Below are 115343 nucleotides of genomic sequence, written 5' to 3' on the forward strand. Positions count from 1 at the left end.
GTTTTATGAAACTTTTAGGTAAGACAAATGTCTATACGAACGAGGCCTTAATTTGATGTAAAGGATTGTGTATCGATGTTTGATTTGTTTAGTGATGTATCCCTCCACTTTGAAAGGTATTTGATTTTAAATGAATACAGCATCAAGATCATTCAATGGTGTGTTTTTGGACTGTTTGTTCTCTTTGTCACGCTTCCCCTGTGGAAAGGAAAAAAAAGCGGCTATTTATTTTATGCAGGTGTCGTATTGCGTGTGGTTCTGCTAGGCGGAATGACAATTGAAATGGTTCACCAAGTCATGGCGAGACAATATACGATTGAAACATTTGAAGTACTGACCGATTTTATGCAATTTCTCATCTATGGTTATGTATTGCTTGCATCCCTTTATTATGTGATTTCTCTTCCTTATTTAAAAAATAAAGGCGTGTTTTTTGCTTTTGATTTATCTGTGTTACTTCTGCCTTTATGTCAAACTGTGTTTATTATTTTTGCTGAAAGCAAAATGTTCTTTATCGATGGAGATACGGGGCTTGTGTGGAGAGATCTTATCACCGCTGCGCTCATGGTTGGCTTTGCCGCATCTCTTTTGTATTTTTTCTTCCGCTCGTTTTGGCATCAGAAGTGGAAGGAATTGCTTTTGTTCTATGGCCTGATTTTCGCTGCACTGCTTTATATATTTTATCCTTCTCTCTCGAGGTATGGGCTTCAATCTTCATTTAAATCAATTGTGATTTTAGCGACAGCAGCAGGAAGCTTTATGACGATTTATTTGTTAAGTGCTTTATTACAAGACAAGATGAGGTTGAGACAGTGGTGCACAGGGAGTATAGCCGTCTTTTTTCTGCTATTACTCAATCCGATCGTAAATGTCCCTCATACAATGTTCCAATTCACCAAAACGGAACTGGTAGATACTTTCTCAGAAGAATATCGCCCTTTATCTGCAACAAGTGCAAAAGAATTCGCCTCAAAGTTTGTACCAGCGGATCAGTCGTTATATTTAAAATCTAGTCATCAGCCTATCCCTTATCTCTACGTGTTTGCAGGTGATCAGTATGAAGTGAATATTTCTGCGTTTACAGGCGAATTAAGCGGCTATTCCTACCGGGGTCGTATCGTGGGTAAGGATTTGACCGATAAAGAATATAGGGAAAAAACCATTGAATTTTTCGAAAGAAGCGGACGATCAATAGATCTAGATCGCATTCATGTAGCGATAAAAAAAGAAGGCGGAGAGACAAACGTTCTTCTTCTGCCAAAAATGTCTCAGAATGAAAATGAGAGCTTAGCATTCGCCACCTGGAAAAAAGGGACGCTTCGACAAGCGCAATACGGGAACGCCATCTTTCAATTGAAGGATATAGACGGAATCAATTTAACAGAAACTGAGATAAAAAACACGATAAACAGCATTTATAAAAACTTAAATCTACAGCCACCTGCTTATCAAATCACAGGCATTGATGATTTTTATTTTGATTGGCAGCATCAAGTGAAAGTGACAACAAAAGATCAATCGGAGTTTCTGTTTAATGGTTCAACAAAAGAATGCATCAGAATCGAGCTTTCAAAAGCGATTCTTCATCAGAAAAAAGGAAAAATCAGCGATGAAGATTTGTTAAAGATCATAGGGGAAAACCCAAAAGACGTGAGGAGAAAAACAGGGTCTGGTGAACACAAACAGTATACATTTGACCGAGCTTCTCAGTTACTGAATATTTATAGAGATACTGATGGAATTGAGTTGAATTGGCAATCAGCTTCTTCTTTGCCTCATACGGTATCTAATCAAGAACGTGATGAAGTCTATCAGCAAGTACTAAAAAAGTATAAACCATATACGATCTATAAAAAACAAATAAAACCAGTGAGAATGATCAACCAAGAAGGAGAAATGAACATTTCATGGCTTGTCATCATTCAAACATTCGGACTAAATGAGCGTAAAATCTATGAAGTAAATGGACGAACAAAAGAGGTGCACCGTTTTGACAGATAAAGAAAAGCAAGCCATCTTTCAAGACTTATTTGAATTGTATCAAGAAGGGGAGCTGGGAGAAGAGGCAGCCAGCTGGATGAAGAGACATGAACAGCAATTTCAGCATTCTTTCATAGGAAATGATCAGTCTTCAGCACTGACTGAGGATCAGAATGACGATAACGAGTTAAAACGTATGAAGGGGTTTATTTACTCGTTATATCTCTTTTTTATCGTCTTATCTATTTGGATGACTGTGTGGTTTTATTTTTAATGTCTAGACCAGCCGATCAAATTGAAAAAATATATGAAGAGTATTTTCAGGAAATCACCAAATATTTATATCGCCGGACAGGAAATATGGAAACGGCCAAGGATCTAGCGCAGGATGTATTTATGAAGGCGCTACATGGATTATCCTCTTTTAAAGGACATTCTAGTATTAAAACATGGCTTTATACCATTGCTTATCACACTTTTGTCAATGACTATCGCCGAAAAGTAAAACAGTCATTTACAGATGTAGAGGATGTTGATTACTTAGAGCAGCAGACTTTCATCACACCAGAAGACCACATAGAAACACAAGCTGACATTCAAAGGCTGTGGCATCATATCAATCAACTGAAGGATTCTTACAGGGAAGTCCTCATTTTAAGAGATATTCAGGAATTGTCATATGAAGAAGTAGCTGAAATTTTGAATTGGACTTTATCTAAAGTCAAAACAACCCTTCATCGAGCCAGATTAGAGCTGAAGCGAATGCTACATTGTGAGGAGTTCAATAAATGAGCTGTTATTTGATCGAAGAATTGTTACCACTTTATATAGAGGGGGACACGAGTACAGAAACAAATAAAATAGTAGCCGAGCACTTACATTCCTGCGAGAGTTGCCGTCATCTTTATCAAGAAATGAAAGAGCCAATTTCTCTCATGAAGACACCGGATCCCATCCCATATTTAAATGAAAAGGAAGAAAAAAGAAAATTCGAGAAGCGCTACTATGGAAAGCTCTTATGCCGAGCGAGTATCGTGTTTAGTGTAGTGTATGTCATCATGATCATTCTATATTGGCTGAAATAAAAACCCCCATCTGGACGAACCAGGTGGGGGTTTTCGAGCTTAGTTTAATTTTTCTTTTGCAAGTTGAACTGCATCATAGAAAGTTTTTAATTGCTCTTGAGGAATTTTCTTAAGCAATTGGTTGAAAATAAGTAATTCAGTAGATTTGAATCCAAGACCTTTTGCGATTTTTGAATCAATTACAACGTTTCCTTTTTTGTCTAGAACAAGTGCATCACCAGCAAGATCAGCAATTCTGATCACTGATTTGAAAAGCTTTTCGAATTTAGTTGCTTCTTCTTTAGTAAGACCAAGTTCAATCGCTTTTTCTGCATCAAAAACTAATTTTCCTTTTTCGTTTTTAGTGATGCTTTCACTGAAAACGATTGTAAGAACAGCTGCGCGATCTAAGAATTTCTCAGCAGTCGCCGCTTCTTCTTCAGTCAAACCGAGCTCAACAGCTTTTTTCACATCAAATGTGTAGCTGTTGTCTTCCTCAACAAATGAATTGATGAGAATATTGATGACACGCCCGTTCTTCTCCAATAAATCTTTAATGACCTGTTGCTGCTCAAAAGGAATCCCTTTGAAAGTTGCAGCGCTTGCTTGCCCAGGAGCTACTGTTGTGAAAGTAAGAATGATAGCTAAAGCGAAAAATACAACAGAGCTGAGCGATTTGCTCAAAAACTTCTTCATGCTTCTTTTCTCTCCCTTTTCTGTTAAATTTTGTTGCAAGAACAGCATACCATGAGAAAGTTTGTGGAAGAATAGGAAAAATGTAACTTTGTGTTTGATTTTGGAGAACTATAAAAGTTCTTGTCGAAAAATAGAGAGGTTCAGATTGCTTATATTTGCCAAGTCTATATGCTATTTTCAGTCTGATTACTCGGTTTTTCATGGGTGGTTGGTCTTGTTTTTGCTCAAAATAAAAAGCCTTCTACATGTAGAATGTAAAAGGCTTTTGAAAAAATTTATGATTGCACGTTTAATTTTCTTTTTAATGTAAATCCTGTACCCATGAAAATCAAGGCGAACACGATACTAAGGCATGTTCCCAGTATGCTTTTTTCTGCAACAGATACCCCAATAAACGCCATACTGACGACTGCAAGTAATGCACATAATAATAGAAGCCATTTGATTTGTTTCATTTGTCTCCATCCCTTTTTTTAGAGTTAATATAAGTTTACAGAAAAACGATCGGATTTTAAAGGGGATTGTGATATAATATGAAAGTTATCTAATTATTTTAGGAGATGAAAATGTGAAACTTCGAAAAGATCTTCGCAACATCGCAATTATTGCCCACGTTGACCATGGTAAAACGACGCTTGTTGACCAATTGCTCCATCAAGCTGGTACTTTCCGTGCGAATGAAAATATCGCTGAGAGAGCCATGGATTCAAATGATTTAGAGCGAGAGCGTGGTATTACGATTTTAGCTAAAAATACTGCGATCCATTATAAAGATACACGCATTAATATTTTAGATACACCAGGACACGCCGATTTCGGTGGTGAGGTTGAGCGTATCATGAAAATGGTAGATGGTGTACTTCTCGTGGTGGACGCTTATGAAGGCTGTATGCCTCAAACACGATTTGTGCTGAAAAAAGCACTTGAGCAAAACTTAACACCAATTGTTGTTGTCAATAAAATTGACCGCGACTTTGCTCGTCCGGCTGAAGTAGTCGATGAAGTCATTGACTTGTTCATTGAATTGGATGCAACAGAAGAACAGCTTGAATTCCCAGTTGTGTATGCATCAGCAATCAATGGTACGGCAAGTAATGATGCGAGCAAGCAAGATGAAAACATGGAATCTTTGTTTGAAGCAATTGTCAACCATATTCCAAGCCCAATTGATAACCATGAAGAGCCGCTTCAATTCCAAGTGGCGCTACTTGATTACAATGATTATGTTGGAAGAATTGGAATCGGCCGTGTATTCAGAGGAACAATGCAAGTAGGACAGCAAGTGGCCCTGATGAAAGTTGATGGCAGTGTGAAACAATTCCGTGTGACAAAGATTTTTGGTTTCCAAGGGTTAAAACGAGTGGAAATCAATGAAGCGAAAGCTGGAGATCTTGTCGCTGTATCTGGTATGGAAGACATCAACGTAGGTGAAACAGTTTGTCCGGTAGAACACCAAGAGGCACTGCCAATCCTTCGTATTGATGAGCCGACACTTCAAATGACGTTTGTTGTCAATAACAGCCCATTTGCAGGCCGTGAAGGGAAATACGTGACTTCACGTAAAATAGAAGAGCGTTTAGAGCAGCAGCTTCAAACAGACGTAAGTCTTCGCGTGGATCCAACTGATTCACCTGATGCTTGGGTTGTATCTGGACGCGGGGAGCTTCACTTATCGATTCTGATTGAGAATATGAGACGTGAAGGGTTTGAATTACAAGTATCGAAGCCAGAAGTTATTGTAAAAGAAGTGGATGGTGTTCGATGTGAGCCTGTAGAACGCGTTCAAATTGATGTACCAGAAGAGCACACTGGCTCTATCATGGAATCAATGGGCGCAAGAAAAGGTGACATGATTGACATGATCAACAATGGTAACGGTCAAGTTCGCCTGATCTTTACAGTACCATCACGTGGTTTAATCGGATATACAACTGAATTTCTTTCATTAACTCGTGGTTTTGGTATTCTGAACCATACGTTTGACAGCTATCAGCCGATGCAGTCTGGTCAAGTTGGCGGACGCCGTCAAGGTGTACTTGTTTCAATGGAAACAGGCAAAGCAACTTCTTACGGAATCCAAGGCGTTGAAGAGCGCGGTGTGATTTTTGTTGAGCCGGGTACTGAAGTGTATCAAGGAATGATTGTTGGTGAGCATAACCGTGAGAACGACCTTGTTGTCAACGTTAGCCGTATGAAACAACAAACGAACGTACGTTCAGCGACAAAAGATCAAACGGTTAGTATGAAAAAACCACGTATTATGTCACTTGAGGAATCTCTTGAGTACCTTAATGAAGACGAATACTGTGAGGTTACACCAGAATCCATTCGTCTAAGAAAGAAAATTTTAGATAAAAACGAACGTGAGAAAGCGGCGAAGAAGAAAAAGCTAGCAGGATTATCATAATTCCATGAAGAATTAACAAAGATAGAACCCTGAAAGATAAGGGGAGGGAATCTTTTTGAATGATCAGGAAGTAAGTGAGAATCTATCCTTTTTCGCGATGCTGTTTCGTGTCGATGAAAATCCGCAAACAGGGATGTGGCTCCTATATGGCACCATCCTTGTTTTAGCGATTATTGTTTTTAAGCTCGGCTTTGCTAGACGTTTACCGATTTTAAAAGCGCTCGTGATTTATTTGTTTTTGATTTTTGGCTGTACGTTTCTCACATTTCTAGGAATCTTCTTGCCAGTAGCGGAAGGCTTGGTCGTGGCAGCTGCCATTTTGATTATTTATAAAATACGGCTGCATCGTGCGAAAAAAGAAGGAACAGTAAATACGTAAAAAAGACCTGAACATGTGTCAGGTCTTTTTTTATGTTTTTTGTTCTTTTTTTCCTTTTTTCTTCTTTTTCTCTTTCGTCGCAGGATCTTGATAAAGAGAGAATCTGCCAGTTTTGATGCGTGCTTCTGTCTTTACTTTAATTCTTTCTTGGCAGTCATCGCACATATATGTATGAATCGGTCGATTTCTTAACCGCTTAGCAACGAGTGTATCATCATCAATGGTTTCAAGCTTTTCACATAATGAGCACTTCACTCTCATCATTTTCACCTCACTTTATTGCATTCATTATAGCATGTTTTCTGGACCACTTGAAATCAGCGTAGTAAAAGGCTTATATCACAGGAGATATAAGCCTTTCTCATTATTTCTTCTGATTCATATGATGGTTTGATTGATCGTTTTGATTTTTGTCTAACTGCTTTTGATCGTTTTGTTTGAGCTGATCATTCGGATCATTTGTCGGGTCCTTTTCGCTACGATCGATTTCATTTCGCGGCATCTCTGGCATCACACGTCCGACAATGGCAGCTAGTTCATCCATAATACCACTTACAGGACGGCCTGCTTGAATTTCTTTGCCCATTTCTTTTAAACGGCTGACTGTATCTGGGTCAGCGACCACAACAGCATTCGCACCCTCTGGGTCATTTTTCAGCGCTTTTGCGACTGAATATTTAATGGTTTCGACTTTGCTTCTATCTAAATCATCTTTTACATCAATGCCAACAACAGCATAGCGGCCGATAACGATAGCCGTTGCATCATTTACATCTGCTACGTGCTCGGTCACATTGACAAGATGCTGCGCAACATCTGTTGATGGGCGGGCTTGATCGGTATTTTTCTTGGTTGAGTCTGACACCCGTACTAAATGCTGGCGTCCATCTTGCTTGTCCAAAGCCTCTGGCTTTTCCTGCTGCTGGCAAGCGCCCAACAGAAAAATGGTATGAATCATGAATAATGTAACAAATAGTCGCATGTGTATTCCCTCCTTCACAAACTGCATGATTTATTTTATTGTTGAATTAACCTTCTAACTTTATTCATGAAAACATATATTTTAACAATCGTTTTGGGAAAGACAAGGATGAATGAAACCCCGATCAGGAGGCGAAGGACCTGAGTAAAATTTATGTATTAGACACGAATGTGTTATTACAGGATCCGAATTCAATCTTTTCATTTGAAGACAACGAGGTCGTCATTCCGGCCGTTGTGTTAGAAGAAGTAGACTCTAAAAAGAGATATATGGACGAGGTTGGGCAAAATGCTCGGCGCGTTTCACGTTTAATCGACGGTTTGAGATCGAAAGGGAAACTGCATGAAAAAATTACGCTAGAGTCAAAAGGGACGCTGCGCATTGAACTGAATCACCGCTCTTTCCATGAGCTTCAAGAAATTTTCATTGAAAAAACGAACGATAATCGGATTTTGGCTGTCGCGAAGAATTTGAGCTTAGAGGAAGAAACAAAGCCTCATGGGCGGCCTGTCATTTTAGTCAGCAAGGATGTCTTAGTGCGAGTGAAGGCAGATGCTATTGGGCTTCAAGCAGAGGATTTCTTAAGTGATCGTGTGCTGCAAAATGAAGACATTGATAATGGCTACCACGAGCTCTATATTCCGACTGAGCAGTTGAATGCATTTTATAAGCAAAATCAGCTACACGTAAAAGACGTCACCAATGCCTCGTTAAACCCTCATCAATTCGTCATTATGAAGGGAAATGAAGGGGGGTCTGCTATAGGAATGCTTGATCAAAAAGGAGAGCTCGTCAAGCGTCTTATTTATGATCAAGAACATATTTGGGGAATCCGCCCGAAAAATGTCCAGCAGACAATGGCGCTAGAGCTACTTTTACGGCGTGATATCCCGCTCGTGACGCTCATCGGAAAAGCGGGGACAGGCAAAACATTGCTTGCACTTGCTGCTGGATTGATGCAAACAGAGGATTTCGGCATGTTTAAAAAGCTCATCGTGGCCCGCTCAATTGTGCCTGTTGGTAAGGATTTAGGCTACTTGCCAGGCGAGAAGGAAGAAAAGCTCAGGCCGTGGATGCAGCCGATCTATGACAATTTAGAATTTTTATTTAATACAAAAAAACCTGGAGAACTTGATGCGATCTTAGCGGGTATTGGTTCGATTCAAGTGGAAGCTTTAACGTATATCCGTGGAAGAAGTATACCTGATCAATTTATCATCATTGATGAGGCGCAAAATTTAACAAAACACGAAGTGAAAACATTATTAACGCGAGTTGGAGAGGGAAGTAAAATTGTGCTGATGGGGGATCCAGAGCAGATTGATCATCCTTATTTAGATAGCTTAAATAATGGGCTTACGTATGTCATTGAGCGTTTCAAAGGGCAACAAATATCTGGACATGTCAAGCTTGTCAAAGGAGAAAGATCTGGACTTGCACAGCTTGCAGCTGATTTATTATAGTCCAGATCCTCTATCTTATGTAATGATTAGCTCTTTTACACCTTTAATCGGCCGAGTTAAGTTGGACTGATCCTCGAAATAAACGTGGATTGGTCCTTCTTCTGTAATAGGCTTTCCATTTTGGCTGAAATGAGCAATGCTTTCCATTGCCTTAGAAAGCGGCACAGCAATTGTTTCCGTTTCTGTGACAAATTCACACGTTGCCGCCGCATCAAGCGGTTCTGCATTTTTCAGCATGTCGCCAAGCTTCATACCGAAGCTGCCTGTGACGAGTCTTTCTTTTTCGTACTTCTTCTCTGTTTTTAAAGTGGGTGGAAGTGTTTGACCTTCTCTTATGACCCGCTCTTGGTCAAGCTCCTGATCAAGCTGATTCTCTTCACTTGCTGCGCTTTTCTCAAAAAATGAATCCATTAAAAATTTGCGGTCATCAAAAATCCACACACTTGGATCAATGGTGATCTTGTACCGTACGTTCCCCTTAATTTGAATAATGCTCATGTTCAAGACAACCCCTTTCCATCATAAATTATAGAAGTTTTCGCCCGCTTTGTCACTTTCATAAACATGCTTCTTTTTGTACACACTAACCTTACATGAAAGATAGGGAGGATTTTGGGCATGGCGTGTCGTGACAATGAAGAGCTTCAGCGAATTGTAGAAGAAGCAAAAAAAGTCGCCAAAAATGGCAAAGTAGCATCCTATATTCCCGCTCTCGGTAAAGCGGATCAGACAGATTTATCTGTGGCTGTTTATCATGTGAGTAATACTTGCCACTCGGCGGGAGATGTAGATAAACGCTTTACCCTTCAAAGTATTTCAAAAGTATTAGCACTTGCGCTCGTGCTTTCAGAAGAAGGGCCAAAAAAAGTATTTCAATTTGTTGGGCAGGAACCAACAGGCGACCCATTTAATTCGATGATTAAACTTGAAACAGCAAGCCCGAATAAGCCGCTGAATCCAATGATTAATGCAGGAGCGCTCGCAGTCACAAGTTTAATAAAAGGTGCGACGCCGCAAGATCAGCTCAACCGACTACTTGCTTTTATTAGAGAGCTTGCAAATGACACAAGCATTACATACTGCAAAGACACAGCTGCTTCCGAATTTGAGACATCGATGATTAACCGCGCCATGTGCTATTACATGAAGCAATATCATATCATTAGAGGGAATGTAGAAGAGGTCATGGACGTCTATACGAAACAATGTGCCATCATGATGAACAGCTTGGATTTGGCGAAAATCGCTTGTGTTTTTTCATTAGACGGCAGGCATCCAGAGACGGGGAAGCAGATCCTTTCAAAAGATGTCGCTAGAATTTGTAAAACCTTTATGGTGACTTGCGGAATGTACAATGCAAGCGGAGAATTTGCCATTAATATCGGGATTCCTGCCAAAAGCGGTGTCTCCGGCGGGATTATGGGGGCAGCGCCATATGATTTTGGGATTGGCATCTTCGGGCCTGCACTGGATGAGAAAGGGAATAGTATTGCTGGTATTAAGCTGCTTGAGCTCATGAGTGAAAAATATGAAATGAGTATCTTTTAACAACTCATGCCTTCTTTTTATTTTTACAAAGCGAACTGTACAAATCTGCTTGCAATTTTGGGCGTTTCGCTTTATGATAAATAGAAGAATTAGGTACTCGCCTGGGGAACGGAGGGATACTTTTGGCGTCAGAAATTTTAGTCGATCATCGGCAAAAAGCACTGTCTTTATTAAAATTGGATGCAGATAAAATTTTAAAATTGATCCAAGTGCAAATGGACAACTTAACGATGCCGCAATGTCCTCTTTATGAAGAGGTTTTAGATACTCAAATGTTCGGATTATCGAGAGAAATTGATTTTGCTGTCCGACTTGGATTAGTTGATCAACATGAAGGCAAGAAACTACTCGATAAACTTGAGAGAGAGCTTTCCGCACTTCATGATGCGTTCACAAAAAAATAATGATTGAAAACTCAAACTTCCACAACATAAGTTTGAGTTTTTTTGTCCTCCATTTCTTTTGATTGTTTGAGAAGAAACGGACTTGATTCTTTCATGAATGACGAACAATATAAAAGAGGTAAAACGGGATCAAACGGAGAAAATGTAGTAGAATAAGAACAGCTAAGAGGATATCAAGCAGAAGAAACAGACGTTAGGAAGAGGATTATATGTTAAAGAGAATGCTAAAATCGTATGACTACTCATTATTGTTCGCCATTATATTCATTAGCGCATTCGGTTTGGTGATGGTGTATAGCTCAAGTATGATAACATCTGTCATCAGATATGATGCCGCGCCAGATAATTTTTTTAAGAAACAGCTTTTATTTATGATTGTTGGGGCGGTCATCTTGATCTTTGCAGCCCTGGTTCCGTATCAGCTGTTTTCAAATAAAAAATTCCAGATCGGTATGCTGCTGCTTTCTGTTTTTTCACTCATCTATGTGTACTTTGGCGGTCACATTGCAGGGAATGCTAGAAGCTGGATTAAATTAGGACCTTTTAGTCTTCAGCCAGCAGAATTTGTGAAGATTGTCGTCATCATCTATCTTGCTGCTGTGTATGCAAAAAAGCAGCATTATATTGATCATATTTTAAGAGGAGTCACTCCTCCAATCGTGATTGTCTCCATCTTATGCGGCTTCATCATTTTGCAGCCAGACTATGGGACAGCCTTTATCATTGGCATGATTGCCCTTGCGATGATTTTATGCTCAGGCTTTAGCGGTAAAACGCTTGCGAAGCTGTTAGCACTATTTAGTGCGGTGATGGTTATCGTGACACCGTTTATTATGCTGTTTTGGGATAAAATTTTCACACAAAATCGTCTCGGACGTTTTGAAAGTTTCCAAGATCCATTTAAAGATGCAGGCGCCACTGGGCATCAATTGATTAATTCATATTATGCGATTGGATCAGGTGGTTTTTTTGGTCTTGGACTTGGAGAGAGTGTCCAAAAGTATGGGTATCTTCCAGAGCCGCATACAGATTTTATCATGGCGATCATCTCGGAAGAGCTTGGCTTTTTCGGTGTATTTTTTGTTCTAGCTCTGCTTGGCTTCATCGTCGTGAAAGGTTTTTATATTGCGAGAAAGTGTGAGGATCCGTTTGGAAGTTTGCTTGCAATAGGAATTTCCTCGATGATTGCGATCCAAACATGTATCAATTTGGGTGGTGTTTCAGGTCTTATTCCAATCACTGGGGTGACACTTCCGTTTATCAGCTACGGGGGATCGTCCATCATTTTATTAAGCGGATGTATGGGAATACTGCTGAATATCAGTATGTTCACTGAATATAAAGAGCGTTATAAAAAGAAAAAATCAATCAGTAAACCATCGCTTCAAAAAAATGGATTGCAGAAAACTTTGAATCTTTAGAAAACAAAAGTGTACAGTTTTCATTTCTTCCTTTATTATAGAGTACATATAAAATTTTAAGGGATATGGAGGAGTGAGAATGTCACAGAGAACAATTCAAAAGGTTCTAGTTGCAAACAGAGGGGAAATTGCTATCAGAGTCTTCAGGGCCTGTACAGAGCTTAATTTACGTACAGTGGCCATTTACTCCAAAGAAGACTCGGGCTCTTATCATCGCTATAAAGCAGATGAAGCATATCTAGTTGGAGAAGGGAAAAAACCGATTGATGCCTACCTTGATATCGAGGGGATCATCGAAATTGCAAAACGAAATGAAGTGGATGCGATTCATCCAGGGTACGGATTTTTATCCGAAAACATTCATTTTGCAAGACGATGCGAAGAGGAAGGCATTCAATTTATCGGCCCAACTTCTCAGCATTTAGATATGTTTGGAGATAAAGTAAAGGCGAGAGATGAAGCGAAAAAAGCTGGAATTCCAGTCATTCCAGGAAGTGACGGGCCAGTTGATTCGGTCAAAGAAGTCGAAAAATTCGGTGAAGAATACGGTTACCCGTTTATTATTAAAGCTTCACTTGGCGGCGGCGGCCGAGGTATGCGGATTGTCAAATCAAAAGAGGAGCTGAATGAAGGCTATGACCGTGCAAAGTCAGAGGCGAAAGCTGCTTTTGGAAATGACGAAGTATACGTTGAGAAACTGATTGAAAATCCGAAACATATTGAAGTGCAGGTGATTGGTGACAATCACGGCAATATCATTCATTTATATGAGCGTGACTGCTCTGTCCAAAGGCGTCACCAAAAGGTCATTGAAGTTGCGCCAAGTGTGTCTCTTACAGATCAATTACGTGAAGACATCTGCGAAGCGGCTGTTAAGCTGGCTCGAAATGTGTCGTATATTAACGCTGGGACTGTAGAATTTCTAGTCGCAAATGGTGAGTTTTATTTTATTGAAGTCAATCCTAGGGTACAGGTGGAACACACGATCACAGAAATGATCACAGGTGTCGATATCGTACAAACCCAAATTCTTGTCGCAAAGGGTCATGATCTCCATAGCAATGAAGTCGGAATACCAAAGCAAGAAGGTATCTTCACACATGGATTTGCCATTCAATCAAGGGTCACGACAGAAGATCCTTTGAATAACTTTATGCCGGACACAGGAAAAATTATGGCCTACCGTTCAGGCGGGGGATTTGGTGTACGCTTAGATGCTGGGAACAGCTTCCAAGGTGCGGTCATTACATCTTATTACGATTCATTATTGGTCAAGCTGTCCACATGGGCGCTCACATTTGATCAGGCTGCTGCTAAAATGGTCCGTAATTTACAAGAATTCAGGATTCGCGGCATTAAAACGAATATCCCATTTCTTGAAAACGTGGCAAAGCATGAGAAGTTTCTAAAAGGGGAATACGATACGTCGTTTATCGATTCATCACCAGAGCTATTTAATTTCCCTAAACAAAAAGACCGCGGAACAAAGATGTTGACTTATATTGGTAACGTGACCATTAATGGGTTCCCTGGTATCGCTGAGAAAAAGAAGCCTCATTTTGATAGACCAAATGTACCGAAGCTTCCTGTCCATGAAGAGGTTCCGGCTGGGACAAAACAGTTGTTAGATATGCATGGACCTGAGGGGCTCGCCAATTGGGTAAAAGAACAAAGCGATGTTCTTTTAACAGATACAACCTTTAGAGATGCGCATCAGTCTTTGCTTGCGACACGCTTCAGAACAAATGACTTGAAGAAAATTGCCCAGCCAACAGCAGGGTTATGGCCAGAGCTATTCAGTATGGAAATGTGGGGCGGCGCTACATTTGATGTTGCGTATCGTTTCTTAAAAGAAGATCCTTGGGAAAGACTGAAAGAGCTTCGTCAAGAAGTTCCGAACACGCTGTTCCAAATGCTTTTAAGATCATCAAACGCTGTCGGCTATACAAACTATGCGGATAATGTGATTAAAGCATTTGTCAAGGAATCGGCTGAGGCGGGCATTGACGTGTTCCGTATTTTTGATAGCTTAAACTGGGTCAAAGGCATGACGCTTGCCATTGATTCTGTTCGCGAATCAGGCAAAGTGGCTGAGGCAGCCATTTGTTATACGGGGGATATTCTTGATCCATCTCGTCCGAAATATGACCTTAAATACTATGTATCTCTTGCGAAGGAACTTGAATTCGCAGGCGCTCATATTTTAGGCATTAAAGATATGGCGGGATTATTAAAACCGCAGGCAGCTTACGAGCTTGTATCTGCTTTAAAAGATGAGCTGACCATCCCAATTCATCTTCATACGCATGACACGAGTGGAAATGGACTGTTCACCTATGCAAGAGCGATCGATGCAGGTGTTGATATTGTTGATGTTGCCGTCAGCTCTATGGCGGGGCTCACATCGCAGCCAAGTGCGAGCTCATTATACTATGCTTTAGATGGTCATGAAAGAAAGCCAGAAATGAACGTCAAAGCTTTAGAACGTCTTTCTCAATACTGGGATTCCGTCAGAAAATACTATCATGAGTTCGAAAGCGGCATGAATTCGCCGCATACAGAAATTTATGAGCATGAAATGCCTGGCGGTCAGTATAGTAACTTACAGCAGCAGGCCAAAGGTGTAGGTCTTGACGACCGCTGGAATGAAGTAAAGGAAATGTACAGACGTGTGAATGACATGTTTGGTGATATTGTAAAGGTTACACCATCCTCTAAAGTGGTCGGAGATATGGCACTTTATATGGTGCAAAATGATCTAACAGAAGAGGATGTCTATGAAAAAGGAGCAACACTGGACTTCCCGGATTCTGTTGTTGAATTATTTAAAGGCTACTTAGGTCAGCCGCATGGCGGATTCCCAGAAAAACTGCAAAAGCTGATTTTAAAAGGGGAAGAACCGCTGACTGTCAGACCAGGTGAGAAGTTAGAGCCAGTGGACTTTGAAGAAATTAAAAAACAATTCAAAGAATCACATGACCTGACGTTGACAGAACAAGATGCGATTGCGTATGCCTTATATCCGAAAGTCTTTTCTGAATTTGTCCAAACAGCAGAAAGCTATGGTGACATCTCTGTTCTTGACACACCGACGTTTTTCTATGGGATGAGACTTGGTGAAGAGATTGAGGTGGAAATTGAAAAAGGAAAAACCCTCATTGTCAAACTCGTGTCAATTGGAGAACCGAATCCAGATGCCACAAGAGTTCTTTACTTTGAGCTAAATGGTCAGCCGCGTGAAGTAGTGATTAAGGATGAAAGCATCAAATCCTCCGTTCAAGAAAAAATGAAGGCGGATCGCTCAAATCCAAATCACATTGCCGCATCGATGCCAGGCACCGTAATCAAAGTGCTTGTTGAAAAAGGGCAGAAAATCTCGCAAGGTGAGCATTTGATGATCAATGAAGCCATGAAAATGGAAACAACCGTTCAAGCACCATTTTCTGCGGTCGTAGATGAAATTCATGTTACGAATGGAGAACCGATTCAAACCGGTGATCTGCTGATTGTCTTAAAGCCTGAATAATAAGGGAGACACATCCATCGTGATGTGTCTTTTTTGAGCGCATTAAAATGTGCAGCAGCCTGCGAGAGTGATTACACTATAGAGTGAGGTGAAGAAAGTTGGAAATTGTCGTGATTTGGTTTCGACGAGATATGCGATTGGATGATCATATCGCCTTATCAAAAGCGATTGCATATGCAAAAAAACACGAGTATAAATTATTGGCTCTTTATCATCTAGATCCATTTTTTACTGAAATGGAACTGGATATAAACAACGAACATTTCTTTCAAAACTTGGCGCATTTCGTCAAGGAAGCGAGAGAATCTCAAATGTATGTTCACCTTCTCCATGATGATGTCCTGCGCGCCTTTCAGCAGGTCATGGATGTGTATGACATCAAAGCCGTCTTTTTTAATGAAGATGAAGTGGGTATCGGCCAAAGGCGTGACCAGCAAGTAACCGATTTTTTAGAAAAGAAGGGCATTCATGTATCAAAGTGGCAAGATACACACCTTCATGGGGCGAGAGACATTTTAAAAGCGGATGGGTCTCATTATCAAGTGTTCACTCCATACTATCAATCATGGCGGAAGCAAGAGAAGCAGCCTGTGATAAAAGTTGACAAATCATTTTTCAGTAGTGAGCATACGATTTGTGACGAGTCACTTTCGCAAAAAGGGGATAAAAAGCTACGAGGCATCATCAAGGGATCCTCAAGGAAATTTGATCAAATTGGTTCAGACAAAGCAATAAACACTCTGCACACCTTTATTCAAAAAAGACTGACGCGTTATCATGAGAAACGGGATATTCCGTCTGTTTTTGGAACGAGTAAACTATCGCGGTTCTTAAAAACAGGAACCATTTCTATCCGGACGATCTTTCATGCTATCAATGAAGAAACACTTTATGAAGACGAGGGCCGGGAAACCTTTATCAAAGAGCTGGCGTGGCGTGATTTTTATCATATGATTTTTGCGCACTATCCAGAGATGAAAGAAAAGGAAATCAATTCTGCATTTCAAGGGATGAAATGGAATGAAGATGAGATGCTTTTTGAAGCTTGGTGTAAAGGTGAAACAGGGTTTCCGCTCGTTGATGCAGGGATGAGGCAATTAAATGAAGAAGGCTGGATGCATAACCGCTTGCGAATGGTGACTGCTTCATTTTTAACAAAGGATTATTTGATTGATTGGAGAAAAGGCGAAGCGTATTTCGCAAAAAAACTCGTGGATTATGATGAGGCTTCAAATATCGGGGGATTTCAGTGGGCAGCCTCTGTCGGAACGGATGCTGTTCCTTACTTTCGTATTTTTAATCCAACGACCCAATCGAAACGGTTTGATCCAACCGGGGAATTTATCAGAAGATATGTACCTGAACTAAAACATGTCGAAGAAAAATGGATTCATGAACCAAGTAAAATGCCGATTGATGAACAAATGAAATCGGGATGTGTGCTAGGGGATGCATACCCACTGCCAACAGTCGATCATCAAGAAAGACGCAAAAAAGCCATTTCGCTATTTGAAAAAGCAAAACAACAATAAAAGAAATCCCCTTTCCGCATGGAAAGGGGATACAAACTTTTATCTAAATGGCTCTTTGCTTTCATATTTAAACCGTGCAATGAGTAAGCAGAAGTAGCATAGTACTCCAAACAAACAAGAAATAAAGAATGAATGAGCAAGCGCATAACCAAGTGCAAGGTGAGAATAAACAGACATCACACCTGAAATCGCTTGAAGTGTAATCAGAATGGCTGAAATGATCCATCCGTAATACAACTGCTTCTGATCTTTATAATGTTTAATGGCATGGAACATAGCGACAAATATCCATACGAATAAAAGAAGTGCTGCTGCTCGGTGAGACATTTGGACCCACTGATTAAAGTACGCTGGAAGTGCGCCGTCTTTTGAACAAAATGGGAAGACAGAACAAGCAAGGCTTGATTTTGTATGTCTCACATAAGCACCCGTATACACCACGATATACGTATATGTGATCAGGCCATAAATATGGAACTGCATTCTTTTTCCGATATGAAGCGGCTTCACAAGCTTTGTTTCAGATCTGGTTGCCTCAAACACAAGAAGGGCAAGCAGTAAGATTGAAGCAAAAGAAATCAGTGAAATACCGAAGTGCAGTGCCATGACAAGTGCGTTCGAACCAAACACAACAGCGAGTGCCCCTAACAGCGCTTGAAGCAGTAAAAATATAATGGACATGATGACCAAGAATTTGGTTTCACGGAATACTGGACTAATTTTTTTCCAGCATAAGATCGCCAGTGCCAGTACAAGAATCGTGGAAACCCCTGTTGACATGCGGTGACTCCATTCGATGATGGAAGCAGGGTTCATTTCAGGAAAGAAACGACCGTGGCAAAGGGGCCACTGCCGGCCGCAGCCAAGACCCGAGCCGGTTTTTGTAACGAGCGCACCGCCAATCAGAACGATCAGCATCACAAACGTTGTGACAACGCTCAATAGCCTTAAAGCAAATTTCATCAAATTATTTCACCTTCTCTAAAAAACTTCTGATACAAATGAAAACCTCACATGCTCTCAAGTTTAAGCCAAATGCGTGTTCTGTTGCAATTCATAATCATCAAAGTTCACAAAAAAATGATATGTTAGTTCACAAAGTTTACAGATTTAGAGTGCTTGATCTTTCTTTGACAGTCTGATAGAAATAGAGGAGAGAATATTTCATTTTGCACCGCCTTCTGAAACACACATCTATCCTAATAAATTCACGAAAAGTTCACAAATAACTTCAAGTTTGTCGTTTATTATTTAATAGGATGTTTTTTTACAGCTGTTTATCTTGTATGATAGAGTTGTAACGATTTTACGTTTCATTTGTTCGTTTGAAGGTTTGGGCAAGGGAGGTTATACACATTGGCAAATTCCAAAACAGCCGCGGAAGCAGCTATTCATGGACAAATAGAAGAAACAACAGCTTGGAAAGATTTTCTTGCGCTTATTAAAATGGGCATCGTCAATTCCAACTTCATTACAACATTTACTGGAATGTGGCTTGCTTTTTATTTTACAGGTATGAGTTTCCTTGGGAATCTTGATATTGTGCTGTTAACAATGATTGGTTCTTCACTTATTATTGCCGGTTCATGCGCCATTAATAATGCGTTTGACCGTGATATTGATATATTAATGGAAAGAACAAAAACAAGACCGACGGTTACAGGAAAAATTCAGCCGGGGCAAGCGTATGCATTTGGCATATTGCTTGTTGTACTTGGACTCATTATGCTTCTGATGACAACTGTTACATCAGCAGTGATTGGATTTATCGGTGTCTTTACTTATGCCGTCCTTTACACGATGTGGTCTAAACGCCATTACACCATCAATACTGTTATTGGAAGTGTATCTGGTGCGGTTCCGCCATTAATCGGCTGGACAGCTGTCACAGGCACAATCGACACTACGGCTTGGGTTTTGTTTATGATTATGTTTATCTGGCAAATCCCGCACTTCCTGTCACTTGCGATTAAGAAAACAGAAGATTACCGCAAGGCAGGCATTCCAATGCTTCCAGTTGTCTATGGCTTTGAAGTTACAAAACGCCAAATTATCATTTGGACAGCATGTCTTCTTCCACTTCCATTTTTCTTAGGTGGATTAGGTTGGCCGATTGTGGCACTTGGCACATTGCTAAACATTGGATGGCTCGTCATTGGCCTCATGGGCTTTAAAATGAAAGACGTCATGAAGTGGTCTACACTGATGTTCGTTTATTCATTAAACTACTTAACCATCTTTTTCGTTGCGATGATTATTATTACACTATTCTAGAGTGAAATACACTTTGATCACATCAAAACAATGGCTATATCTTATAACACAACATTTTCTTACAACTATGAAAGCCGCCTGATATTCAGTTCTATTTAGGCGGCTTTCTGTTTATACATAGATGGTATTTTGAGTAAAAACATCATTTTTTTATGAAAAGAGGAAATGTAAGTGCTTTTATAAGGGGCGGGGGTTATTGATGGGTGAAAAGTGATTTTATAAATAAGAGGTAAAAAGCGAAAGGCAAAGGAGATCAAGCAAAAGGGGTTGGGACAAATTATGATAAGAAAATGGCGTGTTTATTCACTGTTTCTCTTACTGACGCTCGTTTTAGCGGGCTGTGGTGAACCATACTTATCAACACTCAAGCCAGTTGGGGAAGTAGCAGATAAACAGTTTTTCCTAACGGTACTGAGTACACTCATTATGGTTCTTGTCGTCATTGTTGTATCGATCATTTTCTTTTACGTCATCATTAAATTCAAACGTTCTAAAGTGGGAGAAGATACGATTCCAAAACAGGTGGAAGGGAACCGTAACCTAGAAATTACGTGGACAGCGATTCCAATTCTTCTACTCATTATTCTCGTTGTACCTGTTGTGGCATACACGCTTGAGCTAGGGGATACAAGCGCTATGGATAAGAAAAAACGAGATCCTGAAAAGACACTTGTTGTGAATGTTAGAGCCAGCTTATATTGGTGGGAATTTGAATACCCTGATTATGGGATTGTCACAAGTCAGGAATTGATTGTACCGACAGATCAAAAGGTGTACTTTAAGCTGAAAGCATCCGATGTTAAGCACTCTTTCTGGATTCCAGCGGCTGGCGGTAAAATCGATACTAATACTGACAATGAGAACAAATTTTATTTGAAATTTGATTCGAAACGAACGAAAGATGCAGGAGAATATTTCTACGGGAAATGTGCGGAGCTTTGTGGTCCATCACATGCTTTAATGGACTTTAAAGTTAAAACGCTTTCTCAAGATGAGTTTTTAGGGTGGACCAAAAAAATGGCAGATTACAAGAAGCCTACATCCACGTCAGACCTAGCCCTAGAGGGTGAAAAACTATTTAAAGAGAAAAACTGCTTGAGCTGTCACGCAGTAGAGCCTGGGGACGAACGGCCTGAAGCGGCAAGGACTGCTCCAAACCTTGCGACCTTCGGAGAGCGAACGAAAGTTGCTGGAATTAAAGACATGAACAAAGAAAATGTGAAAGCATGGCTGAAAGATCCAGAAAGCTTTAAACCAGGTAATAAGATGACAGGGACGTATCCTAAATTAAATGACTCAGAAGCAGATGCACTCTACGAGTATTTAAAAGGTCTTAAAATAGAGTAATATCTAGAGCGTATGTTCAAATGGATATGTGATCTATGTGAAGTTTTTGTTAAGAGCTCCCGAATATGTCTCTACAACCGAGAAGTAGTCACCTGTCAGACGCAGTCTGTTTGAAAGATCGTTAAGATAGACATCTATATGAAAAGGGGCAAATGGGAGATAAGAGGGGGATTTCATGGTGAGTACAATAGCTAAAAAGCGGGGGTTTGGCGCTGTCTTATGGGATTACTTGACGACGGTTGACCACAAAAAAATTGCCGTACTATATTTAGTGGCAGGGGGATTTTTCTTTTTGGTTGGCGGCCTAGAAGCGATGTTTATCCGTATTCAGCTAGCCATCCCTGAAAATGATTTTGTTAGTGCAGGGGTTTACAATGAAATCATGACGATGCATGGAACGACAATGATTTTCCTTGCAGCAATGCCGCTTTTATTTGCATTAATGAATGCGGTTGTACCAATTCAAATTGGTGCACGTGACGTAGCATTTCCGTTTGTAAATTCACTTGGTTTTTGGCTATTCTTTTTCGGAGGAATTTTCTTAAACCTTGGCTGGTTCTTAGGCGGATCACCTGATGCAGGCTGGACTGCATACGCTTCGCTCACGCTGAATTCAGAAGGGCATGGCATGGATTTCTATATTTTAGGTTTGCAGATAGCGGGGATTGGTACGCTGATTGCAGGTATCAACTTTCTTGTGACGATCATTAATATGAGAGCGCCTGGTATGACGTATATGAGAATGCCGCTCTTCACTTGGACGACATTTGTCGCATCTGCACTCATTTTATTCGCATTCCCGCCGCTCACAGCAGGGCTTGCGATGCTGATGCTTGATAGAATGTTTGATACGAGCTTTTTCAATCCAGAGCTTGGAGGGAATACGATCATCTGGGAGCATTTGTTCTGGATTTTCGGACACCCGGAAGTATATATCTTGATCCTGCCAGCATTCGGGATTTTCTCTGAGATCATTCCAGTGTTTGCAAGAAAAAGATTGTTCGGCTACTCGTCAATGGTGTTCGCCACTGTATTGATTGGTTTCCTAGGGTTCATGGTGTGGGCGCATCACATGTTCACAACGGGGCTTGGACCTATTGCAAATGCGATCTTTGCCGTAGCCACTATGGCGATTGCGGTGCCAACAGGAATTAAAGTATTTAACTGGCTGCTCACCATATGGGGCGGTAACGTGAAGTTTACGACAGCGATGCTGTATTCCGTTGCATTCATTCCGTCATTCTTACTTGGCGGGGTAACCGGTGTCATGCTTGCAGCAGCTGCAGCTGATTATCAGTTCCATGATACGTACTTTGTTGTGGCGCATTTCCACTACGTGATTATCGGTGGTGTGGTATTCGGTATATTAGCAGGTGTGCATTACTGGTGGCCTAAAATGTTTGGAAAAATACTCAATGAGAAGCTTGGGAAAATTGGCTTTGTGCTCTTTTTCATCGGTTTCCATTTAACCTTCTTTATCCAGCATTTCTTGGGGTTATGGGGCATGCCGCGCCGTGTCTTTACGTTCCTGCCAGGTCAGGGCCTTGAGCTTGGGAACTTGATCAGTACAATAGGTGCTTTGTTTATGTTTGTAGCAGTTGTCATCATGCTGATTAACGTCATTTGGACAACAGCAAAAGGGGAGCGTGTATCGAGCGATCCTTGGGGAGATGGAAGAACGCTTGAATGGGCAGTGTCTTCACCTCCGCCAGAATATAACTTTAAACAGCTTCCACTAGTTAGAGGACTTGATCCATTATGGATTGAGAAAATGGATGGTAAAAAAGGAATGACAGCATCTGAACCGCTCGATGATATACACATGCCGAATAATTCCATCTTACCTGTTATTATCTCATTCGGTCTATTTGTGTCAGCGTTTGGCTTCATGTATCGTCAAGAGCACAGCTGGGGGCTTCCGGTGATCTTCATTGGCCTTGGCATTACGTTTGCGACCATGCTGGTCAGGTCTCTTAAAGATGATCATGGATATCATATTCACAAAGAAGATTTGACCGATGATGATGATAAAGGGGTGAAAGCATAATGGAACCACAAAAAATGACAGCGGAAACCTTTCCGGCTTCGCCTGAGAAAGCCACGTTAGAAGGAAAGAATAAGTTCGTCGGGTTCTGGTTGTTTCTTGGGGGAGAAACTGTTCTGTTTGCATCTTTGTTTGCCACTTACTTGGCGCTGAAAAACTCAAATGCAGGCGGAGCAAAAACCACTGATATGTTTGACATCACAATTGTCTTTATTGCCACAATGCTCCTGTTAACGAGCAGTTTAACGAGTGTGTATGCAATGTATCATATGAAAAACTTTAACTTTAAAAAAATGCAGCTTTGGCTCGGCGTGACCGTTCTATTAGGTGCTGGATTTTTAGGGGTCGAGATTTATGAGTTTTATCACTATGTGCATGCGTACGAATTTACGATTACCAGCTCTGCACTTGGCTCTGCCTTCTATACACTTGTAGGAACTCACGGAGCTCACGTCGCCTTCGGACTTTGCTGGATTACCGCTCTTATGATTCGAAATATGAGACGCGGACTGGATTTATACAATGCGCCAAAATATTATGTGGCAAGTCTTTATTGGCACTTCATTGATGTTGTGTGGGTCTTCATCTTTACCGTTGTATATTTAATGGGAATGGTGGGATAAGAATGGGAAATAAAAACACAAATCAGTCCAAAGTCGATCTTGTATACCGTAAAAAGAAAAATGCCGAAGAAATGAAGCATCAGCTCATTTCTTTCGGCTTGATGATTGGATTAACATTTGTTGCATTTTTAACGATCGCCTCTGAAGACGTCGGGAATTGGTTCGCAGTACCATTTATTTTACTGCTTGCAGGTATTCAGGTGGCCTTTCAGCTTTATTATTTTATGCACATGAACCAAAAAGGGCATGAAACACCCGCGTTGTTTCTTTACTCAGGTGTGTTTGTCGCGTTTATTACCGTTTTAGCCTTTTTGACCATTATTTGGTGGTAAGCCCGCTTTGCCCTTGAAGGAGGCGCAGCAATGGAGAACTTAGAGATATTCGGATTTCGAGCATTATGGAGTCCCTACTATTTGATTTGTATTGTATTAGCAGCTGCTTTTTATCTACTTCTCGTTACAAAGGGAAAGCACCGTGCGACGGTGAAAGAGAAAACGCTATTTCTGACTGGGCTTGTTCTGTTATATGCCGTGAAAGGCAGCCCAATTGATTTAATGGGGCATATTATGTTCAGCGCACATATGGCGCAAATGGCGGTACTATATTTAGTCATCCCGCCACTCCTGATCACAGGTTTACCTGCGGCCATTTGGGAGCGGATCATTCAAACACGAGGCATTCAGGCTATTTTCCGTTTGTTTTCCAAGCCTTTGATTGCTCTGCTTGGGTTTAACGGGTTGTTTTCGCTTTATCACATCCCGCTTGTGTTTGATTTTGTGAAAACAGATCCGTTTTATCATGCGTTGATGACGGTTGTTATTTTTATCGCTGCCTTTTTCATGTGGTGGCCGCTTGTCCATAAAGTCCAAAGTCAGCCGCAGATCACAGGCATTTTAAAGCTTGGTTATATCATGGCAGACGGTATATTGATGACACCTGCCTGCGCACTCATCATGTTTAGTGATGCACCGATCTATGCGACCTATTCAGATGCCGGCGCGTGGATACAAGCTCTGCATCTATGTGTGCCAAGCGATATGCTTGCAGGTCTTGCACTAACTGGCCCTGATATGTTTCATACCTTGCCGCTGCTGGAGGATCAGCAGCTAGGCGCTATTTTGATGAAAATTATTCAGGAGATCGTTTATGGATCTATTCTTGCTGTTGTGTTCTTTGATTGGGCAAGAAAAGAAAGAGCGAAAGATGCCGTGCCAGATGCGCTCATTCCGAAATATGAATAAATCTAAAGCACAGCCGTATGGCTGTGCTTTAGATTTTTCTTCTGTTCAGCGCAATAGAAAACCATTGAAGTCTAGGAAGGACGAGTACCGGAGCGAATGAATTTGACATTCGTGAGCACCGTAATGCAGATCTGACAAAGAATGTGAGGGTTTGTCTACACGCAGAAGCACAGCCGCTTGGGCTGTGCTTTGTTTTATGCTTCAGCAGTCATTGATTCTAGTTTTTCTTTCAGTCGGTCAAGCGTTTGTTTGCTTGATTGGATAAGAGATTTAGGGAAATCTTCGCCTTCACCGTATTCTACACCATGCGGATAATAATGTTTTCCAAGTAAAGGTGTCAGAAGCTGAATGTGTGCCTTTTTGGAACCGACATCACCTTCAGTGGCGTAGCCAGAGATCCGTAAATAAAATGTCCCTTCAACCATGCTATACTTTCTGTCATACGTCACACGCTCATAATCCCATTGATCGGCTCGTACAAATCCTTCACTTTCCATGATGAAATCTAATTTATTTAAGTCAGCTGCTACCTTTTCAATCCCCGTACCTTCAAACTTCACCCAAAACCCCTCCTTATAAAAATTCCCTTTACTGACAATCATAGTATGAAAGCGTTAAACTTTCAACTGCGAAAGGTATGTTCTTTTATAAGCTGGTTACAGTAATAAAGAAAATAATAGATGGAGGAATCAACGTGAAAACGAAAAAAATCAAAGATATTATGACAAAAAAAGTAGTGACGTGCCAAAAGGACGACAATTCTTATGAAGCGGCAGTAAAAATGAGAGATGCTGACATCGGTGCCATTCCAGTGGTTGACGGAGATCAGCTTGTTGGAATTGTGACAGACCGTGACCTTGTACTCAGAGGCATTGCTGAGAAAAAGCCAAACTCACAGGAAGTTGGCGCACTCATGACGAAGGAAGTACTGACAGCCGAAGAAGATGCGACGCTTGAAGAAATTGTCCGGTTGATGTCAGAGCACCAGCTCCGCCGCATTCCCGTCGTTAAAAGCGGAGCATTAACGGGGATTGTAGCTCTTGGAGATTTATCAGTTGAAGATTTGTCAAATGATCGTGCGGGAGATGCACTTACTGAAATCTCTCAACAAGATCAAGATCACAGGCAAGGATTTTTTCATTAACAGGGGCATATTTTAAATTCGTGTTAAATAGGCTGTATTGTCGTTGATAAATGGAGCAAGTTTTGTTTAAATGACAGTAGAAGGTACTTTTTGTACCTTGCCAATTTAACGGAGGTGTTTATTTGAAAACTGTGCTCAAAACACTCTTCATCCTCCTGGTTATATCCGGAACGTACGTTCTGTTTATTCAATATGGATCTTCACCAGAAAAAGAAAGCAGCAATGAATCGAAGGTGTCTAATGAAGAAACATCTAGCGATAAGCCGATCAACATCCCAAAAAAGGGCCTCATGTCCTTTATGGGAAAATCATCAAACGAAGTGCTTAAACAGCTGGGAGAACCAGATCGCATTGATCCTTCCGCATATGATTATGACTGGTGGATATACAACCAATCGAAGAAGCACTATATTCAAGTCGGGGTAAAGGATAGTAAAGTGGTGACTTTGTTTGCAACAGGAGACGGGCTGAATGTTGAACCATTTAAAATCGGTCAAGCCACAAGTGAAGTGTTTAAAAAAACACAAATTGCGCCTTACATTCATGTAGAGGATGAACAAAATTCATACCGCTTTGAATTCTCAGAAGATGATATGAATACAAGGCCAACCGTGAAAGTGGGAGATGATGTCTATGTCCAGCTATACATGGATAAGTTTGAAAGCACCCTTTCGAGTATCAGGGCCTATAACGCAGATACATTTGTGAAACAAAAGCCGTATGAGGTTGTTTATCGAGGTCAATTGATAGAACCTGAGTCGATATCAGGCGAAAAGTGGAAGGATATCGAAGCTTCCAGTCAAAAACAAATTTTTGATATGACCAACATTATCCGCCATAAGTACAACCTGCCGACCTTAAAGTGGGACGATGAAACCTCCGAAGTGGCATTCATGCATAGTGAGGACATGAAAGAGAATCATTATTTCTCCCATGAGTCTAAAAAATACGGTACACTGAAAGACCGATTAGAAAGAGGCGAGGTCACATTTCAGCTCGCAGGTGAAAACATTGCATATAACTATGTAGATGGACCAGCAGCTGTAGAAGGCTGGCTCAATAGCGAAGGTCACCGGAAGGCGTTATTAAATGGAGATTACACACACCTTGGCGTAGGTGTGAAAGAAAAATACTATACTCAAAACTTCATCAAGAAAACATCTTAAAACAAAGCAGCTGCACAACCGCAGCTGTTTTTTTATGAAAAAAGAGGCTCACCAAAACAGATGCTGGTGTATATAGTATAGTAGGCATTTGTATGGGGGTGAGGATATGACAAATAAGCAAAAACAAACATCCATTGATGAATTTAAACAATTCGTCAGACGCCATCCGAAGTTAATTCAAGAAGTGCAAGCGCAAGAAAAAAGCTGGCAAAGTTTATATGAAAATTGGGTCATGTTTGGTGAGGAAGATGAGATGTGGTCTCCTTATCGGCAAGCGCAATCTAAAGAAGCAAAAGACGAAAAAGACTCTAAGACAAGTGAACCGGGAAAAGCAGATTTCATGTCTAAAATGGTTTCTGCTGTGAAAAAAATGGACGCTGATCAAATGAATGAACAGATTAACAAAATGAGCCAGTCTATTTCCTCTTTACAAAGCTTACTCGGTCAATTTTCATCAAATGGCTCAAAAAAAGGTTCATCTGGAGGCAGTCAGCACCCATTCTCCTTCAGGAAAGATTAATTGAAAGGGGATGTTTTTGGTGCGGAAAGAAGTACAGGAGTTTGTCATGGCCGAGGAGGATCGAATCAAATTCATTAGACAGCGTCCTCTTTGGTACAGACAGCTGACTCGACATCCTGAAAATCTATCTTCCTTTGAATTAGATAAAATGAACTTTTACGAAAAAACTATTCCTCATCGTGTGAGTCAGTTGAGCAATAGTGTCCAAATGGCTGAAATGATGATTCAAATGTTCCAAGCAATGCGCAATCAAAATGGAGCCGGGTGAGGCTTTTTTGAGTTGATTAAGATGTCTATTTCATGAGCATCCTATGAAAGTAGACGAAAGGAGAATCAGATGATGAAATGGATGCTGTCAATATGCGCATTGCTTTTTCTTGTCACCGGGTGTCAAAGTCAACATGAAGAAGAGCAAGTGATCAAGCAAGATCCAGTTGTACCAGTGATGCAGCAAGCTCAAAGTGAAATGAAGCAGCAAGGCTTTTTAAAATACAAAGTGCAGGGATCGGCTGTCTATATAGAAAGTATACTTCAAGATTTCCATCTTGAGCCTTCACTTGGGAAGAAGGATGAGAAGGCGGGATATTTTACAGTGTATGTAGATGGGAAACGTGCGGGCAATGAGTATACTGCTGCGTTTGTGGTCAAGCACCTTTCAAAAGGAAAGCATAAAATGACCGTTGTGCTGAATTCCCGTCATCCAGATTATAAACAAAAAAGGGAAACGTGGGATGTATTTGTCACGTAAAAGCATTTTCTGATCCATAGGTTTCGTGGTAAACTATGAATTGGAGGTGCAACATTTATGTATGCGACAATCGAATCTGTGGAGCTCCAAGAGGAAGCGAATCAATTGGCTGCCATGATTCTTCAGTCGGAGGAGGCTGAACATTACCGCAACTGCTTTAAGCGTCTCCAGCAAGACGAAGAAGCCCAACAAATTATTGCCCACTTTACAAAAGTAAAAGAGCAATATGAGGATGTGCAGCGGTTCGGCAAATACCATCCGGACTATAGAACGATCTCAAAGGAAATGCGTGAGGTCAAAAGAAAGCTAGATCTTCACGATACAGTGGTTGATTTCAAAAAAGCAGAAACAGCGGTTCAATCCATCTTAGATGAGATTAGTATTGAAATCGGTCAAGCTGTATCAGCATATATTAAAGTTCCAACAGGGAACCCATATTTTGATGGTCTATCATCATGCGGCGGTGGCTGTGGATCAGGAGGCAGCTGTGGCTGTAAAGTATCTTGACGAGACTTGAACGTCTCGTCTTTTACATAATGAATGGAAAGAATTGAAAAGCGGCAGGTGAAAAGATGGAAACCAAACGTCAAGGGATGGTCGTTTGGCTGCATTCGTTAAAGCAGTCAAAAGCGCTAAGAAAATTTGGGAATGTTCACTATATTTCAAGGAAAATGAAATATGCAGTGATTTATTGTGATATGGATGATCTCGAGCGCCATATGGCAAAGCTGAGCTCATTGCCATTTGTAAAACGTGTTGAGCCTTCATATAAACCTTTTATTAAATTAGAGTACGAATCCAAATTGGACAAAGCAAAAGAATATGATTATAAGGTGGGCTTTTAAAGACACAAAAAAACCCCCGCGGCATCACCCGCGGGGTCCTTCTATTCTTAATGATTCATTAAGGAGAAGGCAAAGGGAGAGGAGAAACCGGAGGAAGAACTTATGGGGAAACGTAAGTCTTCTCCGCGGTTGGCAACAGCACCACATCAGATGCTGTTACAAGTAGTATGGCCCCGCTTCCCGTCATCTATACATAGAAAATGAATGAAATTACGCGCATTGTCCCATGCCGAGTGGATGTGGTAAGATAATGTTGAATTTTTTGTCATAAGACAGTGACCAATAGAAGCAAGCAGAAAAAGTGGTGGGAAAATGAGAGTCATCTCTGGAACGAGAAAAGGCCGCACGCTTAAAGCGGTACCAGGTCAATCAACAAGACCGACGACAGATAAAGTGAAAGAATCCATTTTTAATATGATTGGCCCGTATTTTGATGGCGGAAGGGCCCTTGATTTATTTGCGGGAAGCGGTGGTTTAGGAATTGAAGCGCTCTCTAGAGGATTCGATCATTGCATTTTTGTTGATCGAGATATGAAGGCGATTCAGACAATTAAAGGAAACCTGAATCAATTGTCGCTGATGGATCAAAGTGAAGTATTTCGAAATGATGCAAAGCGTGCTCTCACAGCCGTTGTAAAACGAGAGGAATCCTTTCAAGCGATCTTTCTTGATCCGCCGTATAAAGATCAAAAGCTGAAGGCACTTCTTGAAATGATTGATGAGCACTCCTTATTAACAGATGATGGCGTGATCGTATGTGAGCATGATAAAGACGTCTCGCTGCCTGAGGAAGCTGGACAGCTCCACATATCAAGGCGGGAACTGTACGGAATGACTGGCATTACGATCTATAGAAAGCGGGGAAATTAAAGCATGGGGAACATAGCCGTTTGTCCGGGTAGCTTCGATCCAGTCACATTGGGCCATTTGGATATTATTAAAAGAGGAGCAAACATCTTTGATGAAGTGTATGTATGTGTACTAAATAACTCATCAAAAAAACCGTTGTTTACAGTTGAAGAACGGTGTGAGCTCATTAGGCAAGCGACAAAGGATTTGCCAAATATCAAAGTTGAATCCTTTCATGGCTTGCTTGTTGATTATGCGAAACAAAAAGAGGCCAAAGTCATTTTGCGTGGGCTAAGAGCCGTGACGGACTTTGAATATGAGATGCAAGGCACATCGATGAATAAAGTCTTAGATGATGAAATTGAAACGTTTTTCATGATGACCAATAATCAATACTCCTTCTTAAGCTCAAGCATTGTCAAAGAAGTAGCGAAATACAATGGATCTGTCAAAGAGCTTGTTCCAAAAGAAGTAGAAGCAGCGCTGAAAGAAAAATTTAATGGATGAGTGCCTCGTGCACTCATCCATTTTTTACTTTCTGGTAATATAGAGCAATATACACGATCAGGCTGAACAAAGTGATCAAAGGGCCAGCTGTCACAAGCTGATTCCAGAACACACTGCTAAACATGACAACTTGCTCGCTTGCTTCAAAGGCTCCTGCTGGAAGAGTCATGTCTGATCGAGATACATAAAGAGGTTTGAATAATAAAAAGGCAAAGACAGCTGCATAAATCCCGTGGAGCAAACGGGCGAAGAAAAAAGGTTTAAAGCGTATATCGGTTGCCGCCAAAATGCCGGCTACCTGGGCTTGAACAGAGAACCCGCTGAATCCTAAAATAAAGCTGACCACAATGGTTTTAGCGAGCAGGGTGACCTCTTGTGACCCCGTTAGCTGACTTCCTAATGTGATTTCAAATAAACCGGCAATCATGGCTAGATCTAATTCTGGCGGAAGGTGCATCGTTTGCAGCATATATCCGATTCCTATGGAGAGCAGGTCTGTCACATGAACAACTGCCAGCATTTTGCTAAAGACAGAAAATAAGATAATAAAGCCGCCAATCATAAAAAGTGTTTGAATGGACGACATGACAGCATCGCTTAAAATTTGGCCGAGCGGTCTTTTCTCTGCGAGTCTTGCTGTATGAAGGGCGCTGAATGCCTCTTTAAGCGGTGGAAATAAAAATCCCTTCCGGCTTCTAAGATGCGCATCATGCCGCGCTTTATACCCTCGCATCGTCACACCAACAGCGAGATTCCCTAAATAATGTGCGCAGGCTAAAACAATCCCTAAAGCTGGGTGATGAAAAAAACCAACAGCCACCGCTCCGAAAATAAACAATGGGTTCGATGAATTTGTAAATGAAACAAGGCGCTCTGCTTCGATTCTCGTCAGCTGTCCTTCCTGTCTGAGTCTTGTCGTTAATTTAGCGCCAGAAGGAAAGCCTGAGGCCATTCCCATAGCTAGTACAAATCCGCCTACACCAGGTACTCGAAAGATGGGGCGCATAAATGGTTCTAATAACACCCCGACAAATCTGACAATCCCGAAACTAATTAATAGCTCGGACAAAATAAAAAAAGGAAGCAATGATGGAAATACAACCTCCCACCACATTGCAAGTCCATTTTTTGACGCTTGCAAAGAGGCTTGTGGATGTGTAATCACAGTGGCTGTTAAAAAGATAAAAAAAGCAGCGATGAACAGAGTGTTCCATTTTTTCATGAAGATTTCGCCCCTTGCCGTTATGATCTATTAGCGAGCTCGTGATCAAAGAAAAAGAAAAAGAAAAAAACTAACCGAGCCTGTCTTCTATTACTATACGAGCAGAAGGGGCATGTTTAGACCTATAGATTCGTATATATGCATAGAAAGAGGAGGGTGGATTTTCATGAAGCGACCGGTCATCGGGCTTGCGCTAGGCTCTGGGGGTGCTAGGGGAATGGCGCATATCGGAGTTTTATCTAGTCTTGAGAAACAAGGAATTCAGGTGGATATGATTGCTGGAAGCAGTATTGGCGCACTTGTTGGGAGCTTTTATGCGGCGGGACAAGACGTAGAAAAAATGAAAAAACTTGCACTTGTCTTCAGAAGAAAGTATTATGCTGACTATACACTGCCAAAAATCGGTCTTTTAAAAGGAAATCGAATTTTGCAGCTGATCCACACGTTTACATATGGGAAAAAAATCGAGGAATTGCGAATGCCTCTTGCGATTGTCGCCTGTAACCTCGAGACAGGGGAGAAGGTTGTGTTCAAAGAAGGGTCTGTCTCACAAGCAGTCAGAGCGAGCATTAGCATTCCGGGTGTGTTTGTTCCGCACGAAATGGGTGGCAGACAATTAGTAGATGGAGCGGTTGTTGACCGCATTCCTGTGTCTGTTTTAAAAGAAATGGGGGCAGACCTCATTATCGCCTCTGATGTATCAAGGGTGAAAAAAACAGAAAAGGCGACGAGATTATCGGATGTGATTATGCAAAGTTTGGACATCCTTCAAAATGAATTGGTTCGTCATCAAACCATTCACGCAGATCTCATGATCCGGCCGAGGCTTGAAACATATAGCTCTAGTGCGTTTACACAGGTTCAAGAGATGATTGAAGCAGGTGAGCTCGCCGCAGACCAACTAAAAGGGAAACTGAAAGATGTCATTGATAAATGGGAGTGTTAATCGAATGAAAAAATTGAATATTCGCTGGCTCAGCTTTTTTGTGGTTGTCCTTGTATTATTTGGCTTAACCTTTGTTAAACTGCCGTATTACGTGACAAAGCCTGGTGATGCAACAGAGATTGCTCCGCACATTAAAGTAGACGGGGCATATGGCGAGAAGGGCAGCTTCTCTCTTATGACCATTAAAGTAGGTCCAGCAAACCCATATACGTATTTGCTTGCAAAAATGAACAAGTATGACGAGATCGTCCCGGAAGAAAACATTAAAGCGGACGGAGAATCGGATGAAGATTATATGAAACGACAGCTTCAACTGATGAAAAGCTCTCAAGAAAATGCCATGATTGCAGCATATACAAAAGCAGGAAAAAAAGTAGATTATACGTTTAACGGGGTATATGCGAGCTACGTGATGAAAGGGATGCCTGCTTACGGAAAAATTGAAGTTGGCGACCGGATCAAAAGCGTTGATGGCAAGACCTATGATTCAGCTGATAAAATGGTTTCATATATCAGCAGTAAAAAAGCAGGCACATCTGTGCGCTTTGTCCTTGAACGAAACGGTAAAGAAATCACACAGCAAGTGACGTTAAAACCATTTAAAGAAGAGCCGAAACGAGTCGGAATAGGTGTGTCATTGTTTACAGACCGTCATGTGAAAGTGTCACCTGCGATTAAAGTAGATATTGAAAATATCGGCGGTCCATCAGCAGGCTTAATGATGTCGCTTGAAATTTATAACCAGCTGACAAAAGAAGACGAAACACATGGCTATGCGATTGCGGGGACTGGAACGATTGACGCCGATGGAACGGTCGGCCCAATTGGTGGGATCGATCAAAAGGTTGTGGCAGCAGATAAAGCAGGAAAAGACATATTCTTTGCGCCAAACGATAAAGGCGATCCAAACTCAGACTACCAAAATGCAGTCAAAACAGTGAAAGATATTAAAAGTGATATGAAAATTGTCCCTGTAGATACAATGCAAGATGCACTGAACTATTTAAACAAATTAAAAGAGAAAGCGTCATAAGAAAAGAGCAGCCCTCATTAAGGCTGCTCTTTTCTTATCGAGAGAGAAAGAGATCAGTCTCTTCATCATATCTGATCGGTGAGGTTTTAAACTCTGCTTCCGTTAGTTCCGTTTGCATTGGCTCACAGATGGGAAGGCTGAAGACGCGGGAAGCGCGTATATCAAGATCAAGTGCGGAATGTGAAAAGGAAGACAGCTTGCTCACAAGCGGTACGTCCAATTCTTTTTTCACAAGAGATAAGTATTGCTGCCCTCTCTTTGACATACCGAGTAAACGAATATAGGGTGCTTTTTTCTCTTTCAGCAGCTCATGCATTGCGGTTTTTTTCACTCTCATTAAGAGGTGCGTATTCATTCGCTGTAACCTTGTCCACGTATATCGTTTTGTTTTCACAAGTGATAGATATTCTTCATAGGAGGACGCGTGTGTGATCGCCTTTTGCATGCGGTGTTCGATGCCTTCTTCGATTTCATAGATGTCTTCTAGTTCAGCCGTTTCCATTGTGTGAAAGACATGTTTTAAGAAGCTAAAATAAGCTTCTTGCGTATGTAAAAGACCGTATGAAGAATGATAGTTGTGTAATTGCTTTAAAGTAGCGTCCGGGAGATAGGGTGTGACCGCTTCAAATGAGCCGTGCTCTTTTAAGGCTTTTCGAATACTTGTTGCGCTTGCGATTTTCTGATTTACAGGAAGTTCTTCATCATGATAATCAGATGCCATTCTCACGGAGGTAAAAGGCTGCATGTGAGGGGATCGCTCTAAGATGGCCTTTACATAATGGAAGCCTAAAATGTTATTCGGTTTAGACAAATCCAGTAAGTGGTCAAGGGAAATGGCCTCTTGAAACGCAGCAGCCGCCGCCGCCGGATAACTAAGACCTTCTTTGACCTTCTCTTTTGTTAAAAGGTCAATCTCTGCCTTTTTCTCATGCCAAGCATGAGCTGTGCGCTCAAATACGTTGATGTCCCCATCCTCACTTCCGAAAAAAAGAGTGCGGCATTTTAAAGCGTCTAGGATGGACACAGCACCATTTGCAAAGGTTTCTGCCTTTTGCACAGCGTATATGTATGGAAGCTCACATACAATGTCTACACCGTTTTGCAGTGCCATTTTTGTACGTGCCCATTTTGAGACGATTGCAGGCTCACCGCGCTGGAGGAAGGAACCGCTCATGACGGCAATGGCAACATCTGAGGAGGTTTGTTTTTTCGCCTGACGAACATGATAGGCATGTCCATAATGAAATGGATTGTACTCTACAACAACTCCCACTGATTTCAATAGATGTTCCGCCTTTCTTGCTATGGTTAAATGGTCTATGCTACAGTAGCATAAGGGAAAAATGAAGCCCATTTTTTTCAGTGTAGGCATTCCGAGAACTGATGTCAAACAACCCTCTGACATCACAAAGGACTGTAAAGAAAAAATATTGACAAATAGCATGATGAAAGCTATAATCATGTTTGTTGCTCTTAGAGGTGATACAATTGAAATGGACAGTTTATCAGTTACATCAAAAAGCTAAAAACAGCTTCGATTTTCATGAGACGGTTGACTTAAATGAACTTACTAGCCTTCATTCAGATATACGTCGCATTTCACCAGTAGAGGTGAAAGGGACTGGAGTGATCGAATCAAAGCAAGTCGCATTTGATTTAACCATCACAGGTGAAATGACATTGCCTTGTTCAAGAACGCTTGTTGATGTAAATTATCCATTTGCGATTTCAACGAAAGAACTATTTGTACTTCATAAGACAGACGATATAGAAGATGAAGACGTTTCCGTTGTAGAAGACGATATCATCGACTTAACGCCTATCGTCAAGGAAGAAATACTTCTTGAAGTGCCGATGCAAATCTTTTGCGACCAAACAGACGTAAAAGGTGCTGCACCACAAGAAGGTAATGACTGGGCGGTCATTTCGGAAGATGCACATCAAAACCGAATCGATCCGCGTCTGGAAGGCTTGAAGAAGCTCTTAGAAGAAAATAATGAATCTTAACTTAACTCTTTAAGGAGGTGGGAATAATGGCTGTACCTTTTAGAAGAACTTCTAAAATGAAAAAAAGATTGCGTCGTACGCATTTCAAACTACAAGTACCTGGTATGGTAGCTTGCCCAGAATGCGGTGAAATGAAAATTTCTCATCGTGTCTGCAAATCTTGCGGAACATACAAAGGCAAAGACGTAAAAAGCAACTAATGTATAAAAAAGCGTGAGGGAATCTTCCCTTGCGTTTTTTTATTTGTCTATTTTTTAGGTTTCTCTCCTGCAAATAGTCTATCTACTCTAGTAGGCGCATATGATGTGGTATTCAGATTCAGGGGGGATGATTAATTGACGATTACAAGGCAGGACGCATGGACACAAGATGAAGATTTACTATTAGCAGAAGTCGTCTTAAGACATATTCGAGATGGAGGGACCCAGCTTTCCGCATTTGAGGAAGTCGGGAAAGCACTGTCAAGAACAGCTGCAGCATGTGGATTCAGGTGGAATTCTTACGTCAGAAAACAGTATCAAGCAGGCATTGAACTGGCGAAAAAACAGCGGAAAGAACTGCGTAAAAAGATCGGTATTCATTCCTCAGGTTTACCACAGCATGCGTTAACAATAGAGGAGAAGACATCTTCAGATCATGCTGAATTGACCCTTCGAGAAGTGATTCAGTTTTTAGAGCAGCTTGAGAAAGAGCCTTCTGGTCCCGCCTATTTACGCGAGGAGCTAAAGGATGCACATCATCAATTAAAGGCGCTCACAGAAGAAAATGAACACTTGAAGCGCCAATTGAAAATGACAGAAGAAGATTACCGGGCACTCATTGGTATTGTTGAAAGAGTCAAACAGAATATCAGCTTAAAAGACTACGCAAAATAAGAAAACGCCCCTCACAGATGAAAGGAGGGGCGTTTTGTCATCAACCATTAAGCTGATTCACCTGTATTCTTTTTGATATGTGCGGGCTCCCAAATGAGTGGATTTTCACCTTTATCGCGTTCCATATCATATTTTACCGCTTCAAAACCCATTTTATCCCAAAAACCAGCAGATTTGACGCGTGGATTCGTTCGAATCGGCAATCCGAAAGATTTGGCGAATTCGACAAGTGCTTCGCCGTACCCTTTGCGCTGATACCCAGGAAGCACTTCTAGCTTCCACAGCTCTAAATAATCATGGTTGTGGTCAAAATACGTAGTCGTCGAGCCATCCACTTGATATAGGCTCATACGTGCCACAAGCTTATCTCCAAAATAAATCCCGTAAAATGGAGAGTTGCTGTCATTTTCAATCATATTGCTTTCAAGGTCTTCAAGCATTGAAAGTTCTTGTATGCCGTATTCCTTAAATTGTTTAAATTCCTCTAATGTTTTGTAATTAATTAGAAGACGTTTTACTTGTGTCATGTGATCTTCCCCCTTACACACATAATGTCGACAGTGATGTCTTTGAAGGCGTTTTCATCCCATCCGCCTAAAAAAGTTTTTACACTTATTATTATAGTTTTTAAATTAAAAAAATTCAATCATAGTGCGTCATCTGCTTTTTGCATCATGACATGAAACTGTTAAAATAGTGGATATGATGAAGTAAACAGAAAAAGGGAAGTGCGGCAGTTGAAAATTGGAATCATTGGCGGAGGTGCGATTGGTCTGCTTTGTGCCAGTTATTTATCACAGCATCATGACATTACCGTATTCACAAGAAGAAACGAACAGGCAGAAGAGATTCGAGCGTCAGGAATTGAACGAATGGTGAGAGGAGAAACGTTTAGGGCAGTTGTCCATGCACAGACAGGGGTAAAAGGGGTATTTGATCTAGTCATTGTGACAGTGAAATATCATCATTTGCAAGATGTACTGGACGAACTATCGGCATTACCTCATCAGAGGATCTTATTTTTGCAGAACGGAATGGCCCACCTATTAGACTTAGAGAACTGGAAAACGGCACATCAATTATATATAGGTGTGGTAGAGCATGGCGCAATGAAGGTGTCAGATCATGCAGTCGCTCATACAGGTATTGGTGTCATAAAGTGGGGGGCATTTCATCATAAGGAAGCAGCAGATGTGAAGAATGAATTGAATGAGACATCAGCCCATTTTCAGATGGTCTATACAGATGAATGGAAAAAGGTGCTGGAGGAAAAACTGCTTGTCAATGTCTGTATTAATCCGCTGACGGCTTTATTACATGTGAAAAATGGGGAACTGATCGCAAATTCCTCATATGAATACATGATGAAATGTGCATTTGAAGAAGCTGTTTCCATTTTAGGCTTGTCTGAAAAGGGGCGGCTCTGGTTCCATGTGGTCTCTATTTGTGATAAAACGGCCGCTAATCAATCGTCGATGCTTCAAGATATCGTAAAAGGCCGCCAAACCGAAAGAAAAGCCATCGTTGGCTATCTTTTAAAACAGGCCCAGGCTCAAGAGATTCTGGCGCCATATCTTGCTTTCTTCAATAGAAGCTTGGAAGTATTGGAAAAAAAGCAAACAAAATCTTTTGAGTGAGCTCATTTACATGCTATACTTTTTTCGGGAAACTAACTATTTATTGAAGAAAGGAAGTTCTAAACATGCAATTGACTGAACTTTCCATCCGAAGTCAGAATTTATTCATACGTGATTATATAGAAGAAAAAAAAGAGATGACTGCTTTTTTTGATTATGATATACATTCTGAGCACACATGGAAAAAGAGATACGACGATCTCATGGGAAGGAGCTTCCCGCGCGAGGCTTTAGCGGATTATATGAGCGCATATCACGCAAAGTTTGAATCGGCAGCGATGCGTCAGAACATTGAAAAAATCCGTGATGAACGGAGTGTCATGGTGGTTGGAGGGCAGCAGGCAGGCCTATTAACAGGACCGCTTTATACCATACATAAAATCATATCGATTATTCAGTTTGCAAAAGAAAAAGAATCAGAGCTTGGCGTTCCTGTGATTCCGGTCTTTTGGGTAGCTGGTGAGGATCATGACGTAGATGAAATTAATTTTGTGTACACGTCTGGCGAAAAAGGTCCAGTCAAACAAAAGCTGCCATTACATAGTATCAAAAAAGCTGCTGCGAAAAGAACACCGCTGCATCAGGAGAAAACAGAGAAATGGCTTCGTGATGTGTTTTCAACCTATGAAGAATCTGCTTACACAAATGATTTGCTTGATCAGCTTCTTCGATGTTTACGCAAATCACAAACGTTTACTGATTTCTTTGAATGGATTGTGTGCGACCTCTTTGAAGAAGATGGACTGCTGCTATTTAATTCAGGAGACTTAGGCGTCAAACCACTCGAGCGTATGTTATTTAAGCACATTGTCGAGACAAATGATACGATCACAGCTCGCCTGAATGAAACGCAGGCTGCCATGAAGCGAGCGGGATATCAGCCGATCATTGAAGCTGGTGACCACCAGGCAAACCTGTTTTACGAATATGATGAAGAGCGTTTCCTCATTGAAAAAGAGCAGCATCAGTTTTCTGTATCAGAAGTGGGGCTTACGTGGACAAAGGAAGAGCTTTTGCAGGAAGTCGAGGAGCACCCAGAAAGGTTTAGCAACAATGTGGTGACGCGCCCCTTGATGCAAGAGACCCTTCTCCCAACACTTGCTTTTATGGCAGGACACGGTGAAGTCAACTATTGGGGAGAACTAAAAGGAATTTTTGAACATTTTGAATTAAAGATGGCACCTGTTCTTCCAAGACTGCACGTCACCATTCTTGAAAGGCATATTGACAAAAAACTGCCGGTCAGAGAACTGTCGGTAGAAGAAGTGCTGACAAACGGAGTAAAAGAAAAGAAGGACGCGCACTTTCAGCAAAGTCTTCCAGACAGCTTCGTTCAAGCGGTTCAACATGCGAAACGTGAATTAGCAAATGTTCATGGTGCGATGAGACAAGAAGCGCTGGAGATTGAACCGAGCTTTGAGCAGCTTCTAGAGAAAAATGCCAAATTTATTGAAGACCAACTTCAATTTGTTTATCAAAAGGTGGCTCAGCGCGTGGAAGAGAAGGAAGGATATATCCTTCGCGACTTTGAACGGATTGAAAATAGTTTAAAACCACTTGATGCCGCGCAAGAAAGAATTTGGAATATCATGTATTTTTTAAACAAATATGGTCCAGAATTCTTCAAAACATTCAAAAATATGCCATTTTCATTTCAAAACAAGCAACAAATTGTCAAACTTTGAAATAAAGTTTTAATGAACCCTGACTAGTTCAGGGTTTTTTTTTATGTAGAAACAGTGTAAAATAAGTTTTGTGGAGAGAAGTGGTGGATAGTGGAGAGTAAAGGTGAGAAAGTGGGGCTCTGATGATCATGTTCATGGGTGAATACCAACATACGATTGATACAAAAGGGCGCATGATCATCCCTGCTAAATTTAGAGACGGTCTCGGAGAACAGTTTGTGCTGACGAGAGGGCTTGATCAATGTTTATTTGGCTACCCTATGAGTGAGTGGAAACTAATCGAAGAGAAACTCAAAGCACTTCCGCTAACGAAAAAAGATGCACGTGCGTTTACCCGGTTCTTCTTTTCTGGCGCAGTCGAATGCGATCTGGACAAGCAGGGGCGCATTAACATCGCATCAAACCTACTCCAATATGCAAAACTCGAAAAAGAATGTGTGGTCATCGGCGTTTCAAATCGAATTGAGTTGTGGAGTAAGTCGATCTGGGAACAATATACAGAAGAGCAAGAAGATTCTTTTGCTGAAATTGCTGAAAACATGATTGGATTTGATATATAATAATCCCTTGTGCAGCAAGCTTTCTACACATTCATTTCTATTTGAAAAAGGTGGGACCATAACATCATGTTTCAACATGAGACAGTATTATTAAAAGAAACAGTTGACGGTTTAAACGTCAAAGAAGACGGTACATATGTGGACTGCACGCTAGGCGGCGCAGGTCATAGCTCATATTTACTATCTCAATTATCAGAAAAAGGTACATTGATTGGATTTGACCAAGACGATGCTGCACTGGATCATGCACGAGAGAAGCTCGCAGATTCAAAAGCGAACATTCTTTTCATAAAAAGCAACTTCCGATATTTAAAAGAACGTCTGAATGAACAAGGCATTACAAGCGTAGACGGTGTGATCTTTGACCTTGGTGTGTCGTCTCCTCAGCTCGACACACCAGAGAGAGGCTTTAGTTATCATCATGATGCACCTCTTGACATGAGAATGGATCAATCAGCCGTATTGTCGGCAAAACAAGTGGTGAATGAATGGCCATTTGAAGATCTAGTTCGGATTTTCTACAAATATGGGGAAGAGAAATTCAGCAAGCAAATCGCACGCAAAATTGAAGAAGCTAGAAAAAAAGCGCCAATTGAAACAACGGGGGAGCTTGTAGACATTATCAAAGAAGGAATTCCCGCACCTGCAAGACGAACTGGCGGACATCCAGCGAAAAGAGTGTTTCAAGCGATCCGAATTGCCGTAAATGACGAATTGAAAGTATTTGAAGAAGCACTAGAACAGGCAATAGAGTTACTCAATCCGAAGGGGAGAATTTCTGTCATTACATTCCATTCACTTGAAGATCGGATTTGTAAAAGTACATTTAAAGAGATGTCTTCTCTTCCAGAACTTCCGCACGGATTACCAGTGATTCCAGAAGGACTTGAACCAAAACTGAAGCTGATCACGAGAAAACCGATCGTCGCATCAGAACAAGAGCTGGAACATAACAACCGTGCCCGTTCAGCGAAGCTCCGAATTGCAGAAAAAAAGTAAACGACACCATAGATGATGATAAAAAGGAGGTTTCTTATGAGTAATTTGGCTTACCAAAGAGAAGTAAAGCAACATCAAACAGAGCAGCAAGGCCAATCGGTTGTCATTAGAAGAAGAGGTTCTATTACACTTGGTGAAAAAATCTTACTTGTCATGTTTGTCATGGCTCTTATGTGCAGCTCCATTCTCATCATTTCTAAAGCCTTTGCTGTGTATCACGCAAATATTGAAGTGCAGAAATTAGAACAGCAAGTATCTTTAGAATCGAAGAAGATCACTGAGCTGCAAAAGGAAAAAGACTTGCTGAGTGAACCAGAAAGAATCATCGAAGCCGCTAAAAAAGCAGGCTTAAGCATATCGAAAGATGTTAAGAAGGTCGATTAACATGGCGATGCCTAAAAAGAATAAAATGATGAACAGAGGCGCGGCAATTGCGAGTATTTGCTTCGCCCTGTTTTTCTTTATCATCCTTGCACGTTTTATTTATATTCAGATTACAGGAACGGTTGATGGACAAGTTCTAGCCGCCAAGGCAAATGAGCAATATCAATCGAAGAAAACACTTGAAGCCAAAAGAGGTTCAATTTTAGACCGAAATGGAAATGTGATTGCAGAGGATACCTCTGTGTATAAACTCATTGCCATTATGAGCAAGAAAATGACGGTCGATCCAAAGCATCCGATGCATGTCGTCGACAAAGAAAAGACGGCAAAAGAGCTGTCAAAAGTCATTGATATGAGCGAAAGCGAAATCTTAAAGCGTTTGAATACAAAGGATGCGTTCCAAGTCGAGTTTGGTAAAGCTGGGAAGGATATTAGTTTTTCAACAAAGGAAAAAATTGAAAAGCTAAAGCTTCCTGGGATCGCATTTGAAAAAGACACGAAGCGGTATTATCCAAACGGCATGTTTGCTTCTAATTTAATTGGTTATGCAAGATTAGATGAGGCAACCAAGGACATGTCAGGTGCAATGGGGCTTGAGAAGGCGCTAAATAAATTCTTAAAAGAAAAAGATGGCTATGTGACGTATAATAGTGACAGAAGCGGGTGGGCTCTTCCGAATAGTAAAGAAGACATTGTCGCCCCAAAGGATGGGAAAAACGTCACGCTGACCATTGACCAAAAAATTCAGGCGTTTCTTGAAGAAAGTATGACGCAGGTCGCCAAAAAATATAAGCCAAAGAAAATCATTGCGACAGTTGTTGATCCGAAAACAGGAAAAGTTCTTGCGATGGGACAGCGCCCAAGCTTTAATTTAAATGAACTCGACATTACGAACTATAACAATGATGTCATTTCATATGCGTTTGAACCTGGTTCAACGATGAAGATCTTTACACTCGCTGCAGCGATCCAAGAAGGGGTATATCAAGGCAGTGCCAAGTATCAATCTGGAACTTATAAAGTAGGCGGAGGTCTTGTAAGAGACCATAACAACGGAAATGGCTGGGGGAAAATTGATTTTCATGAGGGTGTTCTCCGTTCTTCAAATGTGGCCTTTGCAAAGCTGGCAAAGGAAAAGCTAGGCTTCACGCGATACGAACAATATTTGCAAAAATTCCATTTCTATGACAAAACGGGAATAGACTTGCCGAACGAAGCGTCTAGTAAAATCAATTTCAGATACGAATATGACAAAGCATCGACGGCTTATGGTCAAGCGTCTGCCATTACACCAATTCAACAAATCGAAGCAGCGACAGCGATTGCAAACGGCGGAACGATGATGAAGCCATATGTCATTGACCATATTACAGACCCGAACACAAACAAAACGATTTTGCAGCACGAACCAACAGTAGCTGGAAAGCCGATTTCATCTAATACAGCGAAGCAAGTCCGTGATATTTTAGGTGAGGTTGTTTCCTCGAAAATTGGTACAGGTCAGCCTTATCAAATCAAGGGCTTTGACGTCGCTGGGAAAACAGGAACAGGACAAATTGGCGGTGCCGGCGGTTACCTCCAGGGAAGAAACGATTACGTCTTTTCATTTATGGGGATGGCGCCAAAAGATGATCCGAAGCTGCTCGTTTATGTGGCAGTACAGCAGCCGCAGTTGTCTGAAACAGAAACAGGCTCTGCCCCAGTTTCACAAATCTTTAACCCTGTCATGAAAAATAGTCTGCTATATTTAAATATCGCACCAACAAAAACAGACGATAAAAAATCAGGCGAACAAAAGGTGAAACAAGAAACAATGCCTTCATTCCTTGATTTAGAAGTGAAGCAGGCAGAAACGGAAGCCAAAAACAAAAACGTAACACCTGTTGTCATCGGCGACGGTCTATCCATTAAACGCCAGTGGCCGAGTGCGGGCTCTGAATTCACTGAAAGCCAGAAAGTCTTCTTGAAAACAGCAGGAAAAACCATTAAGATGCCTGATATGACAGGCTGGTCCAGAAGGGAAGTACTTCAATATGCGTCCATTTCGGGTGTGCACATTGAAACAAATGGACAAGGATATGCTGTCAAACAAAGTGTCAAAAGTGGAGCGGAGATTTCAGATAAAGTTGTCACTGTGACATTTAAAAGTCCAAATTAACTTTAAAACCTAGCAAACCATTTGCTAGGTTTTTTCTTTTGCTTTAGAGGGATGGACTAGACCGTTCTACAAAAGGACGGGCCTGCATATGATGGAAACAAGCCATATGTAAGGAGTGAACCAGGCGTGCGAGTGTCAAGTGTAACAGTGAGAAAACGATTGCTTTTCGTGCTGCTGTTTGGGGTGGTCATTTTTTTCATCATAGATACTAGATTAGGATATGTGCAGTTTATTATGGGCGAAAAGCTGACAAGCTTAGCAAAAGATTCATGGAGCCGTAACCTCCCGTTCGAACCGGAACGGGGAGATATTCTGGACCGGAATGGGGTAGAGCTGGCGACGAACAAAAGTGCTCCATCCATTTTGGTCGTCCCGCGGCAAATTAAAGATCCCGCAGAAACAAGCAAGAAACTGGCGGCAGTGCTTAATATGTCTGAGGAGAAAGCGTACAAGCACGTCACGAAGAAAACATCAATTGAGCGAATTTCTCCTGAGGGCAGAAAAGTATCTCATGAAAAAGCAAAAGAAGTAAGAGAGCTTGATTTAGATGGGGTTTATGTAGCAGAAGACAGCATCAGACATTATCCATTTGGCAGTTTCCTGTCCCATGTACTGGGTTTTGCTGGAATTGATAATCAAGGTTTACTTGGGCTGGAAGCCTACTACGATGATGACCTAAAAGGTGAAAAAGGCTCTGTGAAATTCTATTCCGATGCAAAAGGACAGAAAATGCCAGATGAAGCAGATGATTATACACCGCCTAAAGATGGTCTTGATATGAAATTAACGGTCGATTCGAAAGTACAAACCATCATTGAACGAGAATTAGACAATGCGGAGGCAAAATATAATCCAGATGGCATGATCGCCATTGCCATGAACCCCAAAAATGGTGAAGTGCTGGGGATGTCAAGTAGACCAGATTTTGATCCAGCTGACTATCAATCAGTTGATCCAAAAGTATTTAACCGAAATTTACCGGTGTGGAGCACATATGAGCCGGGATCGACGTTTAAAATTATTACACTTGCAGCAGCATTAGAAGAAAAGAAAGTGAATTTAAAACGCGATCAATTTTTTGACAGCGGATCTGTGACGGTCGATGGAGCAAGGCTCAGATGCTGGAAAAAAGGCGGGCATGGATCACAGTCATTTTTAGAAGTGGTGCAAAACTCCTGTAACCCAGGCTTTGTAGAGCTAGGCGACCGTCTTGGAAAAGATAAATTATTTTCCTATATTAAAAATTTCGGTTTTGGTCAGAAAACAGGAATCGATCTTCAAGGGGAAGGGAGAGGAATTTTGTTCCCGCTTGATCGAGTAGGTCCAGTAGAGCAGGCAACAACTGCCTTTGGTCAAGGTGTCTCCGTTACGCCGATTCAACAAGTAGCCGCAGTGGCTGCCGCGGTAAATGGCGGGACACTTTACACGCCCTATATTGCGAAAGAATGGATAGATCCGGTCACAAAAGGGGTCGTGAAAAAGCAATCACCGATTGCCAAGAAGAAAGTGATTTCAGCTGAAACATCAAAAGAAATCAGATATGCACTTGAAAGTGTAGTCGCTCAAGGAACTGGCCGAAATGCATTTGTTGAAGGGTATCGGGTTGGCGGAAAAACCGGAACAGCACAGAAGGTAAAGGACGGAAAATACATGGAAAATAACCATATTGTGTCGTTTATCGGATTTGCGCCTGCTGATGATCCAAGCATCGTTGTATATGTAGCCGTTGATAACCCAAAAGGCACCATTCAATTTGGTGGTACAGTAGCGGCACCAATTGTTGGTCATATTATGCGAGACAGCCTGCCTGAGATGGGTGTGAAAAAAAGAAAAGGACAAATTGAAAAGAAGTACCAGTGGCTGGACACAAAAACCATTGAGGTACCGAATCTTGTAGGGGGATCTGTTTCTGACCTTGAATCACTCCTCATTAACCTGAAGATCGATGCCTCAGGCACTGGCAGTAAAGTGGTGAAGCAGTCTCCTGCTGCTGGGACAAAAGTGAAAGAGGGCTCAACGATCAGATTATACTTAAACGATGAATAATAAAGAATGAACAGAGGGTAGCCGCACTCATTCGGCTGCCTCTTTTTGTTGAAAGAGAAGGGCAGTTTTAAAAAAAGAGCGCAAAGTGTGTTTTTTCCAAGAGAAACTTAAGGAATACGCTGGATGTATCCTTTTTTTTACGATAAAATATAGACTGTGTGTTTTTTTCACAAGACATGCACGTGAACGAATTTGAGAGGTTTGATATGATAATGAAATTACAAGAACTCCTTACATACTTTAAAAGTGAAAACAACGAATTGATAAACGAAAATCCCGATATTACTTCCATTGAAATGGATTCAAGAGAGGTGAGAAAAGGGAGCCTGTTTGTCTGCATAAAAGGTTATACAGTAGATGGACATGATTACGCTGAAAAAGCGGTGAAAAGCGGGGCTGCAGCAATTGTAGCAGAACACCCTCTTAACATAACAGATGTACCAGTCATTATTGTGAAACACTCTCAAAGAGCACTTGCAAGAATTGCTGATGCGTTTTACAGGCAGCCAACCCATAAGCTAAATCTTATCGGTATCACAGGAACAAACGGAAAAACATCAACAACACACATGATCGAACAAATGATGAGAAAAGCCGAGAAGAAAACAGGCTTAATCGGTACGATGTATATGAAGGTGAATGATGAAATTCTCGACGTGAAAAACACAACACCTGAGAGTGTCACACTTCAAAAAACCTTTAAACAGATGCTTGATCAAGGTGTAGACACGGCAATTATGGAAGTATCATCACATGCATTGCATCTTGGCCGGGTTCATGGATGTGATTATGATATGGCCGTTTTCACAAATCTTACGCAAGATCATCTTGACTACCACAACACCATGGAAGAATATAAACACGCGAAAAGCTTGCTATTCTCCCAGCTTGGAAGTGCCTTTCATCACGATAAGCCGAAGTACGCGATTTTAAATGCAGATGATGAAGCTTCTAGTTATTTTGAAAAAGTCACAGCTGCTGAAATCATGACGTATGGCTTAGAGCAAAAAGCAGATGTCATGGCAAAGAATATTCAAATCAAGCCTAAGGGAACTCAATTTGATTTGATCACTCCAATCGGCACAAAAAATGTGACGGTGGCCCTCATCGGAAAGTTCAATGTGTATAACATCCTGGCTGCTGTATCAGTAGGGATCGTATCCGGCTTATCGTTTGATACGATCGCCAGTGCAATGGAAGAGCTGGAGGGAGTCAAAGGAAGATTTGAACTTGTGAACTGTGATCAAGACTTCCCTGTCATCATTGATTACGCGCATACACCTGACAGCTTAGAAAATGTCCTCACAACGTGTAGAGAATTAACTGAGGGCAAAATTTTCTGTGTGATAGGCTGCGGCGGAGACCGTGATAAAACAAAGCGCCCTCAAATGGCTCAAATCGCTGTGAAATATGCAGATGAGCCTGTATTTACATCAGACAACCCAAGAAGTGAAGATCCATCAGCTATTTTAAAAGATATGGAAAATGGTGTGCCTGAGGCATATTATCATAGCTTTGTGAATCGTAAACAAGCCATCTTCTTTGCGATTGCCAATGCGAAAAAAGGCGATACCGTCTTAATAGCGGGAAAAGGCCACGAGACGTACCAAATCATTGGCGATCAAGTCTACGACTTTGATGATGCAAAAGTTGCAGTGGACGCTATTTTAGATCTAAACAAATCTTAAAAATGATGAAAAGAGTGTAATGAAATGAAGCATTTTGTACAAAAACAACATATGAAAGACTCGAATGAATATCATAATAATGAATGCTATTTTCTGGTGGAAAACGGCTTTGGAAATTCGGAAGGAGTAAAGAACGATGCTTGAACAGGTGATATTGTTTACAATCATAATGGGATTTTTAATCAGTGTTCTTTTATCCCCGATTTTTATTCCGTTTTTAAGAAGACTTAAATTTGGTCAGAGTATTAGAGAAGAAGGACCGCAGTCTCACCAAAAGAAATCAGGTACTCCGACAATGGGCGGAATTATGATTATCTTTTCTATCACAATTACAACAATTGTGATGATCAACAAATTCTCTGAGATTAGTCCAGAAATGTTTTTACTGTTATTTGTCACACTTGGCTACGGCTTATTAGGATTTTTAGATGATTATATTAAAGTAGCGATGAGACGAAATCTTGGATTAACATCGAAACAGAAATTGATCGGTCAAATTGTGATCGCAGTGATTTTTTATGCAGTCTTCCATTATTATCAGTTTGCAACGACGATTCGTATTCCAGGAACGGATGTCAGCTTTGATTTAGGATGGGCTTACTTTATCCTCGTCATTTTCATGCTTGTCGGTGGTTCTAATGCGGTGAACTTAACAGATGGACTTGATGGTTTATTGTCTGGAACAGCTGCCATTGCTTTCGGAGCTTTTGCCATACTTGCTTGGAATCAATCCCAGTATGATGTGGCCATCTTTTCAGTAGCTGTTGCTGGAGCCGTCCTTGGTTTCCTTGTGTTTAATGCGCACCCTGCAAAAGTATTTATGGGTGATACAGGGTCACTAGCTTTAGGCGGAGCCATTGTAGCGATTGCCATTTTAACGAAGCTTGAAATTTTACTCGTGATTATTGGAGGAGTATTTGTTGTTGAAACGTTATCGGTTATCCTTCAAGTCATCTCCTTTAAAACAACTGGAAAAAGAATCTTTAAAATGAGCCCGCTTCACCACCACTATGAGTTAGTTGGCTGGTCTGAGTGGAGAGTGGTTGTCACCTTCTGGACAGCTGGTTTATTACTTGCTGTTTTAGGAATTTACATCGAGGTGTGGTTGTAATTGAATAAGATGCAAATGTTAAAAAACGAACATGTACTAGTATTAGGTCTTGCAAAAAGCGGATATGCGGCCGCCTCAATTCTTCACGAACACGGAGTAAACGTGACAGTAAATGATCAGAAACCGTTTGAAGAAAATGAGCCAGCTCAGCTACTTTCTGAAAAGGGGATTGATGTCATTTGTGGCAGTCATCCTCTTCGTATGTTCGATGATAAAGAAATTACGATTTTAATTAAAAACCCTGGAATTCCATATGAGAATGTGATGGTTCAAGAGGCGCTTCGACGCCAAATTCCAGTTTGGACTGAAATAGAATTAGCATATCATTTGACCTCATCTCCTTTTATTGGGATTACCGGATCGAATGGGAAAACCACTACCACTACATTGATTTATGAAATGCTGAAAAAAGACAGTCAAAAAACTTTAGTGGCAGGTAATATTGGAACAGTTGCCAGCGAAGTCGCTGCAAATGCAGCTGGCGATGAATGGATTGTAACTGAGCTCTCTTCTTTTCAGTTAATGGGAACAGTTGAATTCAGGCCCAAAATCAGCTTGATTTTAAATATTTTTGACGCACATTTAGACTATCACCACACTCGTGAAGAATACGAAAAAGCAAAGCAGAAAGTATACGCACATCAACATGAAAATGACACAGCCGTGATCAACCTAGATGATCCATCTGTCGTTAAGCTAGCAGAAGGATCAAAAGCGAAAAAGGTGTTTTTCTCCGTGAAAGAGCCAGTAGAGCATGGAGCCTTTATTAAAAATGGCGCTATCTACTATATGAATGAACGTGTCATTGATCTAAAGGATGTTGTTCTTCCTGGTGAGCATAACCAAGAAAATATTCTGGCAGCCATTTGTGTTGTGAAAAATGCAGGCTGTTCAAATGAAGCGATCACACACGTACTCACAACATTCAGTGGCGTGAAGCATCGTTTGCAGTTTGTGGATACGATTCAAAGTAGAAAATTTTATAACGATAGCAAAGCGACCAATATACTGGCAACAAGTAAAGCTTTGTCAGCCTTCGAACAGCCGACCATTTTACTAGCAGGCGGACTAGATCGGGGTAATGAATTTGATGAATTGAAACCTTTCATGAAAAATGTGAAAGGAATTATCACATTTGGTGAGACTGCACCTAAGTTTGTGAAGCTTGGTGAAGAGCTGGGAATACATCACGTAAAACATGTCGATAATGTTGAACAAGCAGTACCTGCGGCGTTTAGCATATCTGAAGAAGAAGACGTGATTTTATTATCTCCAGCTTGTGCAAGCTGGGATCAACATAAAACATTTGAAGAACGTGGAGACATGTTTGTAAACGCCGTGCATATGCTTAAATAAGGGCTTGTCTCTCATATGACTGACAGCCCAAATGAAATGATGCTTGGGGTGTCGGTCTCTTGACGAATAAGAAAACTTCTCCGGATTTTTTGCTTGTTGTCATTACGTTACTTTTATTGACGATTGGTTTAATTATGGTTTACAGCGCAAGCGCTGTGTGGGCATCGTATAAATTTGATGATTCGTTTTATTTTGCAAAAAGACAGCTTTTGTTTGCTGGAATCGGAGTTATCGCGATGTTTTTCATTATGCGAGTCGATTATTGGACGTGGCGGACTTGGTCAAAGATATTGATTGCTGTTTGTTTTCTCCTCTTGCTACTTGTACTGATTCCTGGTATCGGTATGGAGAGAAATGGATCAAGAAGCTGGATCGGTGTCGGTGCGTTTAGTATTCAGCCCTCTGAATTCATGAAGCTTGCGATGATTGCGTTTCTCGCAAAATTCTTATCTGAAAAGCAAAAAAATATCACGTCCTTCCGTAAAGGTTTCGCGCCAGCGTTGGGTATTGTGTTTTCGGCATTTGCCATCATTATGCTGCAGCCGGACCTGGGGACAGGAACGGTTATGGTTGGAACTTGTATTATTATGATTTTTGTTTCAGGTGCGAGAATTGCTCACTTTATATTTCTCGGTCTTATAGGGCTAAGCGGTTTTGCTGCACTTGTCTTATCAGCACCCTATCGAATAAAACGAATAACGTCTTATTTAAACCCTTGGGAAGATCCACTAGGCAGCGGGTTTCAAATTATTCAATCCTTATACGCTGTTGGCCCAGGCGGTCTGTTCGGAATGGGTCTAGGTCAAAGTAGACAAAAATTCTTCTATTTACCTGAGCCTCAAACGGACTTTATCTTTGCCATATTGTCTGAAGAGCTCGGCTTTATAGGCGGATCACTCATTTTATTGCTCTTTAGTGTTCTGTTATGGAGAGGCATACGAATAGCACTTGGGGCACCAGATTTATACGGAAGTTTCTTAGCAGTTGGCATCATTTCAATGGTTGCCATTCAAGTGATGATTAATATCGCAGTTGTCACTGGACTTATCCCTGTGACAGGTATCACGCTCCCATTCCTAAGTTATGGCGGCTCATCACTGACACTAATGCTCATGGCAATTGGCGTACTTTTGAATGTAAGCAGGTACGCTAGATATTAATGTGCTGCTAGTTCATGAAACCATGTCGACGTTTATTTTGCAAAAATACAAAAAAATGATTTGAAGAGTGAAAATGACAGTTTTTGTTTCGAAAACATGATTTTTGACTCTTCTTTACAGGTTTTAACGGAGCCCTGTTGTTTAAAACAGGGTTTATACTTTGTTCAGAGCAGAAAAAAAATGAGGGGAAATGGTATAATGCGTATAGCAATCAGTGGAGGCGGAACAGGTGGACATATTTATCCAGCCTTAGCTTTTATTAAAGAAGTAAAAAGACTGCATCCTGATGTGGAATTTTTATATATTGGTACTGAAAATGGGCTTGAAAAGAAAATTGTAGAAAGAGAAAATATCCCTTTCAAGTCAATAGAGATTTCAGGTTTTAAAAGAAAGCTTTCCTTTGATAATGTAAAAACGGTGATGAGATTTCTAAAAGGCGTTCAAAAAAGCAAATCTTATTTAAAAGAATTTAAGCCAGATGCTGTCATTGGAACAGGCGGTTATGTGTGTGGCCCTGTCGTTTATGCGGCTTCTAAGCTGAAAATCCCGACCATTATTCACGAACAAAACAGCCTGCCTGGTATCACAAATAAGTTCCTTGCGAGATATGTTCATAAGGTAGCCATCTGCTTTGAAGAAGCAAAGGCACATTTTCCTTCTGAAAAGGTTGTTTTTACGGGAAACCCAAGAGCCTCTGAAGTCGTCTCTATAAAAGAGGGGAAATCTCTTAAAGAGTTTGGACTAGATGAAAAGAAAAAAACGGTTCTTATTTTTGGCGGGAGCAGAGGTGCAGCTCCGATCAATAGAGCAGTCATTGACATGCAAGATGAATTAAAGGCGAAGAACTACCAGCTTTTATATATTACTGGTGAGGTTCATTATGAAAAAGTGCTGAACGAACTAAAGGACAAAGGTGCAGCACCAAATATGATCACAAAGCCTTTCTTACATCAAATGCCGGAGTATCTGAAATCGATTGATGTGATTGTTGCAAGAGCTGGAGCAACAACGATTGCTGAAGTGACAGCTCTTGGAATTCCAACAATTTTCATTCCGAGCCCATACGTGACGGCAAATCATCAGGAAATCAATGCTAGATCACTTGAAAAGCATGATGCTGCTATCGTTTTAAGAGAATCAGAGCTTTCTGGAGATCGCTTGCTGCATGCAATTGATGAAATTGCCGGTAATGAAGAGAAATTAAATCAAATGAGCCGTTTAACGAAAGAACTCGGAGTACCAGATGCGGCTATACGTTTATATAATGTGTTAAAAGAAATTACGACTACATGATTGAATGATATTAGGTAAGGCGGAGGGTAATATGGAGAACTTGAAGAATGAATTATTAGAAGCGCAAGTTGGTAAAGTGCTTGAAAATGAGCCGCTTGCAAATCATACGACAATGAAAATAGGCGGACCAGCAGATCTATTGATTATTCCAAAAGATGTCGACGCAGTCAAAACGATCATGGATCAGGTAAAAATACACCATACTGATTGGACGGTCATTGGAAGAGGGTCTAATTTACTTGTACTTGATAAAGGAATACGTGGTGTAGTTCTAAAGTTAGGTGCTGGACTTGATCATTTAAATGTGAATGATGAAGAAGTTACAGTTGGCGGCGGCTACTCTGTTGTACGTCTCGCAACGTCTCTTAGTAAGAAGGGCCTTTCAGGATTGGAATTCGCAGCTGGTATTCCAGGGTCTATCGGTGGCGCTGTTTATATGAACGCAGGGGCACATGGATCAGATATCAGCAACATTCTTGTGAAAGCTAGAATCTTATTTGAAGATGGAAGCATCGAGTGGGTAACAAATGAGGAAATGAACTTTAGCTATCGAACCTCTGTACTTCAAAAAGAACGTCCGGGCATTGTCCTCGAAGCCGTGTTTAAGCTCAAACAGGATGATCGCGAGAAAATCACAAAGAAAATGCAGCAAAATAAAGACTATCGTAAGGAAACGCAACCTTATAATCGACCGTGTGCAGGCAGTATTTTTCGAAATCCGCTACCTGAATATGCAGGACAGCTTGTAGAAAAGGCGAATTTAAAAGGATACCAGATTGGCGGGGCAAGAATTTCTGATATGCATGGGAACTTTATTGTCAATGCTGGTGGCGCTACTGCTCAAGATGTGCTGGACTTAATTCAGTACATCCAAAAGAAAATTAAAGAAGACCACAATGTAGATATGCATACAGAAGTAGAAATTATCGGTGAAGCAAATTAAAAGCTAGTTTTTATGAATGATGGCATCGCAGGAAAACAAACGGCATTCTTTCATGCCGTTTGTTTTCTAATCAAAATGAAGACCCAAAGGTGTGGACAAGCAGCTTTGAATGAGGTGAAGAGTATATATGCGGCCTGATCATGAAAATGAAAAGATCGTCAATATAGAAGAGCGAATTCCTAAAATTAAAGAACAAAGAAAGCAGAAAGCAAATCGGAGACTGATCTCTTTTATTCTGCTGTTTTTTATCATGGTTTTAATTGTTATTTATTTGCAAACACCAATCAGTAAAATTTCTTCTTTAACCATCACGGGTAACGAGCATGTATCAACAAAACAGCTTGTTAAACTTTCACAAATTAAAGAAGGCGAGACAGAGTTTTGGAACTTAAATAAAGATATGACAGCAGACCATATTAAACAAAATAAACTGATTAAAAGTGTCAGTATTAAAAAACATTTCCCGAATAAGGTCAGTATTGCTGTAAAAGAATATGCAAATATTGCATATCTTCAAAAGGGAAATCTATATTATGAGCTTCTTGAAAATGGGACAGCTTTACCAGATGAAGTAACGCCTAATCATGCAGGACCTATTTTTGTCGATTGGGACAATAAAGAGAAACTGAAGCAAACAGTTAAATCTTTAAATCAGCTCCCAGCCTCTATTCAGGAACTCATCTCAGAAGTATATTATGTCCCGACAAGTTCAAACCAGTGGCTCGTTAAATTTTATATGAATGACGGGAACACCGTGATCGCATCAATTAAAACATTCGCTGATAAAATGAAAACCTATCCAGCTATTGTAAAAGAACTTTCGTCATCTGAGAAAGGCACGATTCATATGGAAGTCGCAACGTATTTTGAAGCTTTCAAATCTAAGAAAAAGGAAGATGAACGTTGAGAGGCAAAACAGTTATATTTTCAATTGTGATGCTTGTTCTTGGGTTTCTGATTTCTTTTTCATACCAATATACAAAGCAGCATCAGGCAGATGTCAATCGAACCGAACAATGGAAAAAAGAATACTCTTTGAAAAGTCAGCTGACAAAGCAAGAAAAGGCGAATCAAAAACTTGAAAAAGAACTATATAGCCTTCAATCAAAGGTTCAAGCGACAGAGTCCAGTTTGAAAAATGAAAAAGAGCAGTATTTTAATGTGTTGGAAGATGTTGAGAAATACAGAATGTTTACAGGGGAGATAGGTGTAAAAGGGAAAGGGGTAAAAGTATCTCTTGAAGATGCATCTTATATCCCGAGTGGACAAAATGTCAATAATTACATTGTTCATGAGAGTCACATTTTTCATGTGATAAACGAACTATTTATATCAGGGGCATCTGCTGTATCTATTAACGGACAAAGAATCACACACCAATCATACATACATTGTAATGGCCCAGTCGTCACAGTTGACGGAGTTCAGCATCCAGCGCCATTTGTCATTTCTGCTATTGGGGATCCTGCTGTGTTAATACCTGCTTTAAATATTGCTGGCGGGGTGGTTGATCAGCTGACAAGTGATCACATTTCAATGACGATTGAAAAAAAGGATATTCGTATGAATCCTCTTTTAAGAAACAAAGATTAAAAGTGAAAAGGTGAGTGGTGTTGAGGAAAAAGAAGCCTTTACTTAGTTTGACAGTCTTGATGGTGATATTTGGCATCATGGTCTCCGTCCAATTTAACTCTTTGCAAAAACCGAAAATTCGTGATACTCGCGATGTTTGGGAATTAAGAGAGGATTTATCTGCATCTAAAAGTAAAGAATTGGATTTGCTGAAAGAAATTGATAAATATGATGAGATGCTGAAAAAGTATGATAATCAAGGAGATCAATCAAAAGAAGTTCAATTAACAAAAACGCTAAAAGATTTAAAAGAAAAGGCTGGTTTTACAGAGGTAACGGGGGAGGGGATTGAAGTTGAGATTTCTCAGCTTTTTTCCAAGGATCTGACCGGGGAAGAAGTGAAAAATATCCCGCCTGATCTTCTGAAAAAGTTAATCAACGAAGCCAACATGTTTGGGGCAAAACATATTTCCATTAATGACCACCGTGTGATTAATACAAGTGTGATTCGAGATATTAATGGGACGACGAAAATGGATGGTTACAGCTTAGATGATGATGCAGTTACCATTAAGATGATTAGCCAGCAGGCAGACAAATTATCCAGCCGTTTAAATGTATCAGATATTGGCGATTTGTTCGCTCAGGAAAATTTCAGCTTGAGTATTAGCCAGCCGAAGAAAAAAATTCATTTGAAGGCATATGACGGTGCAATTCAGATAAACGAATTGAAGCCTCTTGACGATGTAAAGGAGGGAAAATCTTAATGTGGCTTCCTGTTCTTGGCTTAATCATAGGAGTTGCAATCGGTTTTTTAACAAATTTTACGATACCGAATGAGTATTCTAACTACCTTTCCCTCGCTGTACTTGCTGCGCTTGATACTTTGATTGGTGGAATACGAGCACATCTGCAAGGGGCATACGATGAACTGGTGTTTGTATCAGGCTTCTTCTTTAATATTATACTCGCAATAAGTTTAGCTTTTCTGGGCGTCCATCTTGGTGTAGACTTGTATTTAGTCGGAATGTTTGCGTTCGGCGTTAGATTGTTTCAAAATATAGCAGTTATTCGAAGAATCCTACTAACAAAATGGACAATTTCTAGAGAAAAAAAGAAAAAAAGTGAGTCATAAAAAAGGATATACATATGATGTAACGAATATTTTCAGTAATCCTAATAAAAAATGTTGATTTTTTAAGTTTTGTTACACACTTGTAAAAACACATTCATTGTATTGTTGTTCAGCAAATAATAGAATAGAAAGTATTGATATGTGAGGAGGTGCCATAGAATGAACAACAATGAAATTTACGTCAGCCTTGACATCGGTACATCCAATATAAAAGTCATCGTCGGAGAAATGGCGGATGATTCGCTTAACATAATAGGTGTTGGAAATGTCCCTTCAGAGGGGTTAAAAAAAGGATCGATTGTTGATATAGATGAGACAGTTCATTCTATTAGACAAGCATTTGAACAGGCTGAGAGAATGGTAGGTTTTCCTTTACAAAAGGCGATTGTCGGAATTAACGGAAACCACATTCATATTCAGAATACGAGCGGCGTGGTCGCAGTATCTAGTGAAAACAAAGAAATACATGCTGAAGATGTGAGACGTGTCTTAGATGCTGCACAGGTAGTATCTATTCCTCAAGAACATCTCGTCATAGACGTGATTCCGAGACAATTTATCGTCGACGGAAGGGATGAGATCACAGATCCGAAAAAAATGCTTGGTGTTCGGTTAGAGGTGGAAGGATCGTTAATTACAGGCTCTAAAACGATTCTACATAACTGGCTCCGATGTGTAGAACGAGCTGGGATTGAAATTATGGATATTTGCTTGCAGCCACTCGCATCGGGCTCAGCAGCATTATCGAAAGATGAAAAAAATCTAGGGGTAGCTCTTGTCGATATTGGCGGCGGATCTACTACGATATCCGTATTTGAAAACGGGCATCTCTATTCTACTCACAGTATCCCTTTGGGCGGAGAGAACATTACAAAAGATTTGTCTATAGGACTTAGAACTTCCACTGAAGAAGCTGAACGAATCAAAAAACAATTTGGACATGCGTTCTATGATGAGGCATCGTCTGAGGAAACATTTGAAGTTTCCGTCATCGGTACCGATCAAAAACAGACGTATACACAACTTGAAGCGGCCAATATCATCGAAGCACGACTGGAAGAAATCCTGTTGTTTGTGGCAGAGGAATTAAGAAATATGGGTGTTCATGATTTGCCTGGCGGATTCGTTCTAACAGGTGGGCAGGCAGCCATACCAGGTATCCTTTCTCTTGCACAAACGGTCTTACAAAACAATGTAAGAATTGCAAGTCCTAATTATATCGGGGTGAGAGAGCCTCAATATATGACAGGAGTGGGTCTGATCCATTTTGCTTACCGCAATGCAAAGATCCAGGGCAGACAGGTTGGATTCCAAATGCCGGATGAAGCGTTTCATGAAGTAGGCGCGTCCATGGAGCCGGTTTCTGCTACATCACAAGTGAAAGAAGCTCAGCCAAGACCGAAAGTAAAGCAAAAAGCACAACAAGAGACAAATAAAAAACCGGGCAAAATGAAAAAACTATTTAATATGTTCTGGGAATAGAATTAGATTTTCGACGGATTAGGAGGATTCAGCATGTTGGAGTTTGAAACAAATATAGACGGCCTAGCATCAATTAAAGTAATCGGAGTAGGTGGGGGCGGAAATAACGCTGTCAACCGAATGATCGAAAATGACGTACAAGGTGTCGATTTTATTGCAGTTAATACAGATGCACAGGCGTTAAATCTATCAAAAGCAGAAACAAAAATGCAAATCGGTGCTAAGCTGACAAGAGGGCTTGGAGCAGGTGCGAATCCTGAAGTCGGTAAAAAGGCAGCTGAGGAAAGCAAAGAACAAATTGAAGAAGTATTAAAAGGCGCTGACATGGTCTTTGTTACAGCTGGTATGGGCGGTGGAACTGGAACTGGTGCTGCACCTGTCATTGCAAAAATCGCAAAAGATTCTGGGGCATTGACAGTTGGTGTCGTCACTCGTCCTTTCACATTTGAAGGAAGAAAGCGTCAGCTTCAAGCAGTTGAAGGAATTGCTTCTATGAAGGAAGCGGTTGATACATTAATCGTGATTCCAAACGATCGATTGCTTGAAATTGTCGATAAAAACACGCCAATGCTTGAAGCATTCCGTGCAGCAGATAACGTGTTAAGACAAGGTGTTCAAGGAATTTCAGATTTAATTGCAACACCAGGTTTGATTAACCTTGACTTTGCTGACGTGAAAACAATCATGTCCAATAAAGGTTCAGCCCTTATGGGAATCGGTGTTGCAACAGGTGAAAACCGTGCCGCTGAAGCAGCGAAGAAAGCCATCTCTTCACCACTTCTTGAAACGGCGATTGACGGTGCACAAGGCGTCATCATGAATATTACGGGTGGTACAAACTTAAGTCTTTATGAGGTGCAAGAAGCAGCTGATATTGTTGCATCAGCATCTGATGAAGATGTAAACATGATTTTCGGATCTGTTATTAATGATAACTTGAAGGATGAAATTGTGGTGACAGTGATCGCAACTGGATTTATTGAGCAGGAGCCAGAAATGACAAAATCACAAAGAAATCCATTAGGTCAAGGATTAAAGCAAAATCAATCCATTCCACAAAAGCGTGAAGTAAAACGCGAGGAACATCAGCAAACATCATCTCAGCCAAGACAAAATACACAACAATCAAGCGATGATACGCTCGATATCCCAACGTTCTTGCGTAACCGCAACAAACGCTAATTGAGCATAGCTCGTCCCCTTCCATTGGAAGGGGATTTTTTAATGCCTAAAAAGGATAAAAGGACCTGTTGTTCTTCTAATAAAAAAGTCTTGAACATGCAAGAATCACTCAATCCAACCTATGTATTTTGACTTATGTGAATTAAGGCAAAAGAATCATTTTTGATACCTGTTACAAAAAACGACAAAATGATGAACTTTATTTGACTACATTAAATAGAACACCATGAATCTTGTCATAAACAAAAAGGAAGGGAGAAGTGAGGACTACACGCTGCTTGACCATTTGAGGAGGAGGGATTTGATTGAAAGTGAAGTTTCACAAAACCGCCGGCTATCGTTTGATGAGTCTATTGGTGATGGGTACTTTAGCGATGACAAGCTTTGGGATGGTTCAGGCAAAATCGACTTCTACCTCATATCAGGAGGAAGCTGTTTCCTCTAAGACAACAAAAGCAAAGATTTCATCTAGATTAATGAAGCAGTTTCAACAGGAAGACAAGGTGACCTTTTTAGTCAAAATGAAGGAACAAACAAACGCGCAAAAAGTAGCGAAGGAAGCTGTGTCGAAAGCCAAAAAGCAGAAACTAACAGCTGCGAAAACGCAGTACACAAAAAGATCAGCTGTTGTATCTGAGCTAAGAGCAACGTCAGATGAGACACAACAAGCACTGCTTGCGTATTTACAAAAGGAAAAAAAGAAAAAGCAAGTGAAGGATATTCGTTCGTACTATATTGTAAATGGTCTAGCTGTGACGGGAACGAAAGAAGTCATGGAAAAGGTCGCTTCCTTTCCAGAAGTAGATCAAGTGCTGCCGAATGAAACACGTCAAATTCATCGTCCTGTTGATTTGAAGAGTTCTCAACAGAAAAAACAAATCAAAGCAGTAGATGGAATCGAGTGGAATATTTCTCAGGTTCATGCCCCAGAAGCGTGGGCTTTAGGCTATGACGGTACTGGTACAGTTGTTGCAAGTATTGATACAGGTGTGGAATGGGATCACCCTGCTTTAAAAGAAAAATATCGCGGGTTTGATCCGGCTCGTCCGAATGAACCATCTCATGAATTCAATTGGTATGATGCAACGACTGGATCTGATTCACCTTACGATGACTTAGAGCATGGGTCACATGTGACTGGAACAATGGTTGGTTCTGAGCCAGATGGAACGAATCAAATCGGGGTCGCACCAGGTGCAAAATGGATCGCAGTGAAAGCTTTCTCAGAAGATGGAGGAACAGATGCTGATCTGCTAGATGCAGGTGAGTGGATTTTGGCACCGAAGGATGAGAACGGAAACCCGCATCCAGAAAAGGCACCAGATGTCGTCAATAATTCTTGGGGTGGTGGGCCTGGGCTTGATGATTGGTATAAAGATGTGGTCAATGCTTGGAGAGCAGCAGACATCTTTCCAGAGTTTTCAGCTGGCAATACCGATTTATTTAATCCTGGGGGTGAGGGATCGATTGCAAATCCCGCAAACTACCAAGAAGCCTTTGCTACGGGTGCAACGGATCAAGACAATAAATTAGGGTCTTTCTCACTGCAAGGTCCGTCTCCATATGGCGTTATGAAACCAGATATTGCTGCTCCAGGGGTAAACATTCGTTCTTCAATCCCAGGGAAAGGGTATGAGGATGGGTGGAATGGCACGTCGATGGCAGGTCCGCATGTTTCAGCTGTTGTCGCTCTTCTTCGCCAAGTACAATCAGATCTTTCTGTTGAAGAGATTGAGCAAATTCTCATTGATACAGCGAAGCCGCTGACAGACGAGCAATTTCCTGAATCGCCTAACAATGGCTATGGGGCAGGTTTAGTTGATGCAAGAGAGGCGATTACATCATTAACCGACGGAATTGGCACGATTGAAGGACAGGTCACCACAGAAGGGGAAGATACAGAACCACCTGTTTTTTCTCATAAAGGACCGAACGAGATCTTTTCTTCTACGCCAACACCTCTCACAATTACAGCGGAAGATGAAGTAGCTGTGACAAATGTATCCTTGACCTACCAAGTGGATCAAGGGGAATGGGAGACGCTGCAAGCAAGTCGTACGAATGGAAATCATTTAAAAGGAACCTATGTTGTCCAGCTTCCTGAACTTGAGGGCGAGAACGTCACGTATCGATGGATTGTGAAAGATTTTGGAGAAAATGAAGCGGCATCAGAGCCGTACACCCTACCGGTTAAGACATCCGTCACCACGGGCTACTCGCAAGATTTTGAAGCATGGCCAAGTGGATGGTTCAGTGGTGGAATAAAAGATCCGTGGCAGTGGGGAAAACCGTCCACAGGTCCGAAACAAGCTTTTACAGGAGAACGTGTCTATGCCACAAACTTAGACAGTCCTTATGAAAATCAAATGGATGCCAATTTATCAATGCCGATGATTGCGGTACCAGAGTCAGGCTCCTCCTTTTTGCAATATCAATACTGGCATGATCTCGAAGCAAACTATGACTATGTGCATGTACATGTGCAGCCTGAGGGCGAAGATGCTGTTCAAGTGGCAGCCTATACAGGAAAAACAAATGCATGGACAGCAGGTGAAGTCGATTTATCTGCCTATAAAGGTCAAAAGGTGAGAGTGGTTTTTCAGCTGAGAACAGATGGCAGTGTCACAAAAGACGGCTTTTATTTAGATGATGTGAAAATAACAGATCAAGCATTGCCTCAAAAAGCAAAAAAACAACTTGGCGTGATCAAAAAGGAAAAGTCTACAACGCAAAATAAGAAATCAGTCAATCCGAAAAGTGCAACACCTGCTAAAGTAAAAGAAAAACATGTGCAGATGAAAAAGGAAAAAGGTCGAGATGTCCCGTCCATTCAAGCCCTTCCTATGAAGGCACAAATCAGTGTCCTTGAAAGCGGAAAATCAACGTACACTGATGAAGCGACAGGAAGATATCAGCTTTCTCATGGAGCAGGAGAATTCACAGTAAAAGCTGAAGCTTACGGCTTTGAATCACGCACCCAAAAAGTCAATGTTTCCTCAAACGAAAAGGCAGAAGCGAATTTCTCCTTACAGCCACTTGAGAAACGAACGATATCCGGCACAGTTGTCAATGAAACAACGGGTGAAAAAGTAAAGGATGCCACTGTTTATCTTGTAGAGGATGCCAACATTGAGCCGGTGAAAACAGATGAATCCGGCGAGTTTTCTTTAGAGGCATTGAGCGGCGTTTATACAGTCAAAGTATTTGCGAAAGGTTTTAAAGGCTATTCGTTTACGGCGGATGTCACAGAAAAGCCGCTGGCAAAAGCGATCAAGCTTGAACCTTTTATCGGCTTTGCTGGTGAAATTGGCTACGATGACGGGACAGCTGAAAATGCGCGGGCTTTCTATGATCCTGGCAATGGCTGGGCTGTGAAGTTTTCACTAGAAAAGGGAAAGAAACAAGCACAAGTCACAGGCGGACTTTTCCGTTTCTGGACATCAGAATGGCCAGCTCCTGGCGGTAATGAATTTGCGGTTGAAGTGTATGACGCTTCCGGGAAAGACGGAGCACCAGGTGAGAAAATTGCAGGACCTTTGAAGGCGAATGCACTGCGTAATGGTGAATGGACAAAAGTAGATTTAGAAGATCAAGCAATCACTGTGGAGGGAGATTTTTATCTCGTCTACATTCAAACGAAAAAGAATACGGAATCTCCCGGGCTTGCAACAGATGAAGATGGGCCAAATACTGAAAGAAGCTGGCAGCTGACGAGCGGTGCTTTTTCTCCTTCTCCAAAAGAAGAGGGGAATTATATGATTCGCGCGCTTGTTAACTATGAAGCAGATGTGCCAGAGATTACATCTCCAAAGGCAGGAACCATCACAAATAAAGGTGAATTGGAGGTTGAAGGCACAGCCTCTCCTGGGCTTGATGTAGCGATCTATCAAAACGACAAAGAGGTCGCCGAAGTCAAAGCAGATCAGTCGGGCACCTTCAAAGAGAAGATCACTGTTTCAAGCGGAGAGCATATCATCACGGCAGCGACTGTCACGGATAAAGGCGCAACGAAACCATCCAAGCCGGTAAAGGTGATCATTGATCAAACAGCACCAACTTTGACCATTGATACACCGAAAAAAGGCGAAAAATCAAATAGAGAATCGCTCACTGTGGAAGGAAAAGTAACGGACGATCATCTTGATCAAGTCACAGTGAATAGAAAGAAAGCGACAGTAAAAGATGGGAAGTATTCCGCTAGAGTGCTGCTTGAGAACGGGAAGAATACGATAAAAGTGATAGCAAAGGATGCAGCAGGAAACAAAACGACTAGAAAAGTCGACATTGATGTTCAATACGAGGCACCTGACATTTCTGAGCTGACTCCAGCAGAGGATGTCCATTTATCATCGGGAGAATCTGTTAAAATTTCATTTAAAAGCAGGGAGAAGCTAGAGGCAACCTTTGTCATTCACATGCCGCTGACAAACGCTAGATCAAAGCTTCAAAATATAACAGAGCTGCCGATTCGTGAAGTAGCCAAGGGAACATATGAAGGCTACTGGACGGCTACATCTACCGCAAAAGCAAAAGGCGCGGTCATTGAAGTTATTGTGCGAGATGATTATGGAAATGTCACAAGACAAAAGGCTTCTGGCACATTAAACATCAACGAGAAGTAATCATTAGCAAAAGACACGACTCTTTGGAGCGTGTCTCAGCGTGTAGACAAACCCTCGCATTCGTTGTCAGTCCTGCGCGCCGGTGCTCACGAATGTCAAATTCGCTCCGCTCCGGTACTCGGTCTTCCTAGACTTCAAAGGTTTTCTATCACGCTGAAAAGAAGACAAAGGGCTAAAATAAAGATCATTTTAGCCCTTTGTCAACAATCTGAGACACGACTCTTTGGAGCGTGTCTTTTTTGTATCGAACAATCGTTTGAAAACTTGTCCAAAACATCGCTCTCTTGTCCCGCACTCTCATTCCTCGACAAAAACAATAACAATCCACCAAAAGTTCTCTATCATCCCCAACAAGAATTGACAGACTTCCATCTCATGACTGTTTTATACTGGTACAAACAAGTGCAAGTACTGCTTTTGATTCTTTGTTTCAGATGAAAGGAGCAGAAGGTGGTCATTTATTTAGATGTGATTTGGCTGTTAAACTTTTGTTTTGATCTATTGCTTCTCTTACTCACTGCATTTATTCTCAAACGACAAGTAAAAAAAAGGCGATATATGTTAGGAGCTCTGATTGGATCGAGCATTGTTCTCTTGCTCTTTACACCATTTGCAATGTTTGTGTCACACCCTTTAGGCAAACTACTTTTTTCTGTCTTGATCGTGCTTGCAACCTTTGGTTTTCAAAGATTTCGTTCCTTTTTTCAAAACCTGTTTGCTTTTTACTTTGTCACATTTTTGATGGGAGGAGGCATGATCGGGGTTCATTCGTTTTTGCAAACAAATACAGTCATTCAAGATGGACTCCTTATTTCACAAAATGATGGCTTTGGCGATCCCATTAGCTGGCTTTTCGTTTTAACCGGCTTTCCTGCCATTTGGCTGTTTTCAAAGAAAAGATTAGGAGAGGTTGGTGCGAAAAAAAGACAGTTTGATGAACAAGTGCTTGTGGAGATACACATTCACGGGGAGACCATCCGCTTAAATGGACTCGTTGATTCTGGCAACCAGTTGTATGATCCTATGACGAAAACACCTGTTATGATCGTCCAGCTTGATCAGTTAACGTCTATTTGCGGAGAGCCATTTATAGAACTAATGAAACAGTCTCATCCTGTTGAAGTGATGCAAAAGCTTGATGATCGGTTTCCACTGCTTGATCGTTTAAGACTTGTTCCATATCGTGCCGTCGGTCATGATCATGGGTTTCTACTATGCTTGAAACCAGATACGGTCGTCATTTATTCAAAAACGCATATGATCCAGCCAGCCAAGTGTTTTGTTGGAATGAGCCTAAGCGGTTTATCAGCAGATCAGGAATTTCAATCCATCATTCATCCAGATATGTTAGACGGGAAAATTATACAAGGGGTGTCGTAGTTTTTTGGTCATGTCTTTTATCTTACGAGGTCAACTTGACATTTAGAAGGGAGAAGAAGATGAAAAAATTAAAATTTAAACTCACTTACTACTGGTATAAACTCCTCATGAAGCTAGGTCTAAAGAGTGATGAAATTTATTATATTGGTGGAAGTGAAGCGCTGCCGCCTCCATTATCCAAGGATGAAGAACAGGAACTGCTTGTCAAATTACCGAAGGGTGATCAAACCGCAAGAGCCATCCTTATCGAAAGAAACTTACGATTAGTGGTTTATATCGCAAGGAAATTTGAGAACACAGGCATTAATATTGAGGATTTAATTAGTATCGGAACCATTGGTCTGATCAAGGCAGTCAATACATTTAATCCAGAAAAAAAGATCAAGCTTGCGACATATGCTTCAAGATGTATTGAAAATGAGATTTTGATGTACCTGCGCCGAAATAATAAAATCCGTTCAGAAGTATCGTTTGACGAGCCGCTCAACATTGATTGGGACGGAAATGAACTGCTTTTATCAGATGTACTTGGAACAGATGATGATATTATCACCCGAGATATTGAAGCAAATGTAGATAAAAAATTACTGAAAAAAGCGCTAGAACAATTAAACGATCGTGAAAAACAGATTATGGAACTCAGATTCGGCTTAGTCGGCGGTGAGGAAAAAACCCAGAAAGATGTCGCTGATATGCTGGGGATTTCCCAGTCATATATTTCAAGGCTGGAAAAAAGAATTATTAAACGATTACAAAAAGAATTTAACAAAATGGTCTAAAAAATTTTTTTGAAAGCTCTGTCCTTACGCTGCCAAAGGAATTAACCTATTTTTACATGTTTCTTGTCATAGCTCGTGCATATTTTTCCATCCCAAGGAGATACTGAACTTTGTACAACAGCTCCTGTAGGGAGGGAAAAAAGTGTCCAGAAATAAAGTGGAAATCTGCGGAGTCGACACCTCCAAACTGCCAGTTCTGAAAAACGAAGAGATGAGGAAATTGTTCAGACAGCTGCAAGATGAGGGTGACGATACAGCAAGAGAAAAGCTAGTCAATGGCAATTTGCGGTTGGTTTTAAGTGTGATTCAGCGTTTTAACAACAGAGGAGAGTATGTGGATGATCTCTTCCAAGTAGGCTGTATCGGATTAATGAAATCGATTGATAATTTTGATTTAAGCCACAATGTCAGATTTTCAACTTATGCGGTCCCTATGATCATAGGAGAAATCCGTCGATACTTGCGTGATAACAATCCGATTCGGGTGTCTCGTTCACTAAGAGATATTGCTTACAAGGCACTTCAGGTCCGTGAGAGGCTAATTAGTGAGACAAGCAAGGAACCAACGGCAGAAGACATTGCCAAAGTGCTAGAAGTGCCTCATGAGGAAATTGTCTTTGCCCTAGATGCGATTCAAGATCCTGTATCTTTGTTTGAACCGATCTATAATGACGGAGGAGATCCGATTTATGTGATGGATCAAATTAGTGATGAACGGAACAAAGACACACAATGGGTGGAAGAATTGGCCTTAAAAGAGGGAATGCGCAGATTGAATGATCGAGAAAAAATGATTCTTCGCAAACGCTTCTTCCAAGGCAAAACGCAAATGGAAGTTGCTGAAGAAATTGGGATTTCTCAAGCACAAGTATCAAGGCTTGAAAAAGCAGCCATCAAACAAATGAATAAGAACATTTTTTAAAGCCGCCACTTGATGTGCGGCTTTATTCATTCTTTTTAGAGAACACGCCTTTAGTATTGACTCGGTTATTCTTTTCATTTAATCTGTTTTTAACAAATGTTATTTCAGATATCATTTGTTAGGGAACACAGAAGCGGAAAGAAGGGTTATTATGACATTCCATGATGAAAGAAGGCTGCTCATTAAGGTTGCGCATATGTATTATGAAGAAGGCGCCACCCAATCTAAAATTGCAGAAGCTGTTGGGGTCAGCCGTTCGCTCATATCAAAATATTTGGCAAAAGCACGTGAAGCAGGAATCGTGGAAATCATTATTCATGATGAAGTCAATCAACAATACGGGTCGTTAGAAAGAAAAATAGAGCGGAAATACGGGCTGCGAGAAGTCGTATGTGTTGAATCTCTCAGTCAAGAAACAACAAAAAGCCGAATCGGCGCTGCGGCTGCGGGCTTTTTATTAAAAGTGATGAAGGATGGACAAGTCATCGGCTTTTCCTCAGGGACAACATTGCATGAAATGGCGAAAGCACTTACGTCTGTTCAGCACTATCCATGCGTGACATTTGTTCCGCTTGTCGGAGGTGTTGGGAATGAAGATGTTGACATCCATGCCAACTATATTATTGCGAGATGTACAGAGGCACTCAAATCTAAATGTGAGCTTTTACATGTCCCTGTCATGCTTGATACGAAAGAAGCGAAGGAAGTGCTGATTAGACAGCCGTCGATCAAAAAAGTCATTGAATTAGGAGAATCATCAAATATTGCTGTTGTAGGGATTGGCGGGGTTCCGCAGCATTCAACGATGGTGAAATCTTACATGACAAGCGGCGAGGAGGATATACTCCAAGCGAAGGATGTAGCAGGTGACATTTGTTATAACTTTATTGATCGTAAAGGAGAAGTGTATCCTCATCCATGGAACGATCGGGTGATGGGAATAAGCCCGCAAAAGTTGAAAGAAATCCCGCTGGTTATAGGTGTCGCTGGAGGAGAAGAAAAGATTGAAGCGATAAGGGCAGCATTAGAAGGTGGATTAATTCATGTATTAATTACGGATGAACGAACAGGAGATGCCTTATTAAAGTAACTACCTAATATGATTAGGTAGTTTTTTTGAGTCTTTAGACTCAAAAAGATTGAAAATTTTATCGATTTTAGCTTGACACAAAGTTGACACATCATATAAACTAAGTTCATAACAAATGATAAACAAAATAACAAATGTTACAATAATAAGATTTTTGTTAATTTTTATAACATTTGTTAAAATTTTCAGATTATTTTTCTAGCAATCTATTGTGAAGCAAGAAAACCTGAAAGGATGATTTAGATGTCAATTTATCAACAGTTATTAGCACGAGAACGCAGCGGAGATCCGATCAAAGTAGGAATTATTGGAGCTGGCCAAATGGGTTTTGGACTCATTTCACAAATTTCTAACATTCCAGGGATGATTGTAGCAGGTGTTTGTGATATTCATCTTGATGCAGCAGAGAAGGCAGCGAATTTTTACAAGCAGCATGCGAAGTCTCATCAAATGGTTGTCACAAATGATTATAGAGAAGTGATTCAATCAGATTTCGTGGAAGTTGTTGTGGATGCAACAGGTGTTCCAGAGGTCGGAGCAAACATTTCTTTGGAAGCGCTTAATTCAAAAAAACATCTTGTTCTTTTAAATGTAGAAGTCGATATTACAATCGGTTTGGTCATGCATAAATTATTCACGAACGCAGGGCTTGTTTACTCTGGATCAGCTGGAGACGAACCAGCAGCAACACTAGAATTATATGAATTTGCGAAAACAATGGGGCTTGAGGTGCTCGTTGCTGGGAAAGGCAAAAACAACCCGTTCTTCCCAGAAGCAAATCCAGATACGTGTAAAGCAGAAGCAGATAGTAAACATATGAGTGCTCATATGCTGGCGGCGTTCCAGGACGGAACAAAAACAATGGCAGAAATGAACTTATTGAGTAATGCGACAGGTCTTTTGCCAGATAAAGTGGGCATGCACGGAGTCGAAGCGAATTTAGACAATGTAGCAGATAAATTGAATCAAAAACAGCAAGGCGGCGTGCTGGATAACTTCGGAGTTGTTGAATATGTAAATGGACTTGCACCAGGCGTATTTGTCATCGTCAAGAGTGAGCTTGAGCCAGTAGATGAAGAGCTTCGCTACTTAAAAGTTGGAAAAGGTCCACACTATACGCTTTATCGTCCTTTCCACTTAGCGAGTCTTGAAACACCAGTCACCATCGCAAAAGCAGTCTTACAGCATGATTCATCCATCCACCCAATTGGTGTACCAGTGTCAGAAACAGTGGCTGTTGCGAAGAGAGATATTAAAGCAGGAGAAACACTTGACGGAATTGGTGGATACTCCGTAAGAGGTGTACTTGAAACGCATCAAGACATGAAATCGAACGGTCACATTCCAATTGGCTTAATCAGCGGAAAAGTAGTAGCGAAAAAAGACATCAAATTAGGACAATTTCTATCTCATGATGATGTAGAACTTGATTCAAACACAACGGTCTGGAAGCTGCGTTCACTACAAGATCACTTATTTCAATCATAAGGGCGTGAGGCTATGGAAAAATTAGCAATCGTACTTTGTATCATTCTCATTGTGCAATATGGTTTATCGTTTATTCAAATCAAGTACTACCGCAAAAGCATGAATTCACTGATTGATGACTATAAAGGGAAACAAGGCTATCACTTGTTTTCAGGAATGGAGCGGCGCAAAGTTGGTCCTGGGGCCATTGCGCTCATCATTGTCGATGAATCATATATCATTCAAAAATGTCATGTGCTTGGCGGAGTCTCGATCTTATCTAAATTTAAGGAAGTTCCTTCATATGAAGGCAAGCATGTAGGGGCTGTGCTAGACGAGCACCATATGATGAAACAAGCATTGAAAAGACGTAAAAAAGGACCAGCTGTCATGCAAGCACTCTCTATGGCAGCTGAGCAGGCGCTTGTCTCAATTTCGAAGAAAAATATAACAAATGTGAACTAAAGAAAGGGGAGATGAAACATGGAATGGATTCAATGGTTTGGAGAGCACTTTATCGGAATGTTTGAAGCCGGCGGAAAGCAATTCATGGGTCTTGTTACAGGTATCGTTCCAACGCTTGTTGTGCTACTTACTTTCACTTATGCTGTCATGAAGTTTATTGGAGAAGAGAGAGTGAATAGAGCGATCCAATTTGCAGCGAAATATACCATTTTGCGCTACACGTTAATGCCGATTTTATCCGTTCTTATTTTGACAAATCCAATGGCTTATACGTTTGGCCGCTTCTTACCTGAAAAACAAAAACCAGCATTCTATGATTCAGCTGTTTCATTTGTTCATCCGGTGACATCACTATTCCCGTATGCCAATGCAGGAGAACTATTTGTCTACTTAGGAATTGCGAACGGGATTAAAGAAGCTGGATATTCAATGTCAGAGCTTGCTGTTCGTTACTTCTTAGTCGGGATTGTCGTCATTTTACTTCGCGGAATCATTACTGAATGGATCACAAAATACTTAGCAGGAAAAATGAAAGCGAATTCACAATAGGGGAGGGTTAGACATGACAAACCACAAAGTATTTGTAGCAAAAGGTGCTGGCGGATGGGGAAAAGGCTTAGAGCTTGAACCAACTGGTAAAAGAAGAAAGGTTGTTTCCATTACAGGGGGAGGCATTCACCCAGTTGCACGTAAAATTGCAGAAATGACAGGGACAGAAGCATGTGATGGCTTTAAAAATTCCATACCAGAAGATGAAATGATGTGTGTTGTCATTGACTGCGGAGGAACCGCGCGAATCGGACTTTACCCAATGAAGCGCATTCCAACTGTAGACGTTTTGGCATCCTCTCCTTCTGGACCGCTTGCAAAACATATTACAGAGGATATCTTCGTATCAGGGGTAACAGAAAAAGATATTTCCTTTGCGGAAGCATCAGCTGGTGAGGCGAAAGCAGAAGGTCAAGTAAATAGTGAATCGATTGATAAAGAGAATTTCAAAGAAACGTATTCAAAGCTAAAAGAAGAAAATATTGAGCGTCAGGAAAAAGGCAATTTCCTCATGAGATTCTCAAGAGGAATCGGTAAAGTAACCGGCACGTTCTACCAAGCTGGCCGTGATTCTGTTGATATGCTTTTGAAAAACATTATTCCATTCATGGCATTTGTCAGTATGTTAATTGGAATTATCAATTATACAAAAATCGGTGATCTGATTGCCCATTTTCTATCACCACTCGCAGGATCTCTATGGGGGCTCTTACTGCTCGTTGTGGTCTGTACACTGCCATTCCTATCACCTGTCTTAGGACCTGGTGCAGTTATTGCACAAGTCATCGGTGTTCTGATTGGTAGTCAAATTGCACTAGGTAACATTCCGCCTCAATTTGCACTTCCTGCACTATTTGCCATCAACGGTCAAGTAGGGTGTGACTTCATCCCAGTTGGGCTATCGCTTGGTGAAGCGAAGCCGGAAACGGTACAATATGGGGTACCAGCTGTTTTGTATAGCCGTCTCATTACAGGGGTTTTATCTGTTGTGATCGCATACGTTGCCAGCTTCGGTATGTATTAAACGTATTAAAGGAGGAATCGAGATACATGGTAACACAATCTGTCGTAAAAGAAATTGGGATCTTAGTCCCGCAGTTTAAAGAAGATAAGCTGATTGTTTTATTTGGACCCGCAGCGCCGCAGGAATTAAGAGATATGTCTGTCATTCACGAGTTCGAACATTTAGAAGAAGAGCCGCTGAAACTAGGCGGAACCATTCAAGTGGGCGATCAAACTTATACGATCACTGCACTCGGCAATAAAGCAAATGACAACTTTAAAGAGCTCGGCCATATTTCGATCTACTTCCAAGAGCCGTTTGATGATGTATTACCGGGAGCTGTCTTTGCATCCCCGCACACGTTTCCTGATATAAAAGAAGGCGTACGAATTGAAATCTCGTAACCATGCAGAAAAGCTGTTCCTAAAAAAGGAGCGGCTTTTTTATGTGAGGTTTACCGAAAGGAGCATTTACGATATGCTGTAAACATTCATTATTTGTATATTCAGAATTTTTACTCAGGAGGAAATGATGGTGTCACTTGATTTGAAGGGTGTTTCTTTAAAACGAAATGGAAAATGGCTGCTGCGTTCTGTTGACTGGCAGGTGAAAAAGCAGGAACACTGGGTGCTTTATGGATTAAATGGTGCGGGGAAAACCGCTTTATTAAATATGCTGTGCTCGTATTATTTTCCAACGTCAGGTGAGATGACGGTATTAGGGCATGTCTTTGGCAAGGAGGCTCTTGGTGAAAAGCTACGGAAGAAAATTGGACTCATCTCTGCAGGTCTTGAAAAGAAGCTGCACAGAGAGGACAATGCATTTGAAATTGTCCTTAGCGGAGCATTTGCTTCTATTGGGCTTTATGAAACACCAACAGATGATATGAGAGAGAAAGCGATTGACCTATTAAAAGCGTTCGGATCATTCAAATATGCCAATCGCACATATGAAACCCTCTCACAAGGAGAGAAACAAAAAGTACTGATTGCAAGGGCTTTAATGAATGATCCGAAGCTGCTGATTTTAGATGAACCTGTGACGGGCCTTGATTTTTTAGCAAGAGAACAAGTGCTGGAGACGGTCTCATTCATTGCATCGAAGCCTGATGCGCCCACTTTGCTTTATACGAACCATCATGCAGAAGAGATCCTGCCGGTTTTTCACCACACCCTATTATTAAAAGAAGGGGCAGTTTTTCATAAAGGGGAGACAAAGCAAATGATGACAAGCGACTTGCTATCTTCCTTCTTTGAATGTCCGGTGGATGTCATGTGGAGAAATGGCCGTCCGCACTTAAGTAAATTGTAGATAAAAGAAACTATTGGTCTGCGTCCCTGCTTTTCCATCATACATATTATAGTAGAAAACGAAAGGCGGGGAAGGAAAGATGATCAGTATTTCTGAATTCCAAATCAAGGATGTCGTCGATGTATCCAGCGGGAAAAAACTAGGCACCATTGGGGACATTGATATTAATGTCACGAGCGGTAAAATACAAGCGATTATCATTGGCGGCACAGGTAAAATGATGGGGTTTTTCGGAAAAGAAGAGGAAATGATCGTCCCATGGCGAAATATAGTAAAAATTGGCGAAGATGTAATACTTGTCCGATTGTCTTCTTAATTCGTATAACTCCTCAATGAATATCTCAATTTTTCCTTAAAACGAGCTCTCCATTCTCAGCAAACAATGTCTTTTTCGGGTAATAAGATTACGTTTTCATATCAATTTGAAAAAAAACCTGTAGAAAGGGCACATTTGAGTGTAATATTTAATGAATCCCACTAACTGTCTATGCATGTCTTGTGGTAAAATAGGAGCGATATAAAGAGAGATGAATGAAAGGTGGGAGGCAGCTTTGACTTACAAATATGACCCCTTTCAGCAGAAATCACCTTATGCATTGACTATTCATGATTGGACGAACATGACATGTTCTGGTAAAGAGGTCTTGGCCGGGTTTTCAACAAAAAATGGCGGCTTCAGTCTTTCTCCATATCAATCAATGAACACTGGACTCCATGTAGGAGATGATGCTTCTAGTGTCCAAATGAATCGTCAAGTCATAGCAGATGCTACTGCTGTGCCGCTCTCTAATTGGGTGTTTGCTGACCAAACACACGAGGACCGCATCATGAAAGTCACGAAGGAGCAAAGAGGAAGAGGAAGTCTACATTATCATGAGGCACTGCCTGGAACAGATGGCTTATATACGTCTGAACCGAACATGATGCTCGCTCTTTGTTTCGCTGACTGTGTTCCGCTTTATTTTCTAGCTCCGCAAAATGAACTGATTGGAACGGCTCATGCCGGCTGGAAAGGAACCGTCAAACAAATTGGCGCAAAGATGGTATATGTATGGGTTAGCCAAGAAGGTGCCGAGGCTGATCAAATACAAGTCGTCATTGGACCATCAATTGGCAGCTGCTGCTACATAGTAGATGATGTTGTCATGGATCAAGTGAAAAAGCTTCCTTTTTCAACAGAGGATGTGTATTCCGAGATTTCACAAGGACAATATAAAATTGACTTGAAAATATTAAACAAAAACGTATTGCTTCATGCAGGAATAAAAGAAGAAAATATACATGTCAGTTCGATGTGCACAAGCTGCAGCGATCAGCTTTTCTTCTCACACCGGCGTGATCAAGGGAAAACAGGACGTATGATGTCTTTTGTAGGGTTTAAGGAGGCATAAGTGCAATTGAATGTACGAGAGAATCTCAGACAAATAAATGAACAAATAAACGAAGCATGTAAAAGAGCAGGTAGAAACCCAGCCGATGTATCGGTCGTCGCTGTGACAAAATATGTCTCGATTGAACGAGCACTAGAAGCCAAGGAAGCAGGAATTTTGCACTTCGGTGAAAATCGTGACCAAGGGTTACTTGAAAAACAGGCGGCCATAACCGATGAACACATTAGCTGGCACTTCATCGGCAGTTTACAGACGCGAAAAGTGAAATCTGTCATTCAGACAATTGACTACTTACATTCGCTCGACAGAATGTCCCTTGCGAATGAAATTGAAAAAAGAGCGGATCACACCGTTCGCTGTTTTGTACAGGTGAACACATCTCTTGAGGAGTCAAAACACGGCTTACAAAGCGAAGACGTGATTCCATTTGTGAAACAGCTTGCTGATTTCAAACACATTGAAATTGCTGGACTGATGACGATGGCTCCATTTACAGATGATCAGACTGTGGTTCGAAACTGTTTTAAAACATTAAAAAGCCTTCAAGAAGAGGTAAAACTTCTTAACCAAGTAAATGCACCTTGTCAGCATTTATCAATGGGCATGTCAAACGATTTTGAAATCGCAATTGAAGAAGGTGCGACATTTGTTCGGATTGGCTCTTCACTTGTTGGAAATGAAACAGGAGGTGCGTGACATGAGCATAAAAAATAAGTTTAAAAGCTTTTTCACACTCGACGATGAAGAGTATGAGTACGAATATATTGATGAAGAAAGAGAACCAGTTCAAGAAGAAAAAGGAACAAAAGACAAAGCAGCATTTCAAGAGCGCCCGCAGACAGGAAAACAAAATGTCGTCAGCTTGCAAAGCGTGCAGAAATCCTCTAAAGTGGTGTTAAGTGAGCCGCGTGTTTATGCAGAGGCGCAAGAGATTGCAGACCACATTAAAAACAGACGTGCAGTCGTCGTGAATTTGCAGCGCATTCAGCACGATCAAGCAAAGCGAATCATCGACTTCTTAAGCGGAACGGTTTATGCAATCGGTGGAGACATTCAGCGTATAGGCTCAAATATATTCCTGTGCACACCTGATAATGTGGATGTATCTGGCACAATATCAGAGCTTTTGGCAGAGGAAGAATCTCAGAGGTGGTAAATCAAAGTGATTCTATATTACATTTTTAATATTTTACAGACTGCATTAACGATTTACTCATTCGCGATTATTATTTACATCTTTATGTCATGGGTGCCTTCTGCAAGAGAAACAACAGTTGGCCGTTTTTTGACATCGATTTGTGAACCATATTTAGAACCATTTCGTAAAATGATTCCGCCAATTGGCATGATTGACATCTCACCGATTGTGGCATTGCTTGTGATTCGTTTTGCTTCATCCTATGGACTAACTGGTCTTTATCAAATGATTGCCGGAATCATGTAAACAGGTTGCCGGGCTTGGCATCTGCCAGGCTCTTTTACATAAAGGGGAACAAAATGAGCGATATTTATCAACATTTTAGAAAAGACGAACAGCCATTTGTCGACCAAGTGTTAGGCTGGAAAAAAATCGCACTCGACCAGTATCGAATGAAATTAACAGACTTTCTTGATCCGCGTGAGCAGTTTATTACCAAGTCCGTCATCCAGCATTCTGATGAACTTGGGATTATGTTTTTTGGCGGATATGAAGGAGCGGAGCGCAAAAGAGCCCTGATCTATCCTGATTATTTAGCACCGTCTATTCAGGATTTTGAGCTGTCTTATTTTCAGGTGAATTATCCGAAAAAGTTTATTTCGATAGAACACCCGAAGCTTCTTGGCTCACTCATTGGGACAGGCTTGAAGCGTCAAAAATTCGGTGATCTGTTATTTAATGAGGAAGATGTGCAGTTTATTTGTACAAGTGATGTCGCCGATTTTGTTCGGGCGCAGCTGACACATGTCGGCAGAGCATCCGTTTCATTAGAGGAAATCAGTGAGGCAGATATAAAGCCAGTCATCAGCAAGACAGACATCAAAGAAGATACCATTTCCTCTTTACGGCTTGATGCGGTATGCGCCGCTGTCAGCCGTCAGTCTCGGCAAAAAGCACAGCTTTTAGTCAAAAATGGACGTGTCAAAGTAAACTGGAAAATCACTGAAGACCCTTCCTTCACAATCGGCGAAGGCGATCAGCTCTCTGTTCGGGGATTTGGCCGCTTTATCTTGAAAACGATTGATGGGAAGACAAAAAAAGATAAATTTAAAGTAACATTTGAGCTTCTGACATAACGAACTTGAATCTGGAGGTGGCGAGGTTGCCATTAACACCTAATGATATTCATAATAAAACGTTCACAAAAAGTTTTCGTGGCTATGACGAAGATGAAGTAAACGAGTTTTTAAGCCAGGTACGTAAAGACTACGAGATCGTGCTTCGTAAAAAGAACGAGCTTGAAGACAAAGTAAACGAGCTGGACGAAAGACTAGGTCATTTTGCGGTAATTGAAGAAACATTAAACAAATCGATTCTTGTGGCGCAGGAAGCAGCAGAAGACGTAAAACGTCATTCTGATAAAGAAGCGAAATTGATTATTCGTGAAGCGGAAAAAAATGCAGACCGCATTATCAACGAAGCGCTATCAAAATCAAGAAAGATTGCGATGGAAATCGAAGAGCTGAAGAAACAGTCGAAGGTCTTTAGAACTCGTTTCCAAATGCTCATCGAAGCTCAGCTTGATCTTCTAAAAAATGACGATTGGGATCATTTACTGGAATATGAAGTGGACGCTGTCTTTGACGAAAAAGAATAAGCGCATCATCTTGACATGACGTGCACATGTTGCATATAATACCATCATAAATTAACAAGAGATAAACGTTTGAAAGGGACACTCGCAGCTGTTACATGCGTAATAAAGCGAATCAGGGATGGTGGAAGCCTGACATTACGAAACGCTGCAATGAGATCACCCCTTTAGTTCCTTTTCTGAAATGAACCAGTAAGAAAAGGCGTCTGATCACGTTACGATTTTAGAGTGGATAAGCGGCTGTTTCATAGTGCTTGTCTAAAAGGGTGGTACCGCGAGACAAGCCTTCTCGTCCCTTATGGGATGAGAGGGCTTTTTTTATTGTTTTTTAATACGAATTTGCATGTGGAGGAATGGGTATGAACTACAAAGACACCTTATTAATGCCGAAAACAGAATTCCCGATGAGAGGGAACTTACCAAACAAAGAGCCTGAAATCCAAGAGGAGTGGGCAGAAAAAGACATCTATCAAATGGTTTTAGAGCGGACAAAAGGACGCCCGACCTTTATTTTGCATGATGGACCTCCATATGCGAATGGTGACATTCATATGGGGCACGCACTCAATAAAATCTTAAAAGATTTTATTGTCCGTTTTAAATCGATGAATGGGTTCCATGCACCGTACGTACCGGGCTGGGATACACACGGCTTACCAATTGAAACAGCCCTCACGAAAAATAAAAAAGTGAAACGAAAAGAAATGTCTACAGCAGAATTCCGCAAACTATGCGAGGAGTATGCTTGGAAGCAAATCGAGGGTCAGCGCAATCAGTTTAAACGATTAGGCGTCAGAGCAGACTGGGACAATCCATATGTGACATTAAAGCCTGAATACGAAGCGCAGCAAATTCTTGTCTTTGGTGAAATGGCGAAAAGAGGCTATATTTACAAAGGGCTGAAGCCTGTTAACTGGTCACCTTCAAGTGAATCGGCACTTGCTGAAGCGGAAATTGAATATAAAGACAAACGTTCACCATCCATTTACGTATCATTTAAAGTGAAAGATGGAAAAGGCGTACTTGAAAACGGCGAACAATTCATCATCTGGACAACAACACCTTGGACACTTCCTGCAAACCTTGGCATTTGTGTTCATCCAAACCTAGAGTACAGTGTGCTCAAAGTTGGAGATGAGCGTTATGTTGTCGCATCTGAGCTGGTTGAACAAGTGGCAAAAACTCTTGGCTTTGAAGAGTATGATGTCGTGAAAACACTAAAAGGAAAAGAATTAGATACCATCGTTGCAGAGCATCCAATTTACGGTAGAGATTCTCTTGTCATGCTTGGCGATCACGTGACAACGGATGCAGGAACAGGCTGTGTTCACACAGCACCAGGACACGGGGAAGATGACTTTAATGTCAGTATGAAATACGGTCTTGATGTGCTATGTCCTGTAGATGAAAAAGGTGTGATGACAGAAGAAGCGCCTGGTTTTGAAGGACTATTCTACGAGGATGCCAATAAAGCCATCACAGAACAGCTTGAAGCAAAAGGTGCGCTGAAAAAGCTCGATTTTATCACGCACTCCTACCCGCATGACTGGAGAACGAAAAAGCCAACGATTTATCGTGCGACAGCTCAGTGGTTTGCTTCGATTAAAGATTTCAGAGAAGCGCTATTAGACAATATTAAAGAAACGAAATGGGTTCCAGCATGGGGCGAAACACGCCTATTCAATATGGTGCGTGACAGAGGTGACTGGTGCATTTCAAGACAGCGTGTATGGGGTGTTCCAATTCCGGTCTTTTATGCGGAAAATGGTGAGCCGATCATCACGGACGAAACGATTCAGCACGTATCTCAATTATTTAGAGAACATGGCTCGAATTTTTGGTTTGAAAAAGAAGCGAAGCAATTATTGCCAGAAGGCTTTACACATCCAGGCAGTCCAAATGGTGAATTTACAAAAGAGCAGGACATCATGGATGTATGGTTTGATTCTGGTTCTTCTCACCAAGCCGTTTTAGAAGAAAGAGATGACCTTGTCCGTCCGGCAGACCTTTATCTTGAAGGCTCTGACCAGTATCGTGGATGGTTCAACTCATCTTTATCTACATCTGTAGCTATCACAGGCAAAGCACCTTACAAAGGAGTGGTTAGCCATGGAATGACTTTGGATAAAGAAGGACGTAAAATGAGTAAATCCTTAGGAAATACCATTGAACCTGCCAAAGTAGCTAAACAACTAGGTGCTGAAATTCTTAGACTTTGGGTATCTTCTGTCAACTATCAAGCCGATCACCCGGTGTCTGATGATATCTTGAAACAAGTAGCAGAAGTTTATCGTAAAATCCGTAACACGTTCCGATTCCTGCATGGAAACCTCTTTGACTTTGAGCCAGCAATTCATGCAGTGCCAGTAGAAGAGCTTCGCGAAGTGGACCAATATATCTTAATCAAATTAAACAAATTAATTGATAAAGTGAAAAAAGCATATGATGATTACGAATTTGCTGTCGTATATCATGCGATTCACAATTTCTGTACGATTGAGCTAAGCTCTTTCTATCTCGATTTTGCAAAGGATGTCGTATACATTGAGCATGCAGATCATCCAGACCGCCGCAGCATGCAGACCGTCTTCTACGAAACATTAATGGCGTTAGTAAAGCTGACTGCACCAATTCTTCCGCATACAGCAGATGAACTATGGAGCCACTTAAGTTTTGTTGAAGAGCCAAGTGTTCAGTTAACGGATATGCCAGAAGGTGTGACTGTTCCTCATGCGGAAGCGACAGAAGCGAAGTTCGACCGCTTTATGGAAGTGCGTGACGATGTTCTAAAAGCGCTAGAGATTGCACGTAACGAAAAAGTCATCGGACGTTCACTTGAAGCAAGTGTGACACTTTACGCGACAGATGAAGTGAAAGACCTTCTTGCATCCATTAAAGAAGATGTGAAGCAGCTCTTTATCATCTCTGAACTAACGGTAGAAGATAAGCAGAAAGAAGATGCATCAGCGCCTGAATACACATCAGGACGTATTGTGGTTCAAAAAGCAGAAGGAGAACTGTGCGAACGTTCCCGCATTATTTCTAAAGATGTTGGTGCAAATCCGAAATACCCAACATTGTCACTTAAAAATGCTGAAATCGTGGAGAAATATTACCAAAATTAACAGTACGATATCACCAACTAGCGCCCCGCCATATGCGGGGCGTTTTCTATTCTGAGAAAATGACAGCGTTTAGAACGAAAGGAAAAATCTTATGGCTTTAAAGTGATCAGGCGGGGTAACAATATGATTATCACGACAGGGCAGGAGTTGAAATAGCGACATGAATGGCGATCTAGAGACGATTTACATGGAACTCCTTCAAATGAAAGAAGAACTGCAATCTAAACTGTTTGAATATGCATCATTTCGTTCACCTGATGACCATGTCACATTGGATGAAGCCAAAACGACAACGCTTCTTTATCACATCAAAGAAGAGCTGCAAGATGTGTCGCTCGCTATTGCAAAAATTGAGCAAGGAACCTATGGCGTATGTGAGGCAACAGGTCTTGCAATCCCACTTGAACAAATGAGTATTCTTCCTACAGCCCGCACGACTGACGACTTTTTATATCATAAGCAATACGAGAAAAAAGCATTCACTCCTTATCCTCACGATTCAAATGATTCTCATTTTGAAGCCTTCCACATGTAGGGAGGTTTTTGTCTGTCAACTAAAGTTTCTTTACTCCTTCCTGTTTTCTTGATAAAATGCTTAAAGATCAAAGTATGAAGATGGAGGAACGTGTGTGTTCTATTACATAATCGCATTCGTTATGATTTGTTTAGATCAATTAACAAAATGGCTCATTGTCAAACATATGATGCTCGGAGATTCTATTCCAGTGATTGATGGATTCTTTTATATCACGTCTCACCGAAATTCAGGAGCCGCATGGGGTATTCTCCAAGGACAAATGTGGTTTTTCTATGTGATCACACTCGTTGTTATTGCGGGAATTATTTATTACTTGCAAAAGCATGGACAAAAGGACAAGCTGCTTGGAGTAGCGCTGGCCTTAATGCTTGGCGGAGCGATTGGAAACTTTATCGACCGCATTTTCCGTAAGGAAGTGGTTGATTTTGCTCATTTCGTATTTGGGGATTATCATTATCCAATCTTTAATATTGCAGATTCTTCTCTATGTGTAGGGGTTATTCTGCTCTTCATTCAAATGCTTTTAGATGGAAAGAAAAATAAGGAGTCAACTACATGAATCAAGTAAATATTGCCGTTGCAGAAGAACAAACAAGTGAACGGCTTGATAAATTTTTAAGCACGACAGAACCAGAATGGTCAAGAACCCAAGTCCAGCAGTGGGTAAAGGATGGACTCATCGAAGTAAACGGGAAACAAGTGAAAGCGAATTACAAAGTCCAAGCTGGAGATCAAATCAAAGTGGAGATTCCAGATCCGGAAGCACTTGATGTAGAAGCAGAATCAATGGATCTTGATATTTATTATGAGGATGAAGATGTGCTAGTGGTGAATAAACCACGTGGAATGGTCGTTCATCCAGCACCAGGCCATGTGTCAGGAACGCTTGTGAATGGCCTTATGGCACATTGCAATGACTTATCAGGGATTAATGGCGTGATGAGACCTGGAATTGTCCACCGGATTGATAAAGATACGTCTGGGCTGTTAATGGTCGCTAAAAATGATATGGCGCACGAATCACTCGTCAATCAGCTAGTTGCCAAGACCGTCACAAGAAAATATACCGCCGTTGTCCATGGCATCATCCAGCATGATACAGGTACAATTGATGCCCCAATTGGCAGAGACAAAAAAGACCGCCAAAGCATGACGGTCACAAAAGAAAACGCAAAGCAGGCAGTCACTCACTTTGACGTGCTTGAACGCTTTCAAGATTTCACCCTTGTCGAATGCCGTCTTGAAACAGGAAGAACACACCAAATTCGTGTTCATATGAAATATATTGGCTATCCTCTTGCGGGGGACCCGAAATATGGCCCGAGAAAAACAGTCGATTTCAATGGACAGCTGCTGCATGCAGGTGTTTTAGGGTTTGACCATCCTAGAACAGGAGAATACATCGAGTTCACAGCACCAATTCCAGCTGATATGCAAGCTTTTATCGATTCATTAAGAAATAACGATTGACAGGCCGTTCTTTTTCTGAAATAATAAACAAAGAAATTGAGATTCTTTAAAACAGTCCAGAGAGGCTGAGAAGGATAACGGATCCATTTGTGCACGTGAATGCACAAATGAACGCCCCTCTCTGCCCTTTGCAGAAGGGGCTTTTTATTTGTCAAAAAGAGGTGTAGAAGATGGAACAAAAAGCAGTCATTCTTGATGAACAAGCGATAAGACGAGCGCTTACCCGAATTGCACATGAAATGATTGAGCGCAACAAAGGGATGAAGGATGTCATCCTTGCCGGGATCAAGACAAGAGGCATTCATCTTGCAAAGCGCCTTGCAGAGCGTATCGAGCAAATTGAAGGAAACCCAGTCACTGTGGGTGAACTTGATATTACGCTATACCGTGATGACCTGACAAAAAAGACAGACAACCAAGACCCGCTTGTAAAGGGTGCAGACATTCCAGCTGACATCAATGACAAAACACTCATCGTCGTTGACGATGTCCTGTTTACAGGCAGAACCGTAAGAGCGGCCATGGATGCTCTTGTGGATGTAGGCAGACCGTCTTCTATCCAGCTTGCTGTTCTAGTCGACCGGGGACACCGGGAGCTGCCTATTCGAGCGGATTATATCGGAAAAAACATCCCGACATCAAAAGCAGAAACAGTCATGGTTCAGCTCAATGAAGTAGATCAAAACGACCTTGTCGCTATATATGAAAAATAACCTTTTTAAATGCATTCCAGAGAGTTTGCAAAGAGGGCAATAACAGAGCTACCGAGCACACGGCTACATGACGTGTACGGTTTTTCTAGGCCTCTTTGCGCATACTCGCAAAGAGGCTTTTTTAATGAAAAAGGACACATCTAGGAGGAAAATCATGAGTCAGCAAAAAGCCAATCTAGGCATTCGAGATATCCCAAAACCGTTCACATGGCTATCACTTAGCCTTCAGCATTTGTTTGCCATGTTTGGTGCGACCATTCTTGTACCAAAAATCATTGACATGAGTCCAGCAGTCGCGCTCATCTCAAGCGGTGTTGGAACCATTGTTTACTTAATCATCACAAGAGGACAAATTCCGGCGTATCTTGGATCGTCCTTTGCCTTTATCGCCCCCATATTGAATGTCAAAGCAACAGGCGGACCTGGAGCCGCAATGGTTGGTGCCTTCATGGCGGGTGTGGCTTATGCGCTCATTGCCCTATTCATTAAATGGCTAGGCACAGGCTGGCTGATGAAGCTTCTGCCGCCTGTCGTCGTAGGACCAGTCATTATGGTGATCGGACTTGGACTCGCTGGAACAGCTGTCAACATGGCGATGTATGCTGATCCGAATGCGACCGAGCTTGTATACAGCCTAAAGCACTTAATGGTAGCAGGCTTTACACTAGCTGTCACAATTATCAGCATGATCTTTTTAAGAGGATTCCTTAGCCTGATTCCAGTATTAATCGGTATTATCAGCGGCTATCTCTTTGCCTTAACACAGGGCATCGTGAACTTCCAGCCGGTCATTGACGCAAAATGGTTTGCTGTACCAGACTTCGTCGTACCATTTGTCGACTATACACCTGCTGTGACGTTAAGCATTCTCACAGTGATGGTGCCGGTTGCCTTTGTAACCATGTCAGAGCACATTGGCCACCAAGTGGTGTTAAGCAAGGTCGTAGGGCAAGATTTTATTAAAAAGCCAGGTCTTCACCGCTCTATTTTAGGAGACAGTGCGGCGACCATCTTCGCTTCACTCATTGGCGGACCTCCAACAACGACTTATGGGGAGAACATTGGCGTACTTGCCATCACAAGAGTGTTTAGTATCTTCGTCATCGGCGGAGCAGCAGTCTTTGCGATCTGCTTCGGCTTTGTTGGGAAAATGTCAGCATTAATCAGTACAGTGCCGTCCGCGGTCATGGGAGGCGTTTCGTTCCTGCTCTTTGGGATCATTGCCTCAAGCGGCCTGAGAATCCTGATTGATCATAAAGTGAATTTTGAAGAAAAGCGTAATCTCATTATCGCATCTGTCATCTTAGTCATCGGAATTGGCGGGGCATTCATTGAGGTGAAACAAATCAACCTCACACTATCTGGAATGGCACTCGCTGCGATTACGGGCGTCCTGTTAAATCTAATCCTGCCGCACCAGAAAGCGGAGGATAACGAGTCAAATGAATCGAATACAGAAAACCTTTTAAAAGAAGTCCAGTGAGGCTGACAAGGGTTCTAAAATGAGCAGAATGTGCGAAAGTGCCGCTGCTTCTTTTGGAGAACCCTAAGCTGCCGAGGCTTAGGGTTTTTTTGAACCTGAAAGTGATGAAAAACTAGAGGGGGAAGAAAAATGAATGATCTATCGACAATGAGCAGCTTATCTAAGGAAGAGATTTTACAGCTGATTGAAGAAGCATGCGCACTGAAAAATGGGAAGCAGGAACATGGCTTAGCTGGAGAATTTGTAGCGAACCTCTTCTTTGAACCAAGTACAAGAACACGCTTTAGCTTCGAAGTAGCCGAAAAGAAACTTGGAATGAATGTGCTTAGTCTAGATGCGGCAAGTACCTCAGTTCAAAAGGGAGAGACGCTTTACGATACGGTGAAAACGCTAGAATCCATTGGAGTCAAGGCGTGTGTCATTCGGGACAGCACCGACGAATATTACAACGAGCTAATCGGGAAGGTAGGGATTCCCATCATCAATGCTGGAGATGGCTGCGGGCAGCACCCGACACAATCACTGCTTGACCTGATGACCATCTTCGAAGAGTTTGGCGGGTTTGAAGGCTTAACGATTTCGATTCATGGAGATATCAAACATAGCAGGGTGGCGAGGTCGAATGCTGAGGTTCTTTCAAGACTTGGAGCGACAGTGCTCTTTTCAGGACCAGCCTCCTTCCAAGATGAACAAAACCCTCACGGAACGTATGTCCAAGTAGATGAAGCCATCAAACGCTCTGATGTGGTGATGCTGCTAAGAATTCAGCATGAACGGCACGCAGAAAAGATGGGCAGTGACGATTACTTATCTACGTATGGATTAACAGTAGACAGGGCGAGCAAAATGAAAAAACGAGCCATTATTATGCATCCAGCACCAGTAAACAGAGGTGTTGAAATTGATGATTCATTAGTAGAATCCGAGCAGTCAAGGATTTTTAAGCAAATGGAAAATGGCGTGTATATCCGAATGGCTGTTTTAAAAAGAGCTTTTCAAAATAGCAGACTACATCAAAAAGGGAGAGATTCTGTCTATGTCATATCTCATTAAAAACGGTTTTATCTTAACAAGCACAGGGGAAAGAGTGCAGCAGGATATTAGGGTAGAAGGAAAAGTGATTCGGGCAATTGGTCATTTAGAAAGAGAAGACGGAGAAGAGGTCATTGATGCAGCTGGGCTGTTTGTGTCACCAGGCTTGATTGATCTGCATGTGCATTTAAGAGAGCCAGGCGGCGAGAAAAAGGAAACAATTGAAACAGGCTCTAAGGCAGCAGCAAGAGGAGGGTATACGACGATTGCAGCCATGCCGAATACACGGCCAGTTCCAGATACAAAGGAGCAAATGGAATGGCTCATGAATCGAATCGAAAAGACCTCATCTGTGAGAGTGCTGCCATACGCCTCCATCACCACTAGACAAATTGGAGATGAGATGACGGACTTTGCAGCGTTAAAAGAAGCTGGTGCCTTTGCATTTACGGATGACGGTGTTGGCATCCAAACAGCAGGCATGATGTACGAAGCGATGAAAAAGGCAGCAAGCCTTGATCAAGCGATTGTGGCGCACTGTGAAGATAACTCGCTCATTTACGGAGGGTGCGTTCATGAAGGAGAATTTTCACAAGCCAATGGGTTAAACGGAATACCGTCAATTTGTGAATCGGTGCATATTGCAAGAGATGTCCTCTTAGCAGAAGCAGCGAAATGTCATTATCATGTATGTCATATCAGTACGAAAGAATCTGTTCGAGTCGTGCGCGATGCAAAAAAAGCAGGCATTCGTGTAACGGCTGAGGTTTCACCGCATCACCTGCTTTTATGTGATACGGACATCCCGGGTCTTGATACAAACTATAAAATGAACCCGCCGCTCAGAGGAAAAGAGGATCGCGAGGCGCTGATCGAGGGACTTTTAGATGGCACAATTGATTTCATCGCAACAGATCATGCTCCGCATACAGAAGAAGAAAAAAACGAAACGATGCAGCGTGCACCTTTCGGGATTGTAGGACTTGAAACAGCGTTCCCACTTCTGTACACACGCTTTGTGAAAACAGGCGAATGGACATTAAAAGAACTCGTTGATTATATGACAATCAAACCAGCAGAAGCCTTCTCCCTTCCATACGGCAAGCTAGAAGAGGGTCAAGCAGCTGATATCACGCTCATTGATTTAAACAAAGAAATGGCAATCGATAAAAAAAGCTTCTTATCTAAAGGACAAAATACACCGTTTGACAAATTGACTGTATCAGGATGGCCTGTCATGACACTTGCATCTGGGAAAGTCGTTTATGAAGAGGGGAGACTAGTAAAATGAAGAGACGCTTAGTGCTAGAAAACGGAACAGTATTCGAAGGAACAGGCTTTGGCAGCTTAGAATCGTCAGTCGGAGAAGTTGTCTTTAATACGGGGATGACAGGCTATCAAGAAATTTTGTCTGATCCATCATACTGCGGACAAATTGTCACGCTCACTTACCCGCTCATCGGCAACTATGGCATTAACCGTGATGATTTTGAATCGATCACACCGTTTGTGAAAGGGCTGATTGTGAAAGAACTTTGTGAAAAGCCCTCAAATTGGCGCTCTTCATACTCACTTGATGAATACTTGAAAATGAAAAACATTCCAGGGCTTAGCGGAATCGATACACGGAAGCTGACAAGAATGATTCGAAGTGCAGGAACATTAAGAGGGGCTTTTGCAGGACCGGATGAACAAGTGGAAGACGTTGTGCGCCGCCTTCAAACATTGCAGCTGCCAACAGATCAAGTGAGTCAAGTTTCTGTGAAAAATGCGTACCCAAGTCCAGGGAGAGGAAAAAGAATAGTGCTTGTGGATTTCGGGATGAAGCACGGCATATTGCGCGAGCTCAATAAACGTGACTGTGACGTCATTGTGGTGCCATACAATATCACTGCGAATGAAGTGCTGCAGTTAAAGCCTGACGGGATCATGCTTTCAAACGGCCCTGGGGACCCTGTTGATGTACCAGAAGCAGTTGAAATGATTCAGCAATTGATTGGGAAGTTACCACTCTTTGGCATTTGCCTAGGACACCAGTTATTCGCTCTTGCGTGTGGCGCAAGTACAGAAAAAATGAAATTCGGTCATAGAGGATCAAATCACCCGGTCAAAGAACTAGCAACTGGCAAGGTGACCTTGACGTCTCAAAACCATGGCTACACGGTAAGTACTATTAATGAAGACTTGCTTGAAGTAACGCATATTGCTCTAAATGATAATACGATTGAAGGGTTAAAACATAAAGAAGCGCCAGCATTTACTGTACAGTATCACCCAGAAGCATCACCGGGTCCAGAAGATGCCAACTACTTATTTGACGAGTTCATGGACATGATTCAGACGAATGAGAAAGAAGGGGAAGAAGTATGCCAAAACGCGTAGACATCAAAAAGATTTTAGTCATCGGTTCAGGTCCAATCATCATCGGTCAGGCAGCAGAGTTTGACTATGCAGGCACACAGGCTTGCTTAGCACTAAAAGAAGAGGGCTATGAAGTCGTTCTTGTGAACTCCAATCCTGCGACGATCATGACAGATACAGAAATGGCCGACAAGGTATACATTGAACCACTGACACCAGAATTCTTAACACGAATTATTCGAAAGGAACGCCCTGATGCGATCTTACCAACACTTGGCGGACAAACTGGACTGAACCTCGCTGTTGAATTATCAGATCTTGGCGTATTGGCTGAATGCGGCGTTGAAGTACTCGGAACAAAATTATCAGCTATTCAAAAAGCTGAGGACAGAGATTTATTCCGTAATCTGATGAATGAACTAAATGAACCTGTCCCAGAAAGTGAAATCATTCATAACCTTGAAGAAGCGATGGCGTTTACGAATCAAATCGGTTTCCCTGTTATTGTCAGACCAGCCTATACATTAGGCGGAACGGGCGGCGGAATTTGTACAAACGAGCAAGAATTGAAGGAAATCGTCGAAAATGGATTGAAGCTAAGCCCAGTCACACAATGCTTGCTTGAAAAGAGTATTGCGGGCTTTAAAGAAATTGAATATGAAGTTATGCGTGATAGCGGTGACCATGCGATCGTTGTTTGTAACATGGAAAACTTTGATCCTGTCGGCATCCACACAGGTGACAGCATTGTCGTTGCACCAAGCCAAACGTTAAGTGACCGCGAATATCAGCTGCTTCGTAATGTGTCACTGAAGCTCATCCGTGCACTTGGCATTGAAGGCGGCTGTAACGTACAGCTGGCACTTGATCCGAACAGCTTTCAATACTATATCATCGAAGTAAACCCGCGCGTGAGCCGTTCCTCTGCGCTTGCGTCTAAAGCGACAGGTTATCCAATTGCAAAACTTGCAGCGAAAATTGCTGTCGGCTTAACGCTTGATGAAATGATGAACCCAGTCACAGGTAAAACATATGCAGCCTTCGAGCCAGCACTTGACTATATCGTATCAAAAATCCCGCGCTGGCCGTTTGACAAATTTGAATCTGCCAACAGACGTCTTGGTACGCAAATGAAAGCAACCGGTGAAGTCATGGCGATCGGCCGTACATTAGAAGAGTCTCTTTTAAAGGCTGTACGTTCACTTGAAGCGGATGTGCATCACATTGAATTAAAAGATGAAGCAGACATCACAAACGAAGTGCTCGAAAAGCGGATTATCAAAGCAGGAGACGAGCGGCTATTTTATATCGCTGAGGCGCTTAGAAGAGGCTACACAGTCGAACAGATTCATGAATTCTCAAAAATAGATTATTTCTTCCTCCATAAGCTAGAAGGCATCATCGCATTTGAAAAGACGTTAAAAGAAAAGAAAGGCAATACAGACGTATTAAAAGAAGCGAAAGATAAAGGCTTCTCAGACATCTATATTAGCCGAGAGTGGAACATGAAGGAAGCGGATGTCTACAAGCTAAGACAAGAAGCAGGCATCGTTCCTGTTTACAAAATGGTGGATACATGTGCGGCAGAATTTGAATCAGAGACGCCATATTTCTACAGTACGTATGAAGATGAAAATGAATCAGAACGAACAGACAAGAAAAGCGTCATAGTGTTAGGCTCAGGTCCAATCCGAATTGGACAAGGGGTCGAGTTTGATTATGCAACCGTTCATTCTGTGTGGGCGATCAAACAAGCAGGGTATGAAGCCATCATTATAAACAACAACCCTGAAACGGTCTCAACAGACTTCAGTATTTCAGATAAGCTTTACTTTGAACCACTTACTGTAGAAGATGTGATGCACATCATCGACCTTGAAAAACCAGAAGGTGTCGTTGTTCAGTTCGGCGGACAAACAGCGATCAACTTAGCAGATGAATTATCGAATAGAGGGGTTAAGATTCTAGGAACTTCGCTTGAAGACCTTGACCGCGCGGAAAACCGTGACAAGTTTGAACAAACATTAGAAACACTCGGCGTTCCGCAGCCAAAAGGAAAAACAGCTACGTCTGTGCCGGAGGCGGTAGCGATTGCGAATCAGATTGGCTACCCAGTCCTTGTCCGTCCTTCCTATGTATTAGGCGGTCGTGCGATGGAAATCGTTTATCAAGAAGAAGAGCTTCTTCACTACATGGAGAATGCGGTGAAAGTCAATCCGCAGCACCCAGTGTTAATTGACAAATATTTGACGGGAAAAGAAATTGAAGTAGATGCCGTATCTGATGGGGAAACTGTCGTGATCCCAGGGATTATGGAACATATTGAAAGAGCCGGGGTCCACTCAGGTGACTCGATTGCGGTTTACCCGCCGCAAACATTGTCTGATGAGATCAAAGCGAAGATCGCAGAATACACGATTAAACTCGCAAAAGGACTTAACATTATTGGACTGCTTAACATTCAATTTGTTCTATCAAAGGGAGAAGTGTTCGTCCTTGAAGTGAATCCGCGTTCAAGCCGGACTGTCCCATTCTTAAGTAAAATTACGGGCATTCCAATGGCAAACCTAGCGACAAAAGTCATTTTAGGTGACAAGCTCAAAAACTATGGCTACCAAGAAGGGCTTCACACCGAACAAGAAGGGGTGTACGTCAAAGTCCCAGTCTTCTCTTTTGCAAAACTAAGAAGAGTGGATATTACACTCGGGCCTGAAATGAAATCAACAGGTGAAGTTATGGGGAAAGATGTCACAATTGAAAAAGCCCTCTACAAAGGGTTGATTGCATCAGGGATACAAATTCCAAATGACGGAACGGTTCTCCTCACAGTCGCTGACAAGGATAAAGAAGAAGGGCTAGAGATTGCAAGAAGATTCCATTCCATCGGCTATCATATTTTAGCGACAGAAGGAACGGCGAATTACTTAAAACAAGCCTCCATTCCATCAAGTGTTGTCGGCAAAATAGGAGAAGAAGGCAAAAACCTTCTCGATGTCATTCGAAACGGGGAAGCTCAATTTGTCATCAACACCCTGACAAAAGGAAAGCAGCCGGCAAGAGACGGCTTTAGAATTAGACGTGAATCTGTTGAAAATGGAGTGGCTTGCTTAACGTCACTAGATACAGCAGAAGCCATTTTAAGAGTGCTTGAGAGCATGACATTTAGAGCAGACGAAATGCCAGAAGTGAAAACGAATGCTGAGGTGACAGTAACGATATGAAAAAAGCATACTTGACGGTCGTCTCAAACCGAGAGATCGCTGATCATATTTACGAAATGACATTAAAAGGTGACCTTGTGGACTCATTTCAAACGGCTGGACAGTTCCTTCATATAAAGGTCAGTGAATCCATGACACCGCTGCTGAGAAGACCGATCAGTATTGCCAACATTCATGCCGAGCAAAAAGAAGCAACCATCATTTACCGCGCAGAAGGAGAGGGCACAAAGCTCCTCTCCCAAAAGCGGGCGGGAGAATCAGTCGATGTATTAGGGCCGCTTGGGAACGGTTATGACCCTTCAGTTGTCCAGCCTGGGCAGACGGCATTACTAGTCGGTGGAGGAATTGGAGTACCGCCTCTATATGAGCTTTCCAAGCGTTTAACGAAAAAAGGCGTTATCGTGAAGCATGTCCTCGGCTTTCAATCGAAAAAGGATGTATTTTACGAGGAGAAATTTCAAGCACTTGGCGATACTTATATCGCGACCGTTGATGGAACATACGGCTCAAAAGGTTTTGTGACAGGTGTGATCGAAGAAAATGATTTGAGCTTTGATGTGCTGCTTTCCTGCGGACCGACACCTATGCTAAAAGCACTGAAAGACACGTATCCTGATAAGCCTGTCTACATTTCAATGGAAGAACGAATGGGCTGCGGAATCGGTGCGTGCTTTGCTTGTGTCTGTCATACCGATCAGCACGAAAAACCTTACGTCAAAGTCTGTCTTGATGGACCTGTATTTAAAGCAGAGGAGGTGGCATTGTCATGCTAAACGTGGAGTTACCCGGCTTATCTTTAAAGAACCCGATTATACCTGCATCAGGCTGCTTTGGATTCGGAAGAGAATTTGCTTCATTATATGATTTATCCATGCTGGGCGGCATCATGATCAAAGCCACTACCCTTGAAGCGAGATTTGGCAACCCGACACCGAGGGTGGCCGAGACTGGAGCCGGTATGCTGAATGCGATCGGCCTTCAAAATCCAGGTCTAAAAGGCGTGCTCGAAAATGAATTGCCTTGGCTTGAGCAGTTTGATACCCCCATTATTGCAAACGTTGCTGGCTCACAGGTCGATGATTATGTCGAAGTAGCAAAACAAATCAGCCAAGCAAAGAATGTCCATGCCCTTGAACTAAATATTTCTTGTCCGAATGTCAAAACAGGCGGGATCGCATTTGGTACAGACCCAAACATGGCGGCGTCGTTGACAAAAGCGGTCAAGGAAGTCTCCTCCGTTCCTGTCTATGTGAAACTGTCTCCTAATGTGGCGAATATTGTTGAGATTGCTAAAGCGATTGAATCTGCTGGAGCGGATGGGCTTACCATGATTAATACCTTAATTGGCATGCGTTTAAATTTAAAAACTGGGAAGCCCATCCTTGCCAATAAAACAGGCGGATTATCAGGTCCAGCTATAAAACCTGTCGCTGTTCGAATGGTGCATGAGGTCAGTCAGGCGGTTTCTATTCCGATTATTGGGATGGGCGGGGTGCAAAGTGCTGAAGATGTACTTGAATTTTTACTAGCAGGTGCAAGTGCAGTAGCTGTTGGCACAGCCAATTTTGTGAACCCTTTTATTTGCCCAGAAATCATTGACGAGCTGCCAAATGTGTTAGCGGCTTATGGTTATTCATCTGTAGAGGAATGTATCGGAAGGAGCTGGAAACATGAAGCACTTGCCCATCATCGCGCTTGATTTCCCATCAGGGCAGGAGGCACTTGCCTTTTTAGAACCCTTTGAAGGAGCACCATTATTTGTGAAGGTTGGTATGGAGCTGTTTTACCAAGAAGGTCCAGCCATCCTTGACGCGCTGAAAGAAAAAGATTGCCGCATATTTCTTGATCTGAAATTACATGACATTCCAACAACGGTGCAAAAAGCGATGAACCGGCTTGCTGCACTTGGCGTTGATTTAGTCAATGTACATGCAGCTGGCGGGAAACGAATGATGCAGGCTGCGGTAGAGGGACTTGAAAGCGGGACGCCTGCTGGACAAAGCCGCCCGGGCATTATTGCTGTGACTCAGCTGACAAGTACGTCAGAAGACATGATGAACAAAGAATTACTCATTGATCGTCCATTGCAAGAGACTGTGCTGCATTACGGACAATTGGCATATGAAAGTGGACTCGACGGTGTTGTTTGCTCTGTTCATGAATCTAAAGCCCTTCATGAGCACATCTCACCTTCCTTTCTCACTGTGACACCAGGGATTCGCTTGCCGAATGATCAAACCGATGACCAAAAGCGTGTCGCGACACCTGCCTTTGCAAAAGAGCAAGGTGCTTCACAAATTGTTGTCGGAAGATCCATCACGAAAGCTGAAAGTCCAATAGAAGCCTATCATCAAATTTTGAAAGAGTGGGAGTGACTGCCGGATGAAAACGAAAATCGCTAAACATCTACTACAAATCAAAGCTGTCTCATTAAAACCAGACACACCGTTTACGTGGGCAAGCGGCATCAAATCACCGATTTACTGTGATAACCGCCTGACTTTGTCGTACCCGGAAGTGAGACACGACATCGCTGAAGGTCTAAAAGATTTGATTCTCACTCATTTTGAGGGAGCGGAGGTTGTCGCTGGCACTGCAACAGCGGGCATTCCGCATGCCGCATTAGCTGCAGACCGCCTGAACGTGCCGATGTGTTATGTCAGAAGTAAGCCAAAAGCACACGGAAAAGGGAATCAGATTGAAGGAGCCGTATCGCCTGGTCAAAAAGTTGTTGTCGTAGAAGACCTCATTTCAACTGGTGGGAGCGTGCTTGAAGTGGTCTCGGCTCTTCAAGACGAAGGCTGTGACGTACTCGGAGTTGCTGCAATTTTCACATACGGCCTGCCAAAAGCAGCTGCTGCTTTTCAAGAGAAAAACATTCCATATGTCACACTAACAGACTATGACACGCTGACAGACGTGGCTCTTGAGCTAAAAGCGATCGAACCTTCTGCTATGAATAAACTAAAACGCTGGAGACAAGATCCTACCTCTGAATCTTGGATGGAAGAAACGGTTTAAAAGCTGTGCCACTCGCACAGCTTTTTCATTTGGTTAAAAATAGTAAAATAGACTCAAATTTAAATAAAAACTAATCCTATCAATAAAGTCGGGTTGACTTTTGTTTGAATTGTGTTAATATTTAATACAAATTAAAACTCTTATCCAGAGAGGTGGAGGGACTGGCCCGATGAAACCCGGCAACCTGCGATTCGTAAGGTGCCACTTCCTGCAAAATGATTCTATTTTGAAAGATAAGGAAATCGTGAGCTTCCTCATCTTTCTTTCGGACTGAAAGAAAGTTTTTTTATTTTAACGTGAGGAGGAAGAGGAGATGGAAGTGAAACAAAACCAGGATGAGGGCTTAGTGAAGCACATGCAAGAACTGATTGGGGATATAAAATTCGGTTCGATTACGTTGATTGTTCAGGACGGTCAAGTGATTCAAGTAGAAAAAAACGAAAAAATTAGGTTGAAGTAGTGCGCAGATTAGCAATATGAGCGGTACTCCGGAAGGGGAGAAACAATGTTAACTTACGAAAATTGGCAAGAGCCGTCCATTACATTTCAAGAGGACGATTTGTATAAAGGGGCCCTATCCGTGCTGAAATGGGCGTACGGTCATTATGGTGATCAGCTCGTTTATGCATGCAGTTTTGGCATTGAGGGCATTGTCCTGATTGATCTTATTGCGAAAGTAAAAAAGGATGCGAGAATTGTCTTTTTAGATACAGGTCTGCATTTTAAGGAAACGTACGATACAATTGATGCGGTAAAGGAAAGATACCCCGGTTTAGACATCGTACTGAAAACACCTGAGCTGACAGTTGAACAGCAAAACGAGCAGCATGGTGAAAAATTATGGGAAACAAATCCTCAAAGCTGCTGCCATATGCGCAAGGTCATTCCTTTGCAAGAGACACTATCTGGCTATCCGGCATGGCTTTCTGGCTTAAGAAGAGAGCAGTCACCAAAACGAGCAGGTACGAACTTTTTAAATCAGGATGAAAAGTTCAAATCAGTGAAAGTATGTCCGCTCATTCACTGGACGTGGAAGGACATATGGAGATATGCATCTAGAGAGGATCTTACTTATAATCCGCTGCATGACCAGGGATACCCAAGTATCGGCTGTGCACCGTGTACACAGCCAGCATTTACTGCGGATGATTTGCGTTCTGGCAGATGGTCAGGTACAGCAAAGACAGAGTGCGGATTACATGAGTAAGGGAGCATAATGTATGGAAATCGCCGCAATTTTATTTAGTTTATTCTTTGCTTTAAACATAGGCGCAAGCGGAGCAGCCGCTTCTATGGGCATTGCGTATGGATCAGGTGCAATTAAAAAGCCCATCTATGCACTCAGCGTTTGTGCAGTCGGAGTTTTAGCAGGTTCAGTGATTGGCGGCGGTGAGGTCGTCAAAACGATTAGCTCTGGTATTATGCCAGAATCTGTGATTACAATTGAAATTGTTTGTATCATCATTGGTTCTGCCGCATTATCACTCTTCATAGCGAATCTGATGGCCATCCCTTTATCAACAAGTGAGGTCACAGTAGGGGCTGTGGTCGGTGTTGCAGTCGCGTATAAAGTGTTATATGTGAAATCTATTTTAGTCATTGTGGCCTTTTGGATCATCATTCCACTTGTCGCCTTTGTTTTCACCTTTACTGTAGTCAAAATCATCAGAATGTTCCCTAAACGCACATTATCTAAAAAAAGCACTGCGATTTTATCAGTCTTGCTCATGATCAGTGGATTTCTAGAGGCGTTTTCAGCCGGTATGAACAATGTTGCCAATGCAGTCGGCCCGCTTGTGGCCTCAAGCGTCTTGTCCGTTGGGCAAGGAACACTTTACGGCGGAATCTTCGTCGCACTTGGTGCCCTGTTGCTTGGCAGAAGAGTGCTAGAAACAAACGGAAAGAAAATCACCCGCTATCAAACGGGTGAAGGGATTTTGTTATCGAGTACCGGCGCTGGACTTGTCATCGTCAGCTCTATTTTTGGGCTGCCAGTTCCACTTACTCAAATCACCTCCTCGTCCATTATCGGACTTGGGATGGCAAAGGGTGGACCTAACATTTTTCATAAACATATCGTGAAAAAGATGCTGAAGGTCTGGGTTGTGTCACCCTTTTTATCACTCAGCCTATCGTATCTGCTGGTGAGCCTTTTCCTAAAAGGAGATTATTACTCTATTTTTATCATGATGAGTGTACTGCTTGCCTCACTCGGTGCGCTGAGTCTGATGAAGGCAGTCAAAAATGAAAGCAGCTCTATTCATGAGCAGGGCGGCGGGATTTAACTATAAATCCGACTATTAACATCTAATAAATATGAACATTGAGAGGAAGATGGACAAATGAGTTTAACACCACATGGTGGCGTATTAATGAATCGAGTAAATGAAGAATATGATCTCAGCACGGCTGCGAAGGAAATTGAACTAGATGCGATTTCCTTTGCAGACCTTGAACTCATTGCAATTGGCGGGTATAGTCCAATTGAAGGATTTTTAACAAAAGCTGATTATGAAGCAGTTGTCAGCAGTATGCGGCTAGCAAGTGGTGTCGTTTGGTCTCTTCCGATTACGCTGCCAGTCACAAAGGAAAAGGCAGCCGAGATCAACCAAGGTGATATTGTGCGTCTATCGTACAATGGAACAGTATACGGGATCATTGAAGTAGAGGATCAATACACACCAGATAAGGAAAAAGAAGCTGTAAATGTGTATAAAACAGATGACCGCAATCATCCAGGCGTGAAAAAATTATTTGAACGCGGTGACACGTATATTGGCGGTAAAATTACACTGACGAAACGAAGCGAAAAACCATTTCCTCAATTTACGTATGAGCCAGAAGAAACAAGAAAACATTTTAAAGAAAATGGATGGAAAACAATTGTTGGGTTCCAAACGAGAAACCCCGTCCACCGTGCCCATGAATATATTCAAAAGACAGCACTAGAAACAGTCGATGGTTTGTTTTTAAATCCGCTTGTTGGTGAAACAAAATCTGATGATATCCCAGCAGATGTGAGAATGAAAAGCTATCAAGTGTTATTGAACGGTTATTATCCAAAAGATCGCGTCTTTTTAGGTGTTTTTCCTGCTGCAATGCGTTATGCTGGACCAAAGGAAGCGATATTTCATGCGCTTGTTCGTAAAAATTATGGCTGCACACATTTTATTGTCGGAAGAGATCATGCAGGTGTTGGTGATTATTACGGCACATACGAGGCGCAGGAGCTATTTGATCAATTTACAAGCGAAGAGATTGGCATTACTCCGTTAAAATTTGAACACAGCTTCTACTGCAATACATGTGAAGCGATGGCAACACCAAAAACATGTCCGCACGATAAAAGTGAGCATGTCATTCTTTCAGGTACAAAGGTTCGAACGATGCTGAGAAACGGTGAATTACCACCAAGCACGTTCAGCCGAAAAGAAGTTATTGAAACATTAATCGAAGGATTAAAAACGACGGTATCTTAAAGGAGCGTATGACATGAGCAACGAACATATCGTATGGCATGATTCATCTATTACAAAAAAAGAATATCAACAGAAAAACAATCATACAAGCGGCATCATCTGGCTCACTGGTCTAAGTGGTTCAGGCAAATCGACGCTCGCAAATGCAGCGGCTAGAGAGCTGTTTGAACAAGGCTACCAAGTCACAGTCCTTGATGGCGATAACGTACGACATGGACTCAATAAAGATTTAGGGTTTTCAGATGATGACAGAAAAGAAAACATCCGGCGCATCGGAGAAGTGGCGAAATTATTTGTTGAGCAAGGGACCATTGTCATCACAGCTTTTATTTCTCCATTTCAAGAAGATCGCCAAATTGTTAGACAGTTAGTCGATGATGGGGAATTTCACGAAGTGTTTGTGAAATGTGATCTGAACGTGTGTGAAGAGCGTGATCCAAAGGGGTTATATAAAAAAGCCAGAAACGGCGAAATTCCATTTTTCACTGGAATTGATTCACCATATGAAGAGCCAGCTGCACCTGAGCTCGTATTAGATACAGGTGAATGGTCTCGCGAGGAGTCCAAACAGCGCCTCGTTGATTATGTAAAGGGAAGAGCGAAATAATCGGCTGATGGCAGGGGGAGAAAGCACGATGGGGAAAGTATACATTGTTGGTGCCGGACCGGGTGATCCAGACTTAATTACATTGAAGGCCCATAAGGCAATACAGCAGGCAGATGTCATTTTATATGATCGTCTCGTCAATCAAGAGATTCTCGCCCACGCCAAACCGGAGGCGGAATTGATCTATTGCGGCAAGCTGCCAAATCATCATACGATGAGACAGGAAGCCATCAATGAAGCGCTTGTGACTCATGCAAAGAAAGGGAACGTTGTCGTTCGTCTAAAAGGCGGCGATCCCTTTGTATTTGGCCGCGGCGGTGAAGAAATTGAATGCTTAGCTGAGCACGGGATTCCGTATGAGGTCGTCCCTGGGATTACCTCTGGTATTGCAGCGGCTGCTTATGCGGGCATTCCAGTGACGCACCGTGAATTCAGCTCAAATGTCGCTTTTGTCACAGGACATTATCAAAAGGATGAACATTTTGAAGAAAAGTGGGAGGCGCTGGCAACGGGAATTGATACCCTTGTCATATACATGGGCGTCAAAAACGTAGAAAGAGTGCAGCGGCTTCTTTTGAAAAATGGACGGGACCCTGAAACACCAGCTGCGTTTATTCACTGGGGAACCACTACGAGGCAAAAGACGACTTGCTGCACTGTAGCGACGCTGTCTGAAACAGTTGAAAAAGAAGGAATCGAGCATCCGAGTTTAATTGTTGTAGGAGACGTCGTTCATTTTCATCAAAAGCTGAGCTGGTTTGAACCTGCACTGATCGAGAAATAAAGAACGAAGGGGAAAAGACACGTAGATACATCGTGTCTTTTCGTCTGATCAAAACAGGATGAGAGGGAGAAGCCAAATGAAGCAGGCTGTACTTTATGTTGGACATGGAAGCAGAGTGAAAGAAGCACAAGATAAAGCCATTTCTTTTATGAAAAGCTGTATGCCGTTAGTGGAAGCAGATATACAAGAAATTTGTTTTTTAGAGTTGACCAATCCTTCTATAGAAGAAGGGTTTGAGACTTGTGTGAAAAAAGGAGCAACACACATTGCGATCGTCCCGCTCCTCCTTTTAACCGCCATGCATGCCAAATCAGATATCCCAGTCGAGATTGAAAAAGGACAAAAACGTTTCCCGCAAGTGAAGGTGACATACGGAAGACCTATCGGGGTGAATCAAGAAGTGACGAAGGCTGTTGTTGCAAGGATTGAAGAAGCTGGATATCAAGGAGAGAAAGCACGGATTCTTTTGATTGGCCGCGGGAGCTCTGATCCGGATGTGAAGCGAGATGTGTATGGCATTGCAGGCGATGTCCGAAGCCTGCTCCCTCATGCAGAGGTTCTTCCATGTTTTATTACGGCATGTGAGCCAAATTACCGAGATGTTCTTGCGCAGTTAACAGCAGATGACGATACGCCTGTGTATATCGTTCCTTACCTGTTGTTTACGGGCATTTTAATGAAAGAGATTGAAAGCGAGGCCGTTCAGACGAGAGAGCGACTTCAGGATGTACGAGTATGCCGGTATATTGGCTTCCATCCGCATGTGAAAGCCGCTTATATTGAACGCGTGCAAGAAACCATTTTAAACAAAGAGAATGCGTTCCATTTCCAAGGAGAAAGCCATGCTTCCAGTCCATCTTGATTTAACCAATAAACAAGTGCTCATCGCCGGCGGCGGACTGGTAGCGGCAAGAAGGGCGAATGCGCTATGCACGGAGCCTTGCCGCATAACTGTCGTGAGTCCTGACATTTGTGATGAAATGGTCCATCTCATTGATGCATATGGGCTGAATTGGAAGGAAAAGAAGGTGAGCGCTGAAGATTTGGAGGATGCATTTTTCATTGTTGCTGCAACAAACGACCCTTTGGTGAACGAATGGATTGCGCAAACAGCGCTGCCGCATCAGCTTGTCAACTGTGTGAGCCAATCAGAGTTAGGCAATGTGATCGTTCCAAAGATTGTCAAAGCAGGGAAAGTGACGATTTCAGTCTCGACGAGCGGTGCAAGCCCAGCCCGGACAAAACAGCTGGCTGAGGCAATCGAGACCTTGCTTGAAAAAGAAGATGTAGACGCGCTTGAAGCTCTCTATATAGAAAGAAAAAAACGACAAAGAAAAAGCCGATAAAATCGACATGAGATTTTATCGGCTTTTTTTATTTTCGAAGCTTTAGGACAACATCTTCATCAGGCGTGACAAATAATGTTTGCTGCTGATCATACGTAACAAAGCCCGGCTTTGCTCCGTTTGGTTTTTTCACATGACGGATTTTCGTATAATCGACAGGCACGGAGCTGGATTCTTTTGCTTTAGAGAAGTAGGCAGCAATTTGAGCCGCTTCATGCAACGTTTGTTCATCAGGTGTTTGATGACGTATGACGACATGTGATCCTGGAATATCTTTTGTGTGCAGCCAAATGTCATCACGAGCAGCAGCCTTTGTGGTCAAATACTCGTTTTGTTTGTTGTTTTTCCCCACTAAAATGGGAATGCCTTGAGAAGATTCGTACGTTTCCAGCTGGATGGCCGCCGGTTTTTTCTTTTTGGCGTGCCGCTTTTGTTTGGCGCGCAAATATTTCCCTTCAACAAGCTCTTCTCTCATTTCCTCTAAATCTTTTGGCGAGGCAGAGGACAGCTGCTGAATCAGCTCTTCAAAATAAACAATCTCTTCATGTGTCCGCTTGATTTGTTCATTTACAGCCTCTACTGCATTTTTTGCCTTTTGATATTTTGTAAAGTACGCCTGTGCATTTTCAGAAGGGGTTTTGTTTGTTTTTAGCGGGATCGTCATTTCTCCGCCTTCTTCATCGTAATAATTGATGACAGTCGCTTCTTCAACCCCTTTTTTTATGGCATATAGATTGGCTGTTAACAATTCACCATAGAGCTGGTATTTATGCGCATTTTGAGATTCTTCAAGGGTTCTTTTTAGTTTTTTTAGCTTGTTTTCATTTTTCTTCTTTTCATTCACGACAAACCGTTCAAGGTCAGCCGCCTGCTGTTTGACTCTGTCCCTTTCCGCTTTTCCGAAATAAAAGCGGTCAAGCAGCTGGCTGAGAGATTCGAACGTCTTCATTTCGCCATTTACATGCTGGAGTTCTAATAAATAGAAATACTCTTTGCCGTCTTTTCTGGTGAGCTGCGGGGTAAAAGAATGCGTCCGAATGAGCTGGAACATGTCAAGCAGTGTATTTGGAATCGTTTCCTGATTGGTAAGACCGGCTCTGTGAACAGCTTCCTTTGCAAACAGCGGGGAAACCCCAGAGAATGTATCGACAATTTGACTCGCGATTTTCCCTTCTTGAAAACGCAAATGCTTTAAAATATCATCCTTCGTCACTTCAAAAGGATTCAATTTTTGCTGTGCAGGCGGCAGCAGGTATTCATGACCAGGAAGCACAGTTCGGTAGCTGTTCACAGATGGAGAAAGATGTTTCAGACCATCAATGATCTGCTGCGTTTCATCTTCAACAAGAATTAAATTACTGTGCCGTCCCATGATTTCGATATAGAGCTTCCGCGTCTGTTCATCGCCAATTTCATTTCGGCTTCGCACATGAAGCACGATGACCCGGTCAAATCCAACCTGTTCGAAGCGTTCAATAAATCCGCTCTCAAGATGCTTTCTGAGGAGCATACAAAACATTGGGGGTTCGCTTGGATTGTCATAATGATGCTCAGTGAGCTGCACTCTCGCATAGCTCGGATGAGCCGATAAAAGGAGCTTATGATTTTTCCCGTTTGACCGGATATGAAAAATCAGCTCGTGCTTATATGGCTGATGTATTTTAGAAATTCTCCCGCCAGTTAATGTCTCTTGCAATTCATTTGTCATACCGTATGTAAAAATGCCGTCAAATGACATGTTGGATACACCCTCTTTTTTCACACAAATCTACTGAAAGAACCTTACATTTTCTCGTTCTTTAGGCAGTCTTATTATTATAGCATGATTTAGGACGAGTCTGAATAAACTGGCTTATAGAACACTGCATATGAGAGAGAACAAAAGAGGAGTGGACGAGGTCAAATGAATTGGCATGAACTGAACCAAACCGATTTATTAAAAACAATGAATACATCGATAGGTGACGGACTGTCAGAAAAAGATGTGCAAAAGCGGCTTGAAAAACACGGACCAAATGAATTGCAGGAAGGGAAAAAGGCATCGGCTCTGATCATCTTTTTAGCGCAATTTAAAGACTTTATGGTCTTAATTTTGCTTGCGGCAACGATTATTTCTGCTTTTTTAGGTGAATACATTGATGCTGGGGCGATTGTAGCGATTGTTCTGATTAATGGTGTACTCGGCTTTTATCAAGAACGCCGGGCGGAAAAATCCCTTCAAGCGCTAAAGGAATTATCGACTCCGCATGTATATGCAAGGAGAAACAATGAGTGGGTCAAGATCCCGTCTAAGCACCTCGTACCAGGGGATATTGTGAAGTTTTCAAGCGGAGACCGGATTGGGGCAGATATTAGATTACTAGAAACAAAGAGTTTAGAGATCGAAGAGTCAGCCCTTACTGGTGAGTCCATCCCAGCGGTGAAACATGCAAGTCCACTTTCACGAGACCATGTAGCGCTCGGAGATTTGACGAACATGGCATTTATGGGGACGCTTGTCACGAGAGGAAGCGGCGTGGGTGTTGTCATTGGGACAGGGATGAATACAGCCATGGGACAAATTGCCGGTATGCTGGATGCTGCAGGTAATATGGAAACACCGCTGCAAAGACGTCTCGAACAGCTTGGGAAAATCTTGATTGTTGCTGCTTTATTCTTAACCGTGCTCGTAGTCGTTCTGGGCGTTGTGCAAGGACATGATTTGTATCATATGTTCTTAGCGGGTGTATCTCTCGCTGTTGCTGCCATTCCAGAAGGACTGCCGGCGATTGTAACCGTCGCTCTTTCCCTAGGTGTGCAGCGGATGATCAAACAAAAATCAATTGTCAGAAAGCTCCCAGCTGTGGAAACGCTCGGCTGCGCGTCGATCATTTGCTCAGATAAAACAGGGACAATGACGCAAAATAAAATGACGGTAACACATGTGTGGGCAGAGGGGAAAACGTGGAATATTTCTGGCACGGGCTATGAGCCGTCTGGTGATTTCACCTTAAACGGAGAACTTGTCCATGTTGACAAACATCCAAGCCTTCAAAAGGTTTTATTATATGGTGCACTTTGTAATACATCGACCATCGTTGAAAAAGATGGAGAAATGAACCTTGATGGAGATCCGACAGAGGGCGCACTTTTAACCGCAGCACGTAAAGCGGGTTTTACAGAGCAATTCATAGAAGCTGGGTTTCATGTCGTAGAGGAGTTTCCTTTTGACTCAGAAAGAAAGATGATGTCAGTCGTCGTCGAAACGAATCAAAAAGAGCGGTATGTCATTGCAAAAGGTGCGCCAGATGTACTGATGAACCGTTCAAGTCATATCATGCACGGCGGACGCACAGCCTCATTTTCAACCACTCACAGGCAAGAAACAGAAGCTGCGATTCAAGGCTTAGCAAGACAAGCGCTTAGAACCATTGCAATTGCGTATAAAAAAGTCGGTTTGACAGAAAAAATCACATCTGTTCAGCAGGCAGAAACCGATCTCACATTGATCGGGTTAGAGGGTATGATCGATCCACCTCGTCCTGAAGTCAGGCGAGCGATCAAAGAGTGCAGGGATGCTGGCATTAAAACTGTGATGATTACAGGTGATCACGTGGAAACAGCCAAAGCCATCGCAAAAGACCTGAGCCTTTTACCGAAGCAAGGAAAGGTTCTTGACGGGAAAGCGCTGGACCAGCTGAGTGACAAAGAGCTTGAGCAAATGGCTGAAAATGTATACGTTTTTGCCCGGGTATCCCCGGAACATAAGCTGAGAATTGTGAAGGCCTATCAAAAAAATGGCCATATTGTGGCGATGACAGGTGATGGGGTCAATGATGCGCCCGCGATTAAACAAGCAGATATCGGAATATCCATGGGCATCACAGGAACAGACGTAGCAAAAGAAGCGTCCTCCCTTATTTTACTTGATGACAACTTTGCGACCATTAAATCCGCTATTAATGAGGGCCGGAATATTTACGAAAATATTCGTAAGTTTGTACGCTATTTGCTTGCATCAAATGTTGGAGAAATTTTGGTTATGCTGTTTGCGATGCTCCTTGCGCTTCCGCTTCCACTCGTTCCTATTCAAATTTTATGGGTAAACCTTGTGACAGATGGACTCCCAGCTATGGCACTTGGAATGGATAAGCCAGAAGGCGATGTCATGAAGAGGAAGCCGCGGAACATGAAAGAGGGCATATTTGCTAGAGGGCTTGGCTGGAAGGTCATATCAAGGGGATTCCTCATTGGGCTTGCCACTCTGTTAGCATTTATGTTTGTGTATCACCGCGATCCAAACGAACTGCAATATGCACAGACTGTCGCATTTAGTACGCTCGTTTTGGCGCAGCTCATTCATGTATTTGACTGCCGCAGTGAACGGTCCATTTTTGAACGTAATCCATTTGGAAATCTCTATTTAATCGGTGCTGTTCTGTCATCACTTCTTCTGATGCTTGTGGTCATTTATTATCCGCCGCTTCAGCCAATTTTCAAAACGGTGTCAATTGCTCCAATTGATTGGCTGCTGATCATCGGTATGTCTGCACTGCCAACTTTTTTATTGGCAGGATCACTTTTGACAAGAAAAAAATAATTCGTTATGGTATAATTTTGAGGTAATAGTGTCTGCTATTACCTTTTTCATTTTATTAATATGAAAGAATTGGGTGTTTTGACATGATACGCAGTATGACGGGATTCGGCCAAGCGAGTAAAACGGATGGAGAACTGACAGTGTCAGTCGAGCTAAAATCGGTCAATCACCGTTTTAAAGAGGTTCATGCCCGTTTGCCGAGGCCGCTTTTATATTTCGAAGATACATTAAAAAAAATCATTCTTCGTCACGTGCAGCGTGGTAGAATTGAGCTGTTTGTCACGATTGAAGGCGGTAAACTAGCAAGCCGGTCTTTACAGATCGACTGGCCGCTGCTTGATGAATATATGAAAGCCGCAAAAGACCTCAAGGACCGCTATCACATTTCAGGTATTCAGCATGCACATGACTTACTTCAGCTGGAACATGCTGTTCAAGTAGAAGAGTCGGTCAGCCGAAATGAGCAGCTGGAGCATTTGCTGATAGACGCTTGTGAAGCGGCTGTCAAGGAGCTTTGCTTCATGAGAGAGCAAGAGGGTGCATCACTTCAAAAAGACTGTGAACTGAGGCTCTCTGAACTAGAGGCCTATACAGAAGAAATAAAAGTCTTTGCACCAGAGGTTGTAAGTCAGTACAAAGAACGATTGAATCAAAGATTGCAAGAATGGATCGGAGAGGCGCTTGAAGAAAGCAGACTGGCCACAGAGGCTGCCATCTTTGCTGATCGCTGTGACATTACAGAAGAGATCACGAGATTAAAAAGTCATTTTCAGCAATTTCAGCAAATTTTGATGCAAGGCGGCGCTGCCGGCCGGAAACTTGACTTTCTTGTACAGGAACTCAACCGTGAAGTGAACACGATTGGATCTAAAGCAAACCATCACCATTTAACAAAGCTGGTGGTCGAAATGAAAAGTGCTATTGAAAAAATAAAAGAACAAGTGCAAAATATAGAATAGTCATTGTGTATGCTGTTTACAGTGCGTCTCTTTCGGCGAGACTAGAGACGTTTATATTACAGGGGGACGAAAGAAGATGACCATAAAATTGATCAATATCGGATTTGGAAACATCATTTCAGCGAATCGGATGATTTCGATCGTCAGTCCGGAATCAGCACCGATTAAACGAATGATACAAGACGCAAGAGATCGAGGCATGCTCATAGATGCTACATACGGAAGAAGAACCCGTGCTGTTGTCATTATGGACAGTGACCATGTCATCTTATCTGCCGTTCAGCCTGAGACTGTCGCGCAAAGACTTTCTGTAAAAGAAGAAATCATAGATGAAGGGCAGGGGTAATACGCCATTATGAAAGAAAGAGGACTCTTAATCGTTCTCTCTGGACCTTCGGGAGTTGGAAAAGGAACGGTCAGACAAGCCATTTTCTCCCAGGAAGATACGAAATTTGAATACTCTATTTCAGTAACAACACGCAAACCGCGTGAAGGTGAAAGAAATGGTGTCGATTATTTCTTTAAAACCAGGGAAGAATTTGAACATATGATTGAAAACAAAAAGTTGTTAGAATGGGCAGAATATGTCGGGAATTACTACGGCACACCTGTTGACTATGTAGAACAGACACTGAGTGAAGGAAAAGATGTTTTCCTTGAAATCGAAGTGCAAGGCGCACTTCAAGTAAGAGAAGCTTTCCCGGAAGGTCTTTTTATTTTCCTTGCACCGCCTAGTCTTTCAGAACTTCAAAACCGTATCATTACTCGCGGTACAGAATCTGAGGACCTCATTCGAAATCGAATGGCCGCTGCAAAAGAAGAGATTGAAATGATGGATGCTTACGACTATGTCGTTGAAAACGATGATGTCGCGCTTGCTTGTGAAAGAATCAAAGCGATCGTCCTTGCAGAGCATCTGCGAAGAGACAGAGTCGCACCAAGATATAAAAAAATGCTGGGGGTAGAATAAACAATGTTAGATCCTTCAATTGACTCATTGATGAACAAACTTGATTCGAAATATACACTTGTGACAGTGTCTGCACGCCGTGCACGTGAAATGCAGATCCATCAAGATCAGCAGATCGAAAACACAAAGTCTTACAAATTTGTAGGGAAAGCACTTGAAGAAATCGACGCTGGTCTTTTGACATTTGAAAAAGAGGATCAAGAATAACACATCGCTTCTGTAATGCAGATACGATACGTTCAAAAAAGTCAAAACTATGATTGGTTTTGACTTTTTTGAATTGTAGACGAATTTGTGAAAAAGGCCATTAAGGGGGACAAACAAATGTTACAGTCAAAAAATATTTTGCTCGGCGTCAGCGGAGGAATCGCCGTATATAAAGCAGCTGCACTCACTAGTAAACTCGTACAGGCAGGCGCAAATGTAAGAGTGATTATGACGGAATCTGCCCGTGAGTTTGTGTCTCCGCTCACCTTCCAAGCCCTATCTCGACAAGAGGTTTATGTGGATACATTTAAAGAGAACAATCCAAGAGTCATTGCGCATATTGATGTAGCTGACTGGGCCGATCTCATTCTCGTTGCTCCTGCAACAGCACATACGATTGGTAAAATGGCCGCAGGACTTGCAGATGATATGCTCACAACCACCTTGCTCGCTTCAACAGCTCCTGTATGGATCGCACCGGCTATGAATGTGCATATGTATGATCACCCAGCTGTGAAGCGGAACATTCGCACATTATATGAAGACGGATACCGGTTTATTGAGCCAAGTGAAGGTTATTTAGCCTGCGGGTACATTGGAAAAGGGCGTTTAGAGGAACCTGAAAAAATTATTGAACACATTCGTGCGTTTTTCGAGGAGCCAAAAAGCTTGCCGCTTTCAGGGAAAAAAGTCGTGGTGACAGCAGGTCCTACACGAGAAGTGATCGATCCTGTTCGTTTCTTTACAAATCGTTCTACTGGGAAAATGGGCTATGCCATTGCAGAAGCTGCCCAGCAAATGGGGGCTGATGTCACGCTTATTTCTGGTCCTGTTTCTTTGACTGCGCCTGACCATGTAGACGTGGTACACGTTGAATCGGCAGAGGAGATGTATCAGGCTGCTTTAGATGTGTACGGGGAAGCAGACCTTGTCATTAAATCAGCAGCTGTTGCCGATTACACCCCTGTCACGACATATCCTCATAAAATGAAAAAACATGACGGTGCACTGGAAATTGAATTCACGCGTACAAAAGATATTTTAAAAGAGCTGGGGAAAAGAAAAGAGCATCAAGTGCTTGTCGGTTTTGCAGCTGAAACGCAGGATGTAGAATATTATGCGAAAAAGAAAATCGAATCCAAGCATCTAGATATGATTGTTGCCAACAATGTAACAAAAGAGGGTGCGGGCTTTGGCACAGACACAAATGTGGCAGCGATCATCAAAGCGGACGGAACAAAAAAAGAGCTGCCGATGATGAGCAAAAAAGACCTCGCTTTTGAAATCTTAAAGGAGGCAAAACAGCTATTGCCAAAAGAGCGTGATCGAGCATGATTGCTGAAGTCATAGTGGATGTCACAACGAAAGCCATTGATCGCCCATTTGACTATCGTGTGCCCGATCGGTTCAAAGATCTCGTCAAACCTGGGATGAGGGTCGTTGTTCCCTTTGGCCCGAGGAAGATTCAAGGGTTTGTGACAAGAGTCAAAGATGTAACAGACGTAAAGACAGGAAACATCAAGGACATTGTGGATTTATTTGATTTATCACCTGTTCTGACAGATGAGCTATTGGAGCTTTCCCACTGGCTGACGGAAAAAACATTGTCCTATCATATTACGGCTCTGCAATCCATGCTGCCTGCAGCCATGAAGGCAAAATATGAAAAAGAAATTCAGGTGTTATCAGATGAAGAACTTCCGCAGTCATTGAAAGAGCTTTTCGGTCAGCAAGAAAGCATACTTTACGCTGACATTCCGCCTGATCAACTGAAGCACATTCAAAAGCATGTCCAAAAAGGTCATCTAGAGGTGAGATATCATGTCTCTCAAAAATCTGGAAAGAAAAAGGTGCGCATGCTTCAGGTCGTCGTTTCGAAAGAAAGACTTGAAGAAAAGCAGCAGCAGCTAAAGAAAAATGCGGTGAAACAAAAGGAATTGCTCTCCTTTTTGCTTCAAGCGAGTGAGACCACTTTTTTAGCGAAAGACTTACAGCAGCAAACAGGCGCTAGTTCTCAAACGCTTAAAACCTTTATACGAGAAGGGCTGTTAACAGAGAGCTATGAAGAGATCTATCGAGATCCTTATGCAGACCGGGAGTTTAAACAATCTGATTCCCTCGATCTCACGACAGAACAAGCAGCAGCAGCGAAACACATTCATCAAGCAGTGAGTGATCATCAGCATGAAACCTTTCTGCTGCACGGGGTGACAGGAAGCGGGAAAACGGAGATTTATTTGCAGACCATTGATCATGTACTTCAAAAGGGAAAAGAAGCGATCGTCCTCGTTCCTGAAATTTCATTAACTCCTCAAATGGTTCAGCGGTTTAAAGAACGGTTTGGCTCAAATGTGGCTGTTCTTCATAGCGGATTATCGACAGGGGAAAAGTATGATGAGTGGCGGAAAATTCACCGCAAGGAAGTCAAGCTTGTCGTGGGAGCAAGGTCTGCTGTTTTCGCCCCATTTGAAAATCTAGGAATGATTATCATAGATGAAGAGCATGAATCTTCCTACAAACAAGAAGAGATGCCGCGTTATCATGCCAAGGACGTCGCAATTGAACGAGCAAGACGGCACCAATGTCCAGTCGTATTAGGCAGTGCAACACCTTCACTTGAGACCTATGCGCGTGCGAAAAAAGGTGTGTATACATTGCTGACGCTAAAGCAACGCGTGAACCAGCAGCAGATGCCGCACGTCTCGGTAATTGATATGAGAGAAGAATTAAGGAACGGCAACCGGTCTATGTTCTCAGAAGAATTAATGCTCAGGTTAAAAGAAGTGCTTGAAAGGAAAGAACAAGCCGTCTTATTTCTGAATAAAAGAGGCTATTCATCCTTTGTGATGTGCCGTGATTGCGGATATGTGGAGCAATGTCCTCATTGCGAGATTTCCCTTACCTATCACCGTTATCAAAAACGGCTGAAGTGTCACTATTGCGGTCACGAAGCCCCGGTACCTGCTGAATGTCCAGAATGCCACAGCGAGCATATTCGTTATTTTGGTACAGGTACGCAGCGAGTAGAAGAAGAGCTCACCAAGGTTTTGCCTGAGGCGAGGGTAATCCGAATGGATGTAGATACAACCTCTCGAAAAGGCGCTCATGAAAAGCTTCTTACCTCATTTGGCAACAAAGAAGCGGATATTCTACTCGGTACGCAAATGATTGCAAAAGGGTTAGACTTTCCAGATGTTACACTTGTCGGTGTACTGAGTGCGGATACGTCCCTTCATATCCCTGATTTTCGTTCAAGTGAAAAAACATTTCAACTTCTCACGCAAGTCAGCGGCCGGGCAGGGCGCCATGAAAAAGCGGGCTCAGTCATTATTCAATCGTATACGCCTTCTCACTATAGTATTGAATTAACCAAGCAGCATGACTATGAAGCCTTTTATGAGCAGGAGATGCTGCATCGTCGTCATCAGTCCTATCCGCCATTTTACTTCTTGGCAATGGTGACTGTTTCACACGAAGAAGTGACGAAGGCAGCGCATGTCGCTGATCAAATTGTCCAGTTTCTGAAAATGAACTGTGCACCGAATACAAGAATCCTTGGTCCAGCTGCATCTCCGATCGCTAAGATCAAAGATAGATATCGATATCAATGCGTGATAAAATACAAAAGGGAAAATGAACTGGCAAGTTTACTACGGAAAATACAAGATCATTATCAAAAAGAAATGGAACAAAAACAGTTGATGATTTCAATAGATATGAATCCATATATGATGATGTAAAACGGAGGGCTTTAAGTGGCAATAAAACCAATAGTCATACATCCGGCAGAAGTGCTTGAACAAAAGACAGAGCCTGTCGATACGTTCGATAAAAAGCTTAAAAAACTGCTCGATGACATGTATGATACAATGCTTGAGCTAGATGGAGTCGGACTAGCAGCACCGCAAATCGGTATTTCAAAAAGAATCGCCGTTGTAGATATAGGAGAAGAATCTGGCAGAATTGATTTAGTGAATCCCGAGGTTCTTGAAGTAAAAGGAAGCCAAACAGACATTGAAGGCTGCTTGAGCTTCCCATCTTTATACGGCACTGTAGAAAGACCAAATCATGTGAAGGTGAAAGCCTTTGATAAGAAAGGCAAACCATTTACAATAGAAGCAGAAGGATTTTTAGCAAGAGCCTTATTGCACGAAATTGATCATTTAGACGGCATATTATTCACGTCGAAAATCATTCAAACCTATACAGAAAAAGAACTTGTGGAAATGGAAGGGTGAAGAAAATGGCACGTATTGTATTTATGGGAACCCCTGATTTCTCAGTACCTGTGCTGCAAACACTGATAACAGAAGGATACGAAGTCGTCGGGGTCGTCACGCAGCCAGATCGCCCGAAAGGCAGAAAACGAGTGCTCACGCCACCTCCTGTGAAAGTGGAAGCCCTAAAGCATGGCATCCCTGTTTTGCAGCCTGAAAAGGTGCGCCTTGATGAAGAAATCGATAAAGTGCTTGCATTAAAGCCAGATTTAATTATAACAGCAGCCTTCGGACAAATTTTACCAAAAAGACTGCTGGATGAACCTGAATTTGGCTGTATCAATGTTCATGCCTCTTTGCTGCCAGAGCTAAGAGGCGGCGCGCCGATCCATTATGCGATCCTGCAAGGCAAAAAGAAAACAGGCGTGACCATCATGTACATGGTTGAAAGACTCGATGCAGGTGACATGATTAGTAAAGTAGAAGTAGAAATTGATGAATTAGACAACGTTGGGACATTGCATGATAAATTAAGTATAGCAGGCGCCGCATTGCTAAAAGATACGGTTCCAAATGTTCTGAACCGGTCCATCTCTCCGATTCCGCAAAATGAAGAGGCGGCAACCTACGCACCTAATATTAAGCGGGAGCAAGAAAGGTTAGACTGGACAAAAACCGGAGAAGAGCTTTACAACCAAGTTCGCGGCTTAAATCCATGGCCAGTTGCCTATACTGAATGGAACGGCGCTCATTTAAAAGTTTGGGAAGCGAAAAAAGTTCCGCTTCAAGCGCAAGAACCTGGGAAAGTGATTGAACTTCAAAAAGAAGGACCGGTCATTGGAACCGGGAATCAGCAAGGCCTTATATTAACAAGTGTGCAGCCGGCTGGAAAGAAAAAAATGACCGGCGAAGACTTCTTAAGAGGCGCAAATATCGAAATTGGACAGAAATTAGGGTTAATGAATGAAGAAAAGTAATGTGAGAGAAGTAGCGCTGGACGCTTTAATCAAACTCGAACAAAATCAAGCTTACAGTAATTTGCTTTTGCAGTCAGTCATGAAAGATAAAGATCTGGCAGATCAGGACAAACCACTGTTAACAGAGCTTGTATACGGTACACTGCAAAATAAGCTGGCACTAGATTATATGCTGGCGCCCTTTGTGAAAAAACCGCAAAAGGTGGCCCCGTGGGTCATGCAGCTTTTGCGTATGTCTCTTTATCAAATGGTCTACCTTGAAAAAATTCCAGATCGTGCAGCCATCCATGAAGCAGTCGAGCTAACGAAAAAGCGCGGGCATAAAGGCATTTCTTCACTTGTGAACGGCGTACTTCGTTCAGTACAAAGAGAAGGCGTTCCGGCATTTGATGCAATCAAAGATCCGGTCAAGCGGCTCTCGATTGAGACAAGCCACCCACTATGGCTTGTGCAGCAATGGGTTGAGGCGTATGGATTTGAAGCAGCAGAAAGCATGTGCCGCATTCATTTAGTACCGCCAAAGCAAACTCTTCGTGTCAATCGAATGAAAACCGATCGCATGGCATTACAGAATGAACTGATGGATGCAGGAATTGAAACAGAGCTCGGCGACTTATCTGAGGATGCACTGAAGCTCATGAAAGGGTCCATCGTATCAACGCCTTCTTTTCAAGAGGGCTTTGTGACCATTCAAGATGAAAGCTCAATGCTTGTCGCAAGAGCACTAAATCCTCAGCCGGGAGAAACGGTGCTTGATGCCTGCGCGGCTCCTGGCGGCAAATCAACACATATCGCAGAGCGAATGAACGATGAGGGGAAAATTGTTTCACTTGATTTACATGAACACAAAGTGAAACTCATCAAACAAGCAGCAAAGCGTCTGCATCTTACTCACATTGAGGCAAAAGCGCTTGATGCAAGGAAAACAGCGGACTATTATAGCGAAGCTTCGTTTGACCGTATTCTGATTGATGCACCGTGTTCTGGTTTTGGCGTCATCAGACGAAAACCAGATATGAAATATACAAAGTCTCAAGAAGACTCAGCAAGGCTTGCGATAATTCAGCAGGCAATCTTAAACGAAACAGCCTCGCTTCTAAAGCCGGGCGGAACCCTTGTATATAGTACATGTACAATGGGCCCAACAGAAAATCAACAAGTGATTCATGCGTTTTTACAAGAACACCAAGACTTCGAACCCGATCTATCTCTTAATGAACGGCTGCCTGAGCAGGTTGCTCCGTTTGTTCAAAACGGAAGTGTGCAAATTCTTCCTCATTATTTCGGAACAGATGGTTTCTTTATTTGCAGCATGAGAAAGAAGGGATAAAAAATGACAGAACAAAAAGTAAGAAAAGAACTGAAAACAGACATGCCGTCGATCTACTCATTTGAGCTTCACGAAATCAAAGAATGGTTAAAAGAACAAGGTGAAAAGCCTTTCCGTGCAGCCCAAATTTTTGAATGGCTTTATGAAAAACGTGTGACATCCTTTGACGAAATGTCTAACCTTTCAAAGGAATTAAGAGAAAAATTAAAGGATCAATTTGCGATCACCACATTAAAAACAGTGATCAAACAAACATCTCAAGATGGAACGATCAAATTTTTATTTGAATTACATGATGGCTATACAATTGAAACAGTGCTCATGCGTCACGAATACGGCAACTCTGTGTGTGTGACCACTCAGGTCGGCTGTAGAATTGGCTGTACATTCTGTGCATCGACACTTGGCGGCTTGAAGCGAAACCTTGAAGCGGGTGAAATCGTTGCCCAAGTATTGAAAGTGCAGCAGGCGCTTGATGAAACGGATGAGAGAGTTAGCTCTGTTGTCATCATGGGTATCGGTGAACCGTTTGATAACTTTGAGGAAATGCTTGCATTCCTAAAAATCATCAACCATGACAAGGGCTTAAATATTGGCGCGCGTCATATTACTGTCTCAACAAGCGGGATCATTCCAAAGATCTATCAATTCGCTGATGAGCAAATGCAAATCAACTTTGCTGTGTCATTGCATGCACCAAATACAGAGATTAGAAGCCGCTTGATGCCGATCAATAAGGCGTATAAGCTGCCAAAATTAATGGAAGCCATTGAATACTACATTCAAAAAACGGGTAGACGTGTCAGCTTTGAATACGGCCTGTTTGGCGGAGTCAATGATCAAGTTCATCACGCGGAAGAACTTGCTGATTTATTAAAAGGAATCAAATGTCACGTGAACCTGATTCCGGTGAACTATGTACCGGAGAGAGATTATGTGAGAACACCAAGAGAACAAATCTTCCTATTTGAAAAAACGCTGAAAGAAAAAGGCGTAAACGTAACGATTAGACGAGAGCAAGGCCATGACATTGATGCTGCTTGCGGTCAGCTAAGAGCGAAGGAGCGTCAGGAAGAGACGAGGTGACGAATGTTGATAAGGGCAGCCTTTTTAACCGATACAGGAAAAGTCCGTCAGCATAATGAAGATGATGCAGGTATTTTTGAAGCAAAAGAAGACACACTTCTAGCTGTTGTAGCAGATGGAATGGGAGGTCATCTTGCTGGTGATGTGGCCAGCAAGATGGCAGTATCTTCTTTAAAAGAATACTGGCAAGCAACATCTTCAATCCCAAATAAACCAGCCGATCTAGAAAGCTGGTTAATCTCAAAAATTAGTGAAATTAATGACCAAGTATATGAACATGCGAGAAACAATGAGGAGTGCCAAGGAATGGGGACGACCATTGTTTGTGCACTCGTTCATTTGCAAACGGTCACAATTGCCCATATTGGAGACAGCCGCTGCTACTTACTCAGAGAAGGAGCACTGACCCAACTAACGGATGACCACTCGCTTGTCAATGAGCTTGTGAAAACAGGTGAGATTTCAAAAGCGGATGCAGAATATCATCCAAGAAAAAATGTGCTCACGAAAGCATTAGGAACAGATAAACACGTTCAAATCGATGCTCGCACCTTTGAAGTTGACCCAGGAGATCAAATCCTGCTTTGCTCAGATGGATTATCGAATAAAGTAGAAGAAGAGAATTTGATTCATATCTTAGCGCAAACGACCGCACCGGATGAAAAAGTAACAGAGTTAATTCGAACAGCGAATGACAACGGCGGTGAAGATAACATTACAGCAGTACTGTTAGAAATTCCCTCCCAAACAGAGGAGGGTGACAGCAAGTGTTGATCGGAAAAAGGATCAGCGGCCGTTATCAGATTCTTCGCGTCATAGGCGGAGGCGGAATGGCAAACGTTTATTTGGCGGAGGATATGATTTTAGATCGCGAAGTAGCGAT

Annotated in this window: 115 protein-coding genes, 1 riboswitch and 1 other annotated feature (1 of these 117 cut by a window edge); of the genes, 104 read left to right on the forward strand and 11 right to left on the reverse strand. The window is 42.0% G+C overall.

Going from position 1 to position 115343, the window contains the following annotated elements; genetic code table 11:
- The first annotated feature begins 75 nt into the window (after positions 1 to 75).
- From ACYH0L_RS06960 to ACYH0L_RS06975, 4 genes are read left to right on the forward strand one after another with little or no spacing between them, the layout of a single operon-like run.
- Positions 76 to 2001 carry a hypothetical protein gene (locus ACYH0L_RS06960; protein WP_482354436.1) on the forward strand — a complete coding sequence of 642 codons (1926 nt, stop codon included), beginning with the start codon at positions 76 to 78 and terminating at the stop codon, positions 1999 to 2001.
- A complete protein-coding gene (locus ACYH0L_RS06965) occupies positions 1991 to 2254 on the forward strand; it encodes a hypothetical protein (RefSeq protein WP_256499524.1) in 264 nt (87 codons plus the stop codon). Before ACYH0L_RS06960 ends, ACYH0L_RS06965 begins: the two co-directional genes overlap by 11 nt.
- Positions 2254 to 2772: a sigma-70 family RNA polymerase sigma factor gene (locus ACYH0L_RS06970; RefSeq protein WP_256499661.1), complete on the forward strand. Its 519-nt coding sequence runs from the start codon at positions 2254 to 2256 to the stop codon at positions 2770 to 2772. Before ACYH0L_RS06965 ends, ACYH0L_RS06970 begins: the two co-directional genes overlap by 1 nt.
- The gene (locus ACYH0L_RS06975) at positions 2769 to 3065 is read left to right on the forward strand and encodes an anti-sigma factor family protein (RefSeq protein WP_256499525.1); all 297 of its coding nucleotides are present in this window, start codon (positions 2769 to 2771) and stop codon (positions 3063 to 3065) included. Before ACYH0L_RS06970 ends, ACYH0L_RS06975 begins: the two co-directional genes overlap by 4 nt.
- A 39-nt stretch (positions 3066 to 3104) precedes the next feature.
- Here ACYH0L_RS06975 and ACYH0L_RS06980 read toward each other — a convergent pair whose 3' ends face one another.
- Complete coding sequence (locus ACYH0L_RS06980) at positions 3105 to 3740, reverse strand: hypothetical protein (RefSeq protein WP_249704692.1); 636 nt, start codon at positions 3738 to 3740, stop codon at positions 3105 to 3107.
- A gap of 275 nt (positions 3741 to 4015) precedes the next feature.
- Positions 4016 to 4195 (reverse strand): DUF5325 family protein, encoded by a 180-nt coding sequence (locus ACYH0L_RS06985; protein ID WP_099725978.1) that lies wholly within the window; start codon positions 4193 to 4195, stop codon positions 4016 to 4018.
- Between the two features lie 113 nt (positions 4196 to 4308).
- Here ACYH0L_RS06985 and typA point away from each other — a divergent pair, with 113 nt between their 5' ends.
- Both typA and ACYH0L_RS06995 read left to right on the forward strand, forming a co-directional pair.
- Positions 4309 to 6147 (forward strand): translational GTPase TypA, encoded by a 1839-nt coding sequence (gene typA / locus ACYH0L_RS06990; RefSeq protein ID WP_034318093.1) that lies wholly within the window; start codon positions 4309 to 4311, stop codon positions 6145 to 6147.
- 97 nt (positions 6148 to 6244) lie between these two features.
- The gene (locus ACYH0L_RS06995; protein WP_044334035.1) at positions 6245 to 6526 is read left to right on the forward strand and encodes a YlaH-like family protein; all 282 of its coding nucleotides are present in this window, start codon (positions 6245 to 6247) and stop codon (positions 6524 to 6526) included.
- A gap of 30 nt (positions 6527 to 6556) precedes the next feature.
- Here ACYH0L_RS06995 and ACYH0L_RS07000 read toward each other — a convergent pair whose 3' ends face one another.
- Together ACYH0L_RS07000 and ACYH0L_RS07005 are read right to left on the reverse strand one after the other, a co-directional pair.
- The gene (locus ACYH0L_RS07000) at positions 6557 to 6787 is read right to left on the reverse strand and encodes a YlaI family protein (protein WP_012009835.1); all 231 of its coding nucleotides are present in this window, start codon (positions 6785 to 6787) and stop codon (positions 6557 to 6559) included.
- 103 nt (positions 6788 to 6890) lie between these two features.
- Positions 6891 to 7508, reverse strand: a complete 618-nt coding sequence (locus ACYH0L_RS07005; protein WP_099725976.1) for a YhcN/YlaJ family sporulation lipoprotein — start codon at positions 7506 to 7508, stop codon at positions 6891 to 6893.
- 140 nt (positions 7509 to 7648) lie between these two features.
- Here ACYH0L_RS07005 and ACYH0L_RS07010 point away from each other — a divergent pair, with 140 nt between their 5' ends.
- Positions 7649 to 8971 (forward strand): PhoH family protein, encoded by a 1323-nt coding sequence (locus tag ACYH0L_RS07010; RefSeq protein WP_099725975.1) that lies wholly within the window; start codon positions 7649 to 7651, stop codon positions 8969 to 8971.
- A gap of 15 nt (positions 8972 to 8986) precedes the next feature.
- On the opposite strand, the gene ACYH0L_RS07015 is transcribed toward ACYH0L_RS07010, so the two are convergent.
- Positions 8987 to 9469, reverse strand: a complete 483-nt coding sequence (locus tag ACYH0L_RS07015; RefSeq protein ID WP_230031437.1) for a peptidyl-prolyl cis-trans isomerase — start codon at positions 9467 to 9469, stop codon at positions 8987 to 8989.
- Between the two features lie 120 nt (positions 9470 to 9589).
- On the opposite strand from ACYH0L_RS07015, the gene glsA reads away from it, so the two are divergent.
- The 5 genes from glsA to ACYH0L_RS07040 all read left to right on the forward strand — a co-directional run bounded on the left by glsA (position 9590) and on the right by ACYH0L_RS07040 (position 17402).
- On the forward strand, positions 9590 to 10519 hold the full coding sequence (gene glsA, locus ACYH0L_RS07020) for a glutaminase A (RefSeq protein WP_230031438.1): 930 nt from the start codon (positions 9590 to 9592) through the stop codon (positions 10517 to 10519).
- Between the two features lie 122 nt (positions 10520 to 10641).
- The gene (locus ACYH0L_RS07025; RefSeq protein WP_034318078.1) at positions 10642 to 10923 is read left to right on the forward strand and encodes an Fpa/YlaN family protein; all 282 of its coding nucleotides are present in this window, start codon (positions 10642 to 10644) and stop codon (positions 10921 to 10923) included.
- Between the two features lie 209 nt (positions 10924 to 11132).
- Entirely contained in the window at positions 11133 to 12344 is a 1212-nt protein-coding gene (gene ftsW, locus ACYH0L_RS07030; RefSeq protein ID WP_099725972.1) for a putative lipid II flippase FtsW, read from the forward strand.
- A gap of 79 nt (positions 12345 to 12423) precedes the next feature.
- Positions 12424 to 15870 carry a pyruvate carboxylase gene (gene pyc, locus ACYH0L_RS07035; RefSeq protein ID WP_482354437.1) on the forward strand — a complete coding sequence of 1149 codons (3447 nt, stop codon included), beginning with the start codon at positions 12424 to 12426 and terminating at the stop codon, positions 15868 to 15870.
- Positions 15871 to 15968: 98 nt separating this feature from the next.
- A complete protein-coding gene (locus tag ACYH0L_RS07040) occupies positions 15969 to 17402 on the forward strand; it encodes a cryptochrome/photolyase family protein (protein ID WP_482354438.1) in 1434 nt (477 codons plus the stop codon).
- Positions 17403 to 17441: 39 nt separating this feature from the next.
- Here ACYH0L_RS07040 and ACYH0L_RS07045 read toward each other — a convergent pair whose 3' ends face one another.
- Entirely contained in the window at positions 17442 to 18365 is a 924-nt protein-coding gene (locus ACYH0L_RS07045) for a COX15/CtaA family protein (RefSeq protein WP_099725969.1), read from the reverse strand.
- A 393-nt stretch (positions 18366 to 18758) separates the two neighbouring features.
- Between ACYH0L_RS07045 and cyoE the strand changes: the two genes are divergently transcribed.
- The 6 genes from cyoE to ctaG all read left to right on the forward strand — a co-directional run bounded on the left by cyoE (position 18759) and on the right by ctaG (position 24931).
- Positions 18759 to 19676, forward strand: coding sequence for a heme o synthase (gene cyoE, locus ACYH0L_RS07050; protein ID WP_047201764.1), 918 nt, complete (start codon positions 18759 to 18761; stop codon positions 19674 to 19676).
- Positions 19677 to 19955: 279 nt separating this feature from the next.
- On the forward strand, positions 19956 to 21023 hold the full coding sequence (gene coxB, locus ACYH0L_RS07055) for a cytochrome c oxidase subunit II (protein WP_230031441.1): 1068 nt from the start codon (positions 19956 to 19958) through the stop codon (positions 21021 to 21023).
- A gap of 175 nt (positions 21024 to 21198) precedes the next feature.
- Positions 21199 to 23070: a cytochrome c oxidase subunit I gene (gene ctaD / locus ACYH0L_RS07060; protein WP_230031442.1), complete on the forward strand. Its 1872-nt coding sequence runs from the start codon at positions 21199 to 21201 to the stop codon at positions 23068 to 23070.
- On the forward strand, positions 23070 to 23690 hold the full coding sequence (gene ctaE / locus ACYH0L_RS07065; protein WP_268254863.1) for a cytochrome c oxidase subunit III: 621 nt from the start codon (positions 23070 to 23072) through the stop codon (positions 23688 to 23690). The genes ctaD and ctaE overlap by 1 nt, the downstream gene beginning before the upstream one ends.
- A gap of 2 nt (positions 23691 to 23692) precedes the next feature.
- On the forward strand, positions 23693 to 24022 hold the full coding sequence (ctaF, locus tag ACYH0L_RS07070; protein WP_024426910.1) for a cytochrome c oxidase subunit IVB: 330 nt from the start codon (positions 23693 to 23695) through the stop codon (positions 24020 to 24022).
- Between the two features lie 30 nt (positions 24023 to 24052).
- A complete protein-coding gene (gene ctaG / locus ACYH0L_RS07075) occupies positions 24053 to 24931 on the forward strand; it encodes a cytochrome c oxidase assembly factor CtaG (protein WP_099725966.1) in 879 nt (292 codons plus the stop codon).
- A 194-nt stretch (positions 24932 to 25125) separates the two neighbouring features.
- Here ctaG and ACYH0L_RS07080 read toward each other — a convergent pair whose 3' ends face one another.
- Positions 25126 to 25491 (reverse strand): YugN family protein, encoded by a 366-nt coding sequence (locus tag ACYH0L_RS07080; protein ID WP_099725965.1) that lies wholly within the window; start codon positions 25489 to 25491, stop codon positions 25126 to 25128.
- Positions 25492 to 25652: 161 nt separating this feature from the next.
- Here ACYH0L_RS07080 and ACYH0L_RS07085 point away from each other — a divergent pair, with 161 nt between their 5' ends.
- From ACYH0L_RS07085 to coaD, 9 genes are all read left to right on the forward strand, one after another.
- Positions 25653 to 26075, forward strand: coding sequence for a CBS domain-containing protein (locus tag ACYH0L_RS07085; protein WP_230031484.1), 423 nt, complete (start codon positions 25653 to 25655; stop codon positions 26073 to 26075).
- Between the two features lie 122 nt (positions 26076 to 26197).
- Positions 26198 to 27241: a CAP domain-containing protein gene (locus ACYH0L_RS07090; RefSeq protein WP_099725963.1), complete on the forward strand. Its 1044-nt coding sequence runs from the start codon at positions 26198 to 26200 to the stop codon at positions 27239 to 27241.
- A gap of 106 nt (positions 27242 to 27347) precedes the next feature.
- Positions 27348 to 27761: a YlbD family protein gene (locus ACYH0L_RS07095; protein WP_099725962.1), complete on the forward strand. Its 414-nt coding sequence runs from the start codon at positions 27348 to 27350 to the stop codon at positions 27759 to 27761.
- A gap of 19 nt (positions 27762 to 27780) precedes the next feature.
- On the forward strand, positions 27781 to 28029 hold the full coding sequence (locus ACYH0L_RS07100) for a YlbE-like family protein (protein ID WP_039178297.1): 249 nt from the start codon (positions 27781 to 27783) through the stop codon (positions 28027 to 28029).
- A 69-nt stretch (positions 28030 to 28098) separates the two neighbouring features.
- On the forward strand, positions 28099 to 28509 hold the full coding sequence (locus ACYH0L_RS07105) for a hypothetical protein (RefSeq protein WP_256499527.1): 411 nt from the start codon (positions 28099 to 28101) through the stop codon (positions 28507 to 28509).
- 57 nt (positions 28510 to 28566) lie between these two features.
- Positions 28567 to 29016, forward strand: a complete 450-nt coding sequence (gene ricF, locus ACYH0L_RS07110; protein ID WP_034318038.1) for a regulatory iron-sulfur-containing complex subunit RicF — start codon at positions 28567 to 28569, stop codon at positions 29014 to 29016.
- A 65-nt stretch (positions 29017 to 29081) separates the two neighbouring features.
- A complete protein-coding gene (locus ACYH0L_RS07115; protein WP_024424276.1) occupies positions 29082 to 29354 on the forward strand; it encodes a YlbG family protein in 273 nt (90 codons plus the stop codon).
- A 282-nt stretch (positions 29355 to 29636) separates the two neighbouring features.
- Positions 29637 to 30224 (forward strand): 16S rRNA (guanine(966)-N(2))-methyltransferase RsmD, encoded by a 588-nt coding sequence (rsmD, locus tag ACYH0L_RS07120; RefSeq protein ID WP_256499662.1) that lies wholly within the window; start codon positions 29637 to 29639, stop codon positions 30222 to 30224.
- Positions 30225 to 30227: 3 nt separating this feature from the next.
- The gene (gene coaD, locus ACYH0L_RS07125) at positions 30228 to 30710 is read left to right on the forward strand and encodes a pantetheine-phosphate adenylyltransferase (RefSeq protein WP_099725959.1); all 483 of its coding nucleotides are present in this window, start codon (positions 30228 to 30230) and stop codon (positions 30708 to 30710) included.
- A gap of 13 nt (positions 30711 to 30723) precedes the next feature.
- Here coaD and ylbJ read toward each other — a convergent pair whose 3' ends face one another.
- Positions 30724 to 31932 (reverse strand): sporulation integral membrane protein YlbJ, encoded by a 1209-nt coding sequence (ylbJ, locus tag ACYH0L_RS07130; RefSeq protein ID WP_283775139.1) that lies wholly within the window; start codon positions 31930 to 31932, stop codon positions 30724 to 30726.
- 166 nt (positions 31933 to 32098) lie between these two features.
- On the opposite strand from ylbJ, the gene ACYH0L_RS07135 reads away from it, so the two are divergent.
- Both ACYH0L_RS07135 and ACYH0L_RS07140 read left to right on the forward strand, forming a co-directional pair.
- Entirely contained in the window at positions 32099 to 32878 is a 780-nt protein-coding gene (locus ACYH0L_RS07135) for a patatin-like phospholipase family protein (RefSeq protein ID WP_256499528.1), read from the forward strand.
- Between the two features lie 4 nt (positions 32879 to 32882).
- On the forward strand, positions 32883 to 33911 hold the full coding sequence (locus tag ACYH0L_RS07140; RefSeq protein WP_099725956.1) for a SepM family pheromone-processing serine protease: 1029 nt from the start codon (positions 32883 to 32885) through the stop codon (positions 33909 to 33911).
- Between the two features lie 34 nt (positions 33912 to 33945).
- Here the strand turns inward: ACYH0L_RS07140 and ACYH0L_RS07145 are convergent, their stop codons facing one another.
- The gene (locus tag ACYH0L_RS07145; RefSeq protein ID WP_367307679.1) at positions 33946 to 35193 is read right to left on the reverse strand and encodes a nucleotidyltransferase; all 1248 of its coding nucleotides are present in this window, start codon (positions 35191 to 35193) and stop codon (positions 33946 to 33948) included.
- 206 nt (positions 35194 to 35399) lie between these two features.
- Here ACYH0L_RS07145 and ACYH0L_RS07150 point away from each other — a divergent pair, with 206 nt between their 5' ends.
- From ACYH0L_RS07150 to gerR, 3 genes are all read left to right on the forward strand, one after another.
- Complete coding sequence (locus ACYH0L_RS07150; protein WP_019743276.1) at positions 35400 to 35918, forward strand: YceD family protein; 519 nt, start codon at positions 35400 to 35402, stop codon at positions 35916 to 35918.
- A gap of 26 nt (positions 35919 to 35944) precedes the next feature.
- Entirely contained in the window at positions 35945 to 36118 is a 174-nt protein-coding gene (gene rpmF, locus ACYH0L_RS07155) for a 50S ribosomal protein L32 (RefSeq protein WP_008354700.1), read from the forward strand.
- A gap of 135 nt (positions 36119 to 36253) precedes the next feature.
- A complete protein-coding gene (gene gerR, locus ACYH0L_RS07160; protein WP_099725953.1) occupies positions 36254 to 36793 on the forward strand; it encodes a sporulation-specific transcriptional regulator GerR in 540 nt (179 codons plus the stop codon).
- 47 nt (positions 36794 to 36840) lie between these two features.
- On the opposite strand, the gene ACYH0L_RS07165 is transcribed toward gerR, so the two are convergent.
- Positions 36841 to 37320 carry an N-acetyltransferase gene (locus tag ACYH0L_RS07165; RefSeq protein WP_099725952.1) on the reverse strand — a complete coding sequence of 160 codons (480 nt, stop codon included), beginning with the start codon at positions 37318 to 37320 and terminating at the stop codon, positions 36841 to 36843.
- Positions 37321 to 37530: 210 nt separating this feature from the next.
- On the opposite strand from ACYH0L_RS07165, the gene ACYH0L_RS07170 reads away from it, so the two are divergent.
- The 59 genes from ACYH0L_RS07170 (at position 37531) to ACYH0L_RS07460 (ending at position 100135) form a co-directional block, all read left to right on the forward strand.
- Positions 37531 to 38430, forward strand: coding sequence for a 2-dehydropantoate 2-reductase (locus ACYH0L_RS07170; protein WP_482354439.1), 900 nt, complete (start codon positions 37531 to 37533; stop codon positions 38428 to 38430).
- A 65-nt stretch (positions 38431 to 38495) separates the two neighbouring features.
- The gene (gene bshC / locus ACYH0L_RS07175; RefSeq protein WP_482354440.1) at positions 38496 to 40115 is read left to right on the forward strand and encodes a bacillithiol biosynthesis cysteine-adding enzyme BshC; all 1620 of its coding nucleotides are present in this window, start codon (positions 38496 to 38498) and stop codon (positions 40113 to 40115) included.
- Between the two features lie 128 nt (positions 40116 to 40243).
- Complete coding sequence (gene mraZ / locus ACYH0L_RS07180) at positions 40244 to 40675, forward strand: division/cell wall cluster transcriptional repressor MraZ (protein ID WP_003211163.1); 432 nt, start codon at positions 40244 to 40246, stop codon at positions 40673 to 40675.
- A 66-nt stretch (positions 40676 to 40741) separates the two neighbouring features.
- Positions 40742 to 41674: a 16S rRNA (cytosine(1402)-N(4))-methyltransferase RsmH gene (rsmH, locus tag ACYH0L_RS07185; RefSeq protein WP_099725949.1), complete on the forward strand. Its 933-nt coding sequence runs from the start codon at positions 40742 to 40744 to the stop codon at positions 41672 to 41674.
- Between the two features lie 36 nt (positions 41675 to 41710).
- Positions 41711 to 42058: a cell division protein FtsL gene (gene ftsL / locus ACYH0L_RS07190; RefSeq protein ID WP_008344998.1), complete on the forward strand. Its 348-nt coding sequence runs from the start codon at positions 41711 to 41713 to the stop codon at positions 42056 to 42058.
- A gap of 7 nt (positions 42059 to 42065) precedes the next feature.
- On the forward strand, positions 42066 to 44216 hold the full coding sequence (locus tag ACYH0L_RS07195) for a penicillin-binding protein (protein WP_256499663.1): 2151 nt from the start codon (positions 42066 to 42068) through the stop codon (positions 44214 to 44216).
- A gap of 126 nt (positions 44217 to 44342) precedes the next feature.
- The gene (locus tag ACYH0L_RS07200) at positions 44343 to 46262 is read left to right on the forward strand and encodes a stage V sporulation protein D (protein ID WP_099725947.1); all 1920 of its coding nucleotides are present in this window, start codon (positions 44343 to 44345) and stop codon (positions 46260 to 46262) included.
- 212 nt (positions 46263 to 46474) lie between these two features.
- Positions 46475 to 47950 (forward strand): UDP-N-acetylmuramoyl-L-alanyl-D-glutamate--2,6-diaminopimelate ligase, encoded by a 1476-nt coding sequence (locus ACYH0L_RS07205; RefSeq protein WP_099726003.1) that lies wholly within the window; start codon positions 46475 to 46477, stop codon positions 47948 to 47950.
- Positions 47951 to 48086: 136 nt separating this feature from the next.
- The gene (mraY, locus tag ACYH0L_RS07210; RefSeq protein WP_099725946.1) at positions 48087 to 49061 is read left to right on the forward strand and encodes a phospho-N-acetylmuramoyl-pentapeptide-transferase; all 975 of its coding nucleotides are present in this window, start codon (positions 48087 to 48089) and stop codon (positions 49059 to 49061) included.
- Positions 49062 to 49070: 9 nt separating this feature from the next.
- A complete protein-coding gene (murD, locus tag ACYH0L_RS07215) occupies positions 49071 to 50417 on the forward strand; it encodes a UDP-N-acetylmuramoyl-L-alanine--D-glutamate ligase (protein WP_370461138.1) in 1347 nt (448 codons plus the stop codon).
- A gap of 59 nt (positions 50418 to 50476) precedes the next feature.
- Positions 50477 to 51577 (forward strand): stage V sporulation protein E, encoded by a 1101-nt coding sequence (gene spoVE / locus ACYH0L_RS07220; RefSeq protein ID WP_003212197.1) that lies wholly within the window; start codon positions 50477 to 50479, stop codon positions 51575 to 51577.
- Positions 51578 to 51775: 198 nt separating this feature from the next.
- Positions 51776 to 52870 (forward strand): undecaprenyldiphospho-muramoylpentapeptide beta-N-acetylglucosaminyltransferase, encoded by a 1095-nt coding sequence (gene murG, locus ACYH0L_RS07225; RefSeq protein WP_256499533.1) that lies wholly within the window; start codon positions 51776 to 51778, stop codon positions 52868 to 52870.
- A gap of 31 nt (positions 52871 to 52901) precedes the next feature.
- Positions 52902 to 53813, forward strand: a complete 912-nt coding sequence (murB, locus tag ACYH0L_RS07230; RefSeq protein ID WP_256499534.1) for a UDP-N-acetylmuramate dehydrogenase — start codon at positions 52902 to 52904, stop codon at positions 53811 to 53813.
- A 127-nt stretch (positions 53814 to 53940) separates the two neighbouring features.
- A complete protein-coding gene (locus tag ACYH0L_RS07235) occupies positions 53941 to 54720 on the forward strand; it encodes a cell division protein FtsQ/DivIB (protein ID WP_099725942.1) in 780 nt (259 codons plus the stop codon).
- On the forward strand, positions 54717 to 55406 hold the full coding sequence (locus ACYH0L_RS07240; protein WP_099725941.1) for a DUF881 domain-containing protein: 690 nt from the start codon (positions 54717 to 54719) through the stop codon (positions 55404 to 55406). The genes ACYH0L_RS07235 and ACYH0L_RS07240 overlap by 4 nt, the downstream gene beginning before the upstream one ends.
- 20 nt (positions 55407 to 55426) lie before the next feature.
- A complete protein-coding gene (locus ACYH0L_RS07245; RefSeq protein WP_249705511.1) occupies positions 55427 to 56152 on the forward strand; it encodes a DUF881 domain-containing protein in 726 nt (241 codons plus the stop codon).
- Positions 56152 to 56520 (forward strand): small basic family protein, encoded by a 369-nt coding sequence (locus ACYH0L_RS07250; RefSeq protein WP_003210988.1) that lies wholly within the window; start codon positions 56152 to 56154, stop codon positions 56518 to 56520. The genes ACYH0L_RS07245 and ACYH0L_RS07250 overlap by 1 nt, the downstream gene beginning before the upstream one ends.
- A 159-nt stretch (positions 56521 to 56679) precedes the next feature.
- On the forward strand, positions 56680 to 58002 hold the full coding sequence (gene ftsA, locus ACYH0L_RS07255) for a cell division protein FtsA (RefSeq protein WP_099725939.1): 1323 nt from the start codon (positions 56680 to 56682) through the stop codon (positions 58000 to 58002).
- 33 nt (positions 58003 to 58035) lie between these two features.
- Positions 58036 to 59184, forward strand: coding sequence for a cell division protein FtsZ (gene ftsZ, locus ACYH0L_RS07260; RefSeq protein WP_256499535.1), 1149 nt, complete (start codon positions 58036 to 58038; stop codon positions 59182 to 59184).
- Positions 59185 to 59489: 305 nt separating this feature from the next.
- Complete coding sequence (locus ACYH0L_RS07265) at positions 59490 to 63806, forward strand: S8 family serine peptidase (protein ID WP_419180186.1); 4317 nt, start codon at positions 59490 to 59492, stop codon at positions 63804 to 63806.
- A gap of 450 nt (positions 63807 to 64256) precedes the next feature.
- Positions 64257 to 65186 carry a sigma-E processing peptidase SpoIIGA gene (spoIIGA, locus tag ACYH0L_RS07270; RefSeq protein ID WP_099725937.1) on the forward strand — a complete coding sequence of 310 codons (930 nt, stop codon included), beginning with the start codon at positions 64257 to 64259 and terminating at the stop codon, positions 65184 to 65186.
- 59 nt (positions 65187 to 65245) lie between these two features.
- Positions 65246 to 65965, forward strand: a complete 720-nt coding sequence (gene sigE, locus ACYH0L_RS07275; protein ID WP_007499746.1) for an RNA polymerase sporulation sigma factor SigE — start codon at positions 65246 to 65248, stop codon at positions 65963 to 65965.
- A gap of 142 nt (positions 65966 to 66107) precedes the next feature.
- Complete coding sequence (sigG, locus tag ACYH0L_RS07280; RefSeq protein WP_034317964.1) at positions 66108 to 66887, forward strand: RNA polymerase sporulation sigma factor SigG; 780 nt, start codon at positions 66108 to 66110, stop codon at positions 66885 to 66887.
- Positions 66888 to 67038: 151 nt separating this feature from the next.
- On the forward strand, positions 67039 to 67977 hold the full coding sequence (locus ACYH0L_RS07285) for a sugar-binding transcriptional regulator (protein WP_230031449.1): 939 nt from the start codon (positions 67039 to 67041) through the stop codon (positions 67975 to 67977).
- A 243-nt stretch (positions 67978 to 68220) separates the two neighbouring features.
- Entirely contained in the window at positions 68221 to 69465 is a 1245-nt protein-coding gene (locus ACYH0L_RS07290) for an NAD(P)H-dependent oxidoreductase (RefSeq protein ID WP_099725935.1), read from the forward strand.
- 12 nt (positions 69466 to 69477) lie between these two features.
- Positions 69478 to 69909 (forward strand): transcriptional regulator GutM, encoded by a 432-nt coding sequence (locus ACYH0L_RS07295; RefSeq protein ID WP_099725934.1) that lies wholly within the window; start codon positions 69478 to 69480, stop codon positions 69907 to 69909.
- Between the two features lie 18 nt (positions 69910 to 69927).
- Positions 69928 to 70458, forward strand: a complete 531-nt coding sequence (srlA, locus tag ACYH0L_RS07300; RefSeq protein ID WP_003210918.1) for a PTS glucitol/sorbitol transporter subunit IIC — start codon at positions 69928 to 69930, stop codon at positions 70456 to 70458.
- Positions 70459 to 70471: 13 nt separating this feature from the next.
- Positions 70472 to 71482, forward strand: coding sequence for a PTS glucitol/sorbitol transporter subunit IIB (srlE, locus tag ACYH0L_RS07305; protein ID WP_099725933.1), 1011 nt, complete (start codon positions 70472 to 70474; stop codon positions 71480 to 71482).
- A gap of 26 nt (positions 71483 to 71508) precedes the next feature.
- Complete coding sequence (locus ACYH0L_RS07310; RefSeq protein ID WP_007499733.1) at positions 71509 to 71865, forward strand: PTS glucitol/sorbitol transporter subunit IIA; 357 nt, start codon at positions 71509 to 71511, stop codon at positions 71863 to 71865.
- Positions 71866 to 71992: 127 nt separating this feature from the next.
- Positions 71993 to 72772, forward strand: coding sequence for an ABC transporter ATP-binding protein (locus tag ACYH0L_RS07315; protein WP_256499665.1), 780 nt, complete (start codon positions 71993 to 71995; stop codon positions 72770 to 72772).
- A 79-nt stretch (positions 72773 to 72851) separates the two neighbouring features.
- A complete protein-coding gene (locus tag ACYH0L_RS07320) occupies positions 72852 to 73088 on the forward strand; it encodes a YlmC/YmxH family sporulation protein (RefSeq protein ID WP_008344958.1) in 237 nt (78 codons plus the stop codon).
- Positions 73089 to 73299: 211 nt separating this feature from the next.
- Positions 73300 to 74163, forward strand: a complete 864-nt coding sequence (gene pgeF, locus ACYH0L_RS07325; protein WP_370461137.1) for a peptidoglycan editing factor PgeF — start codon at positions 73300 to 73302, stop codon at positions 74161 to 74163.
- Between the two features lie 6 nt (positions 74164 to 74169).
- Positions 74170 to 74859 carry a YggS family pyridoxal phosphate-dependent enzyme gene (locus ACYH0L_RS07330; protein WP_230031453.1) on the forward strand — a complete coding sequence of 230 codons (690 nt, stop codon included), beginning with the start codon at positions 74170 to 74172 and terminating at the stop codon, positions 74857 to 74859.
- A gap of 1 nt (position 74860) precedes the next feature.
- Positions 74861 to 75319, forward strand: a complete 459-nt coding sequence (gene sepF / locus ACYH0L_RS07335) for a cell division protein SepF (RefSeq protein ID WP_099725930.1) — start codon at positions 74861 to 74863, stop codon at positions 75317 to 75319.
- Positions 75320 to 75325: 6 nt separating this feature from the next.
- The gene (locus ACYH0L_RS07340; RefSeq protein ID WP_099725929.1) at positions 75326 to 75607 is read left to right on the forward strand and encodes a YggT family protein; all 282 of its coding nucleotides are present in this window, start codon (positions 75326 to 75328) and stop codon (positions 75605 to 75607) included.
- Positions 75608 to 75660: 53 nt separating this feature from the next.
- A complete protein-coding gene (locus tag ACYH0L_RS07345) occupies positions 75661 to 76437 on the forward strand; it encodes a YlmH family RNA-binding protein (protein WP_256499537.1) in 777 nt (258 codons plus the stop codon).
- A 26-nt stretch (positions 76438 to 76463) separates the two neighbouring features.
- On the forward strand, positions 76464 to 76958 hold the full coding sequence (locus ACYH0L_RS07350) for a DivIVA domain-containing protein (protein ID WP_034317940.1): 495 nt from the start codon (positions 76464 to 76466) through the stop codon (positions 76956 to 76958).
- Positions 76959 to 77017: 59 nt separating this feature from the next.
- Positions 77018 to 77255, forward strand: a binding site (T-box leader).
- A 59-nt stretch (positions 77256 to 77314) separates the two neighbouring features.
- Entirely contained in the window at positions 77315 to 80080 is a 2766-nt protein-coding gene (ileS, locus tag ACYH0L_RS07355; protein WP_482354441.1) for an isoleucine--tRNA ligase, read from the forward strand.
- 160 nt (positions 80081 to 80240) lie between these two features.
- On the forward strand, positions 80241 to 80615 hold the full coding sequence (locus ACYH0L_RS07360) for a TraR/DksA family transcriptional regulator (RefSeq protein ID WP_099725926.1): 375 nt from the start codon (positions 80241 to 80243) through the stop codon (positions 80613 to 80615).
- Between the two features lie 94 nt (positions 80616 to 80709).
- Positions 80710 to 81177 carry a signal peptidase II gene (gene lspA / locus ACYH0L_RS07365; protein ID WP_099725925.1) on the forward strand — a complete coding sequence of 156 codons (468 nt, stop codon included), beginning with the start codon at positions 80710 to 80712 and terminating at the stop codon, positions 81175 to 81177.
- On the forward strand, positions 81174 to 82088 hold the full coding sequence (locus ACYH0L_RS07370) for an RluA family pseudouridine synthase (protein WP_099725924.1): 915 nt from the start codon (positions 81174 to 81176) through the stop codon (positions 82086 to 82088). Before lspA ends, ACYH0L_RS07370 begins: the two co-directional genes overlap by 4 nt.
- Before the next feature lie 170 nt (positions 82089 to 82258).
- The gene (gene pyrR, locus ACYH0L_RS07375) at positions 82259 to 82801 is read left to right on the forward strand and encodes a bifunctional pyr operon transcriptional regulator/uracil phosphoribosyltransferase PyrR (protein ID WP_024424234.1); all 543 of its coding nucleotides are present in this window, start codon (positions 82259 to 82261) and stop codon (positions 82799 to 82801) included.
- 154 nt (positions 82802 to 82955) lie between these two features.
- Entirely contained in the window at positions 82956 to 84284 is a 1329-nt protein-coding gene (locus ACYH0L_RS07380) for a solute carrier family 23 protein (RefSeq protein ID WP_099725923.1), read from the forward strand.
- Positions 84285 to 84413: 129 nt separating this feature from the next.
- Entirely contained in the window at positions 84414 to 85337 is a 924-nt protein-coding gene (locus ACYH0L_RS07385; protein WP_327925286.1) for an aspartate carbamoyltransferase catalytic subunit, read from the forward strand.
- Entirely contained in the window at positions 85321 to 86607 is a 1287-nt protein-coding gene (locus ACYH0L_RS07390; protein ID WP_482354442.1) for a dihydroorotase, read from the forward strand. Before ACYH0L_RS07385 ends, ACYH0L_RS07390 begins: the two co-directional genes overlap by 17 nt.
- Entirely contained in the window at positions 86604 to 87698 is a 1095-nt protein-coding gene (locus ACYH0L_RS07395) for a carbamoyl phosphate synthase small subunit (RefSeq protein ID WP_327925284.1), read from the forward strand. Before ACYH0L_RS07390 ends, ACYH0L_RS07395 begins: the two co-directional genes overlap by 4 nt.
- Positions 87683 to 90898 (forward strand): carbamoyl-phosphate synthase (glutamine-hydrolyzing) large subunit, encoded by a 3216-nt coding sequence (gene carB / locus ACYH0L_RS07400; RefSeq protein WP_099725919.1) that lies wholly within the window; start codon positions 87683 to 87685, stop codon positions 90896 to 90898. Before ACYH0L_RS07395 ends, carB begins: the two co-directional genes overlap by 16 nt.
- Positions 90895 to 91671: a dihydroorotate dehydrogenase electron transfer subunit gene (locus tag ACYH0L_RS07405; protein WP_099725918.1), complete on the forward strand. Its 777-nt coding sequence runs from the start codon at positions 90895 to 90897 to the stop codon at positions 91669 to 91671. Before carB ends, ACYH0L_RS07405 begins: the two co-directional genes overlap by 4 nt.
- Positions 91665 to 92597, forward strand: coding sequence for a dihydroorotate dehydrogenase (locus ACYH0L_RS07410; protein WP_099725917.1), 933 nt, complete (start codon positions 91665 to 91667; stop codon positions 92595 to 92597). The genes ACYH0L_RS07405 and ACYH0L_RS07410 overlap by 7 nt, the downstream gene beginning before the upstream one ends.
- A complete protein-coding gene (gene pyrF / locus ACYH0L_RS07415; RefSeq protein WP_256499541.1) occupies positions 92569 to 93273 on the forward strand; it encodes an orotidine-5'-phosphate decarboxylase in 705 nt (234 codons plus the stop codon). Before ACYH0L_RS07410 ends, pyrF begins: the two co-directional genes overlap by 29 nt.
- Positions 93274 to 93280: 7 nt before the next feature.
- Entirely contained in the window at positions 93281 to 93919 is a 639-nt protein-coding gene (pyrE, locus tag ACYH0L_RS07420; protein WP_230031463.1) for an orotate phosphoribosyltransferase, read from the forward strand.
- Positions 93920 to 94056: 137 nt separating this feature from the next.
- Positions 94057 to 94159, forward strand: a riboswitch (SAM riboswitch).
- A gap of 115 nt (positions 94160 to 94274) precedes the next feature.
- Positions 94275 to 94379, forward strand: coding sequence for a DUF2292 domain-containing protein (locus ACYH0L_RS07425; protein WP_419180189.1), 105 nt, complete (start codon positions 94275 to 94277; stop codon positions 94377 to 94379).
- A 45-nt stretch (positions 94380 to 94424) separates the two neighbouring features.
- A complete protein-coding gene (locus ACYH0L_RS07430) occupies positions 94425 to 95126 on the forward strand; it encodes a phosphoadenylyl-sulfate reductase (RefSeq protein WP_099725914.1) in 702 nt (233 codons plus the stop codon).
- A 13-nt stretch (positions 95127 to 95139) separates the two neighbouring features.
- Positions 95140 to 96204 (forward strand): inorganic phosphate transporter, encoded by a 1065-nt coding sequence (locus tag ACYH0L_RS07435; RefSeq protein WP_249705505.1) that lies wholly within the window; start codon positions 95140 to 95142, stop codon positions 96202 to 96204.
- A gap of 57 nt (positions 96205 to 96261) precedes the next feature.
- Entirely contained in the window at positions 96262 to 97398 is a 1137-nt protein-coding gene (sat, locus tag ACYH0L_RS07440; RefSeq protein ID WP_099725912.1) for a sulfate adenylyltransferase, read from the forward strand.
- Positions 97399 to 97411: 13 nt separating this feature from the next.
- A complete protein-coding gene (gene cysC, locus ACYH0L_RS07445; RefSeq protein ID WP_099725911.1) occupies positions 97412 to 98005 on the forward strand; it encodes an adenylyl-sulfate kinase in 594 nt (197 codons plus the stop codon).
- 28 nt (positions 98006 to 98033) lie between these two features.
- Positions 98034 to 98789: a uroporphyrinogen-III C-methyltransferase gene (gene cobA, locus ACYH0L_RS07450; protein WP_482354443.1), complete on the forward strand. Its 756-nt coding sequence runs from the start codon at positions 98034 to 98036 to the stop codon at positions 98787 to 98789.
- A gap of 76 nt (positions 98790 to 98865) precedes the next feature.
- Positions 98866 to 99651: a sirohydrochlorin chelatase gene (locus ACYH0L_RS07455; RefSeq protein WP_256499543.1), complete on the forward strand. Its 786-nt coding sequence runs from the start codon at positions 98866 to 98868 to the stop codon at positions 99649 to 99651.
- Positions 99632 to 100135 (forward strand): precorrin-2 dehydrogenase/sirohydrochlorin ferrochelatase family protein, encoded by a 504-nt coding sequence (locus tag ACYH0L_RS07460; RefSeq protein ID WP_256499544.1) that lies wholly within the window; start codon positions 99632 to 99634, stop codon positions 100133 to 100135. Before ACYH0L_RS07455 ends, ACYH0L_RS07460 begins: the two co-directional genes overlap by 20 nt.
- A 28-nt stretch (positions 100136 to 100163) precedes the next feature.
- On the opposite strand, the gene ACYH0L_RS07465 is transcribed toward ACYH0L_RS07460, so the two are convergent.
- Positions 100164 to 101873 carry an Rqc2 family fibronectin-binding protein gene (locus ACYH0L_RS07465; RefSeq protein WP_482354444.1) on the reverse strand — a complete coding sequence of 570 codons (1710 nt, stop codon included), beginning with the start codon at positions 101871 to 101873 and terminating at the stop codon, positions 100164 to 100166.
- A gap of 165 nt (positions 101874 to 102038) precedes the next feature.
- Between ACYH0L_RS07465 and ACYH0L_RS07470 the strand changes: the two genes are divergently transcribed.
- From ACYH0L_RS07470 to pknB, 13 genes are all read left to right on the forward strand, one after another.
- On the forward strand, positions 102039 to 104714 hold the full coding sequence (locus tag ACYH0L_RS07470) for a calcium-translocating P-type ATPase, SERCA-type (RefSeq protein ID WP_099725906.1): 2676 nt from the start codon (positions 102039 to 102041) through the stop codon (positions 104712 to 104714).
- A gap of 83 nt (positions 104715 to 104797) precedes the next feature.
- Positions 104798 to 105673, forward strand: coding sequence for a YicC/YloC family endoribonuclease (locus ACYH0L_RS07475; RefSeq protein WP_099725905.1), 876 nt, complete (start codon positions 104798 to 104800; stop codon positions 105671 to 105673).
- A 76-nt stretch (positions 105674 to 105749) separates the two neighbouring features.
- Entirely contained in the window at positions 105750 to 106019 is a 270-nt protein-coding gene (remA, locus tag ACYH0L_RS07480; RefSeq protein WP_008344898.1) for an extracellular matrix/biofilm regulator RemA, read from the forward strand.
- Between the two features lie 9 nt (positions 106020 to 106028).
- Positions 106029 to 106643: a guanylate kinase gene (gene gmk, locus ACYH0L_RS07485; RefSeq protein ID WP_099725904.1), complete on the forward strand. Its 615-nt coding sequence runs from the start codon at positions 106029 to 106031 to the stop codon at positions 106641 to 106643.
- Between the two features lie 3 nt (positions 106644 to 106646).
- Positions 106647 to 106850, forward strand: coding sequence for a DNA-directed RNA polymerase subunit omega (gene rpoZ, locus ACYH0L_RS07490; protein WP_003211647.1), 204 nt, complete (start codon positions 106647 to 106649; stop codon positions 106848 to 106850).
- Positions 106851 to 106967: 117 nt separating this feature from the next.
- Positions 106968 to 108185, forward strand: a complete 1218-nt coding sequence (gene coaBC, locus ACYH0L_RS07495) for a bifunctional phosphopantothenoylcysteine decarboxylase/phosphopantothenate--cysteine ligase CoaBC (protein ID WP_256499546.1) — start codon at positions 106968 to 106970, stop codon at positions 108183 to 108185.
- Positions 108182 to 110590, forward strand: coding sequence for a primosomal protein N' (gene priA / locus ACYH0L_RS07500; RefSeq protein ID WP_256499547.1), 2409 nt, complete (start codon positions 108182 to 108184; stop codon positions 110588 to 110590). Before coaBC ends, priA begins: the two co-directional genes overlap by 4 nt.
- 15 nt (positions 110591 to 110605) lie before the next feature.
- A complete protein-coding gene (gene def, locus ACYH0L_RS07505; RefSeq protein ID WP_099725901.1) occupies positions 110606 to 111088 on the forward strand; it encodes a peptide deformylase in 483 nt (160 codons plus the stop codon).
- A gap of 5 nt (positions 111089 to 111093) precedes the next feature.
- Positions 111094 to 112044 carry a methionyl-tRNA formyltransferase gene (gene fmt / locus ACYH0L_RS07510; RefSeq protein WP_256499548.1) on the forward strand — a complete coding sequence of 317 codons (951 nt, stop codon included), beginning with the start codon at positions 111094 to 111096 and terminating at the stop codon, positions 112042 to 112044.
- Positions 112031 to 113374, forward strand: a complete 1344-nt coding sequence (gene rsmB / locus ACYH0L_RS07515; protein ID WP_256499549.1) for a 16S rRNA (cytosine(967)-C(5))-methyltransferase RsmB — start codon at positions 112031 to 112033, stop codon at positions 113372 to 113374. Before fmt ends, rsmB begins: the two co-directional genes overlap by 14 nt.
- A 3-nt stretch (positions 113375 to 113377) precedes the next feature.
- On the forward strand, positions 113378 to 114460 hold the full coding sequence (gene rlmN, locus ACYH0L_RS07520; protein ID WP_249705500.1) for a dual-specificity RNA methyltransferase RlmN: 1083 nt from the start codon (positions 113378 to 113380) through the stop codon (positions 114458 to 114460).
- 3 nt (positions 114461 to 114463) lie between these two features.
- Complete coding sequence (locus tag ACYH0L_RS07525) at positions 114464 to 115234, forward strand: Stp1/IreP family PP2C-type Ser/Thr phosphatase (RefSeq protein ID WP_099725898.1); 771 nt, start codon at positions 114464 to 114466, stop codon at positions 115232 to 115234.
- A protein-coding gene (gene pknB, locus ACYH0L_RS07530; protein ID WP_249705499.1) for a Stk1 family PASTA domain-containing Ser/Thr kinase crosses the window boundary here: on the forward strand, positions 115228 to 115343 show its 5' end (the start). It continues 1840 nt past the right edge of the window; 116 of the gene's 1956 nt are visible here — the first part of the coding sequence; its start codon is at positions 115228 to 115230; its stop codon lies off the right edge, out of view. The genes ACYH0L_RS07525 and pknB overlap by 7 nt, the downstream gene beginning before the upstream one ends.

This window comes from Bacillus sp. MC1252, assembly GCF_056838025.1.

Coding starts and splice junctions, on each gene's coding strand:
- ACYH0L_RS07085 (WP_230031484.1), top strand. CDS start 25,653: ATGACAAAAAAAGTAGTGACGTGCCAAAAGGACGACAATTCTTATGAA.
- murB (WP_256499534.1), top strand. CDS start 52,902: ATGGAGAACTTGAAGAATGAATTATTAGAAGCGCAAGTTGGTAAAGTG.
- rlmN (WP_249705500.1), top strand. CDS start 113,378: ATGACAGAACAAAAAGTAAGAAAAGAACTGAAAACAGACATGCCGTCG.
- carB (WP_099725919.1), top strand. CDS start 87,683: ATGCCAAAACGCGTAGACATCAAAAAGATTTTAGTCATCGGTTCAGGT.
- sepF (WP_099725930.1), top strand. CDS start 74,861: ATGAGCATAAAAAATAAGTTTAAAAGCTTTTTCACACTCGACGATGAA.
- ACYH0L_RS06995 (WP_044334035.1), top strand. CDS start 6,245: ATGCTGTTTCGTGTCGATGAAAATCCGCAAACAGGGATGTGGCTCCTA.
- rpoZ (WP_003211647.1), top strand. CDS start 106,647: ATGTTAGATCCTTCAATTGACTCATTGATGAACAAACTTGATTCGAAA.
- ACYH0L_RS07045 (WP_099725969.1), bottom strand. CDS start 18,365: ATGAAATTTGCTTTAAGGCTATTGAGCGTTGTCACAACGTTTGTGATG.
- ACYH0L_RS07455 (WP_256499543.1), top strand. CDS start 98,866: ATGAAGCAGGCTGTACTTTATGTTGGACATGGAAGCAGAGTGAAAGAA.
- ACYH0L_RS07470 (WP_099725906.1), top strand. CDS start 102,039: ATGAATTGGCATGAACTGAACCAAACCGATTTATTAAAAACAATGAAT.
- ctaG (WP_099725966.1), top strand. CDS start 24,053: ATGGAGAACTTAGAGATATTCGGATTTCGAGCATTATGGAGTCCCTAC.
- ACYH0L_RS07315 (WP_256499665.1), top strand. CDS start 71,993: ATGGTGTCACTTGATTTGAAGGGTGTTTCTTTAAAACGAAATGGAAAA.
- ftsW (WP_099725972.1), top strand. CDS start 11,133: ATGTTAAAGAGAATGCTAAAATCGTATGACTACTCATTATTGTTCGCC.
- ACYH0L_RS07320 (WP_008344958.1), top strand. CDS start 72,852: ATGATCAGTATTTCTGAATTCCAAATCAAGGATGTCGTCGATGTATCC.
- ACYH0L_RS07370 (WP_099725924.1), top strand. CDS start 81,174: ATGAATCAAGTAAATATTGCCGTTGCAGAAGAACAAACAAGTGAACGG.
- ACYH0L_RS07285 (WP_230031449.1), top strand. CDS start 67,039: ATGACATTCCATGATGAAAGAAGGCTGCTCATTAAGGTTGCGCATATG.
- srlA (WP_003210918.1), top strand. CDS start 69,928: ATGGAATGGATTCAATGGTTTGGAGAGCACTTTATCGGAATGTTTGAA.
- ACYH0L_RS07250 (WP_003210988.1), top strand. CDS start 56,152: ATGTGGCTTCCTGTTCTTGGCTTAATCATAGGAGTTGCAATCGGTTTT.
- sat (WP_099725912.1), top strand. CDS start 96,262: ATGAGTTTAACACCACATGGTGGCGTATTAATGAATCGAGTAAATGAA.
- ACYH0L_RS07295 (WP_099725934.1), top strand. CDS start 69,478: ATGGAAAAATTAGCAATCGTACTTTGTATCATTCTCATTGTGCAATAT.
- remA (WP_008344898.1), top strand. CDS start 105,750: ATGACCATAAAATTGATCAATATCGGATTTGGAAACATCATTTCAGCG.
- murG (WP_256499533.1), top strand. CDS start 51,776: ATGCGTATAGCAATCAGTGGAGGCGGAACAGGTGGACATATTTATCCA.
- ftsL (WP_008344998.1), top strand. CDS start 41,711: ATGAGTAATTTGGCTTACCAAAGAGAAGTAAAGCAACATCAAACAGAG.
- ACYH0L_RS07000 (WP_012009835.1), bottom strand. CDS start 6,787: ATGAGAGTGAAGTGCTCATTATGTGAAAAGCTTGAAACCATTGATGAT.
- ACYH0L_RS07425 (WP_419180189.1), top strand. CDS start 94,275: ATGCAAGAACTGATTGGGGATATAAAATTCGGTTCGATTACGTTGATT.
- ACYH0L_RS06975 (WP_256499525.1), top strand. CDS start 2,769: ATGAGCTGTTATTTGATCGAAGAATTGTTACCACTTTATATAGAGGGG.
- sigE (WP_007499746.1), top strand. CDS start 65,246: ATGAAAAAATTAAAATTTAAACTCACTTACTACTGGTATAAACTCCTC.
- mraY (WP_099725946.1), top strand. CDS start 48,087: ATGCTTGAACAGGTGATATTGTTTACAATCATAATGGGATTTTTAATC.
- coaBC (WP_256499546.1), top strand. CDS start 106,968: ATGTTACAGTCAAAAAATATTTTGCTCGGCGTCAGCGGAGGAATCGCC.
- ftsA (WP_099725939.1), top strand. CDS start 56,680: ATGAACAACAATGAAATTTACGTCAGCCTTGACATCGGTACATCCAAT.
- ACYH0L_RS07105 (WP_256499527.1), top strand. CDS start 28,099: ATGATGAAATGGATGCTGTCAATATGCGCATTGCTTTTTCTTGTCACC.
- ACYH0L_RS07290 (WP_099725935.1), top strand. CDS start 68,221: ATGTCAATTTATCAACAGTTATTAGCACGAGAACGCAGCGGAGATCCG.
- ACYH0L_RS07525 (WP_099725898.1), top strand. CDS start 114,464: ATGTTGATAAGGGCAGCCTTTTTAACCGATACAGGAAAAGTCCGTCAG.
- pyc (WP_482354437.1), top strand. CDS start 12,424: ATGTCACAGAGAACAATTCAAAAGGTTCTAGTTGCAAACAGAGGGGAA.
- priA (WP_256499547.1), top strand. CDS start 108,182: ATGATTGCTGAAGTCATAGTGGATGTCACAACGAAAGCCATTGATCGC.
- ACYH0L_RS07395 (WP_327925284.1), top strand. CDS start 86,604: ATGAAGAGACGCTTAGTGCTAGAAAACGGAACAGTATTCGAAGGAACA.
- murD (WP_370461138.1), top strand. CDS start 49,071: ATGCAAATGTTAAAAAACGAACATGTACTAGTATTAGGTCTTGCAAAA.
- pyrE (WP_230031463.1), top strand. CDS start 93,281: ATGAAAACGAAAATCGCTAAACATCTACTACAAATCAAAGCTGTCTCA.
- fmt (WP_256499548.1), top strand. CDS start 111,094: ATGGCACGTATTGTATTTATGGGAACCCCTGATTTCTCAGTACCTGTG.
- ctaD (WP_230031442.1), top strand. CDS start 21,199: ATGGTGAGTACAATAGCTAAAAAGCGGGGGTTTGGCGCTGTCTTATGG.
- mraZ (WP_003211163.1), top strand. CDS start 40,244: ATGTTCATGGGTGAATACCAACATACGATTGATACAAAAGGGCGCATG.
- ACYH0L_RS07015 (WP_230031437.1), bottom strand. CDS start 9,469: ATGAGCATTATTCAAATTAAGGGGAACGTACGGTACAAGATCACCATT.
- gmk (WP_099725904.1), top strand. CDS start 106,029: ATGAAAGAAAGAGGACTCTTAATCGTTCTCTCTGGACCTTCGGGAGTT.
- ACYH0L_RS06980 (WP_249704692.1), bottom strand. CDS start 3,740: ATGAAGAAGTTTTTGAGCAAATCGCTCAGCTCTGTTGTATTTTTCGCT.
- ACYH0L_RS07430 (WP_099725914.1), top strand. CDS start 94,425: ATGTTAACTTACGAAAATTGGCAAGAGCCGTCCATTACATTTCAAGAG.
- ACYH0L_RS07140 (WP_099725956.1), top strand. CDS start 32,883: ATGAAAAAATTGAATATTCGCTGGCTCAGCTTTTTTGTGGTTGTCCTT.
- ctaF (WP_024426910.1), top strand. CDS start 23,693: ATGGGAAATAAAAACACAAATCAGTCCAAAGTCGATCTTGTATACCGT.
- ACYH0L_RS06970 (WP_256499661.1), top strand. CDS start 2,254: ATGTCTAGACCAGCCGATCAAATTGAAAAAATATATGAAGAGTATTTT.
- ACYH0L_RS07165 (WP_099725952.1), bottom strand. CDS start 37,320: ATGACACAAGTAAAACGTCTTCTAATTAATTACAAAACATTAGAGGAA.
- ACYH0L_RS07390 (WP_482354442.1), top strand. CDS start 85,321: ATGTCATATCTCATTAAAAACGGTTTTATCTTAACAAGCACAGGGGAA.
- ACYH0L_RS07360 (WP_099725926.1), top strand. CDS start 80,241: ATGAATGGCGATCTAGAGACGATTTACATGGAACTCCTTCAAATGAAA.
- ACYH0L_RS07385 (WP_327925286.1), top strand. CDS start 84,414: ATGAATGATCTATCGACAATGAGCAGCTTATCTAAGGAAGAGATTTTA.
- pyrR (WP_024424234.1), top strand. CDS start 82,259: ATGGAACAAAAAGCAGTCATTCTTGATGAACAAGCGATAAGACGAGCG.
- rsmB (WP_256499549.1), top strand. CDS start 112,031: ATGAAGAAAAGTAATGTGAGAGAAGTAGCGCTGGACGCTTTAATCAAA.
- ACYH0L_RS07380 (WP_099725923.1), top strand. CDS start 82,956: ATGAGTCAGCAAAAAGCCAATCTAGGCATTCGAGATATCCCAAAACCG.
- ACYH0L_RS07135 (WP_256499528.1), top strand. CDS start 32,099: ATGAAGCGACCGGTCATCGGGCTTGCGCTAGGCTCTGGGGGTGCTAGG.
- ACYH0L_RS07310 (WP_007499733.1), top strand. CDS start 71,509: ATGGTAACACAATCTGTCGTAAAAGAAATTGGGATCTTAGTCCCGCAG.
- ylbJ (WP_283775139.1), bottom strand. CDS start 31,932: ATGAAAAAATGGAACACTCTGTTCATCGCTGCTTTTTTTATCTTTTTA.
- coaD (WP_099725959.1), top strand. CDS start 30,228: ATGGGGAACATAGCCGTTTGTCCGGGTAGCTTCGATCCAGTCACATTG.
- bshC (WP_482354440.1), top strand. CDS start 38,496: ATGCAATTGACTGAACTTTCCATCCGAAGTCAGAATTTATTCATACGT.
- ACYH0L_RS07410 (WP_099725917.1), top strand. CDS start 91,665: ATGCTAAACGTGGAGTTACCCGGCTTATCTTTAAAGAACCCGATTATA.
- coxB (WP_230031441.1), top strand. CDS start 19,956: ATGATAAGAAAATGGCGTGTTTATTCACTGTTTCTCTTACTGACGCTC.
- ACYH0L_RS07435 (WP_249705505.1), top strand. CDS start 95,140: ATGGAAATCGCCGCAATTTTATTTAGTTTATTCTTTGCTTTAAACATA.
- rsmH (WP_099725949.1), top strand. CDS start 40,742: ATGTTTCAACATGAGACAGTATTATTAAAAGAAACAGTTGACGGTTTA.
- ACYH0L_RS06960 (WP_482354436.1), top strand. CDS start 76: ATGTTTGATTTGTTTAGTGATGTATCCCTCCACTTTGAAAGGTATTTG.
- ileS (WP_482354441.1), top strand. CDS start 77,315: ATGAACTACAAAGACACCTTATTAATGCCGAAAACAGAATTCCCGATG.
- ftsZ (WP_256499535.1), top strand. CDS start 58,036: ATGTTGGAGTTTGAAACAAATATAGACGGCCTAGCATCAATTAAAGTA.
- ACYH0L_RS07095 (WP_099725962.1), top strand. CDS start 27,348: ATGACAAATAAGCAAAAACAAACATCCATTGATGAATTTAAACAATTC.
- ACYH0L_RS07005 (WP_099725976.1), bottom strand. CDS start 7,508: ATGCGACTATTTGTTACATTATTCATGATTCATACCATTTTTCTGTTG.
- ACYH0L_RS07475 (WP_099725905.1), top strand. CDS start 104,798: ATGATACGCAGTATGACGGGATTCGGCCAAGCGAGTAAAACGGATGGA.
- pgeF (WP_370461137.1), top strand. CDS start 73,300: ATGAATGAAAGGTGGGAGGCAGCTTTGACTTACAAATATGACCCCTTT.
- rpmF (WP_008354700.1), top strand. CDS start 35,945: ATGGCTGTACCTTTTAGAAGAACTTCTAAAATGAAAAAAAGATTGCGT.
- ACYH0L_RS07205 (WP_099726003.1), top strand. CDS start 46,475: ATGAAATTACAAGAACTCCTTACATACTTTAAAAGTGAAAACAACGAA.
- ACYH0L_RS06985 (WP_099725978.1), bottom strand. CDS start 4,195: ATGAAACAAATCAAATGGCTTCTATTATTATGTGCATTACTTGCAGTC.
- ACYH0L_RS07460 (WP_256499544.1), top strand. CDS start 99,632: ATGCTTCCAGTCCATCTTGATTTAACCAATAAACAAGTGCTCATCGCC.
- ACYH0L_RS07235 (WP_099725942.1), top strand. CDS start 53,941: ATGCGGCCTGATCATGAAAATGAAAAGATCGTCAATATAGAAGAGCGA.
- ricF (WP_034318038.1), top strand. CDS start 28,567: ATGTATGCGACAATCGAATCTGTGGAGCTCCAAGAGGAAGCGAATCAA.
- cysC (WP_099725911.1), top strand. CDS start 97,412: ATGAGCAACGAACATATCGTATGGCATGATTCATCTATTACAAAAAAA.
- ACYH0L_RS07115 (WP_024424276.1), top strand. CDS start 29,082: ATGGAAACCAAACGTCAAGGGATGGTCGTTTGGCTGCATTCGTTAAAG.
- pyrF (WP_256499541.1), top strand. CDS start 92,569: ATGAAGCACTTGCCCATCATCGCGCTTGATTTCCCATCAGGGCAGGAG.
- cobA (WP_482354443.1), top strand. CDS start 98,034: ATGGGGAAAGTATACATTGTTGGTGCCGGACCGGGTGATCCAGACTTA.
- ACYH0L_RS07195 (WP_256499663.1), top strand. CDS start 42,066: ATGCCTAAAAAGAATAAAATGATGAACAGAGGCGCGGCAATTGCGAGT.
- ctaE (WP_268254863.1), top strand. CDS start 23,070: ATGGAACCACAAAAAATGACAGCGGAAACCTTTCCGGCTTCGCCTGAG.
- ACYH0L_RS07405 (WP_099725918.1), top strand. CDS start 90,895: ATGAAAAAAGCATACTTGACGGTCGTCTCAAACCGAGAGATCGCTGAT.
- ACYH0L_RS07465 (WP_482354444.1), bottom strand. CDS start 101,873: ATGTCATTTGACGGCATTTTTACATACGGTATGACAAATGAATTGCAA.
- ACYH0L_RS07345 (WP_256499537.1), top strand. CDS start 75,661: ATGAGCGATATTTATCAACATTTTAGAAAAGACGAACAGCCATTTGTC.
- srlE (WP_099725933.1), top strand. CDS start 70,472: ATGACAAACCACAAAGTATTTGTAGCAAAAGGTGCTGGCGGATGGGGA.
- glsA (WP_230031438.1), top strand. CDS start 9,590: ATGGCGTGTCGTGACAATGAAGAGCTTCAGCGAATTGTAGAAGAAGCA.